At 58.3% G+C, this 115,343-nt stretch carries 103 protein-coding genes, 1 tRNA gene and 1 pseudogene (2 of these 105 only partly in view); 43 read left to right on the plus strand and 62 right to left on the minus strand.

The window, feature by feature from the left end:
* The 3 genes in view from pgi to zwf are tightly spaced (at most 28 nt apart) and all read right to left on the minus strand, a layout consistent with a single transcriptional unit that may run on beyond the window.
* A protein-coding gene (gene pgi / locus B9P63_RS11740; protein WP_085308951.1) for a glucose-6-phosphate isomerase crosses the window boundary here: on the minus strand, positions 1–406 show its beginning. 1,196 nt of this gene lie to the left of the window's left edge; the window shows 406 of its 1,602 coding nt (coding positions 1–406); the start codon lies at positions 404–406; its stop codon lies beyond the left edge, outside the window.
* A gap of 28 nt (positions 407–434) precedes the next feature.
* The gene (gene pgl / locus B9P63_RS11745; protein WP_085308953.1) at positions 435–1,106 is read right to left on the minus strand and encodes a 6-phosphogluconolactonase; all 672 of its coding nucleotides are present in this window, start codon (positions 1,104–1,106) and stop codon (positions 435–437) included.
* Positions 1,103–2,557: a glucose-6-phosphate dehydrogenase gene (zwf, locus tag B9P63_RS11750; RefSeq protein ID WP_085308955.1), complete on the minus strand. Its 1,455-nt coding sequence runs from the start codon at positions 2,555–2,557 to the stop codon at positions 1,103–1,105. The genes pgl and zwf overlap by 4 nt, the downstream gene beginning before the upstream one ends.
* Positions 2,558–2,740: 183 nt before the next feature.
* Here zwf and B9P63_RS11755 point away from each other — a divergent pair, with 183 nt between their 5' ends.
* Both B9P63_RS11755 and B9P63_RS11760 read left to right on the plus strand, forming a co-directional pair.
* Complete coding sequence (locus B9P63_RS11755) at positions 2,741–3,697, plus strand: radical SAM protein (RefSeq protein WP_085308957.1); 957 nt, start codon at positions 2,741–2,743, stop codon at positions 3,695–3,697.
* A 78-nt stretch (positions 3,698–3,775) separates the two neighbouring features.
* Positions 3,776–4,675 carry a fatty acid desaturase gene (locus tag B9P63_RS11760; RefSeq protein ID WP_085308959.1) on the plus strand — a complete coding sequence of 300 codons (900 nt, stop codon included), beginning with the start codon at positions 3,776–3,778 and terminating at the stop codon, positions 4,673–4,675.
* On the opposite strand, the gene B9P63_RS11765 is transcribed toward B9P63_RS11760, so the two are convergent.
* Positions 4,659–5,765, minus strand: coding sequence for an anhydro-N-acetylmuramic acid kinase (locus B9P63_RS11765; RefSeq protein WP_085308961.1), 1,107 nt, complete (start codon positions 5,763–5,765; stop codon positions 4,659–4,661). The two genes, B9P63_RS11760 and B9P63_RS11765, sit on opposite strands and share 17 nt — an antisense overlap.
* A gap of 63 nt (positions 5,766–5,828) precedes the next feature.
* Between B9P63_RS11765 and tyrS the strand changes: the two genes are divergently transcribed.
* Both tyrS and B9P63_RS11775 read left to right on the plus strand, forming a co-directional pair.
* Entirely contained in the window at positions 5,829–7,082 is a 1,254-nt protein-coding gene (gene tyrS / locus B9P63_RS11770; RefSeq protein WP_085309249.1) for a tyrosine--tRNA ligase, read from the plus strand.
* Positions 7,083–7,085: 3 nt separating this feature from the next.
* Positions 7,086–7,925, plus strand: a complete 840-nt coding sequence (locus B9P63_RS11775; RefSeq protein ID WP_085308964.1) for a hypothetical protein — start codon at positions 7,086–7,088, stop codon at positions 7,923–7,925.
* Between the two features lie 70 nt (positions 7,926–7,995).
* On the opposite strand, the gene B9P63_RS11780 is transcribed toward B9P63_RS11775, so the two are convergent.
* From B9P63_RS11780 to B9P63_RS11790, 3 genes are all read right to left on the minus strand, one after another.
* The gene (locus tag B9P63_RS11780; protein ID WP_085309251.1) at positions 7,996–8,973 is read right to left on the minus strand and encodes a DUF3179 domain-containing protein; all 978 of its coding nucleotides are present in this window, start codon (positions 8,971–8,973) and stop codon (positions 7,996–7,998) included.
* Positions 8,974–9,057: 84 nt separating this feature from the next.
* A complete protein-coding gene (locus B9P63_RS11785) occupies positions 9,058–9,606 on the minus strand; it encodes a peptidylprolyl isomerase (RefSeq protein ID WP_085308966.1) in 549 nt (182 codons plus the stop codon).
* Positions 9,599–10,105, minus strand: coding sequence for a peptidylprolyl isomerase (locus B9P63_RS11790; RefSeq protein WP_085308968.1), 507 nt, complete (start codon positions 10,103–10,105; stop codon positions 9,599–9,601). The genes B9P63_RS11785 and B9P63_RS11790 overlap by 8 nt, the downstream gene beginning before the upstream one ends.
* A gap of 131 nt (positions 10,106–10,236) precedes the next feature.
* On the opposite strand from B9P63_RS11790, the gene B9P63_RS11795 reads away from it, so the two are divergent.
* From B9P63_RS11795 to B9P63_RS11805, 3 genes are all read left to right on the plus strand, one after another.
* Entirely contained in the window at positions 10,237–11,427 is a 1,191-nt protein-coding gene (locus tag B9P63_RS11795; protein ID WP_085309253.1) for a phosphoglycerate kinase, read from the plus strand.
* Positions 11,428–11,505: 78 nt separating this feature from the next.
* Positions 11,506–13,101, plus strand: a complete 1,596-nt coding sequence (locus B9P63_RS11800) for a hypothetical protein (protein WP_139816257.1) — start codon at positions 11,506–11,508, stop codon at positions 13,099–13,101.
* A gap of 106 nt (positions 13,102–13,207) precedes the next feature.
* Positions 13,208–14,101, plus strand: coding sequence for a fructose bisphosphate aldolase (locus tag B9P63_RS11805; RefSeq protein ID WP_085308972.1), 894 nt, complete (start codon positions 13,208–13,210; stop codon positions 14,099–14,101).
* On the opposite strand, the gene lpxB is transcribed toward B9P63_RS11805, so the two are convergent.
* The 13 genes from lpxB to pyrH all read right to left on the minus strand — a co-directional run bounded on the left by lpxB (position 14,098) and on the right by pyrH (position 26,306).
* Positions 14,098–15,252 carry a lipid-A-disaccharide synthase gene (gene lpxB / locus B9P63_RS11810; RefSeq protein WP_085308974.1) on the minus strand — a complete coding sequence of 385 codons (1,155 nt, stop codon included), beginning with the start codon at positions 15,250–15,252 and terminating at the stop codon, positions 14,098–14,100. The genes B9P63_RS11805 and lpxB overlap by 4 nt on opposite strands.
* 3 nt (positions 15,253–15,255) lie before the next feature.
* Entirely contained in the window at positions 15,256–16,056 is an 801-nt protein-coding gene (locus B9P63_RS11815) for an LpxI family protein (protein ID WP_085308976.1), read from the minus strand.
* A 3-nt stretch (positions 16,057–16,059) separates the two neighbouring features.
* Positions 16,060–16,860: an acyl-ACP--UDP-N-acetylglucosamine O-acyltransferase gene (lpxA, locus tag B9P63_RS11820; RefSeq protein ID WP_085308978.1), complete on the minus strand. Its 801-nt coding sequence runs from the start codon at positions 16,858–16,860 to the stop codon at positions 16,060–16,062.
* A complete protein-coding gene (gene fabZ / locus B9P63_RS11825; RefSeq protein ID WP_085308980.1) occupies positions 16,857–17,315 on the minus strand; it encodes a 3-hydroxyacyl-ACP dehydratase FabZ in 459 nt (152 codons plus the stop codon). Before fabZ ends, lpxA begins: the two co-directional genes overlap by 4 nt.
* A 94-nt stretch (positions 17,316–17,409) precedes the next feature.
* A complete protein-coding gene (locus tag B9P63_RS11830) occupies positions 17,410–18,030 on the minus strand; it encodes an OmpH/Skp family outer membrane protein (protein WP_245830647.1) in 621 nt (206 codons plus the stop codon).
* A gap of 1 nt (position 18,031) precedes the next feature.
* Positions 18,032–20,380: an outer membrane protein assembly factor BamA gene (gene bamA, locus B9P63_RS11835; protein WP_085308984.1), complete on the minus strand. Its 2,349-nt coding sequence runs from the start codon at positions 20,378–20,380 to the stop codon at positions 18,032–18,034.
* Positions 20,381–20,495: 115 nt separating this feature from the next.
* Positions 20,496–20,645, minus strand: coding sequence for a hypothetical protein (locus B9P63_RS19230; RefSeq protein ID WP_176219151.1), 150 nt, complete (start codon positions 20,643–20,645; stop codon positions 20,496–20,498).
* Between the two features lie 128 nt (positions 20,646–20,773).
* Positions 20,774–22,117 (minus strand): RIP metalloprotease RseP, encoded by a 1,344-nt coding sequence (gene rseP / locus B9P63_RS11845; protein ID WP_085308988.1) that lies wholly within the window; start codon positions 22,115–22,117, stop codon positions 20,774–20,776.
* A 43-nt stretch (positions 22,118–22,160) separates the two neighbouring features.
* Positions 22,161–23,327 carry a 1-deoxy-D-xylulose-5-phosphate reductoisomerase gene (gene dxr / locus B9P63_RS11850; RefSeq protein WP_085308990.1) on the minus strand — a complete coding sequence of 389 codons (1,167 nt, stop codon included), beginning with the start codon at positions 23,325–23,327 and terminating at the stop codon, positions 22,161–22,163.
* Positions 23,328–23,336: 9 nt separating this feature from the next.
* The gene (locus tag B9P63_RS11855; protein ID WP_085308992.1) at positions 23,337–24,155 is read right to left on the minus strand and encodes a phosphatidate cytidylyltransferase; all 819 of its coding nucleotides are present in this window, start codon (positions 24,153–24,155) and stop codon (positions 23,337–23,339) included.
* The gene (uppS, locus tag B9P63_RS11860; protein WP_085309255.1) at positions 24,152–24,886 is read right to left on the minus strand and encodes a polyprenyl diphosphate synthase; all 735 of its coding nucleotides are present in this window, start codon (positions 24,884–24,886) and stop codon (positions 24,152–24,154) included. The genes B9P63_RS11855 and uppS overlap by 4 nt, the downstream gene beginning before the upstream one ends.
* A 40-nt stretch (positions 24,887–24,926) precedes the next feature.
* Positions 24,927–25,490, minus strand: coding sequence for a ribosome recycling factor (gene frr, locus B9P63_RS11865; RefSeq protein WP_085308994.1), 564 nt, complete (start codon positions 25,488–25,490; stop codon positions 24,927–24,929).
* A gap of 72 nt (positions 25,491–25,562) precedes the next feature.
* Complete coding sequence (pyrH, locus tag B9P63_RS11870; RefSeq protein ID WP_085308996.1) at positions 25,563–26,306, minus strand: UMP kinase; 744 nt, start codon at positions 26,304–26,306, stop codon at positions 25,563–25,565.
* Positions 26,307–26,432: 126 nt separating this feature from the next.
* Between pyrH and miaA the strand changes: the two genes are divergently transcribed.
* The 6 genes from miaA (at position 26,433) to B9P63_RS11900 (ending at position 34,985) form a co-directional block, all read left to right on the plus strand.
* Positions 26,433–27,317, plus strand: coding sequence for a tRNA (adenosine(37)-N6)-dimethylallyltransferase MiaA (gene miaA / locus B9P63_RS11875; RefSeq protein WP_085308999.1), 885 nt, complete (start codon positions 26,433–26,435; stop codon positions 27,315–27,317).
* An 89-nt stretch (positions 27,318–27,406) separates the two neighbouring features.
* Positions 27,407–28,240 (plus strand): helix-turn-helix domain-containing protein, encoded by an 834-nt coding sequence (locus B9P63_RS11880; RefSeq protein ID WP_085309001.1) that lies wholly within the window; start codon positions 27,407–27,409, stop codon positions 28,238–28,240.
* Positions 28,241–28,501: 261 nt separating this feature from the next.
* Entirely contained in the window at positions 28,502–30,160 is a 1,659-nt protein-coding gene (locus B9P63_RS11885; protein ID WP_085309003.1) for an ABC transporter substrate-binding protein, read from the plus strand.
* Between the two features lie 131 nt (positions 30,161–30,291).
* Positions 30,292–31,338 carry an ABC transporter permease gene (locus B9P63_RS11890; protein WP_085309005.1) on the plus strand — a complete coding sequence of 349 codons (1,047 nt, stop codon included), beginning with the start codon at positions 30,292–30,294 and terminating at the stop codon, positions 31,336–31,338.
* An 11-nt stretch (positions 31,339–31,349) separates the two neighbouring features.
* On the plus strand, positions 31,350–32,798 hold the full coding sequence (locus B9P63_RS11895) for an ABC transporter permease (RefSeq protein WP_085309008.1): 1,449 nt from the start codon (positions 31,350–31,352) through the stop codon (positions 32,796–32,798).
* Positions 32,799–32,900: 102 nt separating this feature from the next.
* Positions 32,901–34,985, plus strand: coding sequence for a dipeptide ABC transporter ATP-binding protein (locus B9P63_RS11900; RefSeq protein WP_085309010.1), 2,085 nt, complete (start codon positions 32,901–32,903; stop codon positions 34,983–34,985).
* Between the two features lie 505 nt (positions 34,986–35,490).
* Here the strand turns inward: B9P63_RS11900 and B9P63_RS11905 are convergent.
* Complete coding sequence (locus B9P63_RS11905; protein WP_085309012.1) at positions 35,491–36,102, minus strand: lytic transglycosylase domain-containing protein; 612 nt, start codon at positions 36,100–36,102, stop codon at positions 35,491–35,493.
* Between the two features lie 196 nt (positions 36,103–36,298).
* On the opposite strand from B9P63_RS11905, the gene ssb reads away from it, so the two are divergent.
* Entirely contained in the window at positions 36,299–36,844 is a 546-nt protein-coding gene (gene ssb / locus B9P63_RS11910; protein ID WP_085309014.1) for a single-stranded DNA-binding protein, read from the plus strand.
* Between the two features lie 66 nt (positions 36,845–36,910).
* Here ssb and aroB read toward each other — a convergent pair whose 3' ends face one another.
* Both aroB and B9P63_RS11920 read right to left on the minus strand, forming a co-directional pair.
* Positions 36,911–38,023 (minus strand): 3-dehydroquinate synthase, encoded by a 1,113-nt coding sequence (aroB, locus tag B9P63_RS11915; protein WP_085309015.1) that lies wholly within the window; start codon positions 38,021–38,023, stop codon positions 36,911–36,913.
* 1 nt (position 38,024) lies between these two features.
* Entirely contained in the window at positions 38,025–38,570 is a 546-nt protein-coding gene (locus B9P63_RS11920; RefSeq protein ID WP_085309257.1) for a shikimate kinase, read from the minus strand.
* A gap of 134 nt (positions 38,571–38,704) precedes the next feature.
* Between B9P63_RS11920 and B9P63_RS19235 the strand changes: the two genes are divergently transcribed.
* From B9P63_RS19235 to B9P63_RS11930, 3 genes are read left to right on the plus strand one after another with little or no spacing between them, the layout of a single operon-like run.
* A complete protein-coding gene (locus B9P63_RS19235) occupies positions 38,705–38,857 on the plus strand; it encodes a hypothetical protein (RefSeq protein ID WP_176219152.1) in 153 nt (50 codons plus the stop codon).
* The gene (locus B9P63_RS11925) at positions 38,847–40,394 is read left to right on the plus strand and encodes a hypothetical protein (protein ID WP_245830649.1); all 1,548 of its coding nucleotides are present in this window, start codon (positions 38,847–38,849) and stop codon (positions 40,392–40,394) included. Before B9P63_RS19235 ends, B9P63_RS11925 begins: the two co-directional genes overlap by 11 nt.
* On the plus strand, positions 40,391–41,335 hold the full coding sequence (locus tag B9P63_RS11930) for a site-specific tyrosine recombinase XerD (protein ID WP_085309017.1): 945 nt from the start codon (positions 40,391–40,393) through the stop codon (positions 41,333–41,335). Before B9P63_RS11925 ends, B9P63_RS11930 begins: the two co-directional genes overlap by 4 nt.
* On the opposite strand, the gene B9P63_RS11935 is transcribed toward B9P63_RS11930, so the two are convergent.
* Positions 41,332–42,117, minus strand: a complete 786-nt coding sequence (locus B9P63_RS11935; protein ID WP_085309019.1) for a metallophosphoesterase family protein — start codon at positions 42,115–42,117, stop codon at positions 41,332–41,334. The two genes, B9P63_RS11930 and B9P63_RS11935, sit on opposite strands and share 4 nt — an antisense overlap.
* A 68-nt stretch (positions 42,118–42,185) precedes the next feature.
* Here B9P63_RS11935 and B9P63_RS11940 point away from each other — a divergent pair, with 68 nt between their 5' ends.
* Positions 42,186–43,493: an HlyC/CorC family transporter gene (locus B9P63_RS11940; protein ID WP_085309021.1), complete on the plus strand. Its 1,308-nt coding sequence runs from the start codon at positions 42,186–42,188 to the stop codon at positions 43,491–43,493.
* Between the two features lie 3 nt (positions 43,494–43,496).
* On the opposite strand, the gene uvrA is transcribed toward B9P63_RS11940, so the two are convergent.
* The 8 genes from uvrA to B9P63_RS11980 form a co-directional block, all read right to left on the minus strand.
* A complete protein-coding gene (gene uvrA, locus B9P63_RS11945) occupies positions 43,497–46,361 on the minus strand; it encodes an excinuclease ABC subunit UvrA (protein ID WP_085309023.1) in 2,865 nt (954 codons plus the stop codon).
* Between the two features lie 104 nt (positions 46,362–46,465).
* Positions 46,466–47,668 carry an MFS transporter gene (locus B9P63_RS11950; protein ID WP_085309025.1) on the minus strand — a complete coding sequence of 401 codons (1,203 nt, stop codon included), beginning with the start codon at positions 47,666–47,668 and terminating at the stop codon, positions 46,466–46,468.
* A 24-nt stretch (positions 47,669–47,692) separates the two neighbouring features.
* Positions 47,693–48,253 carry a class I SAM-dependent methyltransferase gene (locus tag B9P63_RS11955; protein WP_085309027.1) on the minus strand — a complete coding sequence of 187 codons (561 nt, stop codon included), beginning with the start codon at positions 48,251–48,253 and terminating at the stop codon, positions 47,693–47,695.
* A gap of 9 nt (positions 48,254–48,262) precedes the next feature.
* A complete protein-coding gene (gene lpdA, locus B9P63_RS11960) occupies positions 48,263–49,657 on the minus strand; it encodes a dihydrolipoyl dehydrogenase (protein WP_085309028.1) in 1,395 nt (464 codons plus the stop codon).
* Positions 49,658–49,765: 108 nt separating this feature from the next.
* On the minus strand, positions 49,766–50,347 hold the full coding sequence (locus tag B9P63_RS11965) for a DUF924 family protein (protein WP_085309261.1): 582 nt from the start codon (positions 50,345–50,347) through the stop codon (positions 49,766–49,768).
* 96 nt (positions 50,348–50,443) lie between these two features.
* Complete coding sequence (locus B9P63_RS11970; protein ID WP_085309030.1) at positions 50,444–51,721, minus strand: MFS transporter; 1,278 nt, start codon at positions 51,719–51,721, stop codon at positions 50,444–50,446.
* A gap of 99 nt (positions 51,722–51,820) precedes the next feature.
* Positions 51,821–52,882 carry a tRNA preQ1(34) S-adenosylmethionine ribosyltransferase-isomerase QueA gene (gene queA, locus B9P63_RS11975; RefSeq protein WP_085309032.1) on the minus strand — a complete coding sequence of 354 codons (1,062 nt, stop codon included), beginning with the start codon at positions 52,880–52,882 and terminating at the stop codon, positions 51,821–51,823.
* A 6-nt stretch (positions 52,883–52,888) separates the two neighbouring features.
* Positions 52,889–56,215: a YhdP family protein gene (locus B9P63_RS11980; protein WP_085309034.1), complete on the minus strand. Its 3,327-nt coding sequence runs from the start codon at positions 56,213–56,215 to the stop codon at positions 52,889–52,891.
* 95 nt (positions 56,216–56,310) lie between these two features.
* On the opposite strand from B9P63_RS11980, the gene B9P63_RS11985 reads away from it, so the two are divergent.
* The 5 genes from B9P63_RS11985 to rsgA all read left to right on the plus strand — a co-directional run bounded on the left by B9P63_RS11985 (position 56,311) and on the right by rsgA (position 60,746).
* Complete coding sequence (locus B9P63_RS11985; RefSeq protein WP_085309036.1) at positions 56,311–56,775, plus strand: peroxiredoxin; 465 nt, start codon at positions 56,311–56,313, stop codon at positions 56,773–56,775.
* On the plus strand, positions 56,772–57,593 hold the full coding sequence (locus tag B9P63_RS11990; protein ID WP_085309038.1) for a ferritin-like domain-containing protein: 822 nt from the start codon (positions 56,772–56,774) through the stop codon (positions 57,591–57,593). The genes B9P63_RS11985 and B9P63_RS11990 overlap by 4 nt, the downstream gene beginning before the upstream one ends.
* 205 nt (positions 57,594–57,798) lie before the next feature.
* Positions 57,799–59,100: a M23 family metallopeptidase gene (locus tag B9P63_RS11995; protein ID WP_085309040.1), complete on the plus strand. Its 1,302-nt coding sequence runs from the start codon at positions 57,799–57,801 to the stop codon at positions 59,098–59,100.
* On the plus strand, positions 59,090–59,596 hold the full coding sequence (locus B9P63_RS12000) for a bactofilin family protein (RefSeq protein ID WP_085309042.1): 507 nt from the start codon (positions 59,090–59,092) through the stop codon (positions 59,594–59,596). The genes B9P63_RS11995 and B9P63_RS12000 overlap by 11 nt, the downstream gene beginning before the upstream one ends.
* A 106-nt stretch (positions 59,597–59,702) precedes the next feature.
* On the plus strand, positions 59,703–60,746 hold the full coding sequence (rsgA, locus tag B9P63_RS12005) for a ribosome small subunit-dependent GTPase A (protein ID WP_245830651.1): 1,044 nt from the start codon (positions 59,703–59,705) through the stop codon (positions 60,744–60,746).
* 45 nt (positions 60,747–60,791) lie between these two features.
* Here rsgA and B9P63_RS12010 read toward each other — a convergent pair whose 3' ends face one another.
* The 5 genes from B9P63_RS12010 to B9P63_RS12030 form a co-directional block, all read right to left on the minus strand.
* A complete protein-coding gene (locus B9P63_RS12010; RefSeq protein ID WP_085309046.1) occupies positions 60,792–61,382 on the minus strand; it encodes an HNH endonuclease in 591 nt (196 codons plus the stop codon).
* A gap of 278 nt (positions 61,383–61,660) precedes the next feature.
* A complete protein-coding gene (locus tag B9P63_RS12015) occupies positions 61,661–62,326 on the minus strand; it encodes an alpha/beta hydrolase (protein WP_085309048.1) in 666 nt (221 codons plus the stop codon).
* Entirely contained in the window at positions 62,323–62,952 is a 630-nt protein-coding gene (locus B9P63_RS12020; RefSeq protein WP_085309050.1) for a DNA-3-methyladenine glycosylase family protein, read from the minus strand. Before B9P63_RS12020 ends, B9P63_RS12015 begins: the two co-directional genes overlap by 4 nt.
* Positions 62,945–63,676: a cobalt-precorrin-6A reductase gene (locus tag B9P63_RS12025; RefSeq protein ID WP_085309052.1), complete on the minus strand. Its 732-nt coding sequence runs from the start codon at positions 63,674–63,676 to the stop codon at positions 62,945–62,947. The genes B9P63_RS12020 and B9P63_RS12025 overlap by 8 nt, the downstream gene beginning before the upstream one ends.
* Complete coding sequence (locus B9P63_RS12030) at positions 63,673–64,713, minus strand: cobalt-precorrin-5B (C(1))-methyltransferase (protein ID WP_085309054.1); 1,041 nt, start codon at positions 64,711–64,713, stop codon at positions 63,673–63,675. Before B9P63_RS12030 ends, B9P63_RS12025 begins: the two co-directional genes overlap by 4 nt.
* Before the next feature lie 97 nt (positions 64,714–64,810).
* Between B9P63_RS12030 and cobA the strand changes: the two genes are divergently transcribed.
* The 3 genes from cobA to B9P63_RS12045 are packed head-to-tail and all read left to right on the plus strand — an operon-like array spanning position 64,811 to position 68,217.
* Positions 64,811–65,674: a uroporphyrinogen-III C-methyltransferase gene (cobA, locus tag B9P63_RS12035; RefSeq protein WP_085309056.1), complete on the plus strand. Its 864-nt coding sequence runs from the start codon at positions 64,811–64,813 to the stop codon at positions 65,672–65,674.
* The gene (locus B9P63_RS12040) at positions 65,671–66,945 is read left to right on the plus strand and encodes a cobyrinic acid a,c-diamide synthase CobB (protein WP_085309058.1); all 1,275 of its coding nucleotides are present in this window, start codon (positions 65,671–65,673) and stop codon (positions 66,943–66,945) included. The genes cobA and B9P63_RS12040 overlap by 4 nt, the downstream gene beginning before the upstream one ends.
* 42 nt (positions 66,946–66,987) lie before the next feature.
* Positions 66,988–68,217 carry an MFS transporter gene (locus B9P63_RS12045; protein WP_085309263.1) on the plus strand — a complete coding sequence of 410 codons (1,230 nt, stop codon included), beginning with the start codon at positions 66,988–66,990 and terminating at the stop codon, positions 68,215–68,217.
* A 7-nt stretch (positions 68,218–68,224) separates the two neighbouring features.
* Here B9P63_RS12045 and B9P63_RS12050 read toward each other — a convergent pair whose 3' ends face one another.
* The 7 genes from B9P63_RS12050 to cysS all read right to left on the minus strand — a co-directional run bounded on the left by B9P63_RS12050 (position 68,225) and on the right by cysS (position 74,095).
* Positions 68,225–68,983 (minus strand): squalene/phytoene synthase family protein, encoded by a 759-nt coding sequence (locus B9P63_RS12050; protein ID WP_085309060.1) that lies wholly within the window; start codon positions 68,981–68,983, stop codon positions 68,225–68,227.
* Positions 68,980–69,963, minus strand: a complete 984-nt coding sequence (locus tag B9P63_RS12055; RefSeq protein WP_085309062.1) for an alpha/beta hydrolase — start codon at positions 69,961–69,963, stop codon at positions 68,980–68,982. Before B9P63_RS12055 ends, B9P63_RS12050 begins: the two co-directional genes overlap by 4 nt.
* A gap of 1 nt (position 69,964) precedes the next feature.
* Entirely contained in the window at positions 69,965–70,171 is a 207-nt protein-coding gene (locus tag B9P63_RS12060; RefSeq protein ID WP_085309064.1) for a helix-turn-helix transcriptional regulator, read from the minus strand.
* A gap of 3 nt (positions 70,172–70,174) precedes the next feature.
* Complete coding sequence (locus tag B9P63_RS12065; protein WP_085309065.1) at positions 70,175–70,573, minus strand: hypothetical protein; 399 nt, start codon at positions 70,571–70,573, stop codon at positions 70,175–70,177.
* Between the two features lie 3 nt (positions 70,574–70,576).
* The gene (gene sugE, locus B9P63_RS12070; RefSeq protein WP_085309068.1) at positions 70,577–70,894 is read right to left on the minus strand and encodes a quaternary ammonium compound efflux SMR transporter SugE; all 318 of its coding nucleotides are present in this window, start codon (positions 70,892–70,894) and stop codon (positions 70,577–70,579) included.
* Positions 70,895–70,956: 62 nt separating this feature from the next.
* Entirely contained in the window at positions 70,957–72,585 is a 1,629-nt protein-coding gene (gene cimA, locus B9P63_RS12075) for a citramalate synthase (RefSeq protein ID WP_085309070.1), read from the minus strand.
* A gap of 148 nt (positions 72,586–72,733) precedes the next feature.
* A complete protein-coding gene (gene cysS / locus B9P63_RS12080) occupies positions 72,734–74,095 on the minus strand; it encodes a cysteine--tRNA ligase (protein WP_085309071.1) in 1,362 nt (453 codons plus the stop codon).
* 235 nt (positions 74,096–74,330) lie between these two features.
* Between cysS and B9P63_RS12085 the strand changes: the two genes are divergently transcribed.
* The 4 genes from B9P63_RS12085 (at position 74,331) to typA (ending at position 80,081) form a co-directional block, all read left to right on the plus strand.
* Positions 74,331–75,506: a pyridoxal phosphate-dependent aminotransferase gene (locus tag B9P63_RS12085; RefSeq protein ID WP_085309074.1), complete on the plus strand. Its 1,176-nt coding sequence runs from the start codon at positions 74,331–74,333 to the stop codon at positions 75,504–75,506.
* 48 nt (positions 75,507–75,554) lie between these two features.
* Positions 75,555–76,376, plus strand: a complete 822-nt coding sequence (locus B9P63_RS12090; RefSeq protein ID WP_085309076.1) for a TPM domain-containing protein — start codon at positions 75,555–75,557, stop codon at positions 76,374–76,376.
* A 218-nt stretch (positions 76,377–76,594) separates the two neighbouring features.
* Positions 76,595–78,136, plus strand: a complete 1,542-nt coding sequence (locus B9P63_RS12095; protein ID WP_085309078.1) for a trimethylamine methyltransferase family protein — start codon at positions 76,595–76,597, stop codon at positions 78,134–78,136.
* Positions 78,137–78,260: 124 nt separating this feature from the next.
* Positions 78,261–80,081: a translational GTPase TypA gene (typA, locus tag B9P63_RS12100; RefSeq protein WP_085309080.1), complete on the plus strand. Its 1,821-nt coding sequence runs from the start codon at positions 78,261–78,263 to the stop codon at positions 80,079–80,081.
* Between the two features lie 113 nt (positions 80,082–80,194).
* Here typA and B9P63_RS12105 read toward each other — a convergent pair whose 3' ends face one another.
* From B9P63_RS12105 to recA, 5 genes are all read right to left on the minus strand, one after another.
* The gene (locus tag B9P63_RS12105) at positions 80,195–80,467 is read right to left on the minus strand and encodes a hypothetical protein (protein WP_085309082.1); all 273 of its coding nucleotides are present in this window, start codon (positions 80,465–80,467) and stop codon (positions 80,195–80,197) included.
* A 235-nt stretch (positions 80,468–80,702) separates the two neighbouring features.
* A complete protein-coding gene (locus B9P63_RS12110; protein ID WP_085309084.1) occupies positions 80,703–80,975 on the minus strand; it encodes a hypothetical protein in 273 nt (90 codons plus the stop codon).
* A 404-nt stretch (positions 80,976–81,379) separates the two neighbouring features.
* A complete protein-coding gene (locus tag B9P63_RS12115) occupies positions 81,380–81,673 on the minus strand; it encodes a DUF1330 domain-containing protein (protein WP_085309085.1) in 294 nt (97 codons plus the stop codon).
* A 3-nt stretch (positions 81,674–81,676) separates the two neighbouring features.
* Positions 81,677–84,340 carry an alanine--tRNA ligase gene (gene alaS, locus B9P63_RS12120; RefSeq protein WP_085309087.1) on the minus strand — a complete coding sequence of 888 codons (2,664 nt, stop codon included), beginning with the start codon at positions 84,338–84,340 and terminating at the stop codon, positions 81,677–81,679.
* A gap of 202 nt (positions 84,341–84,542) precedes the next feature.
* Entirely contained in the window at positions 84,543–85,622 is a 1,080-nt protein-coding gene (gene recA / locus B9P63_RS12125; protein WP_085309090.1) for a recombinase RecA, read from the minus strand.
* Positions 85,623–85,799: 177 nt separating this feature from the next.
* On the opposite strand from recA, the gene B9P63_RS12130 reads away from it, so the two are divergent.
* A complete protein-coding gene (locus B9P63_RS12130) occupies positions 85,800–86,405 on the plus strand; it encodes a gamma-glutamyl kinase (protein WP_085309092.1) in 606 nt (201 codons plus the stop codon).
* 58 nt (positions 86,406–86,463) lie between these two features.
* On the opposite strand, the gene B9P63_RS12135 is transcribed toward B9P63_RS12130, so the two are convergent.
* From B9P63_RS12135 to B9P63_RS12150, 4 genes are all read right to left on the minus strand, one after another.
* Positions 86,464–88,656, minus strand: coding sequence for a hybrid sensor histidine kinase/response regulator (locus B9P63_RS12135; RefSeq protein WP_176219155.1), 2,193 nt, complete (start codon positions 88,654–88,656; stop codon positions 86,464–86,466).
* A 181-nt stretch (positions 88,657–88,837) separates the two neighbouring features.
* On the minus strand, positions 88,838–90,046 hold the full coding sequence (locus B9P63_RS12140; RefSeq protein ID WP_085309094.1) for an RsmB/NOP family class I SAM-dependent RNA methyltransferase: 1,209 nt from the start codon (positions 90,044–90,046) through the stop codon (positions 88,838–88,840).
* 6 nt (positions 90,047–90,052) lie between these two features.
* Complete coding sequence (gene guaB / locus B9P63_RS12145) at positions 90,053–91,501, minus strand: IMP dehydrogenase (RefSeq protein ID WP_085309096.1); 1,449 nt, start codon at positions 91,499–91,501, stop codon at positions 90,053–90,055.
* Positions 91,502–91,579: 78 nt separating this feature from the next.
* Positions 91,580–92,566: a TDT family transporter gene (locus tag B9P63_RS12150; RefSeq protein WP_085309098.1), complete on the minus strand. Its 987-nt coding sequence runs from the start codon at positions 92,564–92,566 to the stop codon at positions 91,580–91,582.
* A 228-nt stretch (positions 92,567–92,794) separates the two neighbouring features.
* Here B9P63_RS12150 and B9P63_RS12155 point away from each other — a divergent pair, with 228 nt between their 5' ends.
* The 4 genes from B9P63_RS12155 (at position 92,795) to B9P63_RS12170 (ending at position 97,763) form a co-directional block, all read left to right on the plus strand.
* Complete coding sequence (locus tag B9P63_RS12155) at positions 92,795–94,840, plus strand: ASKHA domain-containing protein (RefSeq protein ID WP_085309100.1); 2,046 nt, start codon at positions 92,795–92,797, stop codon at positions 94,838–94,840.
* Positions 94,841–94,884: 44 nt separating this feature from the next.
* Positions 94,885–94,958: transfer RNA gene (locus B9P63_RS12160), tRNA-Gly, on the plus strand.
* 79 nt (positions 94,959–95,037) lie between these two features.
* Positions 95,038–96,066, plus strand: a complete 1,029-nt coding sequence (locus B9P63_RS12165) for an AMP-binding protein (protein WP_085309102.1) — start codon at positions 95,038–95,040, stop codon at positions 96,064–96,066.
* Positions 95,991–97,763, plus strand: coding sequence for an AMP-binding enzyme (locus tag B9P63_RS12170; protein ID WP_085309104.1), 1,773 nt, complete (start codon positions 95,991–95,993; stop codon positions 97,761–97,763). Before B9P63_RS12165 ends, B9P63_RS12170 begins: the two co-directional genes overlap by 76 nt.
* Here the strand turns inward: B9P63_RS12170 and B9P63_RS12175 are convergent.
* Positions 97,750–97,938: a hypothetical protein gene (locus B9P63_RS12175; RefSeq protein WP_085309106.1), complete on the minus strand. Its 189-nt coding sequence runs from the start codon at positions 97,936–97,938 to the stop codon at positions 97,750–97,752. The two genes, B9P63_RS12170 and B9P63_RS12175, sit on opposite strands and share 14 nt — an antisense overlap.
* Positions 97,939–98,052: 114 nt before the next feature.
* On the opposite strand from B9P63_RS12175, the gene tnpA reads away from it, so the two are divergent.
* From tnpA to tnpC, 3 genes and pseudogenes are all read left to right on the plus strand, one after another.
* Positions 98,053–98,433: an IS66-like element accessory protein TnpA gene (gene tnpA / locus B9P63_RS12180; protein WP_095533042.1), complete on the plus strand. Its 381-nt coding sequence runs from the start codon at positions 98,053–98,055 to the stop codon at positions 98,431–98,433.
* Positions 98,430–98,777, plus strand: a complete 348-nt coding sequence (tnpB, locus tag B9P63_RS12185; RefSeq protein ID WP_085309108.1) for an IS66 family insertion sequence element accessory protein TnpB — start codon at positions 98,430–98,432, stop codon at positions 98,775–98,777. Before tnpA ends, tnpB begins: the two co-directional genes overlap by 4 nt.
* 62 nt (positions 98,778–98,839) lie before the next feature.
* Positions 98,840–100,456 (plus strand): annotated as a pseudogene (gene tnpC, locus B9P63_RS12190) (IS66 family transposase).
* Positions 100,457–100,477: 21 nt separating this feature from the next.
* Here tnpC and B9P63_RS12195 read toward each other — a convergent pair.
* Entirely contained in the window at positions 100,478–101,497 is a 1,020-nt protein-coding gene (locus tag B9P63_RS12195) for a cytochrome P450 (RefSeq protein WP_085309110.1), read from the minus strand.
* Positions 101,498–101,584: 87 nt separating this feature from the next.
* Between B9P63_RS12195 and B9P63_RS12200 the strand changes: the two genes are divergently transcribed.
* The gene (locus B9P63_RS12200) at positions 101,585–102,652 is read left to right on the plus strand and encodes an AbrB family transcriptional regulator (protein ID WP_245830655.1); all 1,068 of its coding nucleotides are present in this window, start codon (positions 101,585–101,587) and stop codon (positions 102,650–102,652) included.
* Here B9P63_RS12200 and B9P63_RS12205 read toward each other — a convergent pair.
* The 4 genes from B9P63_RS12205 to B9P63_RS12220 form a co-directional block, all read right to left on the minus strand.
* On the minus strand, positions 102,624–104,438 hold the full coding sequence (locus tag B9P63_RS12205) for an ABC-F family ATP-binding cassette domain-containing protein (protein ID WP_085309114.1): 1,815 nt from the start codon (positions 104,436–104,438) through the stop codon (positions 102,624–102,626). The two genes, B9P63_RS12200 and B9P63_RS12205, sit on opposite strands and share 29 nt — an antisense overlap.
* 82 nt (positions 104,439–104,520) lie before the next feature.
* Positions 104,521–105,246: a GNAT family N-acetyltransferase gene (locus B9P63_RS12210; RefSeq protein WP_085309116.1), complete on the minus strand. Its 726-nt coding sequence runs from the start codon at positions 105,244–105,246 to the stop codon at positions 104,521–104,523.
* Positions 105,243–105,509: a hypothetical protein gene (locus B9P63_RS12215; protein ID WP_085309118.1), complete on the minus strand. Its 267-nt coding sequence runs from the start codon at positions 105,507–105,509 to the stop codon at positions 105,243–105,245. Before B9P63_RS12215 ends, B9P63_RS12210 begins: the two co-directional genes overlap by 4 nt.
* Positions 105,509–108,298: a bifunctional [glutamate--ammonia ligase]-adenylyl-L-tyrosine phosphorylase/[glutamate--ammonia-ligase] adenylyltransferase gene (locus tag B9P63_RS12220; protein ID WP_085309120.1), complete on the minus strand. Its 2,790-nt coding sequence runs from the start codon at positions 108,296–108,298 to the stop codon at positions 105,509–105,511. The genes B9P63_RS12215 and B9P63_RS12220 overlap by 1 nt, the downstream gene beginning before the upstream one ends.
* A gap of 126 nt (positions 108,299–108,424) precedes the next feature.
* Between B9P63_RS12220 and B9P63_RS12225 the strand changes: the two genes are divergently transcribed.
* The 4 genes from B9P63_RS12225 to B9P63_RS12240 all read left to right on the plus strand — a co-directional run bounded on the left by B9P63_RS12225 (position 108,425) and on the right by B9P63_RS12240 (position 110,871).
* On the plus strand, positions 108,425–108,892 hold the full coding sequence (locus B9P63_RS12225) for a YbaK/EbsC family protein (RefSeq protein ID WP_085309122.1): 468 nt from the start codon (positions 108,425–108,427) through the stop codon (positions 108,890–108,892).
* A 112-nt stretch (positions 108,893–109,004) separates the two neighbouring features.
* Positions 109,005–109,430 carry a DUF2852 domain-containing protein gene (locus B9P63_RS12230; RefSeq protein WP_085309125.1) on the plus strand — a complete coding sequence of 142 codons (426 nt, stop codon included), beginning with the start codon at positions 109,005–109,007 and terminating at the stop codon, positions 109,428–109,430.
* Positions 109,431–109,513: 83 nt separating this feature from the next.
* Positions 109,514–109,954, plus strand: a complete 441-nt coding sequence (locus B9P63_RS12235; RefSeq protein WP_085309127.1) for an RDD family protein — start codon at positions 109,514–109,516, stop codon at positions 109,952–109,954.
* Positions 109,955–110,046: 92 nt separating this feature from the next.
* Positions 110,047–110,871 (plus strand): arginyltransferase, encoded by an 825-nt coding sequence (locus tag B9P63_RS12240; protein ID WP_085309129.1) that lies wholly within the window; start codon positions 110,047–110,049, stop codon positions 110,869–110,871.
* Positions 110,872–111,019: 148 nt separating this feature from the next.
* Here the strand turns inward: B9P63_RS12240 and B9P63_RS12245 are convergent, their stop codons facing one another.
* From B9P63_RS12245 to B9P63_RS12255, 3 genes are all read right to left on the minus strand, one after another.
* On the minus strand, positions 111,020–113,374 hold the full coding sequence (locus B9P63_RS12245) for a TRAP transporter large permease (protein ID WP_085309130.1): 2,355 nt from the start codon (positions 113,372–113,374) through the stop codon (positions 111,020–111,022).
* A complete protein-coding gene (locus B9P63_RS12250) occupies positions 113,374–114,300 on the minus strand; it encodes a TRAP transporter small permease subunit (RefSeq protein WP_085309132.1) in 927 nt (308 codons plus the stop codon). Before B9P63_RS12250 ends, B9P63_RS12245 begins: the two co-directional genes overlap by 1 nt.
* 151 nt (positions 114,301–114,451) lie before the next feature.
* Positions 114,452–115,343 carry the 3' portion of a TRAP transporter substrate-binding protein gene (locus tag B9P63_RS12255; RefSeq protein WP_085309134.1) on the minus strand. The gene runs 194 nt beyond the window's last position, so the window shows 892 of its 1,086 coding nt (coding positions 195–1,086); its start codon lies off the right edge, out of view; the stop codon is at positions 114,452–114,454.

Below are 115,343 nucleotides of genomic sequence, written 5' to 3' on the forward strand. Positions count from 1 at the left end.
CCACATCGGTGATCTTGCCGCCCTGCCCTTGAAACGCGCCGCTGCGAAGTTCTTCGGCAAAACGCTCCATCCGATCCAGTGTCGCTAAAACCTCGGGCATCACATCGACGCCCTCGACCAGCACTGGATCACCGTCCAGATTACGCAGCGCCGTGTGCAGCACTGCGCGCCCCTCGGTTTCATTGATCACTTCGCCTGCAAACATTGCATCGCGTTTAGCCTCAACACCCGCATTTTGCGCCAGCGCGAGCAAAGCGCGCCGCGACGCGCCATCAATGCCGGTTTTCGAATAATCGAACAACATCTCCAAAGCAGTAGCGGAAAAATCTTCCGCGCGGTCTGGGTCGGCGGCGAACAAATCAACAATCTTCGCGCTCGTATCCAGCGCCTTCACATCATCCCACATCGTCATAATCCTTATGGTGCCCAGTTCCTTATGGTGCCCAGTGCACATCGGCACCGCTCAAGACCGCCCTGATCGGGGCCTCGGCCGCGCTTAAATGCTGCGCCGCCTCAAAGGCTGCACGCTTTTCCGCGCCGATGATCACAATGTGTTTGCGCAAGGCCCCGTCCAGCACACGCGCGCTCAAGGTTACACGAGGCTCAATCGCCCCCGGTGCACGCATGGGAACGAGGATCGGCGCATTGCTTGCCAATGCCTCATCGAGCCGATCCGCGCCAGGAAAGAGCGAGGCCGTGTGCATGTCCGCGCCCATGCCCAGCAGCAAAACTGCAATAGGCAGCTCCGGCGCAATCATTGCTTCCAGCTCTGGCAGCATTTCCTCGGGCGTTTCCGCCGGCGCGTAAAGCGGCAAGTGGCGCGCGGCGGCGGCGCGGTTCACCAAAAGGCGTTCGCGAATGAGTTTGGTGTTGGAGCGATCACTATCCGTCGGCACCCAGCGCTCGTCCGTGAGCATCACATCGACGCGCTCCCACGGCAAATCTGCAGCACAAAGATCATCGAACAAAGGCCCCGGCGTGGTGCCGCCCGGAACCGCAAGGCAGGCGCGGTCCTCATGGTGCAGCGCCGCGTTCAGATCGCCCGCGATCTGGTTCGCAAGGTGGATCATCATCATATCTGCATCAGGATATTCGTTGAACTTCATAGCTTTATCTCCCGCCAGACACGGCCGTCACGGGCGATCATCGCCACCGCGTCGGTCGGGCCTTCGCTGCCACTGTCATAGGGTTTCGGCACCTCGCCGCGCGCTTGCCAGCCCTCGATGATCGGATCGGTCCAGGCCCAAGCCGCCTCGACCTCGTCGCCGCGCATGAACAAAGTCTGGTTGCCGCGGATCACATCCATGATCAGCCGCTCGTAGGCGTCCGGAATATCCGCCGCCTCTGGCCCGAGCGCTTCGGCAAAGCTCATATCAAGTGGCACATCCACAAGGCGCATACCGCCCGGACCCGGCTCTTTTATGGTGACATCCAGCGTCATGCCCTCGTTGGGCTGAAGGCGAATGCGCAGCTCGTTGCGGTGGCGCCCAGCCTCTGCGCCAAAGATCGAATGGGGCGCATCCTTGAACACCACGGTAATTTCCGAGGTGCGCGCCTTGAGCCGCTTGCCCGTGCGCAGATAAAACGGCGTGCCGGCCCACCGCCAGTTGCTGATTGCCACCTTCAACGCCACGAAACTTTCGGTCTTGCTGCTCGGGTCTTCCACATGAGTGCGATAGTCCGGCTGATCCGGCCCCGCGCCATATTGGCCGCGCACGATCTGATGGGGCAGCACAGGTTCGAGCGCGCGAATGACTTTCAGCTTTTCGTCGCGCACCGCATCGGGGTCGAATTTCGCAGGCGGCTCCATCGCGATCAGGCACAAAAGCTGCATCAAATGGTTCTGCACCATATCGCGCATCGCGCCTGATTTATCGTAATAGCCGCCGCGCCCGCCAACGCCGACGGTCTCGGCCACGGTGATCTGGATATGATCGATATATTGGCTATTCCACAAAGGTTCAAAGAGCATATTGCCAAAGCGCACGGCCATCAAGTTTTGCACGGTTTCTTTGCCAAGGTAGTGATCGATGCGGTAAATTTGCGTTTCGTCAAAGTGTTTCGCAAGCGAAGCATTGAGTGCCTTTGCAGTGGCAAGGTCACGGCCAAAGGGCTTTTCGACCACAATGCGGCTTTCATCATCAGCCATATCAAAGCGGTGCAAACGCTCGGCCAGATCGCCGAACAGGCCGGGGCCGACCGAGAAATAAAAGGCATTCACCAGCTCTTTGCGCACTTTACCTGCCAGCTCGCTCCAGCCGGTATCGCCGCGCGCATCAACAGTGACATAATCGATCCGCGTGAGAAACTCGTCCAGCGTGCCGTCCTCGCACGCACGCCCACCGCCAAATTCGCGCACGGCCTGTGCGACCATTTCGCGAAATTCATCCGCGCTATGTTCGCCCCGCGCGGCGCCAATGATCTGGCTTTGCGGAGGGATTTGCCCCGAGCAATAGCGGCGAAACAGACCCGGCAGGATCTTGCGGCGGGCAAGATCGCCCGTGCCGCCGAAGATGACCAGATCGAAAGGATCCACAGGAATGACGCGTGAGACCATGGGGTGCTCCAAATTCTAAAAGCGCCGTTAGCGCTAACGGACAATGCAAGCGTCGTTTAACGCGGCTTTTCTCAGATGTCTAACATTGCTTTATCACATCACAATGGTGTCAGTCTCTTTTTGAGCACTTTTCTGCTCTGCACGCACAGGTTAGAGCGGGATCAACCTATTGCGAGGACGAGCATGAAAGACCTGAGCGCAGCGGCGCAGCACCCGATCGAGAAATTTGCCGACCCCTATGTGACGGCCAAAGGCGAGACGCGCGCAAGCGTCGCGCTGAGCGATCCGCAGACGCTTTGGTTCAACACCGGCACGCTGTGCAACATTGAATGCGCCAACTGCTATATTCTCAGTTCGCCCAAGAACGACGCGCTGGTGTATATTTCCCCGGATGAAGTGCGCGATTATCTCGATCAGCTTGAGACGCGCAAATGGGGCGTGCGCGAGATCGCCTTTACCGGCGGTGAGCCGTTCATGAACCCCGAGATGATCGACATCACCCGCGCCGCGCTGGAGCGTGGATATGACGTTTTGATCCTGACCAACGCCATGCGCCCGATGATGCGCAAAAAGATGCGCGACGGGCTGTTGGAGCTGAACACCGCCTACCCCGGCAAGCTCACGCTGCGCATTTCCGTCGATCACTGGGCCAAGGACAATCATGACACGGAGCGCGGCGCAGGTACGTTTGACAAGACGATCGAGGGGATGCGTTGGCTTGCGGATAACGGCTTTGACATGGCCGTTGCGGGCCGCACGGTTTGGGGCGAGAGCGACGCGGATGCGCGTGCAGGCTACGGCGCGCTTTATGCAGAGCACGGCTTTGACATTGATGCGCAGAGCCCCGGACAGACGGTTCTCTTCCCCGAAATGGACGAAAGCGCCGATGTGCCTGAAATCACCACCGCGTGCTGGGGCATTCTGGATAAATCCCCCGATGCGATGATGTGCGCCTCCTCGCGCATGGTGGTAAAGCGCAAAGGCGCCGCAAAACCTGCCGTGCTCGCCTGCACCTTGCTGCCCTATTCCGAAGAGTTCGAATTGGGCACAAGTCTGGAGCAAGCCGAAGGCTCGGTGCAACTTAACCACCCCCACTGCGCCAAGTTCTGTGTTTTGGGCGGGGCGAGTTGTTCAGCCTGAGTTCGGATTGACAGCCCAGAGCGGGGCCAGCCCCGGACCCCGAGGTATTTCAAGACCAGAGAAGCGGGGGATTGCGCCATGAAAACCCATCTGGATGTTTTGCGCGCAATGTCGCAAGAGCGGCGCGGGGCGCTGAATATGCGCTCTAATTGGGCCGGGCTGCGTCATTTGGCACTTTATCTATCGTATTTGACTGTGACGTCACTTTGGATCGGCTTTGGCGCGCCGTTTTGGCAGGTAGCACTGCTGCCCCAAGGGCTGTTTTTGGTGTTCTTGTTCACCTTGCAACATGAATGCACCCATGAAACGCCATTCGAGGCTGTGATTTTAAGCACACTCACGGGGCATGTTTGCGCTTTGGTGCTACTTCAACCCTTCAACGCCTTTCGCTATTTTCACCTAGCCCATCATCGCTACACCAATGATCCAGAGCGCGACCCCGAATTGCTCGGCGGGGCCAAGCCAGAGACTTGGGGCGCGATGATCTGGCATGTGAGCGGGCTGCCCTATTGGTCGGCTGGAATAGGGTTAACGCTGCGAAATGCAGTCGCACCGCAGGCGGCCAGCTATTTGCCCGTGCGGGTGAAACCGCGCCTTAAGCGCGAAGCGCGATGGATGCTGGTAGGCTATTTTATGATCGCGCTCAGCCTGTTTTGGAGCAGCCTCGCGCTTTGGCTATGGATCATCCCCGCGCTGATCTCCATGCCGTTTTTGCGGCTCTACTTGTTGGCCGAGCATGGTCGCTGCCCCGCTGTGGCGAACATGCTGGAGAACACGCGCACGACCTACACAACGCGCGCAATGCGCTTTCTGGCGTGGAACATGCCCTATCATATCGAGCATCACAGCGCCCCGAACGTGCCGTTTCACAAACTGCCTGATCTGCATGTTGAAATGCAGCGCGATTTGGTGAGCGTTTCAGATGGTTATGCCACGTTTATAAGGGATTACGCGGCGAACCTCAGGCAGGATAACTGATGTTTCCGCCCCCGACAAGCGCACCAACGCCCGTCGTCGCCTTGCAACTTGTCGGCAGTCCGCGCGCGACCCGAATAGCGAGATAGGCAAAGGCCTGCGCCTCCAGCATATCGCCATCAAGGCCCACTGTTTCAACCGGCTCCACCGCGCAATCGAGTGCCTCGCGCAGCATGTGCATCATCACCGGATTATGGCGCCCGCCGCCGCACACCAGCACGCGGCTTGGCGGGATCGGACAATGCTGCATTCCTTGCATGACCGCCGCCGCGCTCATCGCCGTCATCGTGGCAGCCGCATCCGCATCCGAGAGTTCACGCACCAGATCTAGCATCACAGAGAAATCATCGCGGTCCAGCGATTTGGGCGGCATGCGCGCAAAATAGGTTTCTGCGAGGAACAACTCCAGCGCGCCGGTTTCGACGGTTCCCCGGCGGGCCAGCGCGCCGTCTTCATCATAGCTTTGGCCGCGCCGCTGCTGCATCAGATCGTTTATCGGCGCATTGGCAGGGCCCGTGTCGAAGGCGAGCAATGCGCCCTCGTCTTCGGCTTTGGCTTTCCTCGGGTCGATCCATGTGATGTTGCCCACACCGCCAAGGTTAAGGAAGGCAAGCGGCGCATGCGCCTTGATCCATTTGGCGCAGGCAAAATGAAAGAACGGCGCAAGCGGCGCGCCCTCGCCGCCCATTTGCACATCGCTAGAGCGAAAATCCCAAACCACAGGCGCGCGGGCCGCCACAGCCAACGCATCGCCGTCCCCGAGTTGATGCGTGCCGCGCCCGCGAGGTTCATGCGCGAGCGTCTGGCCATGAAAACCGATGAGTTCGGGGGTAAATCCGGTTAATGCCTCAAGATGCGCTCGCTGAACAATCTTCAGAGCCGCGTCCAAATCATCGCCTTGCCAGCAGCCCAAGGCCTCCTTCAAAACCGAGCGCTCCGCATCGGAATACGCGCGATACCCGCTCTTGCCAAAACGCTCGATCCGCTCGCCGTCACTTACGAGTTCGGCCACATCGACCCCGTCCAAAGACGTGCCTGACATCAACCCGGCCGCTTTCACCAATCCAGTTTTGAACGTCCCCGGGCCCTTCATAGGCTTTTCCTTTGCGCATCCGACCTGTAAAGCATGACCGACAGCGATACGGGAACGCAAGATATGACCTACCATCCGAAATCCGATTTCATTGCCGTGATGATGGAGCGTGGCTTTTTGGCCGATTGCACCGACTATCAAGGTCTCGACGATGCGGCCCTGAAAGGCGGCATGCCCGGCTATATCGGTTTTGATGCGACGGCGAAATCCTTGCACGTCGGCTCGCTGATCCAGATCATGATGCTGCGCTGGCTGCAAAAGACCGGCGGCAAGCCGATCACCTTGATGGGCGGCGGAACGACCAAAGTGGGCGATCCAAGTTTTCGCGCGGATGAGCGTCCGCTCCTGACGCCTGCGCAGATCGACGATAACATCGCTGGCATTAAGAAAGTGTTTAGCGCCTACCTGACCTACGGCGATGGACACACGGATGCGTTAATGATCAACAACGCTGAATGGCTCGACGGCCTCAACTACCTCGATTTCCTGCGCGACATTGGCAAGCATTTCTCGGTTAACCGGATGCTCGCCTTCGAGAGCGTGAAATCGCGGCTGGATCGCGAGCAATCCCTGAGCTTTCTCGAGTTCAACTACATGATCTTGCAGGCCTATGACTTCATGGAGCTGAACAATCGCTATGGCTGCATGTTGCAGATGGGCGGCTCGGATCAATGGGGCAACATTGTTAACGGGATCGACCTTACACGCCGCGTGATCGATCATCAGGTGTTCGGTCTGACCTCGCCTTTGCTCACCACATCTGACGGCAAAAAGATGGGTAAAAGCGCGGATGGGGCGGTTTGGCTGAACCCTGACATGCGCAGTCCTTACGAGTTCTGGCAGTTCTGGCGCAACACCACCGATGCGGATGTGGGGCGTTTCCTCAAACTTTATACCGAGATGCCCGTGGATGAATGCGCGCGTCTTGGCGCGCTGGCAGGTTCGGAAATCAACGAGGCGAAAGTGATCCTCGCCAATGAAATCACCGGCCTTTTGCACGGTGCAGAGGCGGCTCAAACGGCCGAAGCCACGTCGCGCGAAGTGTTCGAGAAGGGCGGCGTTGGCGATGATCTGCCGACGCTCGAAATCACCCGCGAGGAACTGGGAGAGGGTCTGTCCATCGTGCAAGCGATCGTGCGCGCAGGGTTGGCCAAGTCCGGCAAGGACGCGAAACGCCTGATTTCAGAGAACGGCGCGCGCATGGACGATGCACCGCTCGTTGATGCAGGCCTCATGCTCGACGCCGCCGCGCTCTCCTCGCCCATCAAACTCAGCGCAGGCAAGAAACGCCACGCGCTTATCGTGTTGAAAGGATAGACCATGCTGCGCGCCGCAACCGCCTTGCTGCTCACCGCCACGCCACTTATGGCGCAGAACGTTTACGGCAGCGCGACGCTGTCCTTCGGCCAAGGCGACACTGTTGGCGCACCTGTCGGCATTCAGGGCGCTGAGGGCACGCTGGCCAACACCCGCGCTGATCTCAGTTTCGGCCGCCTCGCTGCCAATGGCCTCTACCTGCAAGCCGATCTCGGCCTTGGTGCCAGTGACAACGCCAACTCAGCGCCTAACACCGCCAATACGTCCAATAGCCTGATCCTGCGCGCAGGCCGCGCGGCGGATCGGTTCAGCTACGGTGCGTTTCTTGGTGCGCTGCAATCGGATCACGATAATGATGCCACAGACGATGCCATGCGCGTGCTCGCGGGGATCGAAGGGTCTTGGTCCCTGAATGAGCGCTGGGATTTCAACGGCCACCTCGGCTATCTCGCCGGCGATAGCGGCTCGGACAGCGCCGCGACCGTCACGGATGGTATTTTCACAGGTGTCGGCGTCACATATGCCGCCACGAGCCGCCTCAACATCGGCACCTCCATCGGCTATCTCAACGCTAAAATGGACGCGCCGCAAAATGTCGTCGAACTCTGGACCCTAGAGCTGCGCGCCGACTACCAGATCGTGGCCGTTCCCGGCCTGTCGCTCTTCGCCGCTGCGCAATATGGCGAGAGCCACCAGAAAGAAGTGATCGGCCCCGATGACATCACCGACACCACAAGCATCATGGCCGGCATCACCTATCGTTTTGGTGCCAAACGCCCCAAGACAACAAACCTCACCTATCTTGAACCATTCCTCGCCAACACAGGCGGTATCCTGGAATAGGCTTCATCTTCCCAAATAAACTTCGGGGGAGTCTCGGCCTGCCGAGACGGGGGCTGGCCCCCCGTCCCGACTACTCCCCGAGCATCCAATCCCCCTCGGGCCAGAACGCGTGAAACGCGAAAGCGAACATCACGTCGTGCGGCAAATCATTACCAGCCTGATCGCGCACGCGCACCGTGCCCACGTCGCGCCCCTTGCCGATCTGCGGCGCATCCAGCGCAGAAGCCTGCCCTGCGGCCCAGCTTAACGTTATGCCATTTTCCGTGACCTGCTCCAATGTCGCCAAACGGGTCAAAGGCCATGCGCTCTCCCCCACGCGCACCACGCGCTCCAGCGCGGGGATGCCATGGGGCGGCATTTCGCCATTATAAAGGAAAGGCTTGGTCGAACTGTCATAACTCACATAAGGATTGCGCCCGTATCGACGTGGGAAATCAGGCTCCAGCATCACCAAACCATCGGGGTGGCGCGTGCGGTATTCGTCCCAGCTTTCCATCCATGTGGGCAGTTGCTTGAGCTGCGCACCGAGCAAATCACCTACAATCGCCTCGCCTACCGCCTGCTGCCACCAGCTTTCGGTTTCGCGGTCAAACATCACCATGTCCGAATTGCGCAGCTTGCCAGACACACCAAACGTCAACGTGCCCTGCGGGATGCGCCGATCAAAGGTGATACCGGAATTGCACAGCGGGCAGAACGTGACCGCCACGGGCACACCGCCCACCGTATCATTCGCAATCTCGTGCCACGTCAAATAGCGCACGGGATAGGCACGCACGTCGCCATTGATATCGACGGTGATCACCGGCTCGCGCCCGCCGATCCGCGTCTCCTCCGACGCTTTGCCAAAATCGGGGTTGTTCAGCGCAGGAATGCCATCCTTGGGCGGGCCACCCGACATGATCTCGATCCAGCTGCTCACTGAGGTCTGCTCGAAATTCGTCTTCGGCCATTCGAACTTCCAGAAATTCGGATCAGCCGAAGCGCTGCTCACGGCCAAACTCAGACCCAGTGTCTGAGCCAGTACCAGAAAAATACGGTTGAACATGAAAACACCCTCCAAGCGATTGCAAGGAGGGTGCTTCAAAACTGCGCACGTGCATAGCCCTGCACACGGCATTGTCAGATAGTGTCACTCGGTGACGGTGACTGTCTTCATCACGTCAGGCTGGCCGATCACTGCGCCGTTGGCGCCTTTGCCCAGCTTGATCGCATCCACCACATCCATACCGCCCGTGACGCGGCCAACGACCGTGTATTGACCGTTCAGATGGGTCGCGGGTGCAAACATGATAAAGAACTGGCTATTGGCACTGTCAGGATTGGAAGACCGCGCCATGCCAAGAACGCCGCGCTCGAAGGCTTCGTCGTTGAATTCCGCTTTAAGGTCAGGCTTGGAAGAGCCGCCCATCCCTGCGCGGCGCATATCGCCGCCCATCTTGCCAAATTCCACATCGCCCGTTTGCGCCATAAAACCGTCGATGACACGGTGGAACACCACGCCGTCATAAGCACCCATGCTTGCAAGCTCGGTGATGCGCGCAACGTGCTTGGGCGCGACGTTTTCCAGCAGATCAATCGTGATCACGCCGTTCGCGCCCTCGCCTTGCACTTCGATTTGCAACCCTGTGGCCAGCGCAGGGCTGGCCATCAAGGCAAAGATCGCTGCCAGCTTACGCATCGGCGGCGACTTTCACAGAGACCATGCGGTCAGGCGCAACCGGCGGCTCGCCGCGCGTGATACCATCGACCAGCTCCATGCCGGACGTGACGCGGCCATAGACCGTGTATTGCTTGTTCAGGAAGTGGTTGTCGGAGAAGTTGATAAAGAACTGGCTGTTCGCACTGTCGGGGTTTTGCGAGCGCGCCGCGCCGATCGTGCCGCGATCATGGGGAATACCAGAGAACTCCGCCTTGACGTCCGGCATGTCGGAGCCGCCTGTGCCCGCCGCGTGGATGTTGAAATCTTTTTCCATGTTGCCGTTGGCCACATCGCCCGTTTGCGCCATGAAACCGTCGATCACACGGTGAAAACACACGTTGTCATAGGCACCAGAGCGCACCAGCGTCTTCATGCGCTCGCAGTGCAGCGGCGCGATATCTGGCAGAAGTTCAATCGTCACTGTGCCGTCTTTCAGCTCAAGCAGGATCGTGTTTTCGAGATCTTTTGTATCGGCCATGGGGCGCTCCTTTATATTCGTTGGGGGAGTATCTAAGGTGCAAAGCCCAGATTGCCAAGGCAAGCATTGACGATAGCCCCCGCGCGCGGCAAAGACAGGCGCATCAATACGCGCACTTGAGGAGAAATATGATGACTTGGACGACACTGGATCAAATGGACCTCAAGGGCAAACGCGTGCTGACGCGCGTCGATATCAACGTGCCGATGGAAAACGGCGTGGTCACGGATGCCACGCGCATCGCGCGCATCGTGCCCACGGTGAAGGATATTCTTGCCGCTGGCGGAATGCCGATCCTGCTGGCGCATTTTGGCCGACCCAAGGGCACGCGCGTACCCGAAATGAGCCTGCAACACCTTGTTCCGGCGCTAGAAGCCGCCTTTGACTGCGACGTGATCTTCGCCGCCGATTGCATTGGCGCGGGCGCAGAAGCTGCTGTCGGCGCGCTGCAAGCAGGCCGTGTCCTGCTGCTGGAAAACACCCGTTTTCATCCGCAAGAACCTGCGAATGATTCCGCCTTTGCCGCAGCAATGGCGCGCCTTGGCGATATCTATTGCAACGATGCGTTCTCCGCCGCGCACCGCGCCCATGCGAGCACCGAAGGCCTTGCGCGCCTTCTGCCCTCTTGCGCGGGTCGCCTCATGCAGCAGGAACTCAGCGCTTTGGAAGCGGCCCTTGGAACACCAAAGCGCCCTGTCGTCGCAGTCGTGGGCGGCGCGAAAGTCTCCACCAAGCTCGAATTGCTCAGCAATCTGGTGGAAAAAGTCGATCATCTGGTGATTGGCGGCGGCATGGCCAACACCTTTCTTGCAGCGCAAGGCATCGATGTGGGCAAATCGCTAGCAGAGCATGAAATGAGCGCAACAGCGCTTGAGATCATCGCCAAGGCGAAAGCAGCGGGCTGCGAGATTGTTCTGCCCTCGGATGTGGTCGTCGCGCGTGAATTCAAAGCGGGCGCCGCAAGCGAAACCGTTGCCGCAGACGCCTGCCCTGCAGACGCGATGATCCTCGATGCGGGCCCCGATACGGTTGCGCGCATCAAAGCCATCCTCGACAGCGCGAAAACGCTGATCTGGAACGGCCCGCTTGGCGCGTTCGAAATTGAACCCTTCGACATGGCGACCAACGCCGCTGCCGCCTATGCCGCCGATTTGTCCGCCAAGGGCGCGCTGGTTTCCGTGGCTGGCGGCGGTGACACCGTTGCGGCCCTTAACCAAGCGGGCGCAGCAGAGAGGTTCACCTATATTTCCACCGCGGGCGGCGCATTCCTTGAGTGGATGGAAGGCAAGACATTGCCCGGCGTGGCGGCGCTCAGCGCTTAAGTCGGGTATCCCTGCCTTGCGCGACAAGCGAATCGCTGTACCCTGAGCGTGATTTTATCAGCCTCGGGATTTTTTCAGATGTCCGTTTTACGCAAATGCCTTCACTCTACCGCTCTTACCTGCGCCCTCGCCCTGCCGCTACATGCACAAGATACGCCAGCGCCAGAAATCCCCGTCACCCTATGGGATGCCTTTTCGGTCGAGAACTTACTGGGTATGATCGTGCAGAGTTTCATGCCCACGCTGCGCGTGCTGGCCGATGTGCGCTATGCGCAGATCGACGTGGACCCGGTGCGCAACCGCATTGCGCTGGTGGGCGTCGATATCCGCCCCTACCTGCCCTACGTTGACGGCGATGCCTGCGCGATCACTGCCGATGCCATCGTTTTGAGCGGACAGCCGATTGATCGCCAGCAAGGCTATGCGCTGGCCTTGTCCCTTGAAGGCGCAAGCGTTGATTTCGACTGCCTTCCTAATGAGGCACGCCCTGTGGTCGGTATGCTCGGCGTTGAAAACATCCGCCTTGATCGCGCAACGGTAAATGTGAACTACGATTTCGCCTCCGGCGGCGCGATGATCCATTTTGGCGCGGACCTTGATAATCTAGCCTCGCTCAGCGGCTCGGCAGATCTCGATTACATCAGTTACCGCATGGATTTCGAGACTGAAGAAGTTATGCCAGCGGCGCATGTGAACCATGTGCAACTGACGCTTGAAGATCGCGGGCTTTATGCGGCAGGCGCGCGCATGGCCCCTCCCGGTATGCTCGACCCGGCGGCACTGGAGCAGATCATCCCCGGTGCATTGCGCGATATGTTTGGCGAAATGAACGGGATTGAGGCGCGCGAGCTTAGCACAGAGCAACAGGCCTTCATCACGCAAGCCGTGCAAGTGGCGCAGGCCTTTGTGGTGAATCCTACACAAATCGTACTAGAAACCGGCGCGGCGCAAACCCCTGTCCGCCTTGGCGAGGGCGATCTGGAGGATCCCAAAGCGATGTTCTCTAAACTCGCCCCGCGCATTGGCACTACGCCAGCGGCCATCACAGCCGGTATCACCTCGACCGATCTGAAGCAGGCGATTGACGGTCTGCTGCCTACAAGCCGCAATCTTGAAGTGGGCCGCGCGCTCCTCAGCGGCATCGGCGCGCCGCGCAACACCACGCTGGGCCTGCGCCTGCTTGATCCTTTGGCAAAAGAGGGCAATCCGGTTGCCACCTCGCTCATGGCAGAGGCGATGCAAGAGATGAACCCGCCCGTCGCCTACCGCCTCGCTCTGCACGCCGCCTCCAAGGGGCAACCGCAAAGCCTGAGCCTGCTTAACGGTCTGGAGGACGGCCTCACCCTCGCGCAGATGCTTGAAGTACAAGACGATATGCTAGGCGGCGGCGGGCCTGTGGCCTCTGACTTTGCCTCCATTGGCGATATCCGGCGCGCGGCGCGCGGGCATCTTCTTGGCACCACGCGCATCCGCTCGTATCGTGCAGCCTATTACTGGGCCTCTGTCGGGGCGGCGGCGGGCGATGTCGCCTCTGCGACGATCCGCGACGAGATTGACACGATCATGCGTCTTCGCGGCGCCAGCACTGCATGGAGCGAGGTGCAGACCAGCCTCGAGAACGGCGTTTTGCGCGATTGGGTGGGGCGCGATTTGCCCGGCGCGTTGCAAGAGTAGCGCCGCGACATTAAAGCTGCCCGCCTGTTAGCGCGACCATGATTGCGCGCAGGCGGGCGCTGGCCTAAACCCTGAGCAACATGAATTCGCAGTAAAGGGTGATCCAATGACAAATCCGCAAATGGCCGACAAAATCCGTGCAGGCCAAGGCTTTATCGCAGCATTGGATCAATCGGGAGGCTCTACGCCCAAGGCGTTGAAGCTCTATGGCATCGAGCAAAGCGCCTATAGCTCTGACGCTGAAATGTTCGACATGATCCACGCCATGCGCGCGCGCATCGTCTCCTCGCCCGCCTTTACCGGCGAGCGGGTCGTCGGCGCGATCCTGTTCGAGATGACCATGGACCGCGAAATCGACGGCAAACCCTCGGCAAAGGCACTTTGGGAGGACAATGGCGTCGTGCCCTTCCTCAAGATCGACAAGGGCCTTGAGGAGATCGAGCATGGCGTGCAGCTTTTGAAGCCCATTCCCGGTCTTGAGGCCCTGCTCGCCCGCGCGGTGCAAAACGGCATCTTTGGCACCAAGGAGCGCTCGGTCGTACAGGCGGCGAATGCACGCGGTATCCGCGCGTTGGTGCAGCAGCAATTCCAGCTTGGCAATCAGGTGCTTGCGGCGGGCCTCGTGCCGATCATCGAGCCAGAGGTGACGATTTCGATCACCGACAAGGCCGAAGCAGAACAGATGCTCTTGGAAGAACTCACCGCTGCGCTCGACACAGTCCCTGCAGGCCAGCAAGTAATGCTGAAACTGACCCTGCCCGAAACTGCGAACCAGTATAAATCGCTGGTCGATGATCCGCGCGTGATGAAAGTCGTCGCGCTCTCGGGTGGTTATTCGCGCGAAGAGGCGAACGCGCGTCTGTCCAAGAACACCGGCATGATCGCCAGCTTTTCGCGCGCCTTGACCGAAGGGCTTTCGGCCCAGCAATCAGGTGCAGAGTTCGATGCCACGCTTGATGCGACCATCGCAGAAATCCACGCGGCCTCTATCGCAGGTTAATGCCTGGGATGAGCGGCGCTTAAACCGTCCAGTACCGCGCGTGCGGCGCGCAGGCCCGGCGCATCGCCACCCTGCCCAAGCCGCTGCATCGTGAGCGCCATCGCCTCTGCCTGTCCACTCGGGTTGTTGATCAAAGCCAGCAGCGCGTCCGCGATCCGGTCTGGCACGCAATCTGCGCCAATAAATTCAGGCACCGCGCGGGTTTCGGAGACAAGATTGACCAGCGTGACTGTATCCACTTTGAGCATGCGCCCGATCACCTGACGAGAGAGCCAGTTCATATCGTAGGCGATCACCATGGGCGTGCCTGCGGCAGCGAGTTCGAGCGACACGGTGCCCGACGCCGCCAGCGCCACATCCGCCGCCTTGAACGCCGCGCGTTTTTGCGCCTTATCCTCGGAGCGGATGACCAGCGGCTCTAGGGACCAACTTTTGACTGCCTCGCGCACCAAATGCTCCACGGGCGCAGCTGCGGGGATCACCACCCGTAAATCGGGGCGGGCTTGCAATGCCGGGGCCAAGGCCTCGCCAAAGACGGGTGCGAGCCGGCTGACTTCGCCGCGGCGCGATCCGGGCAGCACCAGCGCCAGTGGCGCACCGCCTATCCCGTGCTCTAAGCGAAACGCCTGCGCGTCCTTTGCGCTGGCTTGCGGGTCCGTCACGACGGGGTGGCCGACGAAATCGCAGCGCATGCCGGCGGCTTCCATATAGGGCGGCTCGAAAGGCAAAAGCGCAAGCACCTGATCGATGTGACGCGCCATTTTTACAGCGCGCCCCGACCGCCACGCCCAGACCGTCGGCGCAACATAATGCACACAGCGCACATGGCTTTGCGCCTTGACCAGCTTGGCGACGCGCAGGGAAAATTCGGGCAAATCGATGGTGATCAACACATCGGGGTTTGCGCCGATAATCGTCTCTGCGGTCTGTGATATGCGCCGTTTCAAATGGCGGTATTGCGAGAGGATTTCAGAGATGCCCATGATCGAAATCTCTTCCATAGGAAAGCGGCTTTTTAACCCTGCCTCGATCATACGCGCGCCGCCGATGCCATCAAAACGCACATCGGGCAGCAGCGTTTGCAAGCCCTCCATCAGGGCCGCGCCCAGTTTGTCGCCCGAAGGCTCGCCTGCGATAATGAAGACGCGCATCGTCTAAATCTCCTGCGCAATCAAGGTGATACCATGGGCTTCAGCGCACTTTAGCGTCTCTTCACGCTCAAGCAGGATAACACTGCGCGCGGCTAGCACGATCGCGGAGAGACCAGACAAGGCCGCCGCCTTTACCGTGCCGGGTCCGATGGTGGGCATGTCTACGCGCAGATCCTGCCCCCGTTTGGGAGCTTTTACGAAAACGCCGCCACCCTTGCGCAGATGTTTCGGGGTGTTTGCCACAAAGCCAAGCAGCGCATCCGTGCCTTGCAGCGTTTCGATGCCAAGGCAGAGGCCATTTTCCACAACCGCGCCCTGCCCCACATCGAGCGGGCCGAGGGCCGTCAGAATATCAATTGCGCGGTCTGCATCAGCGCGCGCGCGTGCATCAAGCGCATTGCCGCTCAAGCATCCTGCCGCCGCAGTAAGGCTGGGATCAATCTCATGTGCGCCGCGCACGGCGAAACCCTGTTCTTCGAAAATCGCGATCACAAGACGCAATAGTGCATCGTCCCCCTGCGACATCGCGGCCATCAGGCGCGGCGCAAGGGCTTTCATCGTGTCATCAAACGCAGCGGGGTCAAGATCGGGGCGCGACATGGCACCGGCCATCACCACCTCACTAACACCTTGGGATTTAAGCGCAGCAAACAGCGCGCCCATTTTTTCGTAGGATTGTTCCTGCGCAGATCCGCCCAGCCCGTGCGTAACGCCTTTAAAGGTGATCTGAACCGCATCGGGGCAAAGCGCGGCCAAGCGGCGCGGAAGATTGCCGCCCCCTGCCAGAATGGCCAACCGCCCCATCGCTTAACCGCCCGGCGTCAGAAAAGAACGATCACTGGAGGCGGTAACGAAATCAACGATACGGTGCACATAAGCGCTGTCCGTATCCTCGCCCATGCGCTTGACACGATCGGCAAAAGTGCCCTCGCCCTGTGCCATCATCTGAAACGCGGCGCGCAATGCCATGATATCGTTGCGCTCGACACCGCGCCGCTTGAGACCAACCAGATTAAGTCCATCAAGCTGCCCGCGCGGGGCCTGCACAAGGCCATAGGGGATCACATCGTTGGTCACCATTGTGACCGCGCCGATGATCGCGCCCTGGCCGATGCGCACGAACTGATGGATGCCGGCAAGCCCGCCGATGATCACATCGTCCTCAATGATGCAGTGCCCTGCGACCGCCGCACTGTTCACCACGATCACATTGTTGGCGATGATCACGTCATGCGCCACATGGCAGCCCGCCATCAGCAGGCAATCATTGCCGATCTTGGTCAAACCGCCGCCGCCGCCCGTGCCGGTGTTGATCGTTACATGCTCGCGGATGCGATTGCGTGCCCCAATTTCAAGGCGGGTGATTTCACCGCCGAATTTCTTGTCCTGCGGGATTTCACCCACGACGGCAAAGGAAAACACCGTGTTCTCTTCGCCCATCACGGTGCGACCCTTGACGATTGCATGGCTCATCAGAACGCAGCGCGCACCCATTTGCACCTCGCTACCCACATAGCAGAACGGGCCGATCACACAGCCCGCGCCGATCTGCGCGCCCGCTTCGATCACCGCACTGGGGTGGATATCTGCGCTGGGATGCAGGCTCATGCAGGCAGGTCCATCATCGCCGTGAACTCGGCTTCTGCCGCCATCTCGCCCTCGACCGTGGCCACGCCGCTGAATTTCCACACCTTGCCGCCCGGTTTGCCGCGCACCGTGGTCAGGTTCATCTTGAGCACATCGCCCGGCACTACCTTGCGGCGGAATTTGCATTTATCAATCGCCATGAAATAGACCTTCATCTCCTTGTCGGCCATATCAAGCGCAGTGCCGACCATAACGGCCGCCGTTTGCGCCATCGCCTCGACGATCGTCACGCCGGGCATGATTGGCAGACCGGGGAAGTGACCCTGAAAATGCGGCTCGTTCATGGTGACGTTCTTGATGCCCACGGCTGTAGCCGTGCCGTCAATCTGTTCAACCTTGTCGACCAGCAGAAACGGATAGCGATGTGGCAGGATACGTTGGATCAGCTGGATATCAGCACTCAAAAGTTCGCTCATGGGTATCCCTTTAGGCTATGACGGTCATGTTGCAATTGTCCTAGCAAGCACGCCCCAGCGGGGCAAGGGACTCTGCGCATCGACCAAGCACCGCTTATGGCTCGGACGTCGCGCCGTCCTCGTCACCTTGTTGAAGCAATTCACTAAGCGCGGTGCCATCGGCCAGTTGTTCATCGATCCGTGCAATGGCAGACGCGGTGATGTCGGAGGCATCCGCACTCAGGAAAACCGCGCGTCGATCCAAAATCACGCTGGCGCCGTTTTCCGTCATCATTCCTTCCAATATCGGGGCAATCGCCTGCAAGAAACTACGCTGTGCCTGATCCGATCGCGCCGCCAATGCGCGCGCTTTTTCGTCCTGCGCAACGCGCGCAGAGGTCACTTTTGCATCGAAATCATCAGCAAGTTTGCGAAATTCCGCAGGTTCCATAGTTTGACGCAGACCGGTGAGTTCGCTTTCTTCATCTGCCAACTCGCCTTCGATACGCCGGTTTTCCGAGACCAGTTGCAAACCGAGCACTTCGAGGTCCTTGGCCAAACGTTGCCCAAAGAGCGTTCCGGCAAAAAGCCGATCAGGCTCGATCGTCAGAACCGGAATATCGGGCAAAGTGAAACCGCCCCCCTGCCCGATGGACTGCGCAGAGATAGGCAAAGCGCTGCCAAATGCGAAAAGCAGCGCAAATGTCGCCGCGCGGCACAGGTGCCGCGCGCGCAAATTAAAACTCCGTCGAAATCGACAGGTCAAAGGTTTGCTCCTGATCGCCGGTTTCTTTGGAAAGCGCACGCGAGAAGTTAAAGCGCAGCGGCCCAACAGGGGTTTTCCAGAACAGGCTTGCCCCGATCACCTGACGGGCTTTGAACCCTTCGTTGATCACATCGGCATTGGTCTGATCAAGCGACCAAAGCGAGCCGACATCATAGAAAAGACCACCGGAAATGCCGTATTCTTCTGGCAGGCCAAGCGGGAATTCTGCCTCGAAGCGGGCAACCACAAAGCTATTGCCGCCAAGGGAGTCGTTGGTCGCGCCATTGACTTCACGCGGACCGATGCCGCCCGGATCAAACCCGCGCATGACAGAGGACCCCATAAAGAAGCGATCCGTCGCACGGCCCGATCCGCTGATATAGTTCAGCAGTCCACCCTCAAGCGTGGCACGCAGCGTCAGTTCCTCGTTCAAGACCTTGGTCTGGGCAATCGCCTTGGCCGTCGTCTTGATATATTGATTATTGCCGGTCAGCCCGCCGAAATCCTGCCCGAACTCCAGCAAGACACCTGCATTCGGGTTCAAACCGGAACGGCGCGTGTCATAGCTATAGGTATAGCCCAATGCGCTTGACCACTCCGTGCCGCGCGCAGCTTCAGAGGTAATCAATGCACCCGCGGTTGAAGCCAGATCGGTCATTTCGGACATATCCAGCGTGTAGCGCAGCTGGACGCGGCCGTTCTCGGACACGGGAAATTCGAAGGATGGACGAAAACGCGCCAAATTCGTGTCGTAGACCGCGTTTTGATTGTCCGTCTCGATATAGGACAGATCCAGTCCGAAGCGCAGATCACGGCCAAGGAAGGCGGGCTCTGCAAAGTTCAGGGAATACTGCCGATTATCGGTGCCCGTGGTGATCGCAAGGCCAAGCTTCTGGCCGCGTCCAAGGAAATTGCTCTCATTATACTTGACCACGGCGCCGGGCCCCGTTGAAGTCGAAAAGGTTCCGCCAAAGGTCAGCGAGCCGGTGGTCGTCTCACTCACATCCACATCGACAATAACCTGATCTGGCGCAGAGCCTTCGCGCGCCTGCACGTCAGCGTCACTGAAAAAGCCAAGGAAGCGAATGCGTTCTGCGCTTTCACGGATTTCGCGTGGATTGAACGGATCACCTTCGACAATTCTGAACTGGCGGCGCACGACACGGTCCAGCGTGGTCACATTGCCCTCGATATCGATCCGCTCGACAAAGACGCGCGGCCCGCGCACCAGCACAAATTCAACATCCAGCGATAGATCACGATCATTGCGCGAAATGCGTGGCTCGACCCGAACGAAGTTAAGACCCTTCTTGATCGCGAGTCGCTCCATACGGGCGATCGAGTTTTCCACCAGAGACGGCGTATAAACGACGCCCGGACGAATTTTGAGAGAGTCCTGAAACTCGACTTCGTCGGCCTCGGGGATTTCCGAGATCGTCGTGATCTGGCCAAAGCGGAATTGCTGTCCTTCTTCGATATTGAAGGTGACAAAATACCCGTCGCGTTCCCGTGCCAGTTCTGCGTTTACGCCAGTGGTGCGAAAATCGACGTAGCCCCGGCTAAGATAAAAGTCGCGCAGCACCTGTTTGTCGAACTCGATCCGATCGGGAACAAATGTGTCCTTCTTGACGAAGGCACGCAAAAGCCCGGCCTGTTTTGTTTCAAGCACACGGCGCAGACGCGCATCGGAATAGACCTGATTTCCCACGAAGCCAACGCGCTCGATCTCGGTCACACCACCTTCGAAAATTTCGAACACCAGATCAACGCGGTTGTCCGAGCGGCGAATGATGCGCGGGTTGACCGTTGCACCGACGCGGCCCTGCACTGCGTAGCTTTCTGCGATCTGCGTGGCATCTCGTTCGGCCGTCGATGGGTTGAACACGCGGCGGGCCTGACTTTGGATGACCGCGTTCAACGCATCGTCCTTGATGCGCCTGTTGCCTTCAAAATTGATGCGATTGATCGTCGGGAATTCCGTAACTTCGATCACAAGGCGGTTGCCGCGCGGTTCGATCACGACAGTTTCGAACAATCCGCTGCCCAAAACACGCTGATAAGCATCATTTAACTGCGCAGCTGATACCGTCTCACCGCGCGCGATTCCCGCGTAGGACAAAATGGTCGAAGGTTCGATCCTCTGGTTTCCCTCGATACTCACAGAGGAAAACCGGTATTGCTGGGCTTCGGCGACGCTTGGAAGCGCAACGTAAGACACTGATAAGGCGAGAGCAAAAGACGCTGCGCCGGATTTCAAAGCACGCATATGAGCCACACGCGCCATGCGGCGTCCTGCGCCGCTCGTTTTAATATTGATCATCGCAGCAATCCAACAGACATCCCAGTTGGCATGTGACTAGCCCGATTGAGCCATGTTGTCAAAAGCCGATAGGCCGTTTCTTGCGAAACTGCGCGCTTGAAAACCCTAGTTCGTTCTACAAGATGAAGGGGTTGGCAAAGCCGACGGACGCCACATAGGCCGAAAGTGCAAGGCACAGGCCCAGCATCGCGAAGTAGACGATACGGTCCCAGTTCAGCTCGATCAAATACCCGAGGCTACGGCTGCTGGCTTGGATCAATTGCATTGTTTTGGCTCGTTTTTTCGTGCGCTTTGCACTTGGGTTTCTACTGACTGGAAAAACCATAGCAATCGAATGCGGCGAAAAATGGGCAAACGCGCGAATAACCAAGAGGTTCCGCGCGCTTGTCGCTCCTACGGGCAGAAGATATCGTTGCCAAGCGCGAACACCATAAGCGAGAGGATCATCACCAGACCGACGCTCATGAAGATACGCAGAACCTTGTCGCTGGGAGGCTTACCAACCACAGCTTCATACGCGTAAAACACCAGATGGCCACCATCCAGAATGGGGATCGGGAACAGGTTGAGCAGGCCGACCGCGGTGGACAGAACGGCGATGAACCAGATAAAGCTCATCGCGCCCTGGCTCGCCATCGCGCCGGAGGTCTGGGCAATGCCGATCGGGCCGGACAGGTTGCACGAGCTGATCGCGCCCGTGACCATGTGATACATCCCCGAGAGCGAACCCTCGATGATGCGCTTGGTCTGCGCCACGCCGTTTCCAAGGGCTGAACCGATGCTGGTGGGCTGCGTTGCAGGCTCGAAGAACAGGCCGCCCGCCACGCCGATGCGCCACTGGGTGATAAAGCTGTTGTCCGCTTGCGGCTCGTCCACGCGCTTGGGCGAAAGGGTTACTTGACGCTCCTCCCCCACATTCCACAGATCAAGCAGCAAAGGCGCGCCATTGCCGCTTTCCACCGCCACTTTCAGCTGCGCGAAGGCAAACACAGGGGCACCGTCGATCGCGGTGATCACATCGCCAACGCGCAACCCTGCGGCAAGCGCGGCAGATTGCGGCGCAACCTGCGTGATAAGCGCAGGGTATGGGTATGGGCCCATCACATCGCGCTCAAGACCGGCGCGCGCAACGGTATAAACCACATCGGCAGATTTCTCGATCTGCGCTTCGAGCGCATCGAAGCCCACCCCGTCGTCAAAGCTGGGCACAGGCACGCCGCTGATCGCCAGCAACTCATCGCCGACCTGCAATTCCTGCACCGCAGGCATCTCGCGCAGCGCGCCCACCGCCAAGGGGTCGGCCACCTCGCCGCGCGCGAAAACGACGGCAGCGAAAATGATGATCGACAGGATGAAGTTGAAAACCGGACCTGCGGCCACTGTCGCCGCGCGCGCCCAAAGCGGTGCCCCCGGCATCGTGCGGCGCTGCTCCTGAGGCGTCATTTCGCGCACCACTTCGCCATCAGGTGCGCTCGCAGCATTGGCATCGCCCAGAAACTTGACGTAGCCGCCGAAAGGCAACAACGCAAATTGCCAGACCGTGCCATGCTTATCGACGCGGCTGTAGAGGACCGGACCAAAGCCGAGCGAGAACACTTCCGCATGGATGCCCGACCAGCGCCCGACGATGTAATGACCGTATTCATGGATCGCGACAATGATCGACAGGGCCAGAACGAAAGCGAGAATCGTCCAGATGATGCTTCCAAATTGCGGCAAAAGCCCCAGAATATCCATGTCGCGGCGTCCTTTTTGTGCTCAAGTGCCGCACTTGGGCGACTTATAATTTCGCGATGATCGCATCGGCGGTGTTACGTGCCAAATGGTCTATCGCAAGCACGCTATCAAGGGTCATTTCGGCATTTGTAAGGCTGCACTTTGCAGAAAGCTGGGTCAGCGCTTCTTCCACGACCTCGGCCATTTGCATAAATCCGATGCGCCCGGCAATGAAATGATCGAGCGCACGTTCCTTGGCCGCGTTGAAAACCGCGCCCGTGTGACCGCCCTCCGCCATGACGGCGCGCGCGAGGCGCAGCGCTGGCCAGCGGGTCTCGTCGGGGTCGCGAAATGTGAGATGCGAAAGCGCGGCAAGATCAAGCCGCTCGACAGGCAGTTTTCGCCGCTCGGGCCAGTGCAGCGCAAAGCCGATGGCATGGCGCATATCGGGCGGCCCCACATGCGCCATCAGCGCACCGTCATTAAAGCCGACAAGCGCGTGGATCATTGATTGCGGATGTACGAGCACTTCGATGATTGCAGGATCAACTTCAAAAAACTCACGCGTTTCAATGACTTCAAGCGCTTTGTTGAACATCGACGCGCTGTCGATTGTGATGCGCTGTCCCATGTCCCAATTGGGATGGGTCGCCGCTTGCGCAGGTGTGGCACTGGCCAGCTTCTCCATCGGCCAGTCGCGAAATGCGCCCCCAGAAGCGGTGATGATGATCCGCTCGACAGCCTTAATATCCTCACCGATCAAGGCTTGGAAAACGGCAGAATGTTCACTGTCCACAGGCAGAATGCGCGCGCTGTGCTTTTGCGCTGTCGCTTTGACCAGAGCCCCTGCGCAGACCATGGATTCCTTGTTGGCAAGCGCGAGGGACGCGCCCTGCTCAAGCGCCTTTAGCCCGGGCGCGAGACCTGCTGCGCCGACGATGGCCGACATCACCCAATCGGTTGGCCGGCTTGCCGCATCGTCAAGTGCTTGCGCGCCTGCGCAGGCTTCGATCCCGCTGCCTGCAAGGGCCGCGCGCAAATCACCCAAACGCGTAGGATCGGCCGTGATCGCCACCTCTGCGCGCAAATCTTTTGCATCTCGGGCAAGCCGCGCGATATTTTGCGCTCCACTCAGAGCGACGACTTGATACTCATTTGGCGCGCGCTTGATCAGATCAATGGTGTTTTGGCCAATGGACCCCGTCGACCCGAAAATTGAAACCCGCCTCATCTGATGCCACTACCCGAGTGTATTGGGCGGAAAGGCGACGAAAAATTCGACGATGATCAACAGCAAAGCCGCGCCGAGCATCCCGTCGAAACGATCCAGCAAACCGCCATGGCCAGGGATCAGGTTCGAGCTGTCCTTGACGCCCACATGCCGCTTGATCGCGCTTTCCGCGATATCGCCAAGCTGCGAGGCGAGCGCAACAGCGACAGAAATAAGCACCACCATGCCCCCTCCGCCGACGGTCTGGGCAAAGATCATGCCAACGACCGCCGCACCAACCCAGCCCGCCGCCGTGCCGGACCATGTTTTCTTGGGGCTGACGCGGGGCCAGAATTTCGGGCCGCCAAGCATTTTACCCGCGAAATATCCCGCAACATCGGTGACGATCACAACCAGCAGCAGCCAAAGCATCCAGATGATGCCGAAATCATCGCGCAGCGCGATCAGGCTGAAACCGGCGATCAGGATCACGGCTGTGTAGAACATGAAAATGCGCCGTCCCGCAAAGGGGCGATTGGCCGATTTAAGCTGCGAAAACCCCACCAGAGACGGGGCAAGCAGAAGCGGCAGAATAATCGTATCAATCGGCGTGTAGCTGGCAACGAAAAGCGCCGCACCGCTCACCAGCGGCAGCCAGAGCGATTTTTGCCCGTCCGTCCCCGCAAGCATTCGCGTTAGTTCCCAAACCATCATGCCGCAGGCAGTTGACACGAGCAAATGAATCCAAAGCCCGCCCGCCCAGACCGCCGCAACACCAATCGCAAGCATGATGATCGCACTCAGGACGCGCGGACCAAGGTCACCCCATTTGGAGGCTGCTGCGCTCATGCCTTAACGGCGCCGAAGCGGCGATCGCGCGCGCCGTACTTGCGCGCCAGCCTTCCGAATTCCTCGGCGGTGAAATCAGGCCAGAGCGTGTCGATAAACTCATATTCCGCATAGGCAGATTGCCAGAGCAGAAAGTTGGATATGCGCGCTTCACCGCTGGTGCGGATAACAAGGTCCGGATCGGGTAAAACGTAAGTATCCAAGTATCTTGGCAGCGTTTCTTCATCAATGGTTTCCGGATCTAACGTTCCCAGAGCAACGTCTTGCGCCAGCCGTTTGGTGGCACGAGCAACCTCGTCCCTGCCACCGTAATTCAGGGCAATGGTCAGATGCACCAAATCGTTATGCGCCGTCAGAATTTCCAGATTGTCCATCAACTCGACCAGCTTGTCATTCAAACGAACGCGATCACCAATAAAGCGCACACGCACCCCCACGTCGGACAGCGCACGCGCCTCCTTGGTGATATAGCGCTGGAATAGTTTCATCAGGCCCGAGACTTCGACCTGCGTGCGCTTCCAGTTTTCGGTGGAAAATGCAAAAATGGTCAGGTATTTCACACCATTTTCAGGGCAAGCCTCGACGATTTCACGCACGCGGCGCGCCCCGGCGTGATGCCCGAACAAGCGCGGGCGACCACGCATCTGTGCCCAGCGGCCATTGCCGTCCATGATAATCGCAACATGCCCCGGACCAGCGGCCTGCCCGGCCTCATCCGGCTCTCGCCTGATGTGCGTGTCGATATCTGTGTCGGCGGCAAGGCTCACGTCATCACACCTGCATGATTTCTTCTTGCTTGGTTTCAAGCGCTGCATCGACGGCCTTGATCGCCTTGTCGGTCAATTCCTGCACTTCGGTTTCCCAGAATTTCTGGTCATCCTCGGAAAGACCATCGGCTTTCGCCTTTTTGATCTGATCCATCCCATCGCGGCGCAGGTTGCGCACGGAAACCCGCGCGCTTTCGGCGTATTTCGCGGCGACCTTGGTCAATTCGCGGCGACGCTCCTCGTTGAGCTCTGGAATGGGCAACATGATGATCGTGCCGTTAAGCTGCGGGTTGATCCCAAGGCCACTTTCGCGGATCGCCTTTTCGACTTTGCCGACAAGGCCCTTGTCCCAAACATTGATAGTGACCATGCGCGGTTCGGGGACGTTGACGGTGCCCACCTGATTGATCGGCGTCATGCTGCCGTAGGCATCGACCATCACAGGTTCGAGCATCGAGCCAGAGGCACGCCCCGTGCGCAAGGATGCGAATTCGGTTTTCAAATTTGTCATCGCGCCATCCATGCGGCGCTGAAGATCATCGGTATCAAGTAGGAAATCGTCTGACATGTTTGCCCTCAATTGCTCTTCGAGCGGTTTTTATATTTCTAGGCGAGACGCGCACGCTTGTATAGTCGCGGCTTAATCTTGAACGCGTGTGTAGGTGCCCTCACCCGCGAGAATGCCCTTGAAGCCACCCGGCTCATCCAGCGAAAACACGATGATCGGCAGGTTGTTGTCACGTGCAAGCGCGATGGCAGAAGCATCCATTACGCCAAGGTGTTTTTGCAACACTTCATCGAAAGTGACAGTGTCATAGCGCTTGGCATCGGGAAATTTCACCGGATCCTTGTCGTAAACGCCGTCCACTTTGGTGCCTTTAAAGATCGCTTCGCAGGCCATTTCATTGGCCCGCAGTGTCGCGGCAGTATCAGTGGTAAAATAGGGATTGCCGGTTCCGGCGGCAAAGATGCACACGCGCTTCTTTTCCAGGTGGCGCACGGCGCGGCGGCGAATGTAGGGCTCGGCCACCTCGTTCATGGTGATCGCGGAAATAACGCGCGTGTGAATGCCAAGCCCCTCCAGTGCGGATTGCATCGCAAGCGCATTCATCACCGTAGCGAGCATGCCCATGTAATCCGCCGTTGTCCGCTCCATCCCCTGCGCAGAGCCTTGCAGACCGCGAAATATATTGCCTCCGCCGATGACCATGCAGATCTCGACGCCCATCTCGTGTACCGTTTGCACTTCGCGCGCGATACGCTCGACCGTGGGCGGATGCAGGCCGAAACCCTGATCGCCCATCAACGCCTCTCCAGAAATCTTGAGCATCACGCGCTTGAACGACTGAGCGGCGGCAGGCGCAGCGGCGGGGGCATCGGTCATATTGTACTCCGAAAAAGGATATGTAGGATCGCGCGCAAAATGCCTAAACTCGGGGCATTGTTCAATCACTGATCCCCGCAAATCGCAGATAATGCGCAAGCGGGAGGAAAATTTTGGGGTAAACCTTTGGCACAGCTTGATATTTCCGGCATTGACCCGGACCTGCCCGTGCTGATTGCGGGGCCGACGGCCTCTGGCAAATCGGCGCTGGCGCTGGAAATTGCGCAAATGCAGGGCGGGGTTATCATCAACGCCGACGCCTCACAGGTGTTCGAGGGCTGGCGCATTTTGACCGCGCGCCCGAGCAATGACGAAGAAGCATGCGCACCCCACGCGCTTTATGGCCACGTGCCGTTCGAGGCGGGCTATTCCGCGGGCGCTTGGCTGCGCGATGTGACGCCCTTGGTGCAAGGCGGTGCACGCGCGATCATCGTTGGCGGTACGGGGCTATATTTCAAGGCGCTGAGCGAGGGCCTTGTCGACATCCCCCCGACCCCGCCCGAGGTGCGCGAGGCGGCGAATGCACTGCGCGAGATATCGGGTGGCACCGCGCAAATGATCGCAACCCTAGATGCTGCGACACAGGCAAAGATTGATCTGCGAAACCCCATGCGCGTGCAGCGCGCGTTCGAGGTGCAACGCGCCACAGGGCAAGGCCTGGCCGCTTGGCACGCAGCAACGCCACCGCCGCTTTTGCCGCTACAGGCCTGCACGCCCTTGGTGATAGATGCGCAAACCGACTGGCTGAACGCGCGCATCGCACGGCGCTTCGATCTGATGGTGGCGGGCGGTGCATTGGACGAGGCAGCGGCTAATCTACACCGCTTCGACCCTGATCTAGCGTCCTGCAAAGCCATTGGCGCGCCCGAATTGACCGCCTATCTGCGCGGCACATATACGCTTGAGCAAGCGAAAGAGGCCGCCAGCATCGCAACGCGCCAATTTGCCAAACGCCAACGCACATGGTTTCGTTCGCGCATGGGGGGATGGCGCAAACTATCCCTGCCCTAGGTTTGCGAAAAGCACACAATGCAGCCGAAAAATGCTTTGTAACTTTCTGAATAATTGACTTTGAGCGACATTTTGCCTTGCTGAGCTGCATGAATACACTGACGCCCCAAAGCCTAGATCAGAAAACTGTCACAACCATTGCGCAGCGCGCGGGCGGCGCACCTTGGCGCCTTGGACTTGCGCATGCGCGCCCCGAGCATACGTTGATCTGGGTCACACGCGGCGCGGCGCGCGCCGTTGTAGAGGGGCGCGGCTTTGCGATGAGCAGTCACAATGCGCTGTTTATTCCTGCGGGAACCCTGTTCTCGTTCACATGGGAAACCTCGTGCTTCGGACAAACCGTCCTCCTGGCGCCAAGGCCCGGGCTTGACTGGCCGCCCGACCCACTGTTGCTGCGCGTGCGCGAGCCCAAAGCGCAGTTGACCCTGACCCATTATGTCGAAGCGATCCAGACCGAAGCGGCAAGCGATCTACCCATGGCGGCGGTCGCCGCAAGCGCGCATGCGCAATTGATGACCGTTTGGGCGCATCGCTTTGCGGCGCCAAGCCAGAATGAAAAGATCAGCGCCGCGCGCCGCCTGATGCGGGCATTCTGCGCTTTGATCGTTCAATCCGAAAACTTTACATCATGCGGGGCGTCCATGGCGGAGTATGCCGCGAAGCTCGGGGTGACGCCGACCCATTTGACCCGCGTGAGCAGAGCCGAATGCGGCATGACCGCAGCCGATCTTTTGACCCAGCACAGCTTGCAGCGTGCTTGCCGGATGATCGAGGATGATGCGCTAAAGGCTGTTGATGTCGCGCGAAACCTTGGATTTTCAACGCCGGCCTATTTCACCCGTTTCATAAAAGCCCACACCGGTTTAACCCCGAGTCAATTGCGCAAAGCCGCCCATGCGCGCCGCAGCCCCGCACATCCTTAACGCCAAAACGCAGCCTCGACGTTTGATTGACTTTGCTTGCCGCAGGGGAAGCCGTATTTCTAGGTTGCATTCCAGCTCGATGTCGCTTTTGATCAGGAGGGATGTCGCTTTTTGCCCTCAGTTTGCCGAATGGATGAATTGACGTGCAGATTTTTCTGGTGCCGAATGCGACGACTTGGGGATCGAGGTTATCAGTGCTGCACGCAGCACTTTCATGCTCACACACCCAACAATGAAAAAATGTGTCACAGGGAGAACAAGATGACGCTCAAAACAAACAAAGGCCGTGCGATCCACTCAGCGGCGAAAATGTATGCGGAAGAATTCAAAGCGGGCCTGATGGACCGCCGCGAGTTTCTCACCCGTGCCTCTGCCTTGGGTGTCGCAACGGCGACGGCCTATACAATGGCTGGCCTCACGCAGCCCGTTCAGGCCGCAGCACACGTCAAGGCCGGTGGCACATTGCGCATCCAGCAAGAAGTACGCGCGCTGAAAGACCCACGCACATATGACTGGTCACAAATCGCAAACTTCTCGCGCGGTTGGCTCGAGTATCTGGTGCGCATCAACGCGGACGGCTCGTTCGAGGGACGCCTGCTCGAGAGCTGGTCGGCCAATGAAGATGCGACAGAGTACACATTGAACGTGCGCAAGGGCGTCAAGTGGAACAACGGCGAAGATTTCACCGCAGAGGATGTTGCGCGCAACATCATCGGTTGGTGTGACAAGGGCATGGAAGGCAATTCCATGGCTGGCCGTATGAACTCGCTGATCGATCCCGAGACGGAAATGGCGCGCGACGGCGCAGTCATGGTCGTGGATATGCACACCGTGAAGCTGACGCTGCCAGCTGCAGACATCACCATCATCCCCGGCATGGCGGATTATCCGGCGGCGATCACACATGCTTCGCATGATGCCGACAACATGGTTGGCAATGCGATCGGCACAGGCCCCTACATTCCCGAGAGCCTTGAAGTTGGCGTCAAAGGCGTGCTGGTCAAGAACATGGATCACGAGTGGTGGGGTGAAGGCGCTTATCTGGACCGGATCGAGTTCATCGATTACGGCACGGATCAATCCGCGTTCGTTGCAGCAGCCGAATCCGAAGAGATCGACATGACCTACCGGATTGACGGTGATTTTGTTGAAGTCTTCGACACGCTGGATGGCTGGATCAAATCCGAAACGCCAACGGCGAATACAATCGTTATTCGTCCCAACCAGCAGGCTGAAGTTGATGGCATGAAGCCCTATGCAGACGTGCGTGTGCGCCGTGCATTGGCGATGGCCGTGGACAACGCGGTTTGCCTCGAGCTTGGCTTTGCGGGCAACGGTACGGTTGCGGAAAACCACCATGTTTCCCCGCTGCATCCCGAGTATGCCGCGCTTCCCGCGATGAAAGTCGATGGCGCAGCAGCAAAGGCCCTGATGGATGAAGCAGGCATGGGCGATTACGAGCACGAGCTGCTTTCGATCGACGATGACTGGCGCAAGAACACCACCGATGCCGTCGCAGCCCAGCTGCGCGACGCCGGTATCAAGGTAAAGCGCACTATCCTGCCGGGCTCTACGTTCTGGAATGATTGGGCGAAGTATCCCTTCTCCTCGACAAACTGGAACCAGCGTCCGCTTGGCGTTCAGGTTCTGGCGCTTGCCTACCGTACCGGCGAAGCATGGAACGAGTCCGGCTTTGCCAACGCAGAGTTCGACGCGCTTCTTGGCGAGGCAATGTCCATCGCCGACGCTGGCAAACGCCGCGAGATCATGGCGAAGGTACAAAAGATCATGCAGGATGAAGGTGTGATCATCCAGCCTTACTGGCAGTCGCTCTATCGTCACTACCGCGAGGGCATTGTCGGAGCAGAAATGCACCCGTCCTTCGAAATCCATGTCGAAAAAATCGGTTTCGCGGCCTAAACGCGCGGGATCAAAAATCAAGCCGCCCCTTATATCGGGGGCGGCTTTTTTCGCCGTTGAGCGCAGATGAGCGCGCTCGCAACAATGACGGATCACCAATGATCCGCATAGCCTGAACGACAGGGGCACACATGGGACTGTTTATTTTGCGACGCCTTGGGGTCATGATCCTCACGGCGCTCTGCCTGACATTCGTCGTCTTCTTTTTGACGAATCTCTATCCGAACCTCGAAAAGCTGGCCAAAACCCAAGGCAACATGCGGATGACCGACGAGCAGGTCGAAAGCTGGCTGAGCAATCGCGGCTATTTGCAGCCCGTTCCGGTGAAATACGGCGAATGGTTGGGGGTTTTGCCCTCCAAGCAGATCGAGAACTCTGAAGGAGACCTGGTTGGCCGCTGTATCGATCCCGGCGTCGATCCCGCAGATGCACCGCGCTTTTGTGGCATCTTGCAGGGCGATTGGGGCTATTCCACTGTCTTCAAGGATGACGTCGCCAGCATTGTTGCCACGCGCCTCGCGTTGACGGGTAAGTTGATGTTCTGGGTGATGGTGCTCATGGTGCCATCGGCCTTGATCCTCGGGGTTCTGGCCGGAATGCGCGAAGGCTCGCGCACCGACCGCACGCTTTCCACTGTAGCAATCACCACAACGGCGACGCCTGAATATGTCTCTGGCGTGATACTGATTGCGGTCTTCGCCTCTTCCGCTGTTGGGTTAAAGTGGTTCAAAGGCACTGCGACTTCGGCGATGGACAATGCGAATTTTGAAAATTTCTTCTTGCCGGTGCTGACCATCTCCCTGTTCGGAATGGGCTATATCGCCCGCATGACCCGCGCCTCCATGGCCGAAGTCATGACGGCGCAGTATATCCGCACTGCGCGGCTGAAAGGCGTGAGCTTTCGCAATATCGTCACGAAACACGCGCTGCGCAACGCGCTGATCGCGCCCTTCACCGTCATCATGCTCCAGTTCCCATGGCTGCTTAATGGTGTGGTGATCGTCGAGACGCTGTTCAACTACAAAGGCTTCGGCTGGGTCTTGGTGCAAGCGGCAGGCAACAACGACATCGAGCTGTTGCTCGGCGTGTCGGTGGTGTCGGTCTTCGTCGTGCTGATCACCCAGCTCGTATCCGATATCGGCTACGTCTATCTCAACCCGCGCATCAGCGTTAGCTAAAGGAGGCCCCCATGGAACCGCTTACCTGGGCAGGAAGCCTGTCCTTTCTCAACATCCCGTTCATCTGGTGCGCAATCGCGCTGATCGCGGTGTTTATCCTATCCTTCGCAACCTCCGCTTTCGCGTCCGGCGATGGCTCTATGCAGATGAATGCGGATGGCACCTCCAGCGCAGCCGGAGCCGGCATTGCCGATCTGGTCAACAAGGTGCTTGTCGGTCTGCTTTTGCTTTTGGTGGTGATCGTTCTGCTTTATCTGGTACTTGGCGCCGTGATGAGCACGGGCGCCGGCATCATCGGCGGCATCTCGCGCCAGCTTTTGCCGGTATGGATCGCGCTGATCGCCTTGATGGGCACATCCTTTTATCACAAGCGCAAGCTGGGGCTTTACGGCAAGCTGTTCGATTCCACGATCGGCATGATCGGCTTTGCCTTGGTGATGTTCTGGGTCTTCGTCGGCGTTTTCGGCGCGATGGATTTGATCATCACCCATGATCCGCTTGATCAGGTTTCGGGGATGAAGAACAAAATTCCCGGCACGCCGCTGCGCGGCGCCGAGGACGGTGAATACCTGTGGTATCTGCTTGGCGGGGACAACCTTGCGCGCGATATCTTCAGCCGCGTCGTCGCCGGGTCCTGGATTGTGGTGCAAATCGCGCCGCTTGCGACGCTGTTCGCCTTCATGGTTGGCATTACGCTGGGCCTGCCTGCGGGTTACTTCGGCGGCAAGCTGGACACGTTCCTCAGCTTTCTGGCCAACCTGATCCTCGCCTTTCCGGTGATCTTGCTGTTCTATCTGCTGGTCACCCCGGAAATCGTGGCGACCGGTATCCCGACCTATATGGCGGTCGTGCTGTTCATCTTCCCGATTATCTTTATGGGGGTCTTGCTGAATTCGCGCTTCTATACGCAGCCGCATATCCGCACGCCTTTGTTGATTGTGGTCTTGGGCATCATGCTCTGGCTTTACCTTTCGCTCGTGTCCGAGCAGGGCGGCGCAGTGCCCATCCTGCCCTGGTTCCTCGATCTGTTCGATATTCCAGGCGGTATTCTGGTGGTCTTCGTGTCGGTCGTCTTCGTCAACTCGCCCACGGTATTTCGGATCGTGCGCGGCCTGACGCTGGACATCAAGACCCGCGACTACGTGGCGGCAGCGCAAACCCGTGGCGAGGGCACATGGTACATCATGCTTTGGGAAATCCTGCCCAACGCACGTGGGCCACTGATCGTCGATTTCTGCCTGCGCATCGGCTACACGACCATTCTGCTCGGCACGCTCGGCTTCTTCGGCCTTGGCCTGCCACCGGAAAGCCCGGACTGGGGCAGCACGATCAACGAGGGGCGCAAGCTCTTGTCGATCTACCTGCACCCTGCCCTGCCACCTGCCTTGTCCCTGCTCTCGCTGGTTCTCGGCTTGAACTTGCTGGCAGACGGTTTGCGTGAAGAAAGTCTGCGCGACTAAGAATGAGAGGGCGGACCGGGGGCCAGCCCCCGGACCCCCGAAGTTTATTTGGAAAGATGAAGCAGGGACAACCTGCACTTTCTCCGACAGGGAGACTACGAAATGGCGAAACTTGATTACGAAGGGCCGATCCTCGAGATCGACAAGCTCTCGATTTCCTTCTTTACGCGTTTGCGCGAAATTCCAGCGGTGATGGATTTCTCTGTGACCGTGCAGCCCGGCGAAGCGGTTGGACTGGTTGGCGAATCCGGTTGTGGCAAATCCACTGTCGCGCTTGGCGTTATGCAGGACCTTGGCAAGAACGGGCGCACAGTTGGCGGCACGATCAAGTTCAAGGGACGCGACCTTGCCGAAATGAGCGACGAAGAGCTGCGCGACATTCGCGGCAATGAAATCGCGATGATCTATCAGGAACCGATGGCCTCGCTCAACCCGGCGATGAAAATCGGCAAGCAGTTGATGGAAGTGCCGATGATCCATGAGGGCGTTAGCGAAAGCGAAGCCTATGATCGCGCGCTGCAAGTGGTTACGGACGTGAAATTGCCCGACCCCAAGCGCATTCTTGGTAGCTATCCGCATCAGCTATCGGGTGGTCAGCAACAGCGGATCGTGATCGCGATGGCGCTGATGTCCAAGCCTGCTTTGTTGATTTTGGATGAGCCAACGACCGCGCTCGATGTGACGGTTGAAGCCGCAATTGTCGAGTTGGTCCGCGATCTGGGCAAGAAATACGGCACTTCGATGCTGTTCATCTCGCACAACCTTGGCCTTGTTCTTGAGACCTGCGATCGCATCTGCGTGATGTACTCCGGCGAAGCGGTCGAGCGCGGCTCGATCGAGGATGTGTTCGACGAAATGCAGCACCCCTATACGCAGGCGCTGTTCCGCTCGATCCCGCTGCCCGGCGCGGATAAGAACTCGCGCCCCTTGGTTGCGATCCCCGGCAACTTCCCCCTGCCCCATGAGCGCCCGAGTGGCTGTAACTTTGGCCCGCGCTGCGATTATTTCGAGGCGGGGCGCTGTGATCAGGGTGATATCATGATGGAAAGCGTCGCGGGCGATGACCGCCACGCCACGCGCTGCCTGCGCTACAAGGAAATCGACTGGAACGCGCCGCTCGCTCTGGCCGATAAGAAGGAAAAGGGCGAGATCGGCAAGGTCATCCTCAAAATGCAAGACCTGCGCAAGTATTACGAGGTCTCGGCCAACGCGCTCTTTGGCGGCGCGAACAAGAAAGTCGTCAAGGCCAATGAGACCTTGACCTTTGAGGCGCGCGAGAGCGAAACGCTGGCGATTGTGGGCGAATCCGGTTGCGGCAAATCCACATTTGCCAAAGTGCTGATGGGGCTGGAGACGGCGACGGACGGGCAAATCCTGCTCGACAATCAAAGTATCGGTAACACCCCGATCGAGCAACGCGACACCAAGACCGTCGCGGATGTGCAGATGGTGTTCCAGAACCCGTTTGACACGCTGAACCCCTCGATGACGGTGGGCCGCCAAATCATCCGCGCACTGGAAATCTTCAAGATCGGCAAGAACGAGGCCGAGCGCCGCACGCGTATGCTCGAGCTGCTTGATCTGGTGAAACTGCCGCGCGAATTTGGCGATCGTATGCCGCGCCAACTTTCTGGCGGGCAAAAGCAGCGCGTCGGCATCGCCCGCGCCTTTGCTGGCGGCGCGCGCATCGTGGTGGCGGACGAACCTGTCTCGGCGCTCGATGTGTCGGTACAAGCGGCGGTGACGGACCTGTTGATGGATATCCAGCGCGAAGAGAAAACCACGCTGCTGTTCATCTCCCATGACCTCTCCATCGTGCGCTACCTCAGCGACCGCGTCATGGTGATGTACCTCGGCCATGTGGTGGAACTTGGCACCACCGATCAGGTCTTTGCGCCGCCCTACCATCCCTATACAGAGGCTCTGCTTTCGGCGGTTCCCATCGCGGATACGAGCGTTCAGAAGAAGCATATCGTGCTCGACGGCGATATCCCCTCTGCGATGAACCCGCCGCCCGGTTGTCCGTTCCAGACGCGCTGCCATTGGAAATCGCAAGTTCCCGATGGGCTGTGTGATCGTGAGGTGCCTGCGGTGCGCACACTGCCGAACGGGCATCAACTCAAGTGTCACCTCAGCGATGAAAAGCTGGCCGAAATGGAGCCTGTGATCAAGATGGCGGCGGAGTGAGCTGCCCCCCTTCTTCATCTTGCCGATAAACTCCGGGGGGTTTGGGGGGCTGGCCCCCCAGCCTATCCTTGATGCTCACGCGGTGTTTTGTCTGTTATGCGCTAAAACTCGCGGACAAAGCCGTCACGCGCCGCGGTGTGCCGGACTTGGCCTCGGCCTTGGCGTAGGGACTACTTTGCACTTTGGCGCGGAATGGATGCTCTCGACCGAAGAGCCCAAGATAGCAGAAACGCAGCTTGGGTTTACCACGATACCCTTCACAGTGGCTTACCGCGATCATGCGCTGGAACTGCGCTCAGATCAGCGGTGCCCGCCGCATCGCATATGAGCGCGATTGCCGAATGCGGCACACTAGGGCGTCTGGTGATCGAGCCAGGGGGTTTTCACGGGCGAGACGAATTTATGCGGCAAGGCGCAGCGCAGCCGCGCGATCATTCACCGCGAGGTTCTGGAGCAGGTTTTGCCGTTTCTGAGTAAAATGCCAAGAGATGCGCTAGAAGCATGACTAGCTGCCCCAGATCACCTTGACGTAGTTACGTGTCTCTTTGAACGGAGGCACGCCGCCATATTTTTCGACCGCGCCGGGGCCTGCGTTATAGGCCGCAAGCGCTAGGCGCCATGTGCCAAACTTGCGGTATTGCTCTTTGAGATAGCGCGCGCCGCCCTCGAGGTTTTGCACAGGATCGCTGGGGTCCACGCGCAAATATTCCGCAGTACCGGGCATCAATTGCGCAAGGCCCAAAGCCCCTGCATGGGAAACCGCATTGGGGTCCCAATTGCTTTCCTGCTGCACAAGGCGCAGGAATAGATCTTCAGGCACGCCGTGCTTGCGCGCCGCTTTGCGCGCCATGCTCGAATAGATGCCCTTGTAGCGACCTTTGTATTTGGGAGATGTTTTGCCGTCGCCCCATTTGGTCGGCGTGTTTACCGTTGGTGGCTGGAGGCGCACAGAGGCTTTATATTGCTCGGAGGCACGATTGTCCAAAATCTTGGTTTGTGATTTGAACAGCTTTTGCCTCGATTTGCTCGACAAACGGTCTGCTGCCACGGGCATGGCCAGCGCTATGATAAGACTTGCTGATACCGCCGTGATCAGTCGCCTTCTAAGAGCGCTCATGTACCAATGCCCCAATACCCGTTTCCAAAACCTGTTGTCGCATCCTATTCTCGGCGCAATATAGCTGGATTTTGCCACTTCGCTACCCCTTGGGGCGTTATTCCGTTTTTAACCATGATCTGGTGGTATAGGTTCGGCAAAACTTCGCTGACTGAGTCGGCGGAGTCGCTGCGACACGAACATTTTAGGGGGCAATATGGCCGGTTCAGTAAACAAAGTTATCCTCATCGGCAATTTGGGGCGCGATCCAGAAGTGCGCACATTCCAGAATGGCGGCAAAGTGTGCAACCTGCGCATTGCCACGTCTGAAACGTGGAAAGACAAGAGCTCGGGCGAGCGACGCGAGCGCACGGAATGGCATTCAGTAGCAATTTTCTCCGAGCCGCTGACGCGCATTGCAGAGCAATATCTGCGTAAAGGCTCCAAAGTCTACATCGAGGGACAGCTCGAAACGCGCAAATGGCAGGACCAATCGGGTGCTGACAAATACAGCACCGAGGTTGTCTTGCGTCCCTACACATCAACGCTGACCATGCTCGATGGGCGCGGTGATAACGCCGGAGGCGGTGGCGGCTCATATGGCGGCGGCAATCAAGGCGGCGGCTATGATAGTGGTGGTGGCCAAGGCGGCGGTTACGATGGCGGCCAAGGTGGTGGTCAGGGCGGCGGCGGATATGGTGGCGGCTCGCAAGGTGGCGGCGGCGCTCCATCGCGCGATCTGGATGATGAAATTCCGTTCTAAGAGATTGAGATATCCGGACCGGGGCGCTGCCCCGGACCCCGCGATACTTATGGAAAGAGGAAGGGCCTAACGGATTGCCAATGCGTCCGTTAGCAGCTTTAGTACTTCCTCTTGCGGCACGTCAGACGTGACGAAAGCAGCGCCGATGCCGCGCGCGAGAATAAAGCGTAACTGGCCGTCGATCACCTTTTTGTCCTGCCCCATCAAGGCAAGCAGCGCGCCTGCATCCGGCAAGTCACCCTCGATATCGGCAAGATCGACTTTCATGCCCATGGCCCGCAGGTGCGCGCGCACGCGGCTTGGCTCTTCTTGCGGGCACAGACCAAGGCGCGCAGAAAGCTCGAAAGCAAGCGCGCAGCCGATGGCAACGCCTTCGCCGTGCAGCAAACGATCAGAATACCCCGTCGCGGATTCAAGTGCGTGACAGAAGGTGTGGCCCAGATTGAGCAGCGCGCGATCGCCTTGCTCTGTCTCGTCGCGCAGAACAATGTCCGCTTTCATCTGGACCGAGCGGCGGACCGCCTCGATACGAGCGCCTTGATCCCCCGAAAGCAGATCGGGGCCGCGTGTTTCAAGCCAGTCGAAGAAGGCCGCATCGCCCAGCAGCCCGTATTTCACCACCTCGCCGTAGCCCGACAGGAAGTCGCGCGGCGGTAGCGAATTGAGCGCATCCGTATCCGCGAGCACCAGCGCAGGTTGATGGAAGGCGCCGATCAGGTTCTTGCCTTGAGGCGCGTTGATGCCGGTCTTTCCGCCCACCGAGCTATCGACCTGGGCCAAAAGCGAGGTGGGGATTTGCACGAAGCGGATCCCGCGGCGCAAAACAGCAGCGGCAAAGCCCACAAGATCGCCGATCACGCCGCCGCCTAGGGCGATGACCACATCGCGCCGCTCGATCTTTTGCTCCAGAAGCCACTCGACGCATCGCGAAAATTCGGGCCAGGCCTTTGTGCTCTCGCCCGGGGGCAATTCAAGCGCCACCATTTCGATCCCCGCCGCCGCCAATCCGGCCCGCAGCGCTTCAAGGTGCAGCGCCGCAACGCGCGTTTCTGTCACCACAGCCACGCGCGGGCGCGCTAAAAGCGGCGCAATTTCAACGCCTGCACGCGCGATCAAGCCGGGACCGATACGCACGTCGTAAGCGCGCCCTTCAAGGGGGACTGTGACCACTTCAATCATCTTATTCGCACTCCAAAACATCTGCGCGATCGCGCAGCGATGACGCCACACGTACGGCCATATCCTCGATCGATAAATCCGCGCTTGCCGAGACAGTGATATCTGCCAGAGCGTAAATATCAGCGCGCGCGGCGTAAAGGTTTCCCAGCGTTTCCAGCGGATTATCGGTTTGCAGCAAAGGGCGCGTGGCCTTTTGGCGCACGCGCGACCAGAGCAACGCCAGCGAAGCGTGCAGACAGACGGAGACGCCCTTTTGCGAGATCAACGCGCGATTACGCTCGGCCAGAAAAGCGCCCCCACCTGTAGAGAGCACACATGGCACGCCGTCGAGCAAACGGGCGATAACCTCGCTCTCGCGCGCGCGAAAAAAGGCCTCGCCGTCGCGCTCGAATATCTCGGCGATGCTCATATTGGCGGCGCTCACGATTTCTGCGTCCGAATCAAGAAACGGCACCCCGAGCTTAAGCGCAAGTGCCTTGCCCACAGCCGTCTTGCCAGCGCCCATCATGCCGACCAGAACCACCGTTTTGTGCAATTTCCAGACCATCTTCTCCAAATCCAAAGCGCTCGCGTAGGCCAATGCCCGCCATATTTTGATTTAATCCCTTCAATGGCGTGAACTTGCCAGAAAGGCCATATATAAACGTGACAAAAGACGGCAGGCAGGCAAGGATCAAACCCATGGTGCGCATCATAAAATGGTTATTCTATCTGGCGATTCTGGCAGGCCTCGCGCTTGTCGGTTACGCCTATATCGGGCCGTTTTTCGGTGCTGATTTCTCTGCACCGCTGCATGAAATTCGCGTGCCCGTGGATGTTGGCGATGGCGGGTAAATGCGCGCAGTTGGGCGGTGCCCTCCTTGTGATTGCGCTTGCGGGACCGGTGCAGGCAAGTGATCCGCTCTCGGCGATCGAATGGCTGGAAAAACGCCCTAAACAGGTTGTCGTGCCGCTGGTGCAAGCCCCGCGCGTGATCGACGAACCACCTGCGGCAATCACGATAACCACGCCCGAAGTCACCGTGACGCCGCTTGGCGCGCCCGTGCGCGCGGCGGCCGGATTGCTGCCAAGCTCGGTTACGGGCCTGCCCCGCGATCTTTGGAGCGACAGCGAAGCAGGCGGGCTCGGCGCGCTGCTTGGCGCGCTCGATGTGGAGCGTTTGCCCGCCTTGCAATCCTTGCTCTACACACTGCTATTGGCCGAGGCTGATCCACCCTACGACACGCAATCTTCCGATTTTCTGCGCGCGCGGGTAAAAAAGCTGCTTGATCTTGGTGCTGTTGATCCCGCCTCTGCGCTGCTGGATCGCGCCGATCCGGCGCATTTGGACCTGTTTGATTATTACTTCGACGCTGCACTTTTGAACGGTGATGCCGAAGCTCCTTGCAAGGCGCTCAACCGCAATCCGGCTCTGAGCCGCGATCTGGCGCGCCGCATCTTTTGTGACGTGCGCTCAGAAAACTGGGACAATGCGGCGCTGGCCCTGTCGACGGCAGATGCAATTGGCGCACTAGAGCCGATGGATGTGGCCTTGCTGGAACACTTTCTTGATCCCGAACTGTTCGAGGCTTCGCCGGTCCCGCCTGCACCGGCACGTCCCAGCGTGTTGCAATTCCGTCTCTACGAAGCGATTGGCGAGGCTCTGCCAACGGCCGCATTGCCGCGCGCCTTCGCTGCCACAGATCTCGGCGGCGATGCCGGTTGGAAAGCGCAGCTTGACGCGGCAGAGCGTCTCGCCCGGATCGGCGCAATTTCAGAGAACCGCCTTTTGGGCATCTATACCAGCCGCATTCCCTCTGCCTCTGGAGGCATCTGGGATCGGGTCGACGCCGTTCAACGCCTTGAAACCACTCTTGCTTCGGGCGATCCAGCGGCCGCTTTGAAGCAAAGCGCGCAGGCATGGGACAAGATGAAAGAGGTGGGCCTCGAAGTGCCCTTCGCCACATTGTTCAGCGAAGCCTTGCTGCGGTTGCCCGCGAGCGGAGCCAATAATGATATGGTGACGCGCATTACGCTGCTCTCGCCACTTTATGAACAGGCGGCTCAGCGCGAAACCGATGATCCACTGCTAAAATTTGCGCAAGGCGTCGCCGTTGGCGCACCCGAAACGCAAAGCGAGCAGGCCCTCGCAATCGCAATTCTGCGCGCCTTTTCCGGCGAAGCGGTGCCACAGTTCCTCAGCGAAATGGCCACGCAGGGCCGACTCGGCGAAGCCATTTTACGCGCCATGTCCTTGACCGCTACAGGCGCAGCAGGTGATCCGAGCGCGGCGCAAAGCGGCCTTGCGTTTCTACGCAGCGTTGGCCTTGAAGACACCGCAAGGCGCACAGCGCTGCAGATGCTATTGCTCGACTTTGGCGATCAAAGATGAGCGCATCTGCAGATCATTTGCGCTGGATTTCCACCTTTCTGGATGCGCAGGCCGCCGAAATGGGCGCGGCGAACAACACGCAACTGGCCTATGCGCGCGATTTGAAGGATTTTGCCAGTTGGCTTTCGGGGCGCAAATGCTCGTTTCAAGCCGCCTCACGCGATGACGTAGAGGCCTATCTGATTTTTTGCGATGCGCAGGGCTTGGCGAAATCCACCCGCGCGCGCCGCCTCTCGGCAATCAAGCAGCTCTATCGCTTCGGCTTTGAAGAGGGTTGGCGCAGCGACAATCCTGCCATCCAGATCACTGGCCCGGGGCGCGACAAACGCTTGCCGAAAACACTGACGCTGGCGGAGGTCGACGGTTTGCTCGCCGCCTCCCGCGAGGTCGGGCGCTCGCCTAGTGACCGGCTGCGCAACACCTGCCTGATGGAGCTGCTTTATGCGACGGGCATGCGCGTGAGCGAATTGGTCTCGCTCCCCGTGGCCGCAGCGCGCGGCAATCCACGCATGCTGCTCATTCGCGGCAAAGGCAACAAGGAACGTATGGTGCCGCTCTCGCCCCCTGCGCGCGAAGCGGTTCAGGTCTGGATCAAGGCCTGGGAGCAGGTGCAGGATGAAGCCCGGCAGAAAGGCAAGCCTGCCACACGTTTCCTATTCCCTTCGCGCGGCAAGGAAGGGCACCTGACCCGCCACCGTTTCTATATTCTGATCAAAGAGTTAGCGGTGCATGCGGGCGTCATGCCCTCCAAGGTTACTCCGCATACGCTGCGCCATGCCTTTGCCACGCATCTGCTTGAAAACGGCGCCGATCTGCGCTCGATCCAGACACTTTTGGGCCATGCGGATGTAGCCACCACCGAGATTTACACGCATGTTCTGGAAGCGCGTTTGCAGGAATTGGTACTGACGCACCACCCTCTTGCCAAGGACGAAGACTAGCGGCGCAGTGCCGCTGGCAACGCATCCTCGGAAGGCCAGATGCCGGTTTGCAAAGCGCGCTCATAGCCCTGAGGCAAACCTGCGGCTCGCATATCAGCCTGCGCCCCTGCCACATCATAGGTTAGCCGCTCGAAACTATGGGCACCGCCTGCGTCGATGCGTAAAAACTCGGTTTGCGCGCTGCCATCATGGGGCGGCATGCCGATCACCCCTGCATTGAGCCAGGCCACGCCCGAGATATTGCGCTCGAAGGCGATGCCGCTGTGACCTGCGATCACCATGTCGATATCGCCGCACAGCATGTTCAGCGCGTCGAGTTCTTCGAGAAAAACCGCCTCCTCAGACACGCTCCAGATGAAGCGCGCCACATCGGTGATGCCGCCGTGAATGACCGCAATGCGTTTACCTTGATGCGTGAACATCAATGCGCCTGGCAGACCGCCCATCCATTTGCGCGCCTGCGCGTTCACCTGCGCGTTTGCAAAGGCATACCACGCAGCCGAGAGCAGATCGCAGGCCGTGCCCTCCTCGAAACCGCAACCGCAATCAAGCGAATTGGCCGCCAGTTGTTTTTCGCAATTTCCAGCCACCACATACAAATCGCTTGCCTGCGCGCGCGCGATCACCGCATTGGGCGCGCCGCAATAGGCCACCAGATCACCCGTACAGATCACCGTGCCGCGCGCGCTGGCCAGTGCCGCATCAAACGCTTGCGCATTCGAATACGGACCACCAAAAACCGTAATTTCGCCTGTAATTTCGCCCAAATCGTCAATGCGCATAGCCCGCTCCCTTGTAGTACCGACCGAGCGACCCCATAACACAATCACCTCATAGAAAGACAAGCCCGATGGACCCAACCACCTCCGCTTTTGACAGCGCCTTCTTTATCACTGGAGGCTCGATCCTATTGCTGCTGGTGCTATCGGGATTCTTTTCTGGCTCCGAAACGGCGCTTACGGCGGCCTCGCGCGGAAAATTGCGCAGCCAGGCGGATCGCGGATCGCGCGGGGCGCAGCGCGCGCTGGACATCACCGAAGACAACGAGCGCCTGATCGGCTCGGTCCTCTTGGGCAACAATCTGGTCAACATTCTGGCCACATCACTGGCGACGGCGCTATTCACACGCGCGTTCGGGGAAAGCGGCGTGGCGCTGGCGACATTGGTGATGACGCTCTTGGTGCTTGTTTTTGCTGAAGTTTTGCCAAAAACTTACGCCATCACGAATGCAGAGCGCGCCGCAGCGTTGGTCTCGCCAATCATTCAAGTCGTTGTACGCGTTTTCTCGCCCATCGTGAGCGCGGTGCGATTTTTTGTGCGCGGGGTGCTGCGTGTTTTCGGCATCCAAACCGATCCGGACAGTCACATCCTTGCCGTGCGCGAAGAGATCGAAGGCGCGCTGAACCTTGGCCATTCCGAGGGCATCGTAGAAAAGGAAGATCGCGACCGCATCCTCGGGGCACTCGATCTGGCAGAGCGCACGGTGGAAGAGATCATGCTACATCGCTCCGGGATCGAGATGATCGATGCCGCCTCCGATCCTGCGGACATCCTGCGACAATGTCTTGAGAGCCGACACACGCGCCTTCCGGTTTTCGACGGTGAGCCGGAAAACATCATCGGTGCGGTTCATGCCAAAGACCTGCTGCGCGCAATGCACAAGCTGATCGATCCTGCCACTGGGTCCGTCGCAGGCCTGACGAAATTCAACATTCGCGAAGTGGCGATGACACCGTATTTTGTACCAGAAACCACCACGCTTGATGATCAAATGCGCAATTTTCTGCGCCGCCGCACCCACTTTGCCTTGGTCGTGGATGAATATGGCACGCTTCAGGGATTGATCACGCTTGAGGATATTCTTGAGGAAATCGTCGGTGAAATTACCGATGAGTTCGATCTGGCAGAAGATGCCGCGCTCGTAGCGGATGAAGACGGACATTACGCCATCGACGGGTCCATGACGATCCGGGATCTGAACCGTGCGGTGGATTGGTCGCTGCCCGATGAAGAGGCGAACACCGTTGCAGGCCTTGTCATCCATGAAGCGCAGATGATCCCGACCGTCGGGCAAGTGTTCAGCTTTCACGGCTTTCGCTTTGAAGTGCTTGGGCGCAATGGGAACCGGATCACGCAGTTGAAAATCCGGCCCCTTTAGGCGTTATTCGGCAGCGAGGCGTTTCGCTGCCGTCTCAAGCATCGGCTTCAGGTAGCGGCCCGTATAACTGCGCTCTACCTCAGCAATTTGCTCTGGCGTTCCGATCGCGACGACTTCACCGCCGCCATCACCGCCCTCGGGGCCGATATCAATAACCCAATCGGCTGTTTTCACCACATCGAGGTTATGTTCGATCACGATCACTGAATTGCCCTGATCAACCAATTCATGCAGCACTTCGAGCAGCTTACGCACATCCTCGAAGTGCAGGCCCGTCGTCGGTTCATCCAGAATATAAAGCGTGCGCCCTGTCGATCGTTTACTTAGCTCTTTGGACAGCTTCACGCGCTGTGCTTCACCGCCCGAAAGCGTCGTCGCTTGCTGGCCTACCTTGATATAGCCAAGGCCGACCCGCATCAGCGCGTCCATCTTTTCGCGAATGCTAGGCACCGCTTTGAAAAACTCCTGCGCATCCTCGACGGTCATGTTCAACACGTCCGCGATGCTCTTGCCTTTAAAACGTATTTCCAGCGTTTCGCGGTTGTAACGTGCGCCCTTGCAGGTCTCGCATTCGACATAGACGTCAGGCAAGAAGTGCATTTCGATCTTGATCACACCATCGCCCTGACAGGCCTCACAGCGCCCGCCTTTGACGTTAAAGCTAAAGCGGCCCGGCTTGTAGCCGCGCGCCTTGGCTTCGGGCAGACCTGCGAACCAATCACGGATCGGCGTGAACGCCCCTGTATAGGTCGCCGGATTCGAGCGCGGTGTTCTGCCGATCGCGCGTTGATCAATGTCGATCACTTTGTCCAGATGCTCAAGGCCTTTGATAGTCTCGCAAGGCGCAGGCGTTTGGCGTGCACCGTTCAGGCGCATGGACGCCGTTTTGAACAACGTCTCGATTGTCAGCGTAGATTTGCCCCCGCCAGAGACACCCGTAACGCAGACGAATTTACCAAGAGGGAACTCGACACTCACATTTTGCAAATTATTCCCAGTGGCTTTCACCACTTTGATTTTCTTCTTATTTCCCACGCGCCGCTTTACTGGCACCTCGATTTGTCTTTTTCCGCTTAGGTACTGACCGGTTATCGAATTTGCATCCGCGATGATTTCCGCAGGCGTCCCTTTTGAAACGACCTGCCCGCCGTGCACACCTGCACCGGGACCAATATCGAAAACGTAATCTGCTTCGCGGATCGCCTCTTCGTCATGTTCAACCACGATCACCGTATTGCCCTGATCACGCAGGTTCTTTAGCGTTCCAAGCAGGCGATCGTTATCGCGCTGATGCAGACCGATGGACGGCTCATCAAGCACATAAAGCACCCCTTGCAAGCCGGATCCAATCTGGCTCGCCAATCTAATTCGCTGACTTTCTCCTCCGCTCAAAGTTCCACTGGCGCGCGATAATGTCAGGTACTCTAGGCCGACATTGTTAAGAAAACCCAAACGCTCGCGAATTTCTTTGAGGATCGCGACGGCGATCTCGTTCTTTTGAACGCTCAACGCACCCGGCACGGAAGCGCACCAATCATAGGCTTCCTTGATCGACATTTGCACCACATGCCCCACGTGGAGCCCTGCGATTTTCACCGCCAATGCCTCTTCGCGAAGGCGAAAACCACCACATGAGCCACAGGGCCTATTGTTTTGATAACGCTCGAATTCTTCTCGAATCCAGTTGCTATCCGTCTCGCGGTAACGGCGCTCCATATTCGGAATCACACCTTCAAAAACGCGCGTCACCTGATAGACGCGGCCACCCTCGTCATAACGAAACGGGATTTCCTCATCGCCGGAGCCATGCAGAAAAACCTGCTGCACAAAGGCAGGTAAATCTTTCCATTTCGTATTTGAATTAAATTCGTAGTGTTTTGCGATTGCTTCAATAGTCTGTAGGAAATACGGGCTTTTGCCCTTGCGCCAAGGCGCGAGCGCGCCGTCGGAAATCTTTAAATCGGCATCGGGCACAACAAGACGCTCATCGAAAAACAGCTCTTTACCAAGGCCGTCGCAGGTGGGGCAGGCCCCGAAAGGCGCGTTGAAAGAAAACAGGCGCGGCTCGATCTCGGGGATGGTGAAGCCACTGACAGGACAGGCAAATTTCTCGGAAAACGTGCTGCGCTCGCTCTCGCCGTCGCTTGGGGCGGTTTCAAGAATGGCGATGCCATCGGCCAGATCGAGCGCGGTGCGCAGACTGTCCGCAAGGCGTGTCTCAAGCCCCTCGCGCACAACGATTCGGTCCACAACGACATCGATATCATGACGGAACTTTTTATCGAGCGTGGGCGGCTCGTCCAATTCGTAAAATTCGCCATCAACCTTGACGCGCTGGAAACCTTGCTTGCGCAACTCCATGAATTCCTTGCGATATTCACCTTTTCGATCGCGAATGATCGGAGCCAGAAGATAGGCGCGCGTACCCTCCTCCATCGTCATGATGCGATCGACCATGTCCTGCACTTGTTGTGCTTCGATCGGCTTGCCCGTCGCTGGCGAATAAGGCGTGCCGACGCGCGCAAAAAGCAGGCGCATGTAATCGTAAATTTCGGTCACCGTACCCACGGTAGAACGCGGATTTTTCGACGTCGTCTTCTGCTCGATCGAGATCGCAGGCGACAGCCCGCTGATATGATCCACATCAGGTTTCTGCATCATATCAAGGAATTGGCGGGCGTAAGCGCTTAGGCTTTCAACATAGCGGCGCTGACCTTCGGCGTAAATCGTATCAAACGCGAGTGACGATTTTCCAGAGCCGGAGAGCCCGGTAATCACCACAAGCTGATCGCGCGGAATATCCACGTCTATATTCTTGAGATTATGCTCGCGCGCACCGCGCACTTCGATATTTTTCAGCTCAGCCATTTCGCCCCCGGGCAGCAGTCTTTAAAATAGACATAGGCAAACCAACGGATTCGACCAGTCTTTAACCATGACCTTGGTAGAACAAATCGGGAATACACGAAAGATTAATCTATTGCTGCCATCAAAGCGGCACGTCGGCGCGACAACACCGCATGAAGGAGGATACCGCCAAGGCTAAGAAGCACGACAAAAACGACAGTGCCGGCCAGATCGAAGACACTGATGATTGCGGCAAGGATGGGCGGGCCACAAGTCGTGCCCACATTGCCCATCTGCGCCAAAGCACCGGTTGCATGCGCGCGCCTCTCGTCCGTTGTGTTGAGCGCGGCGAGAGCAGCGAAACTTGCGCCCGGAACAAAGCCGCTCGCCCCCATAAGGAGAAGACATGCCAGAATAAATGCCGCATCGTTGCCATAGACAAACAAGAGCGGAAGCGCCGCAAGCGCGCTGAGCAAATAGCCGATCTGAACCGCGCGCACAGGAGTAACGTAGCGCAGCAAAACGATGCCAAGCGTCAGCGAGGTGATGATCGAGGCCAGCGGAAGGCTCGCTGAAAGGCCTGTACGGTGGCTCGCATCAACGAAGCCAGGAAGATAAGTGAGCACTGAAATATAGGTCGCGGTGTACCAGACGAAACCAAGCGCGGCAGCGCTGGTGACGGGCGAGTGGTAGATACTAAGGTGCAGGCCCAAAACACTTTTCAAGGTGAGCGGCACATCCTTCAAGGCGCTTTCGTGCGGCGCGATTGGCGCAGGCAATATACGCCAGAGCAACAAGGCCAACGCGAGCATGTACGCGCCATGCGACAGCATCAAGGACGGCAACCCCCCTGCGCGCAGAATCGGCGGCGCAAGGAGCGCAATTAACATGAAGGACAGGCCAAAAAAGCTGCTCCAGAGGGTCATTACCGCCGGACGCGCAACATCGGAGCTATGACGCGCCATGAGAATGGGGCCTGCGATGACGATTGCGAGATGGGTCGCGCCCTCTAGCACGCGAAGGGCAATCATCACGGGATACGGCGGCAAAAGCGCCTGAACAGCAGAAAGCAGCGCCGCCAGAACCAGCCCCGTGACGAAAGCGCGCCGGATCCCGACACGGGTAATCAGGATACCGCCCAGCACGCCAAGGGTCAAACCGGCAAGACCGACGCAAGAAATAAGAAAGCCCAAGGCGACTTCGCCCACGGGATAAATTTCGCGAAACGCAGCAAGGGAAATCGCGACCTTGCCAAATTGCGCAGCCGCGCCGAGGCCAGCCATCCAGACGAGGGTGACGATTGCGTAATCGGTTCGAAGCGAGGCCATTTGAGGCAATCTGGGTTCCAAGCGCTAAATCTTCTGCGCCAAGGCCCATGCGGTGATGGGGAATTCAGGATCGTTGGTAAGATCGTCGCACTCTGGGTCATGCTCCGGCGGCCACTCCGGCTCCAGATTGCGCAGCGCCGCGGCGCGATTGCCCCATTGGCCCGTTTTGATGCCAGCGTCGTCGAAACCGCACTCGAGCAACAGGTTTTTCAGGCCACGCGCAGACCAGCGTGAATTGTCCTGCGGCGCCGCGTGGAAGGGAATAAAAAACGGCGTTGCAATATAAAAATATGAGCCGCGCTTCATCATCTTGCGCACGTTTTTGGTGGCGGCATAGGGCTTGTCCAAATGTTCCCAAACCTGATCCGCTATGATCAGATCAAATTTGCGAGGACGGCCATCTTCGCCCTCGAACGGGCCATTGCAAATGTCATATTCCGGATAGCGAAACTGCTCGTAAGAGCCAAAGTTGAAATACTTGCCCCACTGGCCCGAAATTTCCGCCACAGACATGCCCTGCAAAGGCAATTCTTGAAGCCACGCACGCGAAATGCGGCGTAGCTCGATCCGGTTTAATGATGGCATATCAGCCCCTTAGAAGTGAATTGCGCGCCCGTAGGCATCCAGCACGCTTTCGTGCATCATTTCTGACAAGGTCGGATGCGGGAAAACGGTGTGTATCAAATCCTCCTCCGTCGTTTCCAACTGCCGCCCGATCACGTAACCTTGGATCAACTCGGTCACTTCCGCACCAATCATATGTGCGCCTAAAAGCTCGCCCGTTTGGGCGTCGAACACAGTTTTGACCAAACCTTCGGCCTCGCCAAGGGCAATCGCCTTGCCGTTGCCCATGAAAGGGAAACGCCCGACTTTAATATCGTTTCCTGCCTCTTTCGCCTGCACTTCAGTCATCCCCACCGAAGCGATCTGTGGATGGCAATATGTGCAACCCGCAATGGAACCCGGTTTGATCGGATGCACGGTTTTTCCTGCGATCATTTCAGCGACCATCACCGCTTCGTGGCTGGCCTTATGGGCAAGCCAGGGCGCGCCGGCAATATCGCCAATCGCGTAGATGCCCTCGACGGCTGTGCGGCAAAATTCATCGGTGACCACGTGGGTGCGATCCACTTCGATGCCTGTGCCCTCAAGGCCAAGGCCTTCAATGTTGCCAACGATTCCCACGGCGGAGATCACCGTATCAAACTCTTCCGTGTTTACCTTGCCGCCCGTTTCAATATGCGCCGTGACTACACCCTTGCCGCGATCAAGTTGCTTTACCATTGAATTTTCACGTATTTTCATGCCCTGCGCCATGAAACTTTTCCTGGCGAACGCACTGATTTCTTCGTCTTCAACAGGCAACACGCGGTCCATCACTTCGACAACCGTAGTGTCGCAGCCGAGCGTGTTGTAAAAACTGGCAAACTCGATCCCGATCGCACCCGAGCCAATGACCAGCAATTTTTTCGGCATCCGCGGCGGGGTCAAAGCGTGCTTGTAGGTCCAGACCAGATCGCCATCCGCTTCCAGCCCCGGCAGTTCGCGTGCGCGCGCGCCAGTGGCGAGAATGATGTGATCAGAACTAAGGGTTTCTTCACCTTTGTCTGTTTTAACACTCACACGGCCTGTGCCAGAAAGCCGCGCCTGCCCCATGACCACGTGGATTTTGTTCTTTTTCATTAGATGGCTGATCCCGCCGGATAGCTGCCCGGCCACTTTACGTGACCGCGCAACGACCGCATCCAGATCATAATCGACGCCAGTCGCGCTTAGACCGAACTCTTTAGCGCGGTGCATCAAATGAAACACCTCGGCCGAGCGCAGCATCGCCTTGGTCGGGATACAGCCCCAGTTAAGACAAATGCCGCCCATATGTTCACGCTCGATAATGGCGACGCTCAAGCCTAGCTGCGCACCGCGGATAGCCGCGACATAGCCCCCCGGCCCTGCTCCGATCACGATCATGTCGAACTGCGTCTGGCTCATTCTGGCCTCCGTGAATGTAACGATGCGCGCAGGCTACCCAGCGCGCGCACAAATGAAAAGAGCAGCCGCCTCGCTGCTCTGTTCAATCTGTCATCTGCACGAGGTCTGCTACGCGCTCATGCGCTGCAATTCTTTCACCGTGCTGCCATAGCCGCCGCGCGCCACGTAGTCTTGCTCTACCTTGGTAAATTTGCGCGCAAGGGCGTCGTTGCGGTAAGGGAACCGCCCGAATTTGCGGATCACTTCACGGTGGGCCTTGGCGTGAAGCAGATTGTCTTCGCCAGATTTTGGCATGCGCTCTTTCATCAGGCGGATGCAGCGTTCCTGATCGCACAGGTTTTCCGAGTGCATCAGCGGCAAATAGAAAAACTGGCGCGCAGGTTCGTCGATGCGCATATCCCATTGGCGATCAATCGCCACTTTAGCCGCCGCAAGGGCCGCCTTGTCAGAGGCAAACGCGCGGCCCGTACCGCGAAACATGTTGCGCGGAAACTGGTCCATCAACACGATATAGGCCAACGCGCCGTTGGGATAGGTCAGCCAAAGACCGAACTTGCCCTCCATCGCCGCCTGCCATGTCGCGCCAAAGCGATCACTGATTTCGCGGTCCAGACTATCCTCCGCCTTGTACCAATCGGCGGGGCTCTTTTCATCGAGCCAAAAGCCCAACACATCATCAGGTGCCGCAATCATACCAATTCTCCCAATTGCGCGTCATAGACAACTTAACCGTACAATCAGCTTAGCCGTTGAGGCCAATAACAAAATGCGTCAAATGCGACATATTCAGGGGGAATTTTCCTCAAGTTGCTCCTCGAGCTGCTCTTCAAGCGCATTTTCGATAGCAATCTCTTGCGCGACCTCGACAAAGACCGGCGAAGAGGACGGCATGATCGCCTGAAAACCCGACGTGTCCTCGACCGAGGGCGAAGATCGCTGGGTCATACGGAAAGCCGCATAAAGTCCAATCGCGCACATCAGTGCAGAGATCACACCGAAAAACGCACCTGCTCCAAATGTTGTCATCAACCAGCCGGTGAAAATCGGGCCGGAAATTGCGCCAAGCCCGTTCACAAAGATCATCCCGCCGGACGCGGCCGCCATGTCCTCATGTTCAAGAAAGTCGTTGGTGTAGGCCAGAAACAGTGAATACAGCGGATTGGACGTGCCCCCAACAAGGAAGGCCGAGGCCAGCAAAAGATTGAAATTCCCGCCCCAGAAGATCGCAACAAAGGCCGCAACACCGCCGAGGATGCCTGTAGCAAGAATCAAAACACGGCGGTCCATGCGATCGGAAAACCAGCCAATCGGGTACTGCATGACCAATGCGCCAACGTAAAAGGCCGACACAAGGATCGAGATTTGCGGAATACTGAGCCCGGCTTTACCGCCGTACACCGCCGCCATGCCGAACTGCGCAGAAAACACACCGCCAAGCAAAAACATGCCCACAACCCCCAACGGCGAAGCCGTATAAAGCGCGCGCAGCGTCATCGGCTTGGTCGTGTCAAAGGCAGGCGTAGGCGTGATCGAGAGCAGAATAGGCGCAAAGGCCACGGACACCAGAACCGAGGGCACGATAAACAAAATGTAGCCAGAGGGATCACCAAGCACCACAATGCCTTGCGCCGCAACGATGCCGATCATTTGCACGATCATATAAAGCGAGAGCGTCTGCCCACGCGTTTCATTGGTCGCGGAGTTATTCAGCCAGCTCTCTGCAGTCACGTAAACACCGGAAAAGCAAAACCCGATGATGATGCGCCCAATCATCCAGGCCTCGGCATTGGCCAGTGCCGGATAAAGGATCAGAACCGCAGAAATCAGCGAGCCAAGGGCCGCAAAAACGCGCACATGCCCAACGCGGCGGATCATTTCAGGAGCAAGCCGCGAGCCGCCAAGAAAGCCAACAAAATAGGCCGACATGACCAGCGACATCTCGAAGGTTGAAAACCCCTCGATCTCGCCTCGGATCCCCAAGAGCGTCCCTTGCAAACCATTGCCGAGCATCAGCAGCATCATGCCAAGCAAAAGAGCCCATGAATTTGAGAGAACTGAGAACATATCGGGCCTACTTTCTACAACATTCGAGAAACCAGCGTCTATGCTCCGATGCGGGCTACGTCTGGGGCATGCGCGACACCCGATGTGTCCTGCGCGCCGTTATGCGCCCGGAACAAGCAGCGAGCTATCCCCGTATGAAAAGAAACGGTAGTCATTCGCGATTGCATGGGCGTAAATTTCATCGACCCGCTCTTTACCCATTAAGGCCGAGACCAGCATCATAAGCGTGCTTTTGGGCAAATGGAAATTGGTCATCAAAGCATCTGCCACATGGAAGGTAAATCCGGGGTAAATAAAGATATCCGTCTCCCCCTCCCACGGCGCGATCTGTGCGGTTTTCGCCGCCGCGCTTTCGATCAGGCGCAGGGCCGTCGTGCCCACAGGAATCACCCGCCGCCCCTCGGCCTTGGCGCGCGCAATCTGCTTTGCGGCGGCGGCGCTTACCTGCCCCCATTCCGCGTGCATCTTGTGGGTGGTGACATCATCCACCTTCACCGGAAGAAACGTTCCCGCACCTACATGCAAAGTAACATGGGCGAACTCGACGCCGCGCGTGCGCAGCGCATCCAGCAGGTCATGATCAAAGTGCAACGACGCAGTAGGCGCTGCGACTGCGCCGGAATGCTGGGCGAAAACCGTCTGGTAATCTTCTTTGTCTTGCGCATCCGCCGCGCGCCGCGCTGCGATATAGGGCGGCAGCGGCATAGCGCCGGCCTCGGCCAATGCAGCATCGAAATCATCGCCCGTCAGGTTGAAGGCCAAAACACCCTGCCCGTCCTCTTTCGCAATCAGGGTCGCACTCAAATCAGCAGAAAACTCGACGGTTTCGCCCTCATTTATCTTGCGCAGCGGCTTGATCAGCGCACTCCAGGCGCCCTGCGGCTCTGCGCGCGGCTCTAGCAGGGTAACTTCGATTTTCGCGCTCCCCGTGCCGTCAGCGCTGCCGCGTTTGCGCAGACCGAACAGGCGTGCAGGAATAACCTTGGTGTCGTTCAATACCAGCAGATCGCCAGAGCGGAAAATCTGCGGCAGATCGCTGACATGGCGATCATGAATCGCGCCGCCCTCGGCCAGTAGCAATTTCGCCGACGAACGCGGCTTGGCCGGGCGCGTGGCGATCAAATTTTCGGGCAAATCGAAATCGAAATCAGTGAGTTTCATAGCTGTTTATTGCCCCAAATCTGGCGGTGGACGACGGAAGATTTCCCTAAACATTCCCGGCGTAAATAGCGAGAGCGGATTTACCTGAATTTGCGGTGTTGCTGCTGCCCCGGTGGCGGTGAAATTGAAGCCGACAAGCCCCTCCCCGCGCCGCGTCAGAATAGAGCCTATACCGTTGATGGCAAAGAACGGGGATACCACGCCCTGCATATCCATCGTCTTATTCGCGACGTCGTAATAGCCATCAACCGAAAGCCCGAGCGAGGGTCCGACTGCGCTGCCATCGGTGATGGTGATCACCTGAGGCGTTATGCGAAACGAGCTATTCACCTCGGAAAACATCAAGCCACGTCCGTCCATCTGTTCAAGCAGGCCGATCCCGCTTGCCGCGCTGAGCAGGGCAAGCGCAGGCGGCGCATCGCGCAGGCGCAGGTTCACGATTGCCAAAGTACCGTCATAGCTGTTCGCATCTGAACGCGGTGACAGACTTAGCGTCAGCGCGCCCTCGTTGGCGTTTTGCAGCAGACCAGCGGCGCTCATGGCGGCGCCTGCATTGCTCGCCTTGATCTGCACCGCCGTGCGCCCGCTCTTGGGAACGGTTATGCCCGTCACCAGAACCGCGCCGTTCAAGCGGCCATTAAACTCGCCGTTCAAGCCCTGATTGGATATGAACGCGCCTGTAAAACTGCGCAGCGCAATATCCTTGGTCACTTGCAAGCGATCCAGACGGACAGTCAAAGGCACGGCGCCGCCTGCCCCTGTGGCCGCGCTGTTTTGCGCAGGAATTCGGCGCAGATCCAGCATGCCGCCGCCGATCGTCACGCTCGGGGCCACGCCGCGCCCGCGCCCTGTCAGGGTGATCGGCGCATCCAGCCAATCGCCCGCCTGCACACGTTCAAAGCGCGCACTCTCCAGCGTGCCGCCAGCGGCGATGCTGATCGCGCCTTCGGCCTTGAGGCCCGGCGCATCAAAAGTCAGGCGATCGACTTTGGGCAGATCGCCGTTGGCACTCCCGAGCGCGCCGCGCACCGAAAGGGAGGCCCGTGCACCTGCGTCTTTGCTCCAGCCCAGCGGCGCGAGGCGCAAGCCCACGCCAGCCAAGTTCGAGCTTAGGGCGAAACTCGGCGCGGCGCCTGCCTTGAGATCAAGCGTGATCTCTCCCTGCCCTTTGCCCGAAACGGAGCCGGGCGGAAGGCCGATGTTGAACGTATCAACGAAGCGCTCGGATATCTCGATCTGTCCGCTCAACTGACTGCCCGCACCGGGCGTTCCCAGCGGCATCACCCATTCGCCCTGCACCGGCACCGCATCGATGCGCCCTGCGCCTGCAAGCGTGATGCGCTGCGACGTTGCGCGCAAATCAAGCTGATCAGCGGCGATGACGCGCCCCACGGCAAGGGTATCGCTGCGCACGCCCGTGATCTTGCCAGCGACGTCGAAAATGATTTCCGACATGGGAATTTTCTGCTTCAGCGGCAGCGTGACAGAGCCGGACAGCGCTGCGCGCCCGTCGGCGATGGTGACGGGCTGTCCGGCTTTGCTCAGAAACTCGAACGGTTTTTGATCCAGGATCGACAGCGCGGCCGTCACGGTGCTTTTGGTTTCAAGCGTCACCGTCGCAGGCGCGCCGCGAAGGCGCATATCGGGGATTTCGAACACCGTTCCCGCCACATCGATGCGCCCGCCTTGCGGCGCGGTGACCTGCCCCGCCTCCACCGCCGCTAGGAAACGACTGCCCTCGATGCGCGCATACCCGCGCGCGCCCGTGACGGGGGGCAGTTGCTTCATGAAGCGCATGCTCGCATTGGCATAGGCGAAATCAAGGTGCATCTCGGGGCGGCTAACCGCATCGGCGCGAAAGGCAAGGCGCACATTGCTCAGATCCCCCGCGAGAATATTCTGCGCGATCCATGCGCGGGTTTTGGGCTTTACCGTATTGGGCCAGACTTTCAGCAACTCATCTATATCGAGCCGCCGCGCGCGCGCATCCAGCGCCGCGCGCCAGCCATCCGCGCCGATATCAGCGCGCCCGCTGGCCACAAGGGTTTGCCCCGCCTGGCTCAAGACCAATTGCCCGATATCAAGGCGGAAGGGATCAAAGACGAGGCGCATGTCCAATTCAGCGCCCTCCAGCGTGATCGGTTCGGGGTAGAGATCGTCTGGATTGGCCTTGATGCTGGTCAGGCGGAACTGGCCCAGCATGGCTTCGGGCCAGCCACCGGGCGCGTTTTGCAGGCGCGCCCGCCCCTCGCCGCGCGCTTCGATCCACGCGGATTTGATCGACAACTCGCTAAAGGTCAGGATGTTCTCATCCGGCTCATAGGTGAAATAGGCCTTCGCCCCGTCAAAGGGGATCGGGCGCGCTTCATCCTCGGGCTGCACCACGCCTTGCCCGATTTGCAGCGTGGCATTCAAGGGACCAAGCGCGCCGTTTGCATCCACTTCGGTGCGCAGCGAGCCTGAAATCGGCGCGCGCAGCGCCTCCATCCATGCAAGTGCTTCGGTCTGGCTCGCAATATCATGCGCAGGTGCATCGGCCAGCGTCAGCCCGACGCGTGCGGCAGGCGAGCCGATGGCGCTGTCATAACTCATTTCCAGCGTCGTCGCATAATCCTGTCCGCCCAGCAGTGCGAAATCGGCGCCCATCGCCAATTGCCCGTCCTTGGCGCTGAGACGCATGCGCCCACCATCCACCGTCCAGGCCCGCCCCGCACGCGCGTCTTCATAAAGCACAGTCAGGCTATTGGCCTCGACCTCTTGCAAATATTGCAGTTCGGGGCGCACCAGAAGTTGATCGATCCGCTCGATCAACTCCACCAGCGACGCCGCTTGCTCGCTCGTGCGCAGCGCAGAGCCGATGGTCAGATCGAAACTGCCATCGCGCGCGCGGCGCAGCTTCATAAGCGCGCCAGAGAGCGAAATTTTCTTAGGAGAAAATTGCCCGCGCAGCGCCGCCGGAAACGACGCGCGCACGCTCAACTCGCCCAGCGAGGCGAAGGGCAATCCCGTATCATCGAGCACGGTGACATTTTCAAAGTGAACCCGCGGGCTCAGATCGGCCTCCTCGATGCGCAGTGAAATACTGCCGATACTGATATCGACCTGCGGCAGCGCGTTGGCTACGCGCTGCTCGATCTGGTTTTGCAGCCACTGCGGCGCGTGCACATCGCGCCCGATCAGCAGCACGAAACCGATCACCAGCGCCACAGCGAAACCGCCAAGCCCCGTCAGAACAGCCTGCGCCAAATGACGTTTGCGCAGACGGCGGGCGCGCATTTGCGGCCCCGAATCCGTTTGCGGCACGTTCTGTGTTGGCTCTGGCGTGTCGTTCATGGTCAGGAGATTTGCCTTTATTTCAGCGCAGCGCGCACTATTGTTTGCCCCCTTCTAATATGAAACCAACGGCTGTGAAACCAAGGGGATGCCAAATGATTGATGCCAACGACAAAGCGCCAGAGTTCACATTGCCTGCCAGCGGCGATCAAACCCTAAGCCTTGCAGAGGCGGGAAGCGCGGTTGTTTTGTTCTTTTATCCGCGCGACGACACGCCAGGCTGCACGAAAGAGGCGATCGCCTTTACCGGCATGGAAGCCCAGTTCGCCGCGCTTGGCGTCAAAATCTGGGGAATTTCCGCCGATAGCCTCGCCAGCCACGAGAAATTCGCAGCCAAGCATGGGCTGAGCATGCCTTTGCTTTGCGACGCGGATAGTGCGGTTTGCGAGGCTTACGGCGTGTGGAAGGAAAAGAACATGTATGGCAAAAAATTCTTCGGCATCGAGCGCGCAACATTTTTGATCAACGCTGATGGCACGCTGGCGCAGGTCTGGCGCAAGGTCAAAGTGCCGGGCCACGCAGAAGCGGTGCTTGAGGCCGCGAAGGCACTTCTGCCATGAAATCACTGGCACAAATGGCGCTGGACGTACTGCAAACCGCAGATGGGCGCGCGAAAACCGCGCTTTCGCATAAATATGCGGCCGAGTGGCGCGCAGCGCGGGCAAACGGCGATGCCATCGAGATCGGCAGCGCCGCGCCACCCATGCACCCTGCCCGCCCGGAGCGGCCCGAATTGCTCTCGCCGCGCGATGTGCCGCGCCGCAAACCGGGCAGCGAGCAAGGCCGCATCGCGCTCTTGCATGCGGTGGCCCATATCGAGCTGAACGCGGTTGATCTGCACTGGGATATCATCGCCCGTTTCACTCATATCCCCATGCCTATGGGCTTTTATGATGACTGGGTCAGCGCCGCGAATGACGAAAGCAAACATTTCAATCTGATGTGCGATTGCCTTGAGGAACTGGGCAGCCACTACGGCGCTTTGCCAGCCCATGCCGGCATGTGGCGCGCCGCCGAGGATACGGCGAAGGACTTCATGGGCCGCCTCGCAGTGGTGCCCATGGTGCTTGAGGCGCGCGGCCTTGATGTGACGCCGGGCATGATAAAGCTCTTTCAGAACGCCAAAGCAGATAGTGCCGTCGCCGCGCTGGAAGTGATTTATGCAGAGGAAGTTGCGCATGTCGCCTATGGTTCCAAATGGTTCAACTTCATGTGCGGGCGCGATAACCTTGATCCCAAAGAGGTCTTCCACAGCCTTGTGCGGCACTATTTCCACAGCACTCTCAAGCCGCCTTTCAATGAAGAAAAGCGCGCAGAGGCAGGAATTCCACCGGACTTTTATTGGCCGTTGACCGAAGATTTTCCCGCCGAAACCTAGCCCCCAACATTGCGGGCAAGTCTTTGAGTTCGGCGGTTTTCTGCCACAATCAAGCGTAAAACTCCCCTAAATCGAATCGCCGGGGCCAAATGACTTGCACGGCGGCAAGGGGCTGGGTATGGAAATTCCTAAGGTGCCGGGGATCGCTTTACTTATGATCCGAAATGAGCGCCATTATTGAGTTGGGACAAAAAGGGATGCTGGTTTGCGAAAGCGGCTTTCAATAAAAATCAATTCGCTCTTGGAGCGGCATTTTCCCGAACGCAGACTTTTTCTGCGCTCTGATGCGGACACGCGCTTTATTCGGCTGCGTCCTGTGACACAACTTCTTGGCTTTGCCGGCTCTGCCGCAATCGTGGCTTGGGCGATCATCGCCACCTCGATCTTGCTGATGGACAGTATCGGCTCGGGCAACTTCCGCGATCAGGCCCAGCGGGATCAGGACGCCTATGAACGTCGCCTAAACGAGCTGTCCTCGGAGCGCGATGCGCGGGCCGAAGAGGCACTTGCCGCTCAGGAACGCTTCAATGCTGCGCTTAGCCAGATATCCTTGATGCAATCCGAATTGCTCAGTTCTGAAACGGTGCGCCGTGAACTTGAGACCGGTATCGAGGTTATCCAGGGCACGCTGCGCAAAACCATGAAAGATCGTGAAAGCGCGCGTGATCAACTGGCCGACATCTCCGAGGGCGGTGAAACCGTGTCCGCAAGCAATGCGAGCGATGATGCGGCCATGGATTTCCTGACCTCAGCGCTTGAGGCCACTGCGCAAGAACGTGACCAAGTGGTTGCCGACGCACAGGATGCGCTGATCCGCGCTGATGAAATGCAGTCCGAAATCCAAATGATGGCGGACAAGAACGATCAAATCTTCCGCCAGCTCGAAGAAGCGATGACCGTTTCCGTAAAGCCGCTCGACAAGATGTTTCGCGCGGCAGGCATGAACCCTGACCGCATCCTCAACGAGGTGCGCAAGGGTTATTCCGGCCAAGGTGGTCCGCTCATGCCGCTTAGCTTTTCCACGCGCGGAGAGGCCCCATCAGCGGAAACCGAACGCGCGAACGACATCCTGAAAGACATGGATGCGCTGAACCTATACCGTATCGCCGCGCAAAAAGCGCCCTTCGCCAACCCCGTAAAAAGCGCGTTCCGCTTCACGTCTGGATTTGGTTATCGCTGGGGACGCATGCACAATGGCACCGATTTCGCCGCATCACACGGCACACCGATCTACGCGACAGCCGACGGCGTCGTCACCCACGCGGGCTGGCAATCAGGCTACGGCAAGCTCGTAAAAATCCAGCACCAGTTCGGGATTGAAACGCGCTATGCGCATCAGTCCAAGATTCGCGTCAAGGTTGGACAAAGGGTCTCGCGCGGTCAACGCATCGGTGATATGGGTAACACTGGACGTTCCACCGGCACCCATCTACATTACGAAGTTCGTGTCGGCGGGAAAGCCGTCAATCCGATGATCTATATCAAGGCTGCAAACGATGTTTTCTAAAAGCAAAATCAACGATCCCGGCTCCAAAGCAGACGGCACATCTTCAAACGCTCCCGAAGCGACAGGCGCACTTGCGACCCCGCCCCGTGCTAGCGAATTCAAGGCCTCCGCCCCCAAGGCGAAGCCACCTGCGTCAATCCTGTCTGCTGATCTTCATGTCACGGGTAACATGAAGACGACGGGCGATATTCAGGTCGAAGGCACAGTCGAGGGCGATATTCGCGCACATCTGCTGACGATCGGCGAAACTGCCACGATCAAGGGCGAAGTGATTGCCGATGACGTTGTCGTCAATGGCCGCATCGTGGGCCGCGTGCGTGGTCTCAAGGTGCGTTTGACGTCTACGGCGCGCGTCGAGGGTGACATCATCCACAAGACAATCGCGATTGAAAGCGGTGCGCATTTCGAGGGCTCTGTGCAGCGTCAGGACGATCCGCTGAACACCAAAGGGAGTGGCAAAGTGCCCACCGGTGCACCTGCTCCAAAATCCGAGTGAGTTTTTACCTCCGAGATATAGATCAAGGGTCGCGCTTTGCGGCCCTTTTTCATGCGCATCCACTGTTTGAAGATCAATCCGGATGAGCCCTCCAAATGATGCGGATATGTCTGAACTCCCTCTCGGCTCGGGCGCAATGGACCCGCTAGAGCGTCTCGGCTGGACCACGTATTTCTCAGAGCAAACCGATGCAGATACACTGGCGGCGACGCTGCCCGTGCGCATTACTTCGGTACATCGCAGCGGCCTGCAAGCTCTTGGCGCCACCACTCAAGTAAAACTGCCTCCACGCAAGGACGTTACTGTCGGTGATTGGCTGCTCTATGATGCGTTGCACCCTCAAAACAGCACCTTGTTAGAGCGCACGAGCCTGATCAAACGCCGCTCACCCGGCAAGGACCGCTATGAACAATTGATCGCGGCGAACATTGATACCGCCTTCATCGTGACCTCCTGCAACGCCGATTTTAACATTGCGCGTCTCGAGCGCTATGTCGCACTGGCCTTTGACGCCAATGTGACGCCCGTAATTCTATTGACCAAGCCAGATCTATGCGCAGACACGGCGCCTTTCGTGACCGAAGCCCTCAGCATTTCAGAGTTGGTCGAGGTTGCTGCCGTCAATGCGAAATCAGATACCGCTGCGGCGCTTCTAGCCACATGGTGCAGACCGGGCAAAACCGTTGCTTTCCTTGGCTCATCCGGCGTTGGCAAGTCGACACTGACAAATGCCCTGATTGGATCAGCCCAAATCGAGACACAAGACATTCGTGAAGTGGATGCAAGGGGGCGTCACACGACGACGCGGCGCGAATTGCACTTTGTCCCGAATGGCTGTTCGGTGCTCGACACGCCGGGCATGCGCGAGTTGCAACTGACCGATGCCGCGGCAGGCCTTGACGATCTATTTGCCGATCTTCGAGCCCTCGCGCAGACTTGCAAGTTTCGCGATTGCGCACATGCAAGTGAGCCCGGCTGCGCCATCAACGCCGCGATCAAACGCGGCGACATCGAGCGTGCGCGCTTTGAACGTTGGCAAAAGCTGGTGACCGAGGATACGTTCAACACGGCGTCCCTGAGTGACTTGAAGCGTCGAGAAAAATCGCTGCACAAGACCATCAAAGCGGTTCAGAAACGCAATCATAAGTAGCCAGACCCAAGGCTCTTTTGAATATTGGTTCCCGAGACGGGTTCACTAATCTTCCAAATCCGCGCCCCAGTACAGAAAATCAAGCCATGTCTGGTGCAGTTCCTTTTGAACGCGCGCGAGTTTACGGCCAATCTTGTCAAGCTCGTGTGGACTGGGTGCACGCGGTTTGCGCAACAGTTTCATACCAGCCTCGCGCGGTGTTTTATTGGCTTTGCGCAGATTGCACGCCTGGCAGGCCGCAACGATGTTCTCGAAACTTGCAGGCCCTTTGCGCGAACGCGGCAGGACATGATCAAAGGTCAAATCCTTGGCCGGTTTCTTTGCCGCGCAATACTGACAACAAAACCCGTCACGCAGGAAAAGGTTGTAGCGCGTAAAGGCCGCGCTTTTGCGTTTATGATATTGACGCAAACAGACGACGGCAGGCACCTGAAAGGCCTGCGTGGCGGAATGCACGGCGACATCATCGTAGGTTTTTAGCTGGATCACGCGGTCTTGCAATACCGCGGTCATTGCTTCCTGCCACGACCAAGTGGAGAGCGGCATCCAGCTCAATGGCTGCATATCCGCGTTGAGCACGAGCGTGCGATGGTTGCTCAGATGGCTCAGATTTGACTGTGTGTCATGCGTGTTCATGCTCTGCCCACCTCAATGATGCACTGAGCAAAACTGCAAGAACGCTCCTGTCTCGCTGGTTTTTTGAAGCCGGTTACTCCCCGTAAATCGCAGATACAGGGCAGGACTAGTTCCACCCCCTCTGCGTGCCACTATATCTGGGGAATGGCAACTGGCAAGCCCTTTGAAACGCAGCCCGCTAGACGTTGGGTTTCAAGAGGCCGCAGGGGGCTGTAGGGGGCGCTGCCCCCGTCTGCCAAGGCAGACTCCCCCGAAGTTTATCTAGAAAGATGAAGCAGTTATAGATTCAGCTTATCGCGCATGAAGGCCAGCGCAACCGAAAGGCCGTCTGGCGCGATGCCATGGGCTGTCCCCTTCATGATATGGGCAAAGACTTCCTCAAACCCTGCCTTTTGCAGCGCATCTGCAGCTTCGGGCAAGGATTGCACAGGCACCACATCGTCCGCATCGCCGTGCACCAGCAAGATCGGAGGGCGCACCACCACATCATCGGCAAGGTCCTCGGGCGCGAGCAGGCGGCCCGAAAAGCCGACGACGCCCGCGAGCGCGTCGTCGCGGCGCGGCGCGGCGTGCAGGGCCATCATCGTGCCTTGGGAGAAGCCAAAGAGCACAACCTGCTCGGGCAGCACATCTTCGTCCACCATCAGTGCATCGAGGAAGGCATTGAGATCGGCAAGCGCCGCAGTCATACCGCGCTCCGCCTCTTCCTCGGAAGAGCCGTCAATCCACGGGATCGGGAACCACTGAAAGCCCATGGGCGCGCCTGCGCAATCCTCTGGCGCATCAGGCGCGACGAAGAGCGTATCGGGCAAATGCTCAGAGAGCGGATCGGCAAGGCCCAAAAGATCCGCGCCATTGGCACCGTAGCCGTGCAAGAAGACTACAACAGAGCGGGTCTCGCCCGAAAGCGGCGCTTTGCTCGTTGAATTGAGAACGCGTGTCATCGTATTCCTTCCCGTGATTTTACAACGCGGTAGTAGGCCCAAAGTGTACGCGCTGCAACCGAACGCCAGGGCGACCATTGCTCTGCTATCACGCGCATCTCCTTTTCCTTGGGGCGCTCGGGCAGATCGAGCAGAACCTTCGCCGCCTCTTGCAGCGCCAGATCGCCATGGGCGAAGACATCCGCGCGCCCGAGACTGAACATCGCGTAGATTTCAGCGCTCCATTGGCCGATGCCCGTCACCTGCGTGAGCTGTTTTATCACCTGATCCAAGGGCAGCGCGCGCAAGGCGTTGTAGTCGATACGCGCCTCGGACAGCGCGCGCGCATAGCGCATCTTTTGCATGCTGAGCCCTGCCGCGCGCAGATCATCGTCACTGGCCATGGCGATCGTGTTCTCAGAGGTCAGATCAAGCCGCTCCATGCGCGCCCAGATCGCGTTGGCGGAGGCCACGGAGACTTGCTGGCCGATGATCGCATTGAGCAATTGCGCGAAGCCCTCTGGTTTCAGGCGCAAAGGCAAGGGGCCGGTCTGTTGCAATGCTGCCTTGAAACGCGGACAAGAAGCGGCGAGCCATTGTGACCCCTCGATCACGCATAAATCGCCCGTGATGATCCGCTCATCCATGGGCGAGGCCCCATGTGATCGCTTGCTTGAGCATTGAAACGCAGAGCCCATCAGGCGGCGCAGGGCGCGCTATCATTCCAACATTCAAGCCAAGGGTGCGCGCGGCATCGAGCTTGGAAAAGCTCGCGCTGCCGCCCGCGTTCTTGACGATGAGCCAGTCGATTTCCAAGGATTTGAACAGCGCGATTTCATCCTCGATGCTAAAGGGCGGGCGCCCGACAAGAAATTCGCCATTGGCAAAGGGAAACGCTCCTTCGGGGGGATCAATCTGGCGGCAAATCACCCGGCAATTCGGGAGATTGTCGAACTGCTCCAACGTCTTGCGCCCCGTGGCGAGAAAAACGCGCGCGCCATCGGGAATGTAATTGGCCGCGTCACGCTCGCTTTTAAGCATGGTCCAATTGTCGCTTGCGCGCGGCGTCCATGCGGGGCGCAGGTAGTGGCAATAGGGGATTTGGAGGCGGGTGCAGATCGCAGCGGAGCGCGCGGAAATATGATGTGCAAAGGGGTGCGTTGCATCCAGAACCGCCATGATCGCATGGCCTTTGAGGAAGGTTTCAAAGCCCTCGTCTCCGCCAAATCCACCGATGCGCGTCGGCACATCTTGCGCGCGCGGGCTGCGCGTCGCGCCTGCAAGCGAGGCAATCACTTTGATGCCCCGGGCGTGCAGCGTGGCGGCAATCTCGCGCCCCTCGGAGGTGCCGGACAGAACCAGAAGTGTCATGCGCGCGCCAAAACCTCGCCTTTGCGATCAATCACTACCACGTCTGCGATAACGCTTTCGGGGATCATGCCCCGGATGGTGCCAAGCGCGTTCAATGCCACCCAGTCTGCCATGGATTTTCCAATGGTTTCATAGGCTTGCAGGGCGGTATTCATGTCCTCGATTTCGGAACGTCCAAGCGCTTGCCCGAGCGCCGCCAAATCCACTTGCGAGCGCCCCGAGTGCAAATCGCGCGCGCCCTGCGCAAGTTTGGTCATTTTGCCAATACCCCCGCCGATGGTGATGCGCGGCACGGGATGACGCGCCACATATTTCAGCAATCCACCCGCAAAATCCCCCATATCGAGCATCGCGTGATCGGGCAGATCAAACAGGCCCTGCACCACCCGCTCGCTCGTTGCGCCGGTGCAGCCCGCTACATGGGCCAGCCCCTCGGCGCGCGCCACATCCACGCCGCGATGGATCGACGCGATCCAAGCGGCGCAACTGAACGGTCGCACGATGCCGGTAGTGCCAAGGATCGACAGACCGCCCAAAATGCCAAGACGGGGGTTCCATGTTTTCAGCGCCAGTTCAGCGCCGTTCGGCACGCTGAGCGTGATGGTCACATCAGCCCGCTCGCCAAGGCGCGCCGCAGTATCCGTCACGACGGCTTGCATCATTTCACGCGGCACGGGGTTGATTGCAGGCTCGCCCACCGCGATGGGCAGGCCGGGGCGGGTGACTTGGCCGATGCCTGTACCGCCCTTGAACACCACACCGCCTTGTGAGACCTCCACTCGCGCCTCGATCAGCGCTTGGTGCGTGACGTCAGGATCATCGCCCGCGTCCTTGATGATCGCCGCACAGGCCCAACCCTCGCCAATCTCGCTACGCTCGATCGCAAACACGGGCGTCTCGCCGCGCGGCAAGGTAATCTGCACCGAAGCTGGCACGCGCCCCTCCCACAGCCCGCCAAGCGCGGCTTGCACGGCCGCGGTAGCGCAGGCACCTGTGGTCCATCCACGGCGCAATTCTATATCGGGTTTTCTACTCATCACCCCCGACTATAGGCGTGCGCAGCGATGCCGCCAATTCCTCATTGCATGTCGCTTGGCCACTTTCTTTAAAAATCCGCAGAGGCCATAAGGGGGCATGAACGACTCGCATAGCACCTTCCCTGCCCTGCCCGGCAACGACTGGCCCGTATTCCAACTCGGTTGGGTCTGGCTCGCGGGCGCGGGTCCCGGCGATCCCGGCCTGTTAACCTTGCATGCACTGAATGCGCTGCGCCAAGCAGACGTGATCGTCTATGATGCACTGGTGCAAAGCGCGATCCTGGATTGGGCGCCGCAAGCCGAGCAGATCTATGCCGGCAAACGGGGCGGTAAACCAAGCGCGAAACAGCGCGATATTTCCCTGCATCTGGTTGAGCTCGCACGCGCAGGCAAACGGGTTTTGCGCCTCAAGGGCGGCGATCCTTTCGTGTTCGGGCGCGGCGGCGAAGAGGGGCAGACCCTTGTGCAGCACGGTGTTCCCATCCGCATCATTCCCGGGATCAGTGCCGGTATCGGCGGGCTGGCCTACGCAGGCATCCCCGTAACGCACCGCGATGTGAACCAATCCGTGACTTTTGTAACTGGCCACGATCAGACGGGCGATACGCCGTCATCCCTGAACTGGAAGGCCATTGCAGACGGCGCCCAGGTCCTCGTGATCTACATGGGCATGAAACATGTGGACCGTATCGCGCGCGCGCTTTTAGAGGCGGGCCGCGATCCATCCGAGCCTGCGGCCGTCGTCACCTCTGCAACAACGCCGGATCAACATGTGCTGGAAACCACCCTAGGCACCATGGCCGCAGATATCGCCGAGGCGAACCTGCAACCGCCCTCGATCCTGTGCATTGGTCGCTCTGTTCTGATGCGCCAAGCGCTCGATTGGCAGTCCATGGCGCAAGGGTTCGAGCCGCGCAACGATGATCCCTTGGGCAGAGGGCGACCCGCAGAAGCGTCATGAAGTGCGGCACTGGCTTTATTATTGCGGCACCCTCGTCCGGCTCTGGCAAGACCACGATCACTTTGGGACTTTTGCGCGCGTTCAACCGCAAAGGCATCCCTGTGCGTGGCGCTAAATCCGGCCCTGACTACATTGACCCACGCTTTCACGAGGCCGCGTCTGGCGCGCCTTGCTTCAACCTTGATGCCTGGGCCATGTCCCCTGAACGGATCACATCGCTTGCCGCTGGTGACATTCCGCTAATCGTTGAAGGGGCTATGGGGCTGTTTGATGGCGCACCGCCTGATGGGCGAGGGTCAGTTGCCGATCTTGCGCGGCAACTGAAGCTACCTGTTGTTCTGGTTGTTGATGCCTCTCGGATTGCGCAATCTATCGCACCTTTGGTTCTCGGCTTTGCGCAATACGATCCAAAAGTGATGGTCGCGGGTGTGATCCTGAACAAAGTCGGAAGCGCGCGTCATGAAACCATTTTACGACGCGCCCTTTTGCCAAGTGGCCTACCTGTTCTAGGTGTTATCCCACGTCGCAGTGGCATCGAACAACCCTCGCGACACCTTGGATTGATCCAAGCACAAGAGCACGACGACTTGGACGCATTTATCGAAGGCGCTGCTGATCTGATTGTAACGCATGTCGATCTCGACCTGATTTCAGAATTGACCCGATCGCTTCCCGATCGTGATTTTTCAAGAAAAATCGCCCCCCCCGCGCAACGCATAGCAATCGCACAAGACCGTGCATTCGCCTTTGCCTACCCGCATCTGTTGCAAGACTGGCACGAACAAGGTGCGCAGATTGAAATCTTCTCTCCACTTAACAACGACCCAATACCAGCCAGCGATTTCATCTACCTTCCGGGTGGCTATCCAGAATTATATGCAGCTAAACTCGCCTCTTCGTCCTGCTTCATGACCTCACTCAGAGCTGCCGCAAAGACGACGCAAATCTACGGCGAATGCGGCGGCTACATGGTGTTGGGCGATGGTCTAATCGACGCGCAAGGAACACATCATGAAATGGCAGGTTTACTGCGGCTCGAAACCTCGTTTCAGCAACGCAAGCTCCACCTCGGATACCGCCACTTGAACGCAGCCCAAGGCCCCTTCAAGGGTCAATGGAACGCTCATGAATTCCACTATGCAAGTACACTAAGCGCACAGGGCGAGCCGCTTTTCGCCGCAAAAGACGCCGAAGGATTGGACCTGCCCGCCATGGGTTTGACGTTAGGTAACGTGTCTGGTTCCTTCGCGCATATCATTGATGCTGCATGAGCATGCTTGCTTGGCGCGCGCCGCAGGTTTAAGGCAGAATTTATGACCCAAGCCGTTTCCTCCCCCCGCCGCACCGTTTTCATCCTGATCCTGGCGCAGGCCATTCTTGGTTCGCAAATGCCGATGCTCTTCACGATCGCGGGTCTTGCGGGGCAATCCATGGCCTCGAATATCTGTTTCGCAACCATGCCGATTTCGATGATCATCATCGGCTCCATGTGCGCGGCCACGCCGATTTCGGCGGTGATGCAGCGCTACGGGCGGCGCGCGGGCTTCTGGATCGGCACGGCAGGCGGTGCGCTTGGCGGGTTAATCGGCGCTATCGCACTTTATTACTCGAACTTCCCCCTGTTCCTGTTCGGCAGCTTTTTCACTGGCCTTTACATGAGCGCGCAGGGCTTTTACCGCTTTGCCGCCGCGGACACGGCAGATGAATCCTTCCGCCCCAAGGCGATTTCCTACGTTATGGCAGGGGGCCTCGCGGCGGCGATCATTGGCCCACAAATGGTCAAAGCGACCAATGGCATGGTAGATTCGCCCGATGCGACTGTTTCCGCCTTTATGGGTGCCTATATCTTCGTGTTTTTGCTCAACGTCGTTGGCTCGCTCATTTTCCTGTTCATCAACATCCCTGCCCCTGCGGCCCCTGCCGAGGATGCGCCCGCTGCGCGCACACGTCTTGAGTTGCTGAAAACCCCGCGCATCGCGGTGGCGATGATCTGCGGTATGGTCTCCTATGCGCTGATGAACCTCGTGATGACATCGACGCCGCTTGCTGTTGTCGGCTGCGGATACAGCACGAACAACGCGGCCGACATCGTATCGGGCCACGTCCTTGCGATGTTCATTCCATCCTTCTTCACTGGCCATCTGATTGCCCGTTTCGGCGTGGAAAAGATTGTTGGCGCCGGCCTTGTGCTCCTTGCGGCGGCGGGCGTGGTCGCTTTGAACGGCGTGGAGCTCGAGAATTTCTTTGTCGCCCTCATCCTGCTCGGAATTGGCTGGAACTTCGGCTTTATCGGCGCGACTGCCATGCTGACCTCGGCCCATGGCCCCCGCGATCGGGGCCGCGTACAGGGGATGAATGATTTGTTTGTGTTCGGCGGCGTGACCGTCGCCTCGCTCGCCTCTGGCGGCTTGATGAACTGCTCAGGCGGTGATCCGGTGCAAGGTTGGAACGCGGTGAACCTCGCAATGATCCCGTTCCTTGCGCTTGCCGGGTCGGCGCTTATCTGGCTGATGATGCGGCCTAAAAGTTTCGAACCGGCCTAGGCGGGCGCTACCAGCGGCCCAGCAGTGCCGCTTTGCTCAAGCCAAGCGATGATTTTAGCGCGCCCACGTCGAGGCGACCCTGTGCAACCGCCCCGGGATCGCGCGCGGCTTGTGCCAAAATAGGCTGCGTTTGCCAGAGCGCAATGCAGCCGGACTTGTGCAGGTTCAAACGCCCTGCGCTCGCACGTTTCAGCCGCGCCAAACCGGTCTTTGCCAGATCGGCAATTGCGCTCGCGCGCCCATCAAGCAGCGGTACGCGCTTGGCCTCCTCCAGCGCCGGAATCGCTTGGAAGAACGCAGCCAAGCCAGCGGCGTAGCCCGCGTCTTTGGCGACGTTCGCATCGGCCTTGCCAAGCGCGTCGCAGACCGCAAAAAGCAGCCCGCCTGACGTGTCCTCCAGATAGGCGGTAAAGGCGGCGGCGTCCTCGAACGGATCTTTGTAGATGTCCCAGCGGCGCGCGGCAATAAGGCGATCCATCGCCTCTGCCCCCGCGTGGCTCAACACACCAGCGAGCGGCGTTGCAACTTCGTGCCGGCGCACCTCGTCCCCCTCGATGATCTGCTCCATCACATCGCGCCACCACTGCAGGCGCATCTCGGCAATCATCGGTTCTTGCGTCACCCATGGTGCACGCGAAATTTCGATGTTGGCGGCGTAGATCGGGAACAGGATCGCGCGCGCCTCCACTGGAGCGGCCATCGCCGCGCGAAAGCGCACTGGGTCGCCGCGCTCGACAATTGCGGCGCACGCATGCCAATCGCTCATCGCAGGTGCGCCCGGATCGCAGACAGGGTTTCATCTGCATCGATGATGCCCAAGTGATCCACGCCCTCCACGACTACATATCTACCTTTGTCCGTCACAGCACGCATCACTCCCTCGAATTTGTCCGCATAGAACGCTTCGTCCTCGCTGCCAACCACAAGGGTGAAGTTGGGCAGCGCGGCGATGTCGCTTAGATAATCTTCGCGCGGTGCAAAACCAGTGTTGAGCCGGAAGGAATAGGCGGTTGTTGCCAAGTGACCATAGCGTCCTTGAGTGATTTCTGCGGGCATATTGAACTGAATAGCCGTCAAATGATTAAGCCCAGTAAACCCGAAACCGTTAAGGATACTCAGGCCGATCACACGGCGCAGTAATAAATGCGCCCAACCACCTGAATCGGCCCGCGTCGAGGGCGCATCATGCTTGAGGAAGGGCGCAAACAAAATTGCGTCGTCGATCAGCGCGCCGTTTGCCCCGCCTGCAAAGCGCACCACAAGTCCGCCGCCAGAGGAATGCCCGAGCATGACAACTTGCTGGTCCTTCGCTGCTTCTGCTTTGATCAGATCGGCCAAATCATCCTCCATCTGGCCAATGTAATCCACATCGCCGCGACGCTCTGGCGTGGCACCATGACCGCGTAAATCAACGGCAAGAACATGCGCATCATTGGCGAGGTTTTGCGCAATTGCATTATATTGCAATCCATTCCAACCAGAACCGTGCACGAGGATCAGCAAGGGTTTTTCCGCGTCCGGCAGTCCGTATTTGCGCACCGGCATCGACCAGCCATCGCGCATTTGGATTTGCTCTGGCTCGGCCGCAGTTTCCAAATCTCCTGCCAGAGCCGCCTCAAAATTCAGGGTCTCGCCGGTTTGGATCGTTTCAAGTTTCATCGGCCATTGCGATGCAATAAGCCCGAGCGGAACCAACGCGGTAATCACAAGGCTTACCGCGATAAATTTAATGATTTTCATAAGCATGTCAGTCGTCTTTCACGTAAAAAATATCATGAACAGAACACTCCAGCGCACGCGCGATTTGCAAGGCAAGCAGCGTTGACGGAGTGAAAACACGGTTTTCAATCGTGTTTATGGATTTGCGCGAGACGCCAACGGCCTCTGCCAGCGAGGCTTGGGTAAAGCCCTTGTCGGTGCGGTGCGCTTTAAGGGTGTTGTGCAGCTCGGCCATGGCTCAGGACCGCAGGTTGATGAAGCAAAACACCAGCATCGGCGCCGCGCCTGCCGCCGTGCCCATCGCAGCAATGGACGTGCTTGGCGCGATCCAGTCAAGCCCCATAAGGATACCGAAGATCGGATAGAGCGAGATCGAGAACCAATAGGAGAACCTAATCGCCTGCCCCCATTCGGCCCAGAACAATTCATCATGGGCCATGCCCGCCGCACGCGGCCCTGCCTTGATCGCAGAAAGCCACATCACCAGACCAGCGGCAAAGCCGGATGCACCGGGCAGCCAAGGCGAAAACGGGCGCGGCGTGTTACCCGCCAGCGCCATCGCGCTGTAGGACAGGCAAACTAGCCCAGCGAAACCGAAGACCGCAATGCGAATGCGCGAGAGTGTGTCAGCGTTCATGGCTTATCCCTCTGCCAGTTTGAGGCCGGCAATGCCGATCACGATGAGGGCGGCACTGGCAAGGCGCATAGGGCTGGCCGCTTCGCCAAAGGCGTAAATACCCACGATAAAGGAACCAACAGCACCAATGCCGACCCAGACAGGATAGGCCGTGCCGAGGGGCAGCGACTTCATCGCATAGGCGAGCAGCCAGAAACTGACGAAGGCCGCAACCGCAACGATGACGCTATAGAGTGGTTTGCTAAACCCGTCAGACGCTTTGAGAGCAGTGGCCCAAACGACTTCAAGGCAGCCAGAAATTGCGAGAATGATCCAAGGCATATCAGATACTCCATGCAACCTGTGAGTTACATGAGTAGCTAAGGTGACATGTAACGTCAAGGTTACTTGTGCGCTTTTTCCGATGTATCGCGAATGAGCTTCCATTGGATTGCATCCAGCAGCGCCTCAAAACTCGCGTCCACAATGTTGGGCGAAGCCCCTACAGTACTCCAGCGATTGCCCTTGGAATCGGCACTATCAATGATGACGCGCGTGACCGCTTCTGTGCCGCCTTGGGTGATGCGCACCTTGAAATCAACAAGGCGCATATCATCGATCATCTCTTGATATTGACCCAAATCCTTGGCCAGAGCCTTGGACAATGCGTTCACAGGACCGCGGTCCGATCCGGTGTCATCCATGCTTTCGCTGACGGAGAGCTTCTTTTCCCCGTCGATCTTAACCACGACGACCGCCTCGGAGAGCGAGATCATTTTGTCGTATTTGTTCTTGCGCCGCTCCACCGTGACCTTGTAGCGCTTCACCTCGAAAAAATCGGGCATCTGGCCGAGCGCACGGCGCGCGAGCAGCTCGAAACTGGCCTGCGCGGTATCATAGGAATAGCCCTGCGATTCGCGCTCCTTGATCTCATCCAGCAGAAACCCGAGCGCCGGATCGCCCTTTGCCACGCTCAACCCCGCGTCCGAGAGGCGTTTGCGCAGGTTGGATTGCCCAGCCTGATTGGACATTGGGATCACGCGCGCGTTGCCGACCACTTCGGGCGCGATATGCTCGTAGGTACTGGGGTCTTTCAGGATCGCGCTGGCATGCAAACCCGCCTTATGGGCAAAGGCCGAAGAGCCGACAAAAGGCGCTTGGCGCAGAGGCACGCGGTTCAGGATATCATCGAGCCTGTAGGACATATGCTTGAGCGATTTCAGCGCCTCCAGCGTGACGCCTGTTTCAAACTTGCTGGCATAGGGTTCTTTGAGCAGCAAGATCGGGATGAGTGTCGTCAGGTTGGCATTGCCACAGCGCTCGCCCAGACCATTGAGCGTGCCTTGAACCTGCCGCGCGCCTGCGTCGATCGCTGCGAGCGAACAGGCGACCGCATTGGCCGTATCGTCATGGGTGTGAATGCCAAGATGATCGCCCTTGATACCAGAGGCGATGACAGCTTTGGTGATTTCGCTAACCTCGAGCGGCAGCGTGCCGCCATTGGTGTCGCACAGAACAACCCAGCGCGCGCCAGCCTCGATCGCCGCGTGCAGGGTTTCAAGCGCGTAAGTAGGATCGGCTTTGTAACCGTCGAAAAAGTGCTCCGCATCAAACAAGGCCTCGCGTCCCTCGCCCACGATATGCGAGATGGAGGCGGCGATATTGGCCGTGTTTTCCGCCTTGGTGATGCCGAGCGCGTCAGAGACGTGGAACGCGCTAGATTTCCCCACAAGGCAGACGGCGGCGGTTTGGGCCTGCATGACCTGCGCGAGAACGTCGTCGTTCTCAGCGGACCTTCCGGTCCTTTTCGTCATCCCGAAAGCGGTCATTTTCGCACGGGTTTTGGGCGCTTCATCGAAAAATGCTGAATCGGTGGGGTTCGCACCGGGCCAGCCGCCTTCGATATAATCAAGGCCAAGCTGGTCAAGCATTTGTGCGATCTGGATCTTCTCGGCAGTAGAGAATTGCACGCCTTGAGTTTGCTGCCCGTCGCGCAGGGTGGTGTCGTAGAGATAGAGTTTTTCTTTGCTCATGACGCGCACCGTCTCTTTTTCCTAAGTCCTTGCCCTTTGCACGGACAGCCCCCGACCGCCCCCATCAAACCAAAGGTTTGTCTCCGAAAAAACGGCGTGGGCTTCACCCCCACATTGGGTCGGGGGCTGTCCTGTGTGTGGAAGCGGGTCATAGAAGGCCCTCTAGTTTGGAGGGGTCAAAGTCAGCCGTGGGGACAAGCTCAACACCCTCTTTAGACATACGCACTTCGACGCCTGCCTCAGTTAACGCTGTCTTCAAATCATCGACGGCAGAGAAATTCTTAGTTTGCATCGCCTGCTCGCGCGCGCGGCTCAGCGCATTGCTATAGAGCGACAGATCGACAGCCTCGCCCCCCATCCAATCGCCCAGATCATCACCAAGCAAACCGATAAGAGCGCCCGCAGCCTTCAGCCCGCCTGCATCCCCTGTATTTGCCATCCTGTGCATTTCGGCAATGAGACCAGCCGTGTTCAAGTCATCCGACAAAAGCGCTAGAACGGAAGCAGAGACCTCGCTTGCTTCAACACCGTCCACCAAAGCGCGCCACTTTCTAAGCGTCGCCTCCGCCTCTTTCCACTTCCTCTCAGTCCAATCCATCGGCTTGCGGTAATGCGTGCTCAGCATCACAAACCGGATCACTTCCCCCGGCACACCTTTATCCAGCAAATCGCGCACCGTAAAAAAATTGCCCAAGGACTTGGACATCTTCTTGCCCTCGACCTGCAACATCTCGTTGTGCATCCAGATATTCGCGAAATCATGGCCGGCGCATTTGCTTTGCGCGATCTCGTTCTCGTGGTGAGGGAACATCAGATCATTGCCGCCGCCGTGAATGTCAAAACTCTCGCCAAGCAGCTCATGCGCCATAGCAGAGCATTCGATATGCCAGCCCGGACGTCCTTTACCCCAAGGCGAGGCCCAACCAGGCGTGTCCGCATCGGAGGGCTTCCACAAAACGAAATCCATCGGATTACGCTTGTAGGGCGCAACTTCCACGCGCGACCCTGCGATCATGTCATCAAGGCTGCGACCAGAAAATTTGCCGTAGTCCGCATAACTCTCAACGGCAAACAACACATGGCCTTCCGCCTCGTAGGCGTGACCCTTTTCGATTAGATCGGCGGTCATATCCACCATCGGCTGGATATATTCGGTCGCGCGCGGCATGTGGGTTGGGTGCAGTGCGCCGACCGCATCCATATCCTCAAGATAGAGCGCGATTGTTCCGTCCGTGATTTCGCGAATGGACTGGCCCGTTTCAGCGGCACGCGCGTTGATCTTGTCGTCCACATCGGTGAAATTGCGCACGTAGCTCACACGGTCCGCGCCGTAGACATGGCGCAAAAGGCGAAACAAAGTGTCGAACACGATAACGGGGCGCGCATTGCCGATATGGGCTCGGTCATAAACCGTGGGCCCGCAGACATACATGGACACTTCGCCCGGTTTGATCGGCACGAGCGCCTCTTTCTTGCGGGTCTTGGTGTTGTGCAATGTGATCGATGTCATGTCACAGGTCCTTGTAGCGCGCGCGAATGGTGCGGCGGACTTAGCAACTCAGATCAAAAGAGGAAATGTGAAACCGGCCCGCACAGTGAAGTTAGCGGAGGATACAGCAGATAATTGCAATGCTTTTTGTATGGCTCATAGCGCTTGAATAGCGGCGCGCTTTGCCTGTGTCCAGCGTGTTGACGAATCCGTGCGCAGGCGTCCAAGTATCGGGCAATCTAGTCAGGAGTTCGCCATGCCCGCTTTATCCCCCAGTTTGACCGATATCACCGGCGGCGGCTCTGACGGGTGGGAAGTGTTCATGCGCGCGCGAAAGATGATCGCGGATGGCACGCCCGTGACCGAGTTGACGATTGGCGAACATGACATCCGCACAGACCCCAGCATATTGGCGGCGATGGACGCGGCGGCGCGCGGCGGGCACACGGGCTATGCGATGGTGCCCGGCATCACAGCCCTGCGCGCAGAAGTGGCGCGCCGCGTTCAGGAACGCACGGGCACGCCGACCAGCATCGAGAATGTGATGATCACGCCGGGCGGTCAATCGGCGCTTTTCGCAGCCCATCTCGCCGCCTGTCCGAAGGGCGCAAAAGCGTTGTTCATTGATCCCTATTACGCCACCTACCCCGGGACGCTACGCGCAATTGGCGCGATTGCCACGCCGATCAAGACCCAAGCAGAGGACGGGTTTCAACCGCGCGCCGCCGATATTGACGCCGCCGCGCATGGCGCAGCAAGCCTGCTCATCAACTCGCCCAACAACCCCACAGGCGTGGTTTACACGCGCGCAGCGCTTGAAGGGATCGCCGAGGTTTGCAAACGGCACGATCTTTGGCTGATCTCTGACGAGGTTTATGACACGCAAATATGGCAAGGTGCGCATATCTCCCCGCGCACGCTGGACGGGATGGCAGAGCGCACGCTGGTCATCGGCTCCATGTCGAAAAGCCATGCAATGACCGGCAGCCGCGTGGGCTGGATCGTCGGGCCGCGCGAGGCGATTGCGCATCTCACCAACCTCGCAACGCACACGACCTACGGCGTTGCGGGCTTTGTGCAGGACGCCGCCCTCTTTGCGCTAAAGCAAGGCCGCAGCTTCGAGCAAAAGATCGGCGCGCCGTTTAAGCGCCGCCGCGCGTTGAGCGTTGATATTCTGGCCGAGCAGAACGTGGTGAAAATGATCCCTGCGGATGGTGCGATGTATGTGATGCTCGACATTCGCGCAACGGGCTTGAGCGGGGACGCGTTTGCCAACCGCCTACTGGACGCGCGCCATATTGCGGTGATGCCCGGCGAGAGCTTTGGCCGCGCTGCCGCTGGGCACATCCGCGTGGCCATGACGATTGACGACGCCGCCTACGCAAAGGCCCTGCGCGCGTTATGCGCCTTTGCCGCGACGCTTTGTGAATAGGAAAATTCGGGCTAGGATTCGTTTATTGAAGTGAACAAGAGATTTAGCATGATACATATTTTGAAGATCCTTGCGCTGGTTTTCAGCGCAAACGCCGCGATTGCGCAGTCCTATCCGGAGTATAGCTCAACCACCGTTAACGATTTTGCAGGTTTGCTGGATGAAGGGGCCGAAGCGCGCCTGTCCAAACAACTGAGCGATTTGCGCAAAACGACCGGCGTGGAAATGACAATTCTGACGCTTTCGCGTCAAGACATGTTTGCGCCCGATCAGACGCTGGAAAAATTCGCGACGGGCCTGTTCAATGAATGGGGCGTTGGCGACAAAAGCCGAAACGATGGCGTGTTGATCATGGTTTTGCGCACGGACCGCGCCATGCGGATCGAACTAGGATCAGCATATGGCAGCGAGTGGAACAGATATGCGGCCACGGTGATCAACCGCTCGTTCCTGCCCGCCTTCAAGGAAGATCGTTATCAGGACGGGATCGAAGCGGGGGTGGGCGACACGATTGACAGTATCGTGACGCCATATCTGGCGGGCACAAACGCCCCGAACGGACAAAACGATACTTGGGTTTGGGCCGCCGTTTTGGCAGTTTTTGGCACAATTGGCGCGCTGGTGTTCAAAGACAGGTTCGTGAAACTGAAGAAATGCCCCCAGTGCGGAACGCGCCATTTGGAGCGCACCCGCCACGTCAAGAGCATGGCCAGCAAGACCAGCACAGGCAGCGGCGACAGGATCACCACTTGCTCCAATTGCAATTACCGCGAAGTGGTGCCCTACACGATCAGCCGCAAATCTTCTTCGCGCTCGTCAAGTTTCGGCGGTGGATCGTCCAGCGGCGGCGGGGCGAGCGGGCGCTGGTAGGGTCTGAAAACGACGTTTGGTCGTTTTCAGCTTAGAAACACCGCTAAATACGTTCTCCACTCGGATCAAGAGCTTCGGAGGAACGCTTTTGAACGACATCGGATGGAAGCTCACGCTGACCCGCGTGACGATTGGAGCAAGGCGCGGCCGCGCGGCAAGGGGGAGACCCTGAGCGGGCTTTACACCCCTCTCTCCCCTCCTTTTGAAAGCGATATCCCATGAACGATCAATCCCCTGTCCGCCGCGCCGGAGGCCGCTCTGCCCGCCGCGAGGCCCGCTCTGCCAAACTTGCCGATCATCTGCGCCCGATCAAACCCGGCATGCAGGGTGGGCAGTACAAACCGCTTAGCGATATCGATGTGCAGAAGATCCACCAAGCGGCGCTAACCGCGCTGGAGACCATCGGCCTCAATGATGCGCCGCCCTCTGGTGTTCAAATCCTGACAGATGCGGGCGCAATTTTGGGCGATGACGGGCGTATCCGTTTTCCGCGCGCTTTGGTCGAGGATGCGCTGACCAAGGCCAATCGCGAGGTGGTTCTGCATAGCCGCGACGGGAACAACGATCTCGATCTTTCGGGCCAGCGGGTGCATTACGGCACGGCGGGCGCGGCGGTCCATCTTGTGGATGTGGCGGGCAATGAATACCGCGAATCCACAGTGCAGGACCTGCATGATGCGGCGCGGATTTGTGACGTGCTCGACAATATCAGCTTTGTGCAGCGCCCCATGGTATGCCGCGATATTCCGGACAATCTGGAGATGGACCTGAACACGATTTATGCCTGCACCAGCGGCACGACAAAGCACGTCGGCACGTCCTTTACCGAACCCGGATATGTGAAACATGCGCTGGAAATGCTTCACCAGATCGCAGGCGGCGAAGATAAATGGCGCGAGAGACCTTTCGTGTCCAACTCCAACTGCTTTGTGGTGCCGCCGATGAAATTCGCCACGGAGGCCTGCGAAGTCATGGAAGCCTGCATCGCGGGCGGCATGCCTGTGCTTTTGCTCTCTGCGGGCATGGCGGGCGCGACGGCGCCCTCGACCATTGCGGGCGCAATCACGCAAGCGACGGCGGAATGCCTTGCTGGATTGGTCTATGTGAACGCCATTGCGCCCGGCCATCCTGCGATCTTCGGCACATGGCCTTTCGGCCTTGATCTGCGCACGGGCGCGATGACGGTTGGCTCTGGCGAGCAAGCCCTTTTGAGCGCGGGCTGCGCGCAGATGCACGCGTTTTACGGCCTGCCCGGCGGCGCAGCGGGTGGTGCATCGGATTCCAAAATGCCGGATATGCAGGCGGGATGGGAGCAAATGTGCTCTAACGTAATGGCGGGGCTGTCTGGCCTTAACATGGTTTATGAAGCAGCGGGCATGCACGCGTCCCTGCTTGGATTTTGCCATGAGAGCCTGATCCTCGGCAATGATCTGATTGGCCAGGCCATGCGCTGCGTACGGGGGATTGAGGTGAACGACGACACCCTTGCACTCGATCAAATGGCGCAGGTCTGTATGGGCGGGCCCGGTCACTACCTTGGTACGGAGCAAACGCTGGGCCGTATGGAGACCGATCACGTATACCCCAAGCTCGGAGACCGCACATCGCCAAAGGAGTGGGTAGAGATCGGCAAGCCCGTGCTGGCCGAGAAAGCCACAGCGCGCAAAGAGGAAATATTGGCGACGCGATCCGCGGCCAGATTCGATGCGGCGCTCGATAGTGCAATTCGCAAGCGTTTCAACATCCATCTGCCCGCGTAAAGTGAGTTTAAAGGCAAGATGAAGCCATGGACTGCGCGGCGCATTGGCGCGCAGTGCTATTTTGCTGGCCTTTTCAGAGCAGCCCCTATAACGGAGGCCCAACTCAGTTAAAGGCAGTACACTAATGGACCTTCGCAATATTGCGATTATCGCACACGTTGACCACGGCAAAACGACGCTCGTGGACGAACTTCTCAAGCAATCCGGCGCTTTTCGTGAAAACCAGGCCGTCGCAGAACGCGCCATGGACAACAACGATATCGAGCGCGAGCGTGGAATCACCATTTTTGCCAAGCCGACTTCTGTCGAGTGGAAAGGCACACGCATCAATATCGTGGACACGCCAGGTCACGCAGACTTTGGCGGCGAAGTAGAGCGTATCCTGTCGATGGTAGACGGCGTTGTTTTGTTGGTTGACGCGGCCGAAGGCCCGATGCCCCAGACCAAATTCGTGACCTCCAAGGCGCTTGCGCTGGGTCTGCGTCCGATTGTTGTGCTGAATAAAGTCGACAAGGGCGATGCGGAGCCGGACCGCGCACTCGATGAGTGTTTTGATCTTTTCGCCTCGCTAGATGCGAACGATGATCAACTTGATTTCCCCCATATGTATGCATCTGGCCGCAACGGCTGGGCCGATAACGAGCTTGATGGGCCGCGCAAGGACCTGTCTGCCCTGTTCGATCTGATCGTGAACCATGTGCCGCGCCCTGCGGTCATCGAGCGTCAGAATGAAGATTTCCGCATGCTGGCAACCACGCTTGGCGCCGACGCCTTTGTTGGTCGTTTGCTGACGGGCCGCGTTGAAAGCGGTAAACTCAAGGTCGGTGCAACGGTTCAGGCCCTTAGCCGCATTGGCCAAAAGATCGAGCAATTCCGCGTCACACGTATCCAGGCCTTCCGCGGCCTTGCCCAGCAAGACGTTGACGAAGCGATTGCGGGCGATATCGTCTCTATCGCGGGCATGTCCAAAGCGACCGTTGCCGACACGATCTGCGCGCTCGCGGTCGATACCGCCCTGCCCGCGCAGCCGATTGATCCGCCCACCATTACAGTGACCTTTGGCATCAACGACAGCCCGCTGGCGGGCCGCGATGGCAAGAAAGTACAGTCGCGCGTCATTCGTGACCGTCTGCACAAAGAGGCCGAAAGCAACGTCGCGATCAAGATCGCCGACACGCCCGGCGGCGAAGCCTTCGAGGTCAGCGGACGCGGCGAATTGCAGATGGGTGTTCTGATTGAAAACATGCGCCGCGAAGGGTTCGAGCTTTCGATCTCGCGCCCGCAGGTGATCATGAAGGAAGGCCCGAACGGCGAACGCCTTGAGCCAGTCGAAGAAGCGACGATTGACGTGGATGACGAATATTCCGGCGTGGTGATCGAAAAATTGACAGGCACGCGCAAAGGCGAACTGGTCGAAATGCGCCCTGCTGGCGCCGGAAAAACACGTATTATCCTGAACGTTCCCTCGCGTGGCCTGATCGGCTATCACGGTGAATTTCTGACCGACACGCGCGGTACTGGCGTTCTCAACCGTGTTTTCCATGGCTGGACAGAGCATAAAGGCTCGATTCCGGGACGGCGCGCGGGCGTGCTGATTTCCATGGAGAACGGTCAATCGGTTTCCTATGCGCTCTGGAACCTGGAAAGCCGCGGCAAGATGTTCATTGGTGCTCAGGTCGATCTTTATACGGGCATGATCATTGGCGAGCACAGCCGCGAGAACGATCTCGAGGTGAACCCGCTGAAGGGCAAAAAGCTCACCAATGTTCGTGCTTCGGGCACGGATGAAGCGGTGCGCCTGACGACGCCAGTCACCCTTAGCCTCGAAGAGGCGATCGCCTATATCAATGATGATGAACTGGTCGAAGTGACGCCCAATGCGATCCGCCTGCGCAAGCGCTACCTTGATCCGCACGAGCGCAAGCGCCACTCGCGCAGTGCATGATAAGAAACTGTTCTAAAACGTAAAAACGAGAAAAGCGCGACGGATCAAACCGTCGCGCTTTTCTTTTAGGCAGAACTGCGCAGCGCCAAAGCGATCTGCGCAGTCACGACCCATTAGTGCTTGCAGGAAACCTCACGCATGACGTAGTGCGCGCCGGATTTCAGCGTCGCAACCTGGCGGTATACAGGTGGGTAGGACACCAGCTCGATGCGGCCATTGCGGTGTTCGTATTGCTTTTTGCCACCCTTCACGAGGTGCTTTGTGTAGGTGTAGCTTGCAGGTACGAGATGCTTGTCAAAGCACGCGACTGTGCTGCCTTCCCACGCCATTGCGGGTGCTGCGAAACCGATTGCTGCGACAACAGCGGAAATAAGTGTCTTCTTCATGTATACTCTCCAAATAGATACTAATGTTTTGCTTAACTTAGGCACGACCCATTCATCAATTCATCAGGGCGAGAATTTGGATAGTTCGTGTTTTAATTGTGTTTTGGGATAATTGTTCCAAAATGGGAAATTTGTTTCCAATTGCTTCGAAAATAGAAAAAGGCGCGAGACTAAAATCTCACGCCTTTAAGGGGTCGATGCGCAGCGCGGCAGCGCAACTGCGCGCCTGAACCAATTAGTGGCCGCAGGACACTTCGCGCATTACGTAATGAGCGCCGGACACCAATGTCTTGTGCTGTACGTAAACGGGCGGGTAAGAAACCAGCTCGATGCGGTGGTTGCGGTGCTCGTACTGCTTTTTGCCCGCTTTCACGAGAGACTTGGAATAGTCGTACTTTGCAGGAACCAGCACTTTATCATAGCAAGCAACAGTTTTGCCTTCCCAAGCCATTGCGGGTGCTGCAAATGCGACAGCTGCGACGACTGCGGAAATAAGGGTCTTTTTCATGAAATATCCTCCAGGTTAACCTTCACGTGATTAAAAACTACCGCATGTCGCTTGATACCAGCCATAGGAAAAACGGTGTTAGCGCCGAGTGCGTTAACCAAAACCCCTTGTTTTGCTTGATAATTCGCAAAATCGTGTTCTTTACGCACCAGTTTTATACACAAGCAGATTGCCCAATGAAGGCACACTGATGCGCTAAGAGAAACAGTCACCCTAGGCGATTGCGATTGTTTACTTTTCTTACGGAAGATGTGGAATCACTTTGCCGAATCGTCAGTGGTTCTTGGCTGTTATCCACAGGTTCTTTCTAATGGAACGCCCTAGAACGCATAGGAAAGAATCAAAACACCGCGCCGCTGAGCAAAGATTTGCCAGCGGCGCGAGATATGCAGGCAGGAATTTGCCTAGCTTTCGGCTTCTTCGACGATCACCAGATCGCGCTCCGATGCGCCGCGCGCAAAATCGAGAGCAGCTTGATAAGCGTCCGAGTGGTAGCAGTCATGGGCGGCCTGCAAGGATGGGAAGCGCGCCACAACGTTGCGGGCGCGGTCACGCCCTTCAAGCTGCTCGTGCTTGCCCGCACGTGCGAGGAAAACGCCGCCATGATCGGCGATCGCCCCCGTCGCGCGGATGGCATATTCCTTATAAGCGGTCTCGTCCGTGACGTGAACATTGGCGATCCAAAGTGCTGTCGGCATGATTTATCCTTCCAAGATTTGTTTCGCAGCAGCAATCGCACCCTGCGCATTGGTGACATCCTTGCCCCCGCCTTGCGCCATGTCAGCGCGGCCGCCGCCACCTTTGCCGCCCAGCTCGGCCACCGCCGCCTTCACCAGATCGACAGCAGAGACTTTGCCCGTGCTGTCCTCGGTCACACCCGCGGCGACGGCTGCTTTTCCGCCTGCATCGGCAATCAGCAGAACCGCGCCAGACCCGATGCGCGCCTTATGCTCGTCGATGAGCGCGGGCAGATCCTTGCCAGACACACCGCTCAAGACCTGCGCGACAAACTTGATCCCGTTCACCACTTCGCCTGCAGCCTCGCCGCCCTGCCCCGCGCCGCCCGCCATCGCCAGCTCACGGCGTAGCTGCGCCACCTCATTGCTGAGCGCCTTTCGCTCATCAAGCAGTGCTTTGACGCGCGCAGGCACATCTGCCGCTTGCGCCTTAAGATCGCTAGCGACCTCAGCCAAGCGCTGATCCTGCGTGCGCAGGTATTCCATCGCCGCCTGCCCCGTTAGAGCTTCGATCCGGCGCACACCGGCGCTGGAAGCGCTATCGCCAAGCAGCACGAAAGCACCGATGTCACCGGTCCGGCGCACATGAGTGCCACCGCAAAGTTCGAGCGAATATGTCGAGCCCGCGCTGCCCCTGCCAGAGCCAGCCTGCATACCCATGGACACTACGCGTACTTCATCCCCGTATTTTTCACCAAACAAAGCCTGCGCACCGATTGCGCGCGCATCATCCGGCGTCATAATGCGTGTTTCGACCACAGCATTCTGGCGGATATAGGCATTCACCTCCGTCTCGACACGGCCAATTTCGTCCAGCGTCAGCGCCTTGCCATGCGAGAAATCAAAGCGCAGTCGATCTTGAGCGTTGAGCGAGCCACGCTGCGCCACCCGATCACCAAGCGCAGCGCGCAAGGCTTCGTGTAGCAAATGCGTCGCGGAGTGATTGGCGCGAATGGCTGTGCGGCGCGCGTGATCCACCTCCAGAACCGCTGCTGCGCCTTTGGAAATTTCACCACTCTCGACGATCGCAATATGTATAAAGACACCTTGGGACTTTTTCGTATCACTGATGCGGGCCAAACCAGTTTCGGTTTTGATCACACCTTTATCGCCAACCTGACCGCCACTTTCTGCATAGAATGGCGTTTGATTCAGGATGATCTGAACCTCCTGACCTTGCTTTGCGCTTTGCGCTTCTGCACCGTCCATCACCAGCGCGGCGATCTGCCCTTCGGCGGTTTCTGTGTCATAGCCAAGAAAATCCGTTGCGCCGTGCGCGTCCAGAATGTCGAACCAGATCGCGCTGTCGGCCGCTTCGCCCGTCCCGCTCCAAGCTGCGCGCGCCTTTGCCTTTTGCTCGGCCATCGCCGTATCGAAACCGTCCGTATCCACTTCTCGACCCTTCTCGCGAAGCGCATCCTGAGTCAGATCAAGTGGGAATCCGAAAGTGTCATAGAGCTTGAACGCCGTCGCGCCCGGAAGCGTGCTGCCCTCGGGCAGAGCCAGCAGTTCATCATCAAGCAGCTTCAAGCCGCGATCCAAGGTCTGGCGAAAGCGCGTTTCCTCAAGATGCAATGTCTCTTCGATCAGGGATTGCGCCTGCCCGAGTTCCGGAAAAGCCGCACCCATCTGGCGCACCAGTGCGGGAACCAGCCGGTGCATCAGCGGATCTTTCGCTCCGAGCAAATGCGCATGACGCATCGCGCGGCGCATGATCCGGCGCAAAACATATCCGCGCCCGTCATTGGCCGGCATCACACCGTCGGCGATCAGAAACGAGGTCGAGCGCAAATGATCTGCGATCACGCGGTGATGCGTTTTGCCGGTTCCATCAGGATCAACGCCCGTTGCATGCGCGCTCGCTTCAATCAGATTGCGCATCAGATCGGTGTCGTAATTGTCGTGCTTGCCTTGCAAAAGCGCGCCGACACGCTCGAGCCCCATACCCGTGTCGATGCTTTGCATCTTCAGAGGTTTCATGCTGCCATCTTCGAATTGTTCGTTCTGCATGAACACGACGTTCCAGATTTCGATGAAACGATCGCCATCCTCGTCAGCGCTGCCGGGAGGGCCACCCCAAATATCTTCGCCATGATCATAGAAAATCTCGGTGCACGGCCCACACGGTCCCGTCGGACCCATGCGCCAGAAATTGTCATCCGTCGGGATTCGAATGATCTTGTCATCACTCAGACCCGCAACCTTTTTCCAAATTTGCGCGGCCTCGTCATCCGTGTGGTACACCGTGACCAGTAATTTATCCTTGGGGATGCCAAATTCCTGCGTCAGCAGTTCCCAGGCGAATGTAATGGCCTCTTCCTTGAAATAATCGCCAAAGCTGAAATTGCCGAGCATTTCGAAAAATGTGTGATGGCGCGCGGTATAACCGACATTGTCCAGATCATTATGTTTGCCGCCTGCCCGCACGCATTTCTGCGAAGTCGTGGCGCGTGCATAATCGCGTGTTTCCAGACCGGTAAACAGATTCTTGAATTGCACCATGCCCGAGTTTGCAAACAGCAAAGTCGGATCGTTTCGCGGCACCAGCGGGCTTGACGCGACTACCGCGTGCCCCTGCTTTTCGAAGTAGTTCAGAAATGTGGATCGAATATCGTTAAGACTTGCCATGGAACATGCGCCTTTTGGGCCGGAATTGCGTTAGGGGTGAAATACCCCTCCGCTGGGCTGCTGTCCACAGGCTGATCTGGTGCAAATGACGCTTGCGCTTGAACTAAAAACGGAGCCCTGCTGTTCAGCAGCGCTCCGCTTGGGAAATTCTGCATATCACTCACGCAATATGTGGGAGTTTGAGCAGCCCCCTCTGCAAGACTTACGCCTCTAGAATGTCGTCATCCGGCTTCTTTTCGATCTTTGGCATATCGAACTCAAGCCCATGCGCCGCACGAATCTTGTCTTCAATATCGTAGGCGATATGATCATTTTCCTTCAGGAAGTTTTTCGCATTTTCCCGCCCCTGCCCGATCCGCTCGTCGCCGTAACTAAACCACGAACCCGATTTATCCACCACGCCCGCTTTGACCCCGAGGTCAAGCAATTCGCCCATCTTGGAAATACCCTCGCCATACATGATGTCGAATTCCACCTGTTTGAACGGCGGTGCCACCTTGTTCTTGACCACTTTGACGCGCGTAGCGTTGCCAACCACCTCATCACGGTCCTTGATCGCACCGATACGGCGAATATCGAGGCGCACGGAGGAATAAAACTTAAGCGCGTTGCCGCCCGTCGTCGTTTCGGGCGAGCCAAACATGACGCCAATCTTCATCCTGATCTGGTTAATGAAGATCACCATACAATTCGAGCGACTGATCGAGCTGGTCAGCTTGCGCATCGCCTGGCTCATCAGACGCGCATGCACGCCGACGCTACTATCGCCCATGTCGCCTTCGAGCTCGGACTTGGGTGTCAAAGCGGCGACAGAATCGACGACGACCATGCTCACTGCACCCGAACGCACCAAAGTATCAACGATTTCAAGAGCTTGCTCACCGGTGTCGGGCTGCGAGATCAAAAGTTCGTCGATATTAACGCCCAGCTTTTTGGCATATTGTGGATCAAGCGCATGCTCCGCGTCGACAAAGGCGCAAACGCCACCCTTTTTCTGCTCTTCCGCGATGGTGTGCAGCGTAAGGGTTGTCTTGCCCGAGCTTTCGGGGCCGTAGATCTCGACGACGCGCCCTTTGGGAAGCCCACCAATGCCAAGCGCGATGTCCAAACCGAGCGACCCTGTCGAGGTCGCTTCGATCTTTTGGACGGCATTCTCGTCGCCCAATTTCATGATCGAACCTTTGCCAAACTGGCGTTCGATCTGCGCCAGCGCGCTGTCGAGCGCCTTTTGCTTGTCTGCTGATGCTTTGCTGCTCATGGTCAATAAATCTGCCGTTGCCATTTCTTTGGGTCCTTATTCCACATGCCGCGCGGTGCAGCAATGACTCCCTGTGTTCTTTATTCGTTCCATAATGGGACCAAAGAGAGAACAAATCAACCTTAATCTTCACACTGACACAGTGCGCTGGATCGGTTAAGAATGGGTTTACAGTAATGAAAACGATGAGTGATTTTGACTATGCTGGTGTTTTGGAAGGAAAAATTAGTTCTGCTTTCGGTACCAAAAACCGGAACGACCGCGATTGAGGCGGCTCTGAAGAGCAAAGCCTCGATGATAATTTCCGATCCTCCCGAATTGAAGCACGCACCTGTTTATCGCTATAATCGTTTTTTTCGGCCCATGTTCGAAAAAGCCTGCAAAGCAGAAATGGAAACCTTTGCCATGATGCGCGAGCCGATCAGCTGGCTTGGTAGCTGGTTCAAATACCGCCAGCGACCGTTTCTGGATGGCCAACCGAAATCCACTGCGGGCATGAGTTTCGATGACTTCGTGCTGGCGTACATGAAGGGCGACAAACCACCCTTTGCCAATGTCGGCTCGCAAGTGCGCTTTCTCGAACCACGTCCGAACGGCACAAAGGTTGATCATTTGTTTCGCTACGAAGATAATGCAGGCTGGAGCCGTTTTTTGAAACAGCGCCTGGATACAGACGTCGAGTTTGATCGATTGAATGTTTCCAGCACAGAAAAGCTGATTCTTTCGCCCAATGTCGAAGACCGCTTTCGACGAAAAATGTCCGACGAGTTTGATCTATGGAACAATATCCCTATCCGTGCGCAGTAGCCGCTTTTGCACCCGCAGGCCGGTCTTGCGCCGCGTTGAATATCTTAGCTCGAGGTCTCTATCGCAACTGATTTTGCACAGTTGACGTGAGTTCCGTCAGTGAAAATGGTTTGGGCAGAAAGACCGAATTTTCCAACTCTGGCTTGCCTCCCTGAAAGGCCCCTTCTGCGTAGCCGGATACGAAAACCACGCTGACAGAGGGGCGATCTTGCAAGGCTTTTGCAACCCATGTCGGCCCGTCCATTCCCGGCATGACAACATCCGTGACAAACACATCGACGTGTAGCGCTGTGTCCTTCAGTAGCTCAAGTGCAGCTTCTGCGCAGTCCGCTTCAATAACGTCAAAGCCTCTCATGCTTAGCGCTCTGGACGCAAACGCCCGCACTGGCGCTTCATCTTCGACCAACAGAACCACGCCGCTGCACTGCTCCAAAATCCTGCGCGGCCGGTCTTCGGCAGGTCTTGCAGGTTTGTCCTCGCTCTGCTCGCTTGCGGGAAACAAAAGAGAAAAACACGTGCCCTGGCCTTTTTCACTATCTGCAAAAATATATCCCCCAGTCTGCTTTACGATCCCGTATGCAGTTGAAAGTCCGAGTCCAGTACCCTCGCCCGTGCGCTTCGTCGTATAGAAAGGCTCAAAGATTTTCTGGAGCCCTTCCGCATCAATGCCTATCCCCACGTCGCGCACGCGCACGACAACATAGTCGCCGACCGGAACCACAACGCGCTCGCGGCTCATTGGCGCGCTCAACGTCAGGCTTTCGGTTTCAATCGTGATTTCTCCGCCTTCAGGCATAGCGTCACGCGCGTTCACCACCAGGTTCATAAGCACCTGTTCCAATTGGCGCTTGTCCGCGCGCACCGGCTTGAGAACAGGATCGTGAGAGAGCGTCAGAGTGACCGTCTCACCCACCAACCTGTTCAGCAGATGGGTAAGATCGGACAGCGTGTTGCGAAGATCCAGTTGCTCGGGTTGAAGCGTTTGCTTGCGTGAAAATGCAAGCAATTGCCCGACAAGACCGGCAGCGCGATTTGCGTTCTGATGGATTTGCATCAAATCGGCATAATCTTGATCGCCAGGATCATGACGCAATAACATAAGATCACAGTGCCCGGATATCGCGGTTAACAGGTTGTTGAAATCATGTGCCACGCCCCCTGCAAGCTGGCCAATTGCCTGCATTTTCTGGCTTTGGACGAACTGGGCTTCAAGAGACTTCAACTTGGTCGCATCGTTCAGAACCGCAACAATCTTGGAGCTATCCGCGTCGTCGATACGTTGGAGCGATACCTGCACGAAGGTTTCCTTATCAGCCCCCTTTACGCGCAAAAATTCTGCATCCACAGCGCGTGTCGCGCCTCTGGTCTTGGACATCCAATCATCTACCGCAAGGCCGGGCCCCTCGAACACATCGCGCATCGAAAGGCCATTCAGTTTGGAATAGCCCAAAAGCGCCAAACATGCTTCATTGGCCTGCTCGATCTCGCCGCTCAAACCAAGTCGCAAAAGCGGCACAGGAAGATCGGACAAGGCAAATTCACTGCTGGGCACCTTTTGCGCAATCGGCTCGATAAATACATGAACGCGGCCTTCTTGCAGCGTTTCCTCGCGCGTATGAACCTTGATTCGCCCGCTTTTCGTGATCAGTTCCCGAACACCACCCTGCGCGTTTGACTGCGCTTGAAACAGCCTCGCCGTTGAGGTCACCCTTGCACCGATCAGCGCCCGAGCGCGCGGATTCATGTGAAGGATCGTCCCCTTTCGACCGACGGTGATCATCGCTGTTTCGGCCGTTTCAGGTTGCATGATCTGACTTTTGCGCGAAATGCGCCAAATCAGACTGTCCCCAAATTTCACGACATTAAGATCAACGCGATCCGTGGCGCCGATCAATTGCTCACGACTGCTGCCATCACGCATCGCTTGGCTCATTGATCGCCGCACAACCGATGCGGCATTAGGAACCAAATTTTCGAGGAAAACAGCAACGGTTTGCTCGTTTTCGCGCGCAGCAAGCACACTGGCGCAAAGGTTTCGCCAGACCACCGAGCCTGAGGCATCACTTATCAACACCGCACGTGCATCATCCTGGCTCACCAATTGCACCGCTCGCAACTGATCGCTTAACCGGGTATTTTCACGCGCCTTACTTGCGAAACGCACGAGCCAAACGGCGAGGGTCGTACAAAGTGCCGAAAACAGCGCCAGTGTGACAACCCTTTGGTCCCCCCAAAAAAGCAAACAGGCCATAGCAAGCAACGCCATCACGGCGAACCGCTGCAACGCCGTCATTTCGCCCAGAAATGACCGCGTTCGGGACTTCACGGAATGTGACAACGCGGCCTCCAAGATAACAACATCTCACGCTTCGTACTGCGCGAGTGTTAATGTTAGCTTAAATTGCCAATAAATCTACCTAGAGCTGCACCTCTCAACCTGCACGATGCAAAATGGAGAGATGAAAGCCATCACATCCATCCAAAGGCGACCAGGAAAGCTGACGAATTTTCTCATACTCAGGGGCCGATTTTAGAAACCGAGTAACCTGATCTTCATTTTCTTCTGAAAATAAAGAGCAGGTTGCATAAGCTAGGATACCGCCAGGGCGCACAAGCGCGCTCGCCTCAGATAAGATATTTGATTGTAATTCAATAAGTTGACTAAATTGCGCTTCGCTCAAACGCCACTTGGCATCGGGACTGCGCCGCCACGCGCCCGAACCTGAACAGGGCACATCACATAAGGTAAGATCGAAAGGAGCCTTTTTTGCCAAATCATTTCGCGCCAAGCGCTCGATCACCACTCCTGCGCGGCGGGCGCGCTCGGGGATATCTTTCATCCGCGCAGCATTTGCATCATGCGCAAATAGCGTCGTCCCGGAATGCGCGGCCAAGGCCAAGGATTTACCTCCGCCGCCTGCGCAAAAATCCAAGATTCGCATCGAACCTTGCACTTGAACCTGCCCAATCAACGCCTCAATCAGCGCCTGGCTTCCCGCGTCTTGCAATTCGACGAAACCGTCAAGATAGGCCTTGGTATTCTTCACTTTGCGGGCACCATCGACAATGCGAAGCGCCGTGTTCGAAACATCGCATTCTTGCGCACTTACGCCGTCGTCAGCCAGCATCGCAATCGCAGCGGCAACTGAAGCCTTGCGCAAGTTCGCACGCAGATCCACCGGCGCACGTGATGTCAGCGCCTTGGCGATTGCAACGGCCGTTTCGGGGTGAGCCGATTGCAACTTGTCAAAACACCATGCCTGCATGTCCGGACATTGCCTGGCTAGGCTTTCCGACGTCGAAGTACCCCCTGCATCGAGCCAAACCTGCTCTTCGTCAGTGAGCGGCTGCGGGGCATGACCCTCGCCAGAGAATAATAATGCCATCGGCAAATTTTGATCGCGGCATAGGCCAAGCATGACAGAGCGCGCCGACAAAGTGCTATCGTCGCCAGCAATGGCGGCATAGCTGTCCCTGCACCGCAGCGCATCGAACACATGATCGCGCACTGCGGCGCGATCTTTGGAACCGGCAAAGCGCGAACGGCGCGCCCATCCCGTCAGCGTTTTTTCCGCCGGAGCGCCATCAAAGATCACGTCCAAACAGTCAATCGCGGCCTGAATGCGCGCTCCGGGTGTCATAGCGCGCTATCCAATCCGGTAATTGGGCGACTCGCGGGTGATCTGCACATCGTGCACATGGCTTTCTTTGAGGCCCGCGCCAGTGATCTTTACAAAGCTGCAATTGCTGCGCATTTCAGCGACCGTAGCGCAGCCTGTATAGCCCATGGCCGCGCGCAATCCGCCGACCAATTGATGCACCACCGCGCTCGCCGAGCCTTTATAGGGCACCTGACCCTCGATGCCTTCGGGCACCAGTTTGTCGCTGGCCGCGTCTTTTTGAAAATAGCGGTCCGCGGATCCACGCGCCATCGCCCCAAGACTTCCCATACCGCGATAGCTTTTGTAGCTACGCCCTTGATATAGAATAATTTCCCCCGGGCTTTCATCCGTTCCCGCAATCATCGAGCCGACCATAGCGCAGGACGCGCCAGCCGCGATCGCCTTGGCGAAATCGCCCGAAAATTTGATGCCGCCGTCGGCGATCACAGGCACGTCGCCCGCCGCCGCCGCGCAATCCATAATAGCCGTCAATTGCGGAACGCCAACGCCCGCCACCATGCGGGTCGTGCAAATGGAGCCGGGGCCGATGCCCACTTTCACGGCGTCCGCGCCCGCGTCGATCAACGCGCGTGTCGCCTCGCCGGTGGCGACATTGCCCGCCACGATCTGCACGCTGCTGGACAGCTCGCGCGCACGGCGCACAGCAATTGCAACGCCCTCGGAATGGCCGTGCGCAGTGTCGATCACGATCATATCGACGCCCGCCTCGACCAGAGCGGCAGAGCGTTCAAAACCGGCATCGCCCACTGTCGTTGCCGCGGCAACGCGCAAACGGCCCAGATCGTCCTTGCATGCAGTCGGATTCAACACCGCTTGCTCCGTGTCTTTCAACGTCAGAAGGCCCGTCAACTTGCCTGCGCCGTCCGTCACCAGCAGCTTTTCGATGCGGCGCGCTTTCATCAGGCTTTTCGCCTCTTCAAGCTCTGCAGGTTCGTTCAGTATCGCAAGGTTTTCAGAGGTCATCATGTATTTCACCGGCGTTGTATCGTCCGACGCGAAGCGCATATCGCGGTTCGTCACGATCCCCAACACACGCCCCTTTTCATCCACCACGGGAAAACCCGTGACGCGGTAACGCTCTTGCAGCGCCTTGGCATCTGCAAGGGTCTGATCGGGGGTCAGCGTGATCGGATTGAACACAATTCCGCTCTCGAAGCGTTTGACGCGGCGCACTTCGCGCGCCTGCTCTTCGACATTCAGGTTGCGGTGAATAACCCCCATGCCGCCCGCTTGCGCCATGGAAATCGCCATGCGACTTTCAGTGACCGTATCCATCGCAGAGCTTAAAAGCGGGATATTCAGAGCGATTGATTGGGTGACGAACGTGCGCGTATCTGCCGTGCTTGGCAGCACGCTCGAGGCCGCAGGGACCAGTAGCACATCATCAAAGGTAAGAGCCTCGCGAATCTCCATCAGAGTTCTCCTTGGGAGGGACGTTTGGCAGTTTCCTATTTCACGGCTTCGCAGAAATGAAAAGGGGCGCGCGCAGCTTTACGCGATCGCAGCGCCAGTTTTTGCCGCCAATACGCCGCTTGACCACATGCGCAGCACGCGCAGCACGATCACGGGCGTGATCACCGTCGCAAGCGCAAGCGGCAAAAGCGCGAACCATCCCAGCAGCGGAACCTGGCCGCTCAGCGAGAAAAGCGCAGTGCTCAATGCCGCGATCGGAAAAGTGAATGCGCCCCAGAGCGGTGAAAATCCGGCCTTGATCAAATACCCAACGCGGCTGATCAGCACCCCCGCAAGCCCCATGGCCAGCGTCGCGAATACTAAAGCAAGCAGGCCGCGCCCCGACAAGCTTGCCACAGTTGCAAAAAGGCTTAACGGCGAAAGATGGATCGCAAGCATCGGACGCAGCGGCGGCGGTGTTTCGGTCTGGCTCAACTGGAACAAGCTGATACCGTAAACCAATGCAGAGCTAAGCACAGTTGCGACAAGTATCACTTGGCCAAGCACGGCAAACCCCAAAGGCACGGCCGAAAGAGCGGCGACGATGAAGCCGACAAAGCTCAGATGCCAGGCCGGCGACACCACAAGCCCTTGCGGAGTGCGCACCATCACGGCCAATGCCAAAACCGCAATCAACACATGGCCCAACAGGCCGACAACCAATGCCGCAGTTGCAACCAAAGGCGACAAAGGCACCATCGCCGCCGCGAAAAGCAAAATGCTAAGCGTGAGGGCAGACACCCCTGCACGCCCCGGGATGCTTGCCATATCTTCCAGAATCACGCGCGGGCGCAGGCTCACCTTGGAGAGGTAACATGCCAAAACGAAAAAAAGCATCACTGATGCCAACACCAAAATCGCGTAACTCGCCACCGGACTCGCTCCGAGCGGCGCAAACTGCGAAGCCGCGCGCCATGCCAAGCCGAGCCCCATGAAGCCCATGAGCGATGGAAACAAGGCAGGCGGTGTGCGCCGCCAAAACTCGCTCGAAGTGCGCGCGGCGGGATCCGGGTCTGAAATGGTCATTGGCTGCGTTCCCTGAGTGGCACCCGGCGTAATTTTCCGGCTAATAAGCAAATTTTGTCAGTCCACCTAGTAAGGCGGCGTGCCTCGCGAATGTCAAACTGCAACATGCGTGAAAATGACACGCCGATGACGCCCGCGGCCATGTTTATGACGCTAGCACACTTTCCCTTTGCCGCGCGCGACTTAAGATGCGTAACAACTCAGGTCTCAATCCACAGGTGAGAATTTATGTCCGGCGATCCTCTTGTAGTCTTCACGCCATCCGGCAAACGCGGCCATTTTCCCGCAGGCACGCCGGTTTTGACCGCTGCGCGCCAGCTTGGCGTCGATCTGGACAGCGTCTGCGGCGGGCGCGGGATATGCTCGAAATGCCAGATTACTCCGTCATATGGTGAATTTTCCAAACATGGCGTCACCGCCGTTGACGGTGCTTTATCCGAATGGAATTCTGTCGAGCAGCGCTACGACGACAAACGCGGCCTCAAAAAGGGTCGCCGCCTTGGCTGCCAAGCCAAGATCGAGGGCGATATCGTCATCGACGTGCCCGAGGAAAGCCAAGTCCACAAACAGGTGATCCGCAAGGCGGCCTCCAGCCGAGTGATCACTATGGACCCCGCCACAAAGCTATATTTCATTGAGGTGGACGAGCCTGACATGCACACGCCCACGGGCGATCTGGAGCGTGTCGCGCGCGCGCTGCAAGAGCAGTGGGAGATCGAACACGTGCGCGCCGCCCTGCCCGTTCTGACCAAGCTGCAACCTGCATTGCGCAAAGGCAAATGGCAGATCACCGTCGCCCTGAACAAGGGGCATGACGAGCAACACGCGCGCATTCTGGACGTTTGGCCCGGGCTTTACGAGGGCGGCCTATACGGCCTTGCCATCGATCTGGGATCAACCACCATCGCCGCGCATCTATGCGACTTGGTCACGGGTGAAGTGATGGCCTCTTCCGGCCTGATGAACCCGCAAATCCGCTTTGGCGAAGACCTGATGAGCCGGGTGTCTTACGTAATGATGAACCCGGGCGGCGACGTGGAAATGACCACAGCCGTGCGCACCGCAATCAACGGTTTGACCGAAGCGATCGCCACCGAAGCCGAGATTGACCCCAATGCGATTTTCGAAACGGTGTTTGTGTGTAATCCGGTGATGCACCACCTGCTGCTCGGCATTGATCCGGTCGAGCTTGGGCAGGCACCTTTTGCGCTCGCGACCTCCGCCTCAATGAGTTTGGACGCGCGCGAAATGGACCTGCATGCGATGAACGACAACGCACGCGTTTACATCCTGCCCTGCATCGCGGGCCATGTGGGCGCGGATGCGGCGGCGGTTGCGCTTTCGGAAGAGCCGGGCAAATCAGAGGACTTGGTTCTGATTGTCGATGTCGGCACCAACGCTGAAATTCTGCTAGGCGACAAAAGCCGCGTGCTCGCCTGCTCCTCCCCCACCGGCCCGGCCTTTGAGGGCGCACAGATCAGTTCCGGCCAGCGCGCTGCACCCGGCGCGATCGAGCGGCTTGAGATTGATCCAGTGACGAAAGAGCCGCGTTTCCGCGTGATCGGCTCTGATATCTGGTCAGACGAGGAAGGCTTTGACATTGCCACCGCCACCACAGGCATCACCGGCATTTGCGGCTCGGGCATCATCGAAGCGGTTGCCGAAATGCGCATGGCAGGTCTGCTTGATGGCAGCGGCCTCATTGGCTCAGCGGCGCAAACCGGCACCAACCGCTCGATCCCCGAGGGGCGCACACATTCCTATCTGATCCACGATGCCAGCACTGCGGGCGGGCCGCGCATTACCGTAACCCAAGGCGATATTCGCGCGATTCAGCTTGCGAAATCAGCGCTTTATGCGGGCGCACGCCTGCTCATGGACGAGCGCGGCGTCGATACCGTGGACCGCGTCGTGCTTGCGGGTGCGTTTGGTGCGCATATCTCGCCAAAACACGCGATGGTGCTTGGGATGATCCCGGATGCGCCGCTCGACAAGGTTACCAGCGCGGGCAACGCCGCCGGTACGGGCGCGCGCATCGCGCTATGCAACGTAAGCTCACGCGCGCAGATCGAAAAGACAGTGGGCGAAATCACCAAAGTCGAAACCGCGATCGAGCCGAAGTTCCAGGAACACTTCGTCAACGCCAGCGCAATCCCGCACAAGACCGACCCATTCCCAGAGCTTGCCAAGATCACAACCTTGCCTAACGTCAGCTTCAATACAGGCGGCGGAGACGGCGATGGCGGCGCGCGCCGCCGCAAACGGCGCGCCTAATCGCACTTGACCCCTCCTGCCCGCACGCTTATCCCAGACAGCGTGCGGGTATGGTGAAAAGGTATCACGGCAGCTTCCCAAGCTTTAGTTACGGGTTCAATTCCCGTTACCCGCTCCAATACATCTAAGCGCTTGCGACTGCAGCGCATTCCCTTCAAAATCACCCCGTTAATTAGTTTCCAACATGGGGTTGCCTAGTGTCAAACGAACGCGCACGCTTGCTTAAAATCCTGAACGCGTTGCAAGGCGGCGCGATTGCGCTAAGCGCCTCTGAAGGTTTTGCGATGACTGGTGCGCAGCTTGCCGCGCAGATCGAGGGATTATGGACCGCGCTGAAGGTCGCGCCGCGCGGCGCACGCATTGCAACGTTGCTGCCCGATGCACCAATGACCGCCGTTTCCCTGCTTGCGATGGTGCATCATGTGCAGGTCATGCCGATCAATCCCGCATTAAGCGATGTGGAAATCAGCGCCATTCTAAGCGATGGCAAAGCCCAGATGCTGCTTGGTGCGCAGGGCGACCCGCGCGCGGCCAAGCTGGCGGGCGCATTGCCCCTCGCTACGCTCGATCGCGGCGGCGCGCTTGCATTGCCGCGCCTTGACGGGCGCGAGGGCGAACCGGGTCTGATCCTGCTCACCTCCGGCTCAACAGGTACGCCCAAGCGCGTGCCACTCACCCCTGCTCAACTGCATCTCAGCGCCGGGCGCATTGCGCGCGCACTCAAGCTGGGCGCGGATGATCGTGCGGTTCATGCTTTGCCGATGTTTCATATCGGGGCGATCGTTGATCTGTTGCTCGCGCCGCTTTGCGCGCACGGCTCAGTGCACTTCGCGGGCGGTATGGGCGCCGATCCATTGCGCCGCGCGGTGCTTGATCATGGCGGCACATGGCTGCAACTGGTCCCGACCATGCTGGCGCGTTTGCAGGCCGATCTAAGCGCCGATCAGGCCGCTAAAATGGGCGCGCGCCTGCGCTTCATCCGCTCCGTTTCTTCCGATCTCGCCCCCCATGCGCAGACGCAAGCCGAAGCGTTTTTCGCCGATACCCCCCTGATCCAGATGTATGGCATGACTGAAACCGCAGGGCAGATCACCACCACCCCCTGCCTCCGGAACGGCGCAAGCCCGGCTCTGTCGGGCGCGCCTTCGAAGTGGATTTGCGCATCAAGGACGGAGAGGTACAAGTGCGCGGCGCAAACGTCACTGCAGGCTATGAGGGCAACGTGACAAGCGATCATATCACACCAGATGGCTGGCTGCGCACGGGTGATTTAGGGCGTATCGATGCCGAGGGTTTTTTGTTTCTCACGGGGCGCGCCAAAGAGATCATCAATCGCGGCGGCGAGAAAATCTCCCCCCATGAGATCGAGCACGCCGCGCTCAGCTGCGAGGGCGTGATCGAAGCGGCCGCCTTCGCGCGTCCGCACGCCAGCCTTGGCGAAGAGGTCGGCCTTGCCGTGACCTTCGATGCGGCGGGCAATCTAGAGGCGCTGCGCAAAGTGCTTGATGCGGCCCTCGCGCCGTTCAAACAGCCCCGCAAAATTCTGATGCTTGACCCTTTGCCGCGCCTTGGGTCCGGTAAAATAGATCGCCGTGCCTTGGCAGCGCTAGAGCCTGAAAACGTTGAGCAAGTTTATGAAAATGTTGAGGACAACGTAGTCACGAAGCACGTCGTCGCCGCCTGGCGGGCGGTTCTTCCAGACACCGAAGGGCAGCCCCTAACCAGCGACCTTGATTTCTTCGATGCAGGCGGCGATAGCCTTGCGGCGGCGCAGTTTCTTTTTGAGGTAGAGCGCCTGACAGGGCGTGCGCTGCCGGTGAACCTACTCTATGAAGCGCCCGAATTTGGCCGTTTCGTACAAGCCGTGCAAGACGCACCGCTGCGCGCTTTTGCTGATGCAAGCGATCCAAAACATGCCTTTTTGCAGAGCCGCTTGGCCACGTGGAAAGCGCCTGAAGTGGCGGGCGTACCTTTCATGCGCGCGCTGCACGTGGACACCCCGGGCAACCCGCTGTTCTGGTGCGCACAGGAAGAGAATGAATATCAACAGCTTAGCTTCGCATTTGAGGGCAAACGCCCACTCTACCTGATGCGCTCGCTCTTTCTTATGCTCGGCAAGAACGACGAGATGAGCAATGCGCTCGCAGCCGATTATGCGACTGCAATCGCAGTGCTTCAGCCCAGTGGCGCGATCCGCTTGGGCGGGTTTTGCGAAGGCGCAAAAATCATGCGGTTTGCGGCTCGGCATCTTATCGAAATGGGCCGCGAGGTTCAGATTATTATCGCATGGGATCAATGGTTTGATGTGCCTTTGGCAGCGCCAACACTGCATCTTTGGAGCGACGAGCGTTACACCCTCTACCAACGCAAAACCCCCTTTCCCGAACGCGCAATCGCGCCCGCGCATCCCACAGGCTATGAGGTGCTCCGCGTCGGTGGCGCGCACACGCAGGTGCTCACACATGGGCCGCTCGACGCGATTATACCGAAAATAGAAATGGCATTGGACGCTGGTATTTGCGCAGAACCGCACGTGTTTCCTGCGATTTTTGATCGACCGGTTTCCGGCAAAATCAAGACATCTACATCTCTATTTTTCAAACGTGGGCAACAGGTTATGGCACGTGTTTTACTTACCAATACCGGAGCAGAGGCATGGCAGGCCACGCAAGCCGCACCGCTCTTCGTCACTGCGCAAGTTAGAAATCTCGACGGTCATATCGCCAATCCGCTTGCGGGCTTCGCTGAAATCACCGCGCCCGTTGCCCCCGGTGAAACCCGCGCAATCAAGATGCAAATCGACGCGCCAAGCGCATTTCAACCCATCAAGCTCTACATCGATTTGGTCGATAACGCGTCAAATTCTTCTTCATCCAATGGATTAAGTTCACGCGGTAAGTTTTTGTTTCCTATTTTATTTTAACAATCATCTCATCCGGCCAACGATGCCCGATACGCGACTGATAGGTCATAGCCTTCGCCGCCGGTCTGATCCCTAGCTCAACGATCGCTCGCATCATTGCCGTCAACTGCGCGATGCCCAAAGTTTCGCCAATACAGCGATGACGTCCTTGCCCGAAGGTCATCACATCGGACATATTGCGCGCGGCGTCGTAACCGCTCCATTGGCACCGCCTGCCTAAGATTGAGGCTTTGATTTAAGACACGTGTTTAATGACGTCATTAGCGACGTCTCTTATGCGGGGTGTGCGATGCGTGGCGAAATTCTTGGAGCTGAGCGGCGGCGTTTCTGGCATGACGATGACAAGCTTGAGATTGTCATGTCGGTGGGGGTTGGTGGTGCGAGCGTGACGCAGGTGGCGCAGCGTCATGAAATCAGGCGACAACAAATTTACGCGTGGCGTCATGACCTGAAGAAGAAAGGCCTTTGGTCGCCTGATGCTGGTGCTCTCTTTTATCCGGTGGACGTTCCAGCCACGGCCGCAGTTCCGGCAGCGCAATTGCCTGTCCCTGAAGCCCTTGTATCAACTGCAGTTGAAGTGCGTCTGCGGGGTGGCCAGTCTTTGCACTTTAACAGCACGATGGACCCGGTCACATTGACGGCGCTGATCCGCGCGGTTGAAATCGCATGATCGGTCCTGGCACTGGTGTTCGCGTGTATCTAGCCTGCGGTGTGACGGATATGCGCAAAGGGATAGCTGGACTGGCGGCGCTTACCCAGGATGTGTTGCGCCAAAAACCGACCAGTGGCGCGGTGTTTGCCTTCCGGGGGCGACGCGGGGATCGGGTCAAGTTGCTGTATTGGGATGGGCAAGGTTTTTGTCTCTATTACAAGGTGCTTGAGCGTGGCCGTTTCCCTTGGCCAAACGCTGATGATGGGGTGGTGCGGATGACGTCTGCGCAGCTTGCTATGCTCTGGGAAGGGATCGACTGGCGACGTCCGGATTGGGGTGCTCCGCCTGCGCGTGTGGGGTGAATTTTGATCTTTATGTGCGTTATTCATATGGTGATTTGGTCTGATTTTTGGTAATCAGGCGCATGTCGAAACCTGCTGAGAACCTACCAGACGACCCTGCTGTTTTGAAGGCTATGATTGCCGCTTTGCAGGCAGAAAACGCCAAGATCACGGCGACGCTGCGTGTCCATGATCAATTGGTTCAGGCGCTTCGCTTGCGGATCGCCAAGTTGCAGAAACTGGCTTTCGGCAAATCCTCTGAAAAGATCGAACGCGAGATCGAACAGCTGGAACTGGCGCTCGAAGATCTACTGGTTGCTGTGGCAGAAGACGATGACGCGCCCGTCGACGATGGGCAGAATGAACCGTCGCCAGAGGAGTCCGCTGCGCCCGCTTTGCGCCGCCGCCCGCGTGTGTCTGATGCAACCCTGCGCGAGCGTCGCGAACTTGATCCTGGCACCTGCTGCCCCGACTGTGGCGGCGATCTGCGTGTGGTTGGCGATGACGTCAGCGAATTGCTCGATATGATCGCGGCGCAGATGAAAGTCGTCCAGATAGCCCGCATCAAGAAATCCTGCCGTCGCTGCGAAAAGATGGTGCAAGAGCCCGCACCGAGCCGCCCGATCTCAGGCAGCATGGCGGGACCAAACCTGCTGGCCCACATTTTGGTCTCCAAATTTGATGATCACCTTCCCCTTTATCGCCAGCACGAGATCTTTGCCCGCATGGGCGCGGACATCCCTGAAAGCACACTTGTCGGTTGGTGCGGCCGCGCCATGAAGACCCTCCTGCCTCTGATCGAGAGGATCGAGGCCGACATCATGGGCAGCGATCTGCTGCATGCAGATGACACGCCGATCCGGGTTCTGGATCGCTCCCTACGCGATAAGGGCCTTGGCAAAGGGGTCAGAAAAGGCCGGATCTGGGTCTATGTGCGCGACCAACGGCCATGGGTGTGAGCGATACCACCCGGGGCCGTCTATCGGTTCGCACCTAACTGGAAGGAAGAGCATGTCCTGAGCCACCTGGCCAATACCCGCGGTATTTTGCAAGCGGACGGCTACAAAGGCTATGCCAAGCTTTACGTGCCTGAACCGGGTGGCATGCCGCGTTTGCGCGAAGCCGCCTGTTGGGCACACCTGCGGCGCGACTTCCATGACTTTTGGACCTCGACCAAGTCCGAGATCGCCCGCGAGGCACTCGACCGGATCGGCAAGTTCTATGACATCGAGCGCGACATAAACGGCCAGCCTGCGGATGCACGCCATGCCGCGCGTCAAAAGCTGAGCCAGCCAAAGGTTATGGCCTTCTTTGCTTGGTCAGAACAACAACTCCTGCGCATTCCGGGCAAGAGCGATCTGGCCAAAGCCTTCCGTTATGGGCTGAGCCGCAAAGATGCCTTCAACTTGTTCCTGACTGACGGGCGTGTCGCGATCGACAACAACCCAGCCGAGCGCGCCCTGCGCCCGATTGGAATTGGACGGAAAAATTGGCTCTTCGCGGGGGCTGATACCGGCGCGGAAACTCTCGCCCGCGCCATGACCGTCATCGAAACCGCCAAGCTGAACGGCCTCGATCCGCAGGCTTACCTCGCGGACATCCTCGACCGTATCCATGATCACAAGATCAACCGGCTCGATGAATTGCTCCCGTGGAATTGGAAACCGATGGCAGCCGTCACCGGCAGTCAAGCCGCATAACCTGCGGTATCAAAGAAGCGGTTACGCGGCGTCGAAGGTATCTGGCGCATCAAAAACCGCACCATCGCGATTGCCCGAGGCCAGCGCAAGAAACACTGGCATGTCCTTTTTTATCTGAACGCCCCCGAGTTCAATACCTTCGCGCGCCACGCGCGGCACCAGTTGCGCGGGCGTTTGCAAACGCAGTCCCTCACGCACCGCAAGCTCCATCGACAACGTACCGCTTTGCAAATCATCCCAAATGCCCGCCTGCTCGAAAACCAACATCAAGCTCGCGACGCCAGCTTCGATGTTTTCCACACCGTCCGCGAACACCAATAGGCAATTATCCACGATTTGTGCGTCGGTAATCCCCTCGCTTTGGGCTTGAAATGCGCGCATTTGCGCGAGCAAACTGCCCTCGGGCGGCCCCGCCTCCAATGCCTCTGCCAGCACCGCGCGAAACGCCGCCAGCGCAGCATTAACCTGTGCAAAGACCTCAGGATCGCGCAGCGGCGCGAACAGATGAAAGAAGGCCTGCGTAAAATCTTTCATCTGCTCTGGCGCGCTTGCAACGCCGCAAAAGCGGCACATGGCGATCACGGAAAACGGCTGCGAAGCGGCACTGATCAAATCGTCGCCCGCGTTCAATTGCGCAATCTGCGCGCGTGCCAGAACATCAAGAGAATCTTGCATTTCTTTGAAAGCATTGAAAAAAGAGCGCGACACCATCTGGCGCATCGGCTTGTGTTCCGGCGCATCCAGAAACGGCGGGATATGCGAGGCAAGATCGGCCGCAACATATTTCTGCGTATTGCGCGGAGCCAATGTGGAAAAGCGCGAGGGCGCATTGCCAAGCGCAGAATTGGTCAACGCCGCGCGAATGTCCGCATGGCGCGTCAACAGATACCCGCCCCCCTGCAACTCAGCGACAGGGGCGTTTTCACGCAGCCACGCATAGCTTGGATAGGGGTCGGCGATGAAGGCGGGCGCGCTTAGATCAAACGGCAGATCGACGCTAAATTCCGCCGCCTCGCGCCGCGCCTTTAACCATCCCAGCATCTGATCGTCCCCTCTATTTCACATGTTACCGCACACTTGCACCGCCATTCTAGCAGCCCTAGTCTCCGCGCAAAGAGGAAAGACCAAGTGCACGCCAAGACCTTGCTTAAAACCGCCATGTTTCTGATCTTGGGAAGCCTTGGTGGCTGGATCATGTCTCATTTTCCGCTTCCCTTGCCTTATATGCTCGGTGCAATGGCCACTAGCGCGCTCGCCGTCGCCTTCCTGCCGCGCAGTTTCATGGCGGGTTACGCTGTGCCGGAATATGTGCGCATGCCCTTCATCGCCTGCATCGGTTTGCTGATCGGGGCGCAGGTGCATCTGGAGCTGCTCACCGATTGGCGCCCCATCGCGGCGCTATTGTGCGTGGTCACGGTTTTTGCACCGCTCGCGCATTTCATCAACTACCGGATGATGCGCCGCTACGGCGGTTACGATGTGCCGACCGCCTTCTTTTCCGCCGCGCCGGGCGGTTTGATCGAAGCGATGTCGCTGGGCGAGCGCGCGGGCGCACAGATCGGCTTGCTCACGGTGCAGCAATTCCTGCGCATCATTCTTGTGGTCACGCTGATCCCTTTCGCGATATCGCTTTGGGTCGGGCATCCCGTGGGCAGCGCGGCAGGCATGGCGAGCCTGTCACAAGGCGAAATCAGCCCGCTGTGGAAAATTATCGCGATCGGGGTGCTCGGCTACGCGCTTGGCCGGGCCTTGCGCATTCCGGCAGGTCAAATGACAGGGCCTTTGATCCTCGCAGGGTTGTTGACAGCGACGGGTTGGGCAGAGCTGACCTTGCCCGCCTGGCTGGTCATCCTTGCGCAAATTGTGATCGGCGCGACGCTGGGCTTGCGGTTCAACGGGCTGAGCGCGGCGGTGCTACGGCGCGGCGTCACGCTTGCCATCGTGTCCTCGATCATCATGCTCGCACTTGGCGCGGCGCTTGCGCTGCTGATCATCAGCCTTGCGGATGTTTCGGGAAGCGCAGCCTGGCTCAGCCTCGCCCCTGGGGGCGTCACCGAAATGGCCCTCGTTGCGCTCAGCCTTGCCGCCGATCCGGCGCTAGTGACGATCGCCCATGTTTACCGCATCGCGCTGACGGTCTTCATCATGAGCGCAGGTTACGCGCGCATCACCCGCCCGCCTTCTCCTCAAGCATGATCCATTCTTCTTCGGCATCGCTCAGCGCGGTGTGACGTTCCACAAGCGCGTCGCTGGCCTTGGCGAATTTCACTGGCTCATCGGTGAACAGGTTGGGATCACTCATAAATTCTTCGAGCTTGGCAATTTCCGCTCCGAGGCGTTCGATCACGGCCGGCAATTCCTCAAGGCGATGTTTCTCGCTGAAAGTAAGCTTGCCAGAAGTGTCACTCGTAGACTTTGCAAAGCCGCCTTTGGCAGATTTTCCCGCGCCTTTTTCCGAAGGCGCTACTGCAATTTCAGCGCGCTGCGCTTGGTAATCGCTCCAGCCGCCCGCATAGACCACCGCTTGCCCGTTGCCCTCCATCGCCACAGTCGTGCTCGCTACGCGATCGAGAAAATCACGGTCGTGGCTCACCAGCAGCACAGTGCCAGGGTATTCGCCCAGCAGGTCTTGCAGCAGATCAAGCGTTTCCACGTCAAGATCATTCGTCGGCTCATCCAGCACCAAAAGATTGCTCTCGCGTGCCATGATCTTAGCCAGCAACAATCGCGCCTTTTCCCCACCCGAGAGCGAACGCACAGGCGCGCGGGCCTGCGCATCATCAAAGAGGAACTCTTTGAGATAGCCGACAACATGCTTCGGCATACCACGCACCATGATCTGGTCCGCCTTGCCCGACACACGCATTTCGGGATCGCCCGTAAGGCTGTCCCAAAGGCTCATATCCGGATCAAGCCGAGAGCGCGCCTGATCAAAGATCGCGGCCTCCAGCTTGCTACCCAATTTTACTGTGCCGCTATCCACAGGTTCCTCACCCATGAGCATCTTGATCAATGTCGTCTTGCCCACGCCGTTCGGCCCAACAAACGCGATGCGGTCCCCGCGCTGCACAGTTAGCGTGAAATTCTGAACAATTGCTTTACCGTCAAACTCTTTATTCAGATTGACCGCCTCGATCACCTTCTTACCCGAGGTCTGCCCGCCATCAAGAGCCATAGCCGCCGTGCCCTGGCGGCGAATTTGCGAAGCGCGCTCAGCGCGCAAGTCCTGCAGCGCGCGTACACGGCCCTGATTGCGCGTGCGGCGTGCGGAAATACCCTCGACCGCCCAACGCGCCTCGGACTTGATTTTGCGATCAAGTTTATGGCGCTGCATGTCCTCTTCTTCCCAAATCGTATCGCGCCAGACTTCGAAATGTTCAAAGCCTCTTTCCTGACGGCGCACCTTGCCGCGATCAATCCACAGGGTTGCACGGGTCAAAGCGTTCAAAAACGCGCGGTCGTGCGAAATCAGAACAAACGCCGTGCGTGTGCTCTTGAGCTCGTTCTCGAGCCAGCCAATCGCTTCAATATCAAGGTGGTTCGTCGGCTCGTCGAGCAGCATCAAACCCGGCGCTTCGGCCATCAGCTTAGCAAGCGCCGCGCGGCGACGTTCCCCGCCAGAAGCAGTCGCAACAGGGCGCGCCGGATCAAACTTGAGACCCGCGCCCGCGCGCTCGACCTTATAGGCCTCGGAGGGATCAAGCGCGCTCAAGGCAAAATCGCCAAGCGTCGCAAAACCCTTCATCTCCGGCTCCTGCTCCATATAGCCAACGTTTATACCCGGGCCTGCGACAACCGTTCCGGTGTCGGCCTCGACCAGTCCCGCCATGACCTTCATCAAGGTGGATTTGCCCGACCCGTTACGCCCCACCAGAGCGACGCGATCCCCGGGCTGAACAACCAGATCAAGGCTGTTGAATACGGGATCTCCCCCAAAAGTGAGGGAAATGTCGGAGAGCTGGAGTATCGGTGCGCGTGCCATATCTGCCAGCTACGCAAGGCCCGAGCAAAGGTCAACGCCCCTCTTCATCTTCCTAAGAAAACTTCCCGCGGAGCGTCCCGAATTAACCGGCAAGCGCACGCAATAGCCGTTTACGCGCAGCAGGGATCGCGCGAATTTCCACGCCTGTAAACACATGCAGCGTGTTCATCTTTTCATCCACCACTGCATGATCGCTGACCCAGCCGCCCATCATCAAATACGTCCGCAAAAGCGGCGGCATGGCGCGCATCGCACGTTTGATATCGGGTGTTTGGCGCAGTTTTGCAGCGTAGCGAAACACATTGGGTGCCTTGACGCGCACGCACCAGCGCGATGGCGCAAGGTGACGCTCTTTGAGCATGGCGAAACTGTCAAGATAAGACGCAGTGTCCGTGCCTGCGAAGGAAGAGCAGCCAAACAAGAGCTCGACGCCATGCGCATCCACATAGGCCGTCATCGCGCCCCAGGCCATGCGCAGCACATCCGCGTCACCTGCAAAATCACGGTGCGTGCAAAAACGGCCCATTTCCACCATCGGCCCGTCGAAGGCTTCAAGCGCCGAAAGCTCGTAGAACTGCGCCGAATAGCTTTGCGCCAGATCACTTCCTATCAGGCAGAGCATGCGAAAACAGCACAATACGCGCCCCGTCTTTACCTCTTCTACCAGAATATGCGTACAAATCGCATCCAGTGCATCGCCGTCATCGCAGCCGAACGCGCGCGCGCGCAGTGCAAGTGCCGCGGCGATATCAGCCGGCGCGCAGCTTTGGCGCGCGCGGTAGCGCCCCTTTTGCAAAAGTGTGCTCACGGACGCTCGCGGCTGCGCCAACCACCGCGCCGGCGCGGACGCTCACCGACAACAAGGCCCTCGCGCAGAACCTGCGACATCGGGTGGTCCGCAGGGCTGTGACGCTCCAGCAGAACCGTGATCGCCGCCGCGGTGTCACCCTGCACGTTCAGCGCCCAATCCAGAAAGATCGAACGGCATTCGGCAGGGGTGATACCCTCGATTTTATAAGCCTCCGCCACCAGTCCTTTGGGGTCAAGTGCATCGCCTTTGGGTGAGCGCATTACGCTTCCTTCTCGTTATGTGGCAGCGCCAAATTCAGCGCTTGAGCGGCATCGGCGGCAATCTGCGCAGCTCCCGCGCGCAAGTCTGCGAGCGAACTAAAACCGGTTTCACGCAGCAAGAAGGCCAGCCCGCCCTGCCCCAGCACCCCGGGCATTTGCGCATCCTCTATCACAGTCTCGCTCAGCAGTTTGGTCGCCAGTTGCATATGCCAGAAAAGCCTGTGCGCGCGCAAAAGCGCTGCGCTGCCAGCGGCGTCCATCCAGCCCAAAGCGACGCAAGCGGCCAATCCCGCCTCGATCTCGCGCGCTGCGCTACCAGAGCCGAGCAAGCCCGCCTGTCCAAGCAGCTCGATATCCTGCAAACGCCCCGCGCCGAGTTTTCCGTCCCAGAACTTAGCCTGTTTCGCCGCAGATATGCGTGCGCGCATCTTGGCGACTTCGTCCAGCACCATCGCAGGATTGCGCCTGCGCTGCACCACGGACAGGCGCAGCGCCTCCACATCCGCGCCAAGCGCTTTGCTGCCCGCAACCACCCGCGCGCGGGTCAGCGCCAGATGTTCCCACAGCCAGGCCTGATTTTCCTGATAGTCCTGAAAGCTCTGCAAGGAGGTCGCCACGGGGCCTTGCGTGCCCGACGGTCGCAGGCGCATGTCCACCTCATAGAGGCGGCCCTCGGCCATGGGCGCGGTCATCGCCGTCACCATAGCTTGCGTGAGGCGCGCATAATATTGGCGCACAGGCAAAGGACGTTTGCCGTCCGACATCTCGGCCCCGTCTGCATCGTAGATCATGATCAGATCAAGGTCCGAGGTCGCATTAAGCCGTCCCGCCCCAAGCGAGCCCATGCCAACAATCACCGCACCGCGCCCCGGCATCTCGCCGTGTTTGGCTGCAAATTGCGCGGCCACATGCGGCCAGAGCGCACGCAGGCACGCCTCGGCGAGTTCCGCATAGCGCGCCGCGATCTGCGCCCCATCGGCCAAACCGCGCAAATGATGCACGCCAACGCCAAAGTGCCACTCCTTCGCCCAGCGGCGCGTCGCATCCAGCTTGCGCTCATAATCGCTCTCGGCCGCAAGGATCGCGCGCAGGTCCGCGCTCAACTTGTCAGTGCCGGGCCAATCATCAAAGAAACGTCCCGCGATCACCGCATCGAAAACGCCCGCATTGCGCGACAAATGACGCGCCAGTGCAGGCGCCGTGCCAACGATATCGATCAGCAAATCAATCAGTTGCGGATTGGCCTCGAAGAGCGAAAACAATTGCACGCCCGCAGGCAACCCCGCCAGAAAACCATCGAAGGCCAGCAACGCCTCGCCGGGTTTGGCCGTAGCGGACAAGCGCGTCAGCACATCGGGTTTCAGGCGGTTGAAAATTTCCACTGCCCGCTCGGAGCGCAGGGCAGGATAGGTTTGCCAACGCGTCAGCACGCGTTCGTCAAAGCTATGCTCGGCCGGGCGCGGCGCAGCTTCGGGCGCAAAGAAGCCCTCGGTCAATTCATGCACCGCTTCGAGGCGCGCCATCACATCGGCGCGCATTTCAGCTTCTTCGCGGCCCATGAACGCGGCAAGGCGCGTAAAGCCCGCATCGGATTTGGGCAGGCTATGGGTCTGTGCATCGTTCAGCATCTGCAAGCGGTGTTCCACCTCGCGGTGCGCGCGGTAATGATCGCTCAAATCTGCCGCAGCCGCGTCCGCAATCCAGCCCTTCGCACAAAGGACAGCAAGGCCCTCGATGGTGCCGCGCACGCGCAAATCTGGGTCGCGCCCGCCTGCGATGATCTGGCGGGTCTGCGTAAAGAACTCGATCTCGCGAATGCCGCCGCGCCCCAGCTTCATGTTGTGCTCGTAGAGCTTGATCGCGCCGCCAAGGCCCTTGTGTTCGCGGTAGCGCAAACGCATGTCATGGGCGTCCTGAATGGCTGCAAAATCCAAATGCTTGCGCCACACGAACGGCGTCAGCGTCTTGAGAAAACCCGCCCCCGCGTCCAGATCGCCGGCGCAGGGGCGCGCCTTGATATAGGCCGCACGCTCCCAAGTGCGCCCGAGGCTCTCGTAATAGCGCTCCGCCGCTTCCATCGCCATGCACACGGGTGTCACGCCAGGATCGGGTCGCAGGCGCAGATCGGTGCGAAACACATATCCCTCACCCGTCAGATCATTCAACATAGCCGCCATGCGCCGCGTCGCGCGCACAAAAGATGCGCGCGCATCATGGAAATCATCGGGGGCAAAGCGGGTCTCATCAAAGAGGCAAATCAGATCAATGTCTGAAGAATAATTCAGTTCATGCGCACCCATTTTTCCCATAGCCAGCACGCTCATTCCGGCGGCATCGTGAATATTGTCCGTGCTCATCCCCGGCAATTTGCCACGTGCGATTTCTGCACCAACAGTGGCGCGCAGGGCCGTGGTAACGGCTAGATCGGCAAAATCGCTCAAGACCCCCGTGACCTGCTCAAGCGGCCAGACGCCGCCCAGATCCGCCAGCCCCGTGATCAGTGCGATGCGCCGTTTCGCTTGGCGCAAGCCCGAGGGCAGCGCCTTGGCGGTAATTTCTGGCAGCTCCGCGAACAGCGTAGCAACCGCAGATTCAGGTCCATCAAGCGCCTGTTCGAGCCACCTGGCCTCCTGCGCAATGAGCCGTTTCAAATAGGGGCTGCACCCGGCGGCCCCGATCACAACCTCGCGCGTGCTTGCACGCAGATCGCAGATCAAATCAGCCGCCTCCGCCCCGAGGCTCGGCTCAAAGGCGCTCGAGGCGCGGGTGATGCGAGAGTCGAAATTCATGCAGGCAAGTGTTCACTACAAAAGCGCCGCGTCAATGGGGCTTGCGCAGGAACAAGACAGGAGAACTTGGGATTGCGCAGACACCGCGCGCGGGATTAACTTTAGCGACACAGGAGACGAAAAAGCATGAGCAAATCCCTCAAACGCGTGCGCGCCGCTTTATTGGCGAGCGGCCTGCCCGATACGATCCGAGAGACGGGTCAGGCGACAACGGCCCAAATGGCCGCGTCCAAGATCGGCTGCGAGGTGGATCAAATCGTCAAATCGATCATCTTTCTCGGCGCGCATTCGGGCAAATGCCTGCTGTTCCTCACCGCGGGCGGCAATCAGGTGGATGCGGGCAAGGCCTCTGCGCTCGCGGGCGAGCCGCTAGGCAAGGCCGATGCTTTGCTCATCCGCACACAGACCGGCTTTGCCATCGGCGGCGTGTCCCCCATCGGACACCTTACGCCCACGCGTGCCTTTTTCGATTCCAAGTTGATGGATTTTGCCCAAATCTGGGCTGCCGCCGGCACCCCGCGCCATGTTTTCAGCGCAGCACCAGCCGAAATGTTGAATATCTCAAACTCACAAGCTTCTGATTTTAAATCGTAAATAATCCTAATGTAAAAAACATTCACATTTATCCTTGCAAGGGCGAAAGAATTCACCATCTTATTAATGTGAAAGACGTTCACATCAACGCACATTTGATCAGGAGAGTTACATGACCACCCTCGCCCAAGCCCCCGCATATACCACAGCGCCCCAAAGCTGGTTCGCGCGCGCCGAGGCCTGGCTCGATGCCAAGGGCAAAGGCGCTTGGATCGCAGCTATGGTTCTCGGATTTATCTTCATCTGGCCTGTCGGCCTCGCCCTGCTTTTCTACATGATCTGGAGCAACAAGTTCTCGCGCACATGCCGCGGCCGCACTTCCATGACACAAGGGTTTTCAGCTATGCGCCCGTCTGGCAACTCGGCATTCGATGCTTATAAGGAAGACACGCTGCGCCGCCTTGAGGACGAACAAGGCAGATTCGAAGAATTCCTTCAGCGCCTGCGCGATGCCAAGGACAAGGCAGAGTTCGATGAATTCATGGACGAGCGCGCCAAACCTGCCGCCCGCGCCAAGGATGAAACCGAAGACGCATAATCGCACCGCACAATCAATCGCGGGCCGCCCCCTTTGAGGGATGTGGCCCGCAAATCCGTTTCACTCACAAGCACCCCAGGGCCATGACACAAAGTAATTATAATCACCCCGATCCATTTCGCGCGCCGCAATTTTATGCCTCCGTGCCCACCAAACGCCTGATCGCATGGATCATCGACACTGCCATCACTTTGCTTTTGACGGTGCTGGTGATCCCTTTCACAGCCTTCGCCGGGCTGTTTTTCTTTCCGCTACTCGCTTTGGTGATCGGCTTTGGCTACCGCTGCGTCACTATCAGCGCCTCCTCTGCCACATGGGGCATGCGCATAATGGCGATCGAGCTGCGCGATGCACGCGGCGAACGCTTTGATTTTCCGCAAGCGGTTATGCACACTTTGGGCTACTCGCTGTCCATGGCATTCGTGCTGGTGCAGATCGCTTCGATCATCATGATGCTCGGCACTGCGCGCGCTCAAAGCCTGACGGATCTCGCACTTGGCTCGGTGATGATCAACCGGCGCTAAGGCACTACGCAATTTCAGTTTAATTTCCCGCTTAGGGGGGCTTTGAATTGCGCAGCTTTGGGGCTAGCCTGCGTCCAAAGGAAAGAGCCCCCATGCGCCACACACTTCCCGTTGCACCGCAGTTCTACGTGACCGCGCCGCAGCCCTGCCCTTATCTCGAGGGCAGGATGGAGCGTAAATTATTCACGGCGCTGCAAGGGGACGGCTCGGATGCGCTAAACAACAGCCTGTCTAAACAGGGCTTCCGGCGCTCGCAAAACGTGCTCTATCGCCCGTCCTGCGCCGATTGTGCCGCCTGCCTGTCCGCGCGTATCGATGTGGCGGCCTTCACCCTTAGCAAAAGCCAGAAACGCATCTTGCGCCGCAATGCCCATCTCGAGCGGCGCGCGACCTCGCCTTGGGCCACCGAAGAGCAATACGCACTGTTTCGCACCTATCTCGAAGCGCGCCACGCCGCAGGGGGCATGGTGGATATGGACGTGTTCGAATTCGCCGCGATGATCGAAGAAACCCCGATCCGCAGCCGCGTGATCGAATATGCCGATGAAACCACCTCCGAGCTGGCCGCCGTCTGCCTCACCGATGTGCTCGATGACGGGCTAAGCATGGTCTATTCCTTCTATACCCCTGATGCACCGCGCCAATCGCTCGGATCGCACATCATTCTCGATCATGTCGAAATCGCCCGCGGCGCAGGACTGCCCTATGTCTATCTGGGCTATTGGGTGCCGGGCAGTCCAAAGATGGGCTATAAGGCGGGGTTTTCCGGCCTTGAGGTTTTCTCGTCCGGTACATGGCAAAAGCTGCGCGATCCCAAAGAGTTCGAGACCACTTTGCACCCGCTCTCCACAGCGCCGATCGCCGAGCAGGTCGCAAATATCTCGCTCCCCGGTGGCTACCGCGCTGTTCCGGATTAAACGCGCGCGCCTCCACTCTTCATCTTGCTTTTTAAACTCTCGCGCCTCGCGCGAAACGAAATTCCTCAAAGAGGAATTTCAAACCCTGCAAATAAGCAAAACGAGGCCCAAGGGCCTCGTTTTTCATTTTAACAACATCTCGTTCAGATCAATTCGGGATCAAATCCGGAATGATCGTCACGATCGACGGGAACACCCAAAGCAGACCCAATCCGCACACCTGAATAAGCACGAAGGGTATCACGCCGCGGTAGATATGGCGCGTCGTGACTTCCTTGGGCGCAACCCCGCGCAGATAGAATAGCGCAAAGCCAAAGGGCGGCGTCAGGAAGGAGGTCTGCAAATTCACCGCGATCATGATCGTCACCCATTTGGGATCGAACGTGCCGCCGTAAATCACCGGTCCGACGATCGGGATCACGATGTAAATGATCTCGAGGAAATCAAGAACGAAGCCAAGAATGAACAGCACCAGCATCACGATCAGGAAGACCGTCAGCTCATTGTCGAAACTACGCAGGAACTGCTGGATATAATGCTCTCCGCCAAAGGAAATCACCACGAGGTTCAGGATTTGCGAGCCAATGAGAATGGTGAAGACCATGCTCGTCACTTTCGCCGTTTCGCGCACTACCGGCGGCAAGATACCCGCGCGGTAAAGGACGTAGCACGAATAAAGCAAACCGAACGCCGCATAGAGCCATGCAGTATAGGCAAATCCGAAAGCAACCCAGCTCTCGAAGCTGATATCGCCCTGATTGACCCGCAAATCGAAATTTACGCCGATCAGGATCATCAAGATTACCGCGAAGGTCGAGAACAGGATGACCTTGCCCGACTTGTCCTCATCACGCAGACGGCGATAGGCCGCCAGCATGAGCGCGCCACCCGCACCAAGCGCCGCAGCCGGCGTCGGGTTGGTAATACCGCCAAGGATAGAGCCAAGCACCGCCACGATCAGAACCAGCGGAGGAAAGACCACACGGATCAATTCGTTCTTGGCCAGCATAATCGCCGCATGGGTACATCCGTAAAGCGTGATCGCCCAAGGAATCAGCATCAAGATCACCGTGACGCCCGAACTTGTCGAGGGTCGGATCAGCAGCATATCGACCAGAAGACCCAGCACAACACCAATGAGGCCGATATAGATCGGCGCGTGATTGGCCGTCGGGCGCACGCCTTTCGCAGTCGTCAGGATCAGCGTGAAGATCACCGCAAGAATGGCAATGCCCGTACCGATCGGCGCGGCCGCAGCTTCTTTGGCAGCAATCGCAGCGATCATTTCTTCATCGCTCAGCTTGACGCTGGCGACGACACCGCCCTGTGCTTCGATTTCTGCCGATTGCGCTACAGCAACATCCCAAGCCTCTTGACCGTGAAGATCGATCATCGCCGCTTGGCAATCCGGCCCGACATTCGTGCGAAGGCTCGCACTTTCACCAATGTCGGTGAAACTGTCCACCTGAATGCTCTGCGAGCCGACCATATTGAGATTGCCAAGGAGCATGACACCCGCAATCACCGCAACAGGAACGCCAAGAAACCATGTAAAGCTCTCGCTGCGCGTGATCACCTGATCGCTGGTCGAACCCAGCTCTACCGCCGGTGCTTTGTCTGGATTAACCAGCGCGTAGCCAAAGGCATACAGCGCGTAAAGCAAAGCAAGCAAAATACCCGGCAACAGAGCCGCTTGGAACAGCGTGCCGACGGAAACAACCGCAGGCTCGCCCAGATAGGTCAGCGCATCCGTACAACCCACAAGCTGCGCACGCGCCTCTTGAGCGGACGAATACAAATCCCCCGCAAGCGTGCCGAGCAGAACAATCACGATCGAGGGCGGAATGATTTGTCCCAACGTGCCGGAGGCCGCGATGACCCCTGTCGCGATCTCGGGCGAGTAATTGTTGCGCAGCATCGTGGGGAGCGAAAGCAAACCCATGGTGACGACTGTTGCGCCAACGATGCCCGTCGAGGCCGCGAGAAACGCACCGACGACGACAACGGAAACAGCCAAACCGCCGGGCAGCGGGCCAAAGACGCGCGCCATCGTGGTCAGCAGATCATTCGCAATCTTGGAGCGCTCGAGCGTGATGCCCATCAGAACGAACATCAAAACCGCAAGCAATGTTTCAATCGATTGTCCCGCAAGGACCCGCTCGTTCATGCGGTTGACGATGAAAGATACGTTGCGATCCAGCGCATGCTCCCAGCCGCGTGGGAACACAGGCTCAAGAATACGCGGCAGTTCGGGGTATCGGAAAACCGAAATCGCTTCGGGTTTTATCCCCGAATTGACCAGATCGGCATATACAGCCGAACTGGTGTCAATCGCTTGGTGAATAAGCAATCCCGCGCCGTCCAGCGCTGCGATGATACCAAAGGAAATAACCCCTGCGCCGCCAATGGCAAAGGCCACCGGAAAGCCCGAAAGGATACCCCCGAACAGGCACAGAAATACAATGATCAGGCCAACTTCAACGCCATCAAGTCCAAAAAGCATCAGTGTGCCCCCTCATATGCTTCTTCCCCATCGCCAAGCGAATCCTTGTCGAGGTACTTGCCCTCGCTCTCGGGGCCTTCCTTCCACTCCAGATATGAGCGGTAGAAAAATGCGATCGCCTGCAAGAATACCATCGCCGTGAAGGTCACCAGCAAGACTTTGAACAGGAAATAGGCGGTAAAGCCGTTGGGCGAGAAACCGATGGTTTCTACGTTCCATTTCAGCAAACGCGCTTTGCGCTCCAAAAGCTCGAGACTGTCGGAGGCAGAGACCTTGGGCGTGACCAGATGGCGCCACATGAAGTACCAGCCATACATCCAGATCAACACGGCGGCGGGCATCATGAAAATCATGGACCCGACCATGTCGATCACCCTTTTCGTACGGAACCGCACCGCAGAATACACGAGGTCCACGCGCACATGGCCGCCTTGCACAAAGGTGTAGGTCGCGCAAAGGCAAACGACCAAAGCGTTGTAAAGTTTGAGTTCTTCCGCGAACCACGAGATGTCAAACTGTAGCGGAATACCGAAACCGATGGAAATGTCGGGGCGCGTAAAAATGCGCTGCATGAAGACGATCAAGATTTGCTGGAGCACCATGAGCAGACCAGCCCACGCGAAGAAGCGTCCAACGGTGTTGGCGAACCCCTCTAGGATGCGAACAGTTCCCCACATCACCGAATTGCGCCAAAGGCCGATGGCCGTCAAAACCAGAAACGCCGTAAACACGACGAAAAAGAATTCGACCGAGCCGCCATAGTAGATAAATTTCATCTTGGCAGAAGGATCGGACCAATCAAGCCAGGACGCCGGATGCGTCACAGCATAGCCGAAATTGTAAAATGCCATGCCAATGTTCTGAATAACCCAGAGCAAACCCGTGCCTATCGCGACAAGTGCTCCGCCAGATGCTTCATCCGCCATCTGTGTCCCCCATTTTGATCCCAGTCTTGATCTCAGTTTCGAACCCTGTGTGCGGCTGCATTTTTGCTGCGCCTCGCTCTACAAGGGTCCGTTATTGGCAAGGCCCCTGCAAACTGCAGAGGCCCGTCCGTTTTTATCTGCCGCGAGGGGCTTAGTTACCCAGAACGCGGTTACGCTGTTGGACGTAGTAGCCGTCCGACTTGTCGATCCAGGCTGAAGACGCGGCAATGGAATCTTCGAAGCTCTTGCGCGTTTTCGCGAAGATTTCGTCGCCCATGTTCTCGTCCATGACTTCTCTGGAAGCCGCGCCGAACGCATCCCAGACGTCGTCGGAGAATTGCAGAACCTTCACGCCTTGCGATTGCAGACGGGCAAGCGCCGCGCCATTGTTCGCCAGCGTCTCGGATAGCTGCAAATGCGTCGCCGCCATTGCCGCATTGGCGATAATCGCCTGATGCGCAGGAGCCAAATCGTTGTACACGTCGAGGTTCATCGCCGCCGTCAAGCCGGAGCCCGGCTCGTGGAAACCAGCCGCGTAGTAGACTTTCGCAACTTCCTGGAAGCCAGCGCGCTCGTCGGCCATCGGGCCAACCCACTCGAGACCGTCCAAAGCACCAGAAGACAGCGCTTGGTAGAGTTCGCCGCCTGGAATGTTCTGGATCGATGCGCCCAACTTGCCGAGAACCTGACCGCCAAGGCCGGGCATACGGAATTTCAGACCGTTGAAGTCTGCTGCCGATTTGATCTCGTTACGGAACCAACCGCCGGACTGCGAACCGGAATTACCAGCAAGGAAAGGCTTGAGGTTGAAAATCTCGCCCAGCTCGGAGTGCAGCTCGTGGCCGCCGCCGTGGTGATACCAGTTGGTCAGTTCCTGTGCAGTCGCACCGAACGGAACCGCCGTGTAATAGGCGTAGGACGGGTGCTGGCCGATGAAATAGTAATCCGCCGAGTGATAGAGGTCTGCCTGACCGGAGGACACTGCGTCAAAGACTTCGAATGCGCCAACGAGCTCGCCAGGGGCTTTCTTGTCGATGGTCAGC

Origin of the sequence: Planktotalea arctica, assembly GCF_002105285.1 — a bacterium.
GTDB lineage: Bacteria > Pseudomonadota > Alphaproteobacteria > Rhodobacterales > Rhodobacteraceae > Planktotalea > Planktotalea arctica.

Coding starts and splice junctions, on each gene's coding strand:
- pgl (WP_085308953.1), bottom strand. CDS start 1,106: ATGAAGTTCAACGAATATCCTGATGCAGATATGATGATGATCCACCTT.
- zwf (WP_085308955.1), bottom strand. CDS start 2,557: ATGGTCTCACGCGTCATTCCTGTGGATCCTTTCGATCTGGTCATCTTC.
- B9P63_RS11755 (WP_085308957.1), top strand. CDS start 2,741: ATGAAAGACCTGAGCGCAGCGGCGCAGCACCCGATCGAGAAATTTGCC.
- B9P63_RS11760 (WP_085308959.1), top strand. CDS start 3,776: ATGAAAACCCATCTGGATGTTTTGCGCGCAATGTCGCAAGAGCGGCGC.
- B9P63_RS11765 (WP_085308961.1), bottom strand. CDS start 5,765: ATGAAGGGCCCGGGGACGTTCAAAACTGGATTGGTGAAAGCGGCCGGG.
- tyrS (WP_085309249.1), top strand. CDS start 5,829: ATGACCTACCATCCGAAATCCGATTTCATTGCCGTGATGATGGAGCGT.
- B9P63_RS11775 (WP_085308964.1), top strand. CDS start 7,086: ATGCTGCGCGCCGCAACCGCCTTGCTGCTCACCGCCACGCCACTTATG.
- B9P63_RS11780 (WP_085309251.1), bottom strand. CDS start 8,973: ATGTTCAACCGTATTTTTCTGGTACTGGCTCAGACACTGGGTCTGAGT.
- B9P63_RS11785 (WP_085308966.1), bottom strand. CDS start 9,606: ATGCGTAAGCTGGCAGCGATCTTTGCCTTGATGGCCAGCCCTGCGCTG.
- B9P63_RS11790 (WP_085308968.1), bottom strand. CDS start 10,105: ATGGCCGATACAAAAGATCTCGAAAACACGATCCTGCTTGAGCTGAAA.
- B9P63_RS11795 (WP_085309253.1), top strand. CDS start 10,237: ATGACTTGGACGACACTGGATCAAATGGACCTCAAGGGCAAACGCGTG.
- B9P63_RS11800 (WP_139816257.1), top strand. CDS start 11,506: ATGTCCGTTTTACGCAAATGCCTTCACTCTACCGCTCTTACCTGCGCC.
- B9P63_RS11805 (WP_085308972.1), top strand. CDS start 13,208: ATGACAAATCCGCAAATGGCCGACAAAATCCGTGCAGGCCAAGGCTTT.
- lpxB (WP_085308974.1), bottom strand. CDS start 15,252: ATGCGCGTCTTCATTATCGCAGGCGAGCCTTCGGGCGACAAACTGGGC.
- B9P63_RS11815 (WP_085308976.1), bottom strand. CDS start 16,056: ATGGGGCGGTTGGCCATTCTGGCAGGGGGCGGCAATCTTCCGCGCCGC.
- lpxA (WP_085308978.1), bottom strand. CDS start 16,860: ATGAGCCTGCATCCCAGCGCAGATATCCACCCCAGTGCGGTGATCGAA.
- fabZ (WP_085308980.1), bottom strand. CDS start 17,315: ATGAGCGAACTTTTGAGTGCTGATATCCAGCTGATCCAACGTATCCTG.
- bamA (WP_085308984.1), bottom strand. CDS start 20,380: ATGATCAATATTAAAACGAGCGGCGCAGGACGCCGCATGGCGCGTGTG.
- B9P63_RS19230 (WP_176219151.1), bottom strand. CDS start 20,645: ATGCAATTGATCCAAGCCAGCAGCCGTAGCCTCGGGTATTTGATCGAG.
- rseP (WP_085308988.1), bottom strand. CDS start 22,117: ATGGATATTCTGGGGCTTTTGCCGCAATTTGGAAGCATCATCTGGACG.
- dxr (WP_085308990.1), bottom strand. CDS start 23,327: ATGAGGCGGGTTTCAATTTTCGGGTCGACGGGGTCCATTGGCCAAAAC.
- B9P63_RS11855 (WP_085308992.1), bottom strand. CDS start 24,155: ATGAGCGCAGCAGCCTCCAAATGGGGTGACCTTGGTCCGCGCGTCCTG.
- frr (WP_085308994.1), bottom strand. CDS start 25,490: ATGTCAGACGATTTCCTACTTGATACCGATGATCTTCAGCGCCGCATG.
- pyrH (WP_085308996.1), bottom strand. CDS start 26,306: ATGACCGATGCCCCCGCCGCTGCGCCTGCCGCCGCTCAGTCGTTCAAG.
- B9P63_RS11880 (WP_085309001.1), top strand. CDS start 27,407: ATGAATACACTGACGCCCCAAAGCCTAGATCAGAAAACTGTCACAACC.
- B9P63_RS11885 (WP_085309003.1), top strand. CDS start 28,502: ATGACGCTCAAAACAAACAAAGGCCGTGCGATCCACTCAGCGGCGAAA.
- B9P63_RS11890 (WP_085309005.1), top strand. CDS start 30,292: ATGGGACTGTTTATTTTGCGACGCCTTGGGGTCATGATCCTCACGGCG.
- B9P63_RS11895 (WP_085309008.1), top strand. CDS start 31,350: ATGGAACCGCTTACCTGGGCAGGAAGCCTGTCCTTTCTCAACATCCCG.
- B9P63_RS11900 (WP_085309010.1), top strand. CDS start 32,901: ATGGCGAAACTTGATTACGAAGGGCCGATCCTCGAGATCGACAAGCTC.
- B9P63_RS11905 (WP_085309012.1), bottom strand. CDS start 36,102: ATGAGCGCTCTTAGAAGGCGACTGATCACGGCGGTATCAGCAAGTCTT.
- ssb (WP_085309014.1), top strand. CDS start 36,299: ATGGCCGGTTCAGTAAACAAAGTTATCCTCATCGGCAATTTGGGGCGC.
- aroB (WP_085309015.1), bottom strand. CDS start 38,023: ATGATTGAAGTGGTCACAGTCCCCCTTGAAGGGCGCGCTTACGACGTG.
- B9P63_RS11920 (WP_085309257.1), bottom strand. CDS start 38,570: ATGGTCTGGAAATTGCACAAAACGGTGGTTCTGGTCGGCATGATGGGC.
- B9P63_RS19235 (WP_176219152.1), top strand. CDS start 38,705: ATGGTGCGCATCATAAAATGGTTATTCTATCTGGCGATTCTGGCAGGC.
- B9P63_RS11925 (WP_245830649.1), top strand. CDS start 38,847: ATGGCGGGTAAATGCGCGCAGTTGGGCGGTGCCCTCCTTGTGATTGCG.
- B9P63_RS11930 (WP_085309017.1), top strand. CDS start 40,391: ATGAGCGCATCTGCAGATCATTTGCGCTGGATTTCCACCTTTCTGGAT.
- B9P63_RS11935 (WP_085309019.1), bottom strand. CDS start 42,117: ATGCGCATTGACGATTTGGGCGAAATTACAGGCGAAATTACGGTTTTT.
- B9P63_RS11940 (WP_085309021.1), top strand. CDS start 42,186: ATGGACCCAACCACCTCCGCTTTTGACAGCGCCTTCTTTATCACTGGA.
- uvrA (WP_085309023.1), bottom strand. CDS start 46,361: ATGGCTGAGCTGAAAAATATCGAAGTGCGCGGTGCGCGCGAGCATAAT.
- B9P63_RS11950 (WP_085309025.1), bottom strand. CDS start 47,668: ATGGCCTCGCTTCGAACCGATTACGCAATCGTCACCCTCGTCTGGATG.
- B9P63_RS11955 (WP_085309027.1), bottom strand. CDS start 48,253: ATGCCATCATTAAACCGGATCGAGCTACGCCGCATTTCGCGTGCGTGG.
- lpdA (WP_085309028.1), bottom strand. CDS start 49,657: ATGAGCCAGACGCAGTTCGACATGATCGTGATCGGAGCAGGGCCGGGG.
- B9P63_RS11970 (WP_085309030.1), bottom strand. CDS start 51,721: ATGTTCTCAGTTCTCTCAAATTCATGGGCTCTTTTGCTTGGCATGATG.
- queA (WP_085309032.1), bottom strand. CDS start 52,882: ATGAAACTCACTGATTTCGATTTCGATTTGCCCGAAAATTTGATCGCC.
- B9P63_RS11980 (WP_085309034.1), bottom strand. CDS start 56,215: ATGAACGACACGCCAGAGCCAACACAGAACGTGCCGCAAACGGATTCG.
- B9P63_RS11985 (WP_085309036.1), top strand. CDS start 56,311: ATGATTGATGCCAACGACAAAGCGCCAGAGTTCACATTGCCTGCCAGC.
- B9P63_RS11990 (WP_085309038.1), top strand. CDS start 56,772: ATGAAATCACTGGCACAAATGGCGCTGGACGTACTGCAAACCGCAGAT.
- B9P63_RS12000 (WP_085309042.1), top strand. CDS start 59,090: ATGTTTTCTAAAAGCAAAATCAACGATCCCGGCTCCAAAGCAGACGGC.
- rsgA (WP_245830651.1), top strand. CDS start 59,703: ATGTCTGAACTCCCTCTCGGCTCGGGCGCAATGGACCCGCTAGAGCGT.
- B9P63_RS12010 (WP_085309046.1), bottom strand. CDS start 61,382: ATGAACACGCATGACACACAGTCAAATCTGAGCCATCTGAGCAACCAT.
- B9P63_RS12015 (WP_085309048.1), bottom strand. CDS start 62,326: ATGACACGCGTTCTCAATTCAACGAGCAAAGCGCCGCTTTCGGGCGAG.
- B9P63_RS12020 (WP_085309050.1), bottom strand. CDS start 62,952: ATGGATGAGCGGATCATCACGGGCGATTTATGCGTGATCGAGGGGTCA.
- B9P63_RS12025 (WP_085309052.1), bottom strand. CDS start 63,676: ATGACACTTCTGGTTCTGTCCGGCACCTCCGAGGGGCGCGAGATTGCC.
- B9P63_RS12030 (WP_085309054.1), bottom strand. CDS start 64,713: ATGAGTAGAAAACCCGATATAGAATTGCGCCGTGGATGGACCACAGGT.
- cobA (WP_085309056.1), top strand. CDS start 64,811: ATGAACGACTCGCATAGCACCTTCCCTGCCCTGCCCGGCAACGACTGG.
- B9P63_RS12040 (WP_085309058.1), top strand. CDS start 65,671: ATGAAGTGCGGCACTGGCTTTATTATTGCGGCACCCTCGTCCGGCTCT.
- B9P63_RS12045 (WP_085309263.1), top strand. CDS start 66,988: ATGACCCAAGCCGTTTCCTCCCCCCGCCGCACCGTTTTCATCCTGATC.
- B9P63_RS12050 (WP_085309060.1), bottom strand. CDS start 68,983: ATGAGCGATTGGCATGCGTGCGCCGCAATTGTCGAGCGCGGCGACCCA.
- B9P63_RS12055 (WP_085309062.1), bottom strand. CDS start 69,963: ATGCTTATGAAAATCATTAAATTTATCGCGGTAAGCCTTGTGATTACC.
- B9P63_RS12060 (WP_085309064.1), bottom strand. CDS start 70,171: ATGGCCGAGCTGCACAACACCCTTAAAGCGCACCGCACCGACAAGGGC.
- B9P63_RS12065 (WP_085309065.1), bottom strand. CDS start 70,573: ATGAACGCTGACACACTCTCGCGCATTCGCATTGCGGTCTTCGGTTTC.
- sugE (WP_085309068.1), bottom strand. CDS start 70,894: ATGCCTTGGATCATTCTCGCAATTTCTGGCTGCCTTGAAGTCGTTTGG.
- cimA (WP_085309070.1), bottom strand. CDS start 72,585: ATGAGCAAAGAAAAACTCTATCTCTACGACACCACCCTGCGCGACGGG.
- cysS (WP_085309071.1), bottom strand. CDS start 74,095: ATGACATCGATCACATTGCACAACACCAAGACCCGCAAGAAAGAGGCG.
- B9P63_RS12085 (WP_085309074.1), top strand. CDS start 74,331: ATGCCCGCTTTATCCCCCAGTTTGACCGATATCACCGGCGGCGGCTCT.
- B9P63_RS12090 (WP_085309076.1), top strand. CDS start 75,555: ATGATACATATTTTGAAGATCCTTGCGCTGGTTTTCAGCGCAAACGCC.
- B9P63_RS12095 (WP_085309078.1), top strand. CDS start 76,595: ATGAACGATCAATCCCCTGTCCGCCGCGCCGGAGGCCGCTCTGCCCGC.
- typA (WP_085309080.1), top strand. CDS start 78,261: ATGGACCTTCGCAATATTGCGATTATCGCACACGTTGACCACGGCAAA.
- B9P63_RS12105 (WP_085309082.1), bottom strand. CDS start 80,467: ATGAAGAAGACACTTATTTCCGCTGTTGTCGCAGCAATCGGTTTCGCA.
- B9P63_RS12110 (WP_085309084.1), bottom strand. CDS start 80,975: ATGAAAAAGACCCTTATTTCCGCAGTCGTCGCAGCTGTCGCATTTGCA.
- B9P63_RS12115 (WP_085309085.1), bottom strand. CDS start 81,673: ATGCCGACAGCACTTTGGATCGCCAATGTTCACGTCACGGACGAGACC.
- alaS (WP_085309087.1), bottom strand. CDS start 84,340: ATGGCAAGTCTTAACGATATTCGATCCACATTTCTGAACTACTTCGAA.
- recA (WP_085309090.1), bottom strand. CDS start 85,622: ATGGCAACGGCAGATTTATTGACCATGAGCAGCAAAGCATCAGCAGAC.
- B9P63_RS12130 (WP_085309092.1), top strand. CDS start 85,800: ATGCTGGTGTTTTGGAAGGAAAAATTAGTTCTGCTTTCGGTACCAAAA.
- B9P63_RS12135 (WP_176219155.1), bottom strand. CDS start 88,656: ATGGCCTGTTTGCTTTTTTGGGGGGACCAAAGGGTTGTCACACTGGCG.
- B9P63_RS12140 (WP_085309094.1), bottom strand. CDS start 90,046: ATGACACCCGGAGCGCGCATTCAGGCCGCGATTGACTGTTTGGACGTG.
- guaB (WP_085309096.1), bottom strand. CDS start 91,501: ATGGAGATTCGCGAGGCTCTTACCTTTGATGATGTGCTACTGGTCCCT.
- B9P63_RS12150 (WP_085309098.1), bottom strand. CDS start 92,566: ATGACCATTTCAGACCCGGATCCCGCCGCGCGCACTTCGAGCGAGTTT.
- B9P63_RS12155 (WP_085309100.1), top strand. CDS start 92,795: ATGTCCGGCGATCCTCTTGTAGTCTTCACGCCATCCGGCAAACGCGGC.
- B9P63_RS12175 (WP_085309106.1), bottom strand. CDS start 97,938: ATGTCCGATGTGATGACCTTCGGGCAAGGACGTCATCGCTGTATTGGC.
- tnpA (WP_095533042.1), top strand. CDS start 98,053: ATGCGTGGCGAAATTCTTGGAGCTGAGCGGCGGCGTTTCTGGCATGAC.
- tnpB (WP_085309108.1), top strand. CDS start 98,430: ATGATCGGTCCTGGCACTGGTGTTCGCGTGTATCTAGCCTGCGGTGTG.
- B9P63_RS12195 (WP_085309110.1), bottom strand. CDS start 101,497: ATGCTGGGATGGTTAAAGGCGCGGCGCGAGGCGGCGGAATTTAGCGTC.
- B9P63_RS12205 (WP_085309114.1), bottom strand. CDS start 104,438: ATGGCACGCGCACCGATACTCCAGCTCTCCGACATTTCCCTCACTTTT.
- B9P63_RS12215 (WP_085309118.1), bottom strand. CDS start 105,509: ATGCGCTCACCCAAAGGCGATGCACTTGACCCCAAAGGACTGGTGGCG.
- B9P63_RS12220 (WP_085309120.1), bottom strand. CDS start 108,298: ATGAATTTCGACTCTCGCATCACCCGCGCCTCGAGCGCCTTTGAGCCG.
- B9P63_RS12225 (WP_085309122.1), top strand. CDS start 108,425: ATGAGCAAATCCCTCAAACGCGTGCGCGCCGCTTTATTGGCGAGCGGC.
- B9P63_RS12230 (WP_085309125.1), top strand. CDS start 109,005: ATGACCACCCTCGCCCAAGCCCCCGCATATACCACAGCGCCCCAAAGC.
- B9P63_RS12235 (WP_085309127.1), top strand. CDS start 109,514: ATGACACAAAGTAATTATAATCACCCCGATCCATTTCGCGCGCCGCAA.
- B9P63_RS12240 (WP_085309129.1), top strand. CDS start 110,047: ATGCGCCACACACTTCCCGTTGCACCGCAGTTCTACGTGACCGCGCCG.
- B9P63_RS12245 (WP_085309130.1), bottom strand. CDS start 113,374: ATGCTTTTTGGACTTGATGGCGTTGAAGTTGGCCTGATCATTGTATTT.
- B9P63_RS12250 (WP_085309132.1), bottom strand. CDS start 114,300: ATGGCGGATGAAGCATCTGGCGGAGCACTTGTCGCGATAGGCACGGGT.